At 68.9% G+C, this 115,048-nt stretch carries 100 protein-coding genes, 5 tRNA genes, 1 other RNA gene and 2 pseudogenes (2 of these 108 only partly in view); 63 read left to right on the plus strand and 45 right to left on the minus strand.

The annotated features are described in order from the left end of the window. Positions 1-345, minus strand: partial view of an NAD(P)H-quinone oxidoreductase gene (locus EBN03_RS07510; RefSeq protein ID WP_122187173.1) — the start only. Its footprint begins 645 nt before the window's first position; only the first 345 of its 990 coding nucleotides appear in the window; its start codon is at positions 343-345; the stop codon falls past the left edge of the window. Between the two features lie 195 nt (positions 346-540). Between EBN03_RS07510 and EBN03_RS07515 the strand changes: the two genes are divergently transcribed. Beyond that, a complete protein-coding gene (locus EBN03_RS07515; RefSeq protein ID WP_122187373.1) occupies positions 541-942 on the plus strand; it encodes a MarR family winged helix-turn-helix transcriptional regulator in 402 nt (133 codons plus the stop codon). Here EBN03_RS07515 and EBN03_RS07520 read toward each other — a convergent pair. Beyond that, the gene (locus EBN03_RS07520; protein ID WP_147471485.1) at positions 939-2,444 is read right to left on the minus strand and encodes an FAD-binding oxidoreductase; all 1,506 of its coding nucleotides are present in this window, start codon (positions 2,442-2,444) and stop codon (positions 939-941) included. The genes EBN03_RS07515 and EBN03_RS07520 overlap by 4 nt on opposite strands. Before the next feature lie 537 nt (positions 2,445-2,981). On the opposite strand from EBN03_RS07520, the gene EBN03_RS07525 reads away from it, so the two are divergent. From EBN03_RS07525 to EBN03_RS07535, 3 genes are all read left to right on the plus strand, one after another. Further along, a complete protein-coding gene (locus EBN03_RS07525; protein ID WP_158675556.1) occupies positions 2,982-5,249 on the plus strand; it encodes a glycoside hydrolase family 65 protein in 2,268 nt (755 codons plus the stop codon). 328 nt (positions 5,250-5,577) lie between these two features. Then, positions 5,578-7,935, plus strand: a complete 2,358-nt coding sequence (locus tag EBN03_RS07530) for an ATP-binding protein (protein WP_122187176.1) — start codon at positions 5,578-5,580, stop codon at positions 7,933-7,935. Positions 7,936-8,015: 80 nt separating this feature from the next. After that, positions 8,016-8,321, plus strand: coding sequence for a hypothetical protein (locus EBN03_RS07535; protein WP_122187177.1), 306 nt, complete (start codon positions 8,016-8,018; stop codon positions 8,319-8,321). 46 nt (positions 8,322-8,367) lie between these two features. On the opposite strand, the gene EBN03_RS07540 is transcribed toward EBN03_RS07535, so the two are convergent. Next, positions 8,368-9,039 carry an MBL fold metallo-hydrolase gene (locus EBN03_RS07540; protein ID WP_233608225.1) on the minus strand — a complete coding sequence of 224 codons (672 nt, stop codon included), beginning with the start codon at positions 9,037-9,039 and terminating at the stop codon, positions 8,368-8,370. A gap of 260 nt (positions 9,040-9,299) precedes the next feature. Here EBN03_RS07540 and EBN03_RS07545 point away from each other — a divergent pair, with 260 nt between their 5' ends. Next, a complete protein-coding gene (locus EBN03_RS07545) occupies positions 9,300-9,899 on the plus strand; it encodes a helix-turn-helix domain-containing protein (protein ID WP_122187178.1) in 600 nt (199 codons plus the stop codon). Positions 9,900-9,925: 26 nt separating this feature from the next. Beyond that, a pseudogene (locus tag EBN03_RS35780) lies at positions 9,926-10,044 on the plus strand (site-specific integrase); the annotation flags it as partial. A gap of 31 nt (positions 10,045-10,075) precedes the next feature. Here the strand turns inward: EBN03_RS35780 and EBN03_RS07550 are convergent. From EBN03_RS07550 to hisC, 3 genes are all read right to left on the minus strand, one after another. Next, positions 10,076-10,160 (minus strand) — tRNA-Ser (locus EBN03_RS07550). Between the two features lie 410 nt (positions 10,161-10,570). Continuing rightward, positions 10,571-10,774: a hypothetical protein gene (locus tag EBN03_RS33625; protein WP_147471486.1), complete on the minus strand. Its 204-nt coding sequence runs from the start codon at positions 10,772-10,774 to the stop codon at positions 10,571-10,573. Between the two features lie 480 nt (positions 10,775-11,254). Next, positions 11,255-12,328: a histidinol-phosphate transaminase gene (gene hisC / locus EBN03_RS07565; protein ID WP_122187375.1), complete on the minus strand. Its 1,074-nt coding sequence runs from the start codon at positions 12,326-12,328 to the stop codon at positions 11,255-11,257. A gap of 124 nt (positions 12,329-12,452) precedes the next feature. Between hisC and EBN03_RS07570 the strand changes: the two genes are divergently transcribed. The 5 genes from EBN03_RS07570 (at position 12,453) to EBN03_RS07590 (ending at position 15,404) form a co-directional block, all read left to right on the plus strand. After that, complete coding sequence (locus EBN03_RS07570) at positions 12,453-13,172, plus strand: dienelactone hydrolase family protein (protein WP_122187181.1); 720 nt, start codon at positions 12,453-12,455, stop codon at positions 13,170-13,172. A gap of 99 nt (positions 13,173-13,271) precedes the next feature. Continuing rightward, positions 13,272-13,361 (plus strand) — tRNA-Ser (locus tag EBN03_RS07575). Between the two features lie 35 nt (positions 13,362-13,396). Then, positions 13,397-13,469, plus strand: a tRNA-Arg gene (locus EBN03_RS07580). A gap of 465 nt (positions 13,470-13,934) precedes the next feature. Beyond that, positions 13,935-14,420, plus strand: coding sequence for a hypothetical protein (locus EBN03_RS07585; RefSeq protein WP_147471487.1), 486 nt, complete (start codon positions 13,935-13,937; stop codon positions 14,418-14,420). A 291-nt stretch (positions 14,421-14,711) separates the two neighbouring features. After that, on the plus strand, positions 14,712-15,404 hold the full coding sequence (locus EBN03_RS07590) for a glycosyltransferase family protein (protein ID WP_199742655.1): 693 nt from the start codon (positions 14,712-14,714) through the stop codon (positions 15,402-15,404). An 81-nt stretch (positions 15,405-15,485) separates the two neighbouring features. Here EBN03_RS07590 and EBN03_RS07595 read toward each other — a convergent pair whose 3' ends face one another. Next, the gene (locus EBN03_RS07595; RefSeq protein WP_122187184.1) at positions 15,486-16,277 is read right to left on the minus strand and encodes an SDR family oxidoreductase; all 792 of its coding nucleotides are present in this window, start codon (positions 16,275-16,277) and stop codon (positions 15,486-15,488) included. Positions 16,278-16,657: 380 nt separating this feature from the next. Between EBN03_RS07595 and EBN03_RS07600 the strand changes: the two are divergent. The 10 genes and pseudogenes from EBN03_RS07600 to EBN03_RS07650 form a co-directional block, all read left to right on the plus strand. After that, positions 16,658-17,407, plus strand: a pseudogene (locus tag EBN03_RS07600) (acyl-CoA dehydrogenase family protein); the annotation flags it as partial. A 109-nt stretch (positions 17,408-17,516) separates the two neighbouring features. Continuing rightward, positions 17,517-18,635: an acyl-CoA dehydrogenase family protein gene (locus EBN03_RS07605; protein WP_233608226.1), complete on the plus strand. Its 1,119-nt coding sequence runs from the start codon at positions 17,517-17,519 to the stop codon at positions 18,633-18,635. Between the two features lie 276 nt (positions 18,636-18,911). Then, positions 18,912-20,159, plus strand: coding sequence for a sensor domain-containing diguanylate cyclase (locus tag EBN03_RS07610; RefSeq protein ID WP_122187186.1), 1,248 nt, complete (start codon positions 18,912-18,914; stop codon positions 20,157-20,159). 88 nt (positions 20,160-20,247) lie between these two features. Beyond that, positions 20,248-21,546 carry a DNA cytosine methyltransferase gene (locus EBN03_RS34925; RefSeq protein ID WP_233608251.1) on the plus strand — a complete coding sequence of 433 codons (1,299 nt, stop codon included), beginning with the start codon at positions 20,248-20,250 and terminating at the stop codon, positions 21,544-21,546. 170 nt (positions 21,547-21,716) lie between these two features. Then, complete coding sequence (locus tag EBN03_RS07625) at positions 21,717-22,088, plus strand: very short patch repair endonuclease (RefSeq protein WP_233608252.1); 372 nt, start codon at positions 21,717-21,719, stop codon at positions 22,086-22,088. A 343-nt stretch (positions 22,089-22,431) separates the two neighbouring features. After that, on the plus strand, positions 22,432-23,094 hold the full coding sequence (locus EBN03_RS07630; RefSeq protein ID WP_233608227.1) for a DUF998 domain-containing protein: 663 nt from the start codon (positions 22,432-22,434) through the stop codon (positions 23,092-23,094). Further along, positions 23,091-23,864: a maleylpyruvate isomerase family mycothiol-dependent enzyme gene (locus EBN03_RS07635; RefSeq protein WP_233608228.1), complete on the plus strand. Its 774-nt coding sequence runs from the start codon at positions 23,091-23,093 to the stop codon at positions 23,862-23,864. The genes EBN03_RS07630 and EBN03_RS07635 overlap by 4 nt, the downstream gene beginning before the upstream one ends. A 174-nt stretch (positions 23,865-24,038) precedes the next feature. Then, positions 24,039-25,886, plus strand: a complete 1,848-nt coding sequence (locus EBN03_RS07640; protein ID WP_233608229.1) for an ABC transporter ATP-binding protein — start codon at positions 24,039-24,041, stop codon at positions 25,884-25,886. Between the two features lie 142 nt (positions 25,887-26,028). Next, a complete protein-coding gene (locus EBN03_RS07645) occupies positions 26,029-27,963 on the plus strand; it encodes an ABC transporter ATP-binding protein (RefSeq protein WP_122187190.1) in 1,935 nt (644 codons plus the stop codon). A gap of 35 nt (positions 27,964-27,998) precedes the next feature. Further along, the gene (locus EBN03_RS07650; RefSeq protein ID WP_267899261.1) at positions 27,999-28,622 is read left to right on the plus strand and encodes a putative glycolipid-binding domain-containing protein; all 624 of its coding nucleotides are present in this window, start codon (positions 27,999-28,001) and stop codon (positions 28,620-28,622) included. 34 nt (positions 28,623-28,656) lie between these two features. Here the strand turns inward: EBN03_RS07650 and EBN03_RS07655 are convergent, their stop codons facing one another. Both EBN03_RS07655 and EBN03_RS07660 read right to left on the minus strand, forming a co-directional pair. Next, positions 28,657-29,052: a VOC family protein gene (locus tag EBN03_RS07655; protein WP_122187192.1), complete on the minus strand. Its 396-nt coding sequence runs from the start codon at positions 29,050-29,052 to the stop codon at positions 28,657-28,659. A 24-nt stretch (positions 29,053-29,076) separates the two neighbouring features. Further along, entirely contained in the window at positions 29,077-30,027 is a 951-nt protein-coding gene (locus EBN03_RS07660; protein WP_122187193.1) for a prephenate dehydrogenase, read from the minus strand. Positions 30,028-30,085: 58 nt separating this feature from the next. Here EBN03_RS07660 and EBN03_RS07665 point away from each other — a divergent pair, with 58 nt between their 5' ends. The 5 genes from EBN03_RS07665 to EBN03_RS07685 all read left to right on the plus strand — a co-directional run bounded on the left by EBN03_RS07665 (position 30,086) and on the right by EBN03_RS07685 (position 32,904). After that, positions 30,086-30,619: a tRNA adenosine deaminase-associated protein gene (locus tag EBN03_RS07665; RefSeq protein WP_122187194.1), complete on the plus strand. Its 534-nt coding sequence runs from the start codon at positions 30,086-30,088 to the stop codon at positions 30,617-30,619. 170 nt (positions 30,620-30,789) lie between these two features. Then, positions 30,790-31,230, plus strand: coding sequence for a nucleoside deaminase (locus EBN03_RS07670; RefSeq protein ID WP_122187377.1), 441 nt, complete (start codon positions 30,790-30,792; stop codon positions 31,228-31,230). A gap of 55 nt (positions 31,231-31,285) precedes the next feature. Next, positions 31,286-31,376: transfer RNA gene (locus EBN03_RS07675), tRNA-Ser, on the plus strand. Between the two features lie 369 nt (positions 31,377-31,745). After that, positions 31,746-32,288 (plus strand): TetR/AcrR family transcriptional regulator, encoded by a 543-nt coding sequence (locus tag EBN03_RS07680; RefSeq protein ID WP_199742656.1) that lies wholly within the window; start codon positions 31,746-31,748, stop codon positions 32,286-32,288. A 55-nt stretch (positions 32,289-32,343) separates the two neighbouring features. Next, positions 32,344-32,904 (plus strand): PadR family transcriptional regulator, encoded by a 561-nt coding sequence (locus EBN03_RS07685; protein ID WP_122187196.1) that lies wholly within the window; start codon positions 32,344-32,346, stop codon positions 32,902-32,904. 22 nt (positions 32,905-32,926) lie between these two features. Here EBN03_RS07685 and EBN03_RS07690 read toward each other — a convergent pair whose 3' ends face one another. Both EBN03_RS07690 and EBN03_RS07695 read right to left on the minus strand, forming a co-directional pair. Continuing rightward, positions 32,927-34,456 (minus strand): hypothetical protein, encoded by a 1,530-nt coding sequence (locus EBN03_RS07690; RefSeq protein WP_122187197.1) that lies wholly within the window; start codon positions 34,454-34,456, stop codon positions 32,927-32,929. A 10-nt stretch (positions 34,457-34,466) separates the two neighbouring features. Further along, complete coding sequence (locus EBN03_RS07695; protein ID WP_158675557.1) at positions 34,467-35,267, minus strand: alpha/beta fold hydrolase; 801 nt, start codon at positions 35,265-35,267, stop codon at positions 34,467-34,469. A 305-nt stretch (positions 35,268-35,572) separates the two neighbouring features. On the opposite strand from EBN03_RS07695, the gene EBN03_RS07700 reads away from it, so the two are divergent. The 3 genes from EBN03_RS07700 to EBN03_RS07710 all read left to right on the plus strand — a co-directional run bounded on the left by EBN03_RS07700 (position 35,573) and on the right by EBN03_RS07710 (position 38,732). After that, positions 35,573-36,424 carry a 3-hydroxyacyl-CoA dehydrogenase gene (locus EBN03_RS07700; RefSeq protein WP_122187199.1) on the plus strand — a complete coding sequence of 284 codons (852 nt, stop codon included), beginning with the start codon at positions 35,573-35,575 and terminating at the stop codon, positions 36,422-36,424. 97 nt (positions 36,425-36,521) lie between these two features. Further along, positions 36,522-38,033 carry a glycosyltransferase family 39 protein gene (locus tag EBN03_RS07705; RefSeq protein ID WP_233608230.1) on the plus strand — a complete coding sequence of 504 codons (1,512 nt, stop codon included), beginning with the start codon at positions 36,522-36,524 and terminating at the stop codon, positions 38,031-38,033. Positions 38,034-38,207: 174 nt separating this feature from the next. Beyond that, a complete protein-coding gene (locus EBN03_RS07710; RefSeq protein WP_122187200.1) occupies positions 38,208-38,732 on the plus strand; it encodes a hypothetical protein in 525 nt (174 codons plus the stop codon). A 66-nt stretch (positions 38,733-38,798) separates the two neighbouring features. On the opposite strand, the gene EBN03_RS07715 is transcribed toward EBN03_RS07710, so the two are convergent. Then, positions 38,799-41,114 carry an MMPL family transporter gene (locus EBN03_RS07715; RefSeq protein WP_122187201.1) on the minus strand — a complete coding sequence of 772 codons (2,316 nt, stop codon included), beginning with the start codon at positions 41,112-41,114 and terminating at the stop codon, positions 38,799-38,801. 201 nt (positions 41,115-41,315) lie between these two features. Further along, positions 41,316-43,646 carry an MMPL family transporter gene (locus EBN03_RS07720; protein WP_122187202.1) on the minus strand — a complete coding sequence of 777 codons (2,331 nt, stop codon included), beginning with the start codon at positions 43,644-43,646 and terminating at the stop codon, positions 41,316-41,318. Between the two features lie 200 nt (positions 43,647-43,846). Between EBN03_RS07720 and EBN03_RS07725 the strand changes: the two genes are divergently transcribed. From EBN03_RS07725 to EBN03_RS07745, 5 genes are all read left to right on the plus strand, one after another. Further along, a complete protein-coding gene (locus EBN03_RS07725; protein ID WP_122187203.1) occupies positions 43,847-44,434 on the plus strand; it encodes a TetR/AcrR family transcriptional regulator in 588 nt (195 codons plus the stop codon). Continuing rightward, on the plus strand, positions 44,431-44,949 hold the full coding sequence (locus tag EBN03_RS07730; RefSeq protein ID WP_122187204.1) for an RrF2 family transcriptional regulator: 519 nt from the start codon (positions 44,431-44,433) through the stop codon (positions 44,947-44,949). The genes EBN03_RS07725 and EBN03_RS07730 overlap by 4 nt, the downstream gene beginning before the upstream one ends. A 12-nt stretch (positions 44,950-44,961) precedes the next feature. Continuing rightward, on the plus strand, positions 44,962-46,695 hold the full coding sequence (locus EBN03_RS07735; protein ID WP_122187205.1) for an ABC transporter ATP-binding protein: 1,734 nt from the start codon (positions 44,962-44,964) through the stop codon (positions 46,693-46,695). Next, positions 46,695-48,602 carry an ABC transporter ATP-binding protein gene (locus EBN03_RS07740; RefSeq protein WP_122187206.1) on the plus strand — a complete coding sequence of 636 codons (1,908 nt, stop codon included), beginning with the start codon at positions 46,695-46,697 and terminating at the stop codon, positions 48,600-48,602. The genes EBN03_RS07735 and EBN03_RS07740 overlap by 1 nt, the downstream gene beginning before the upstream one ends. Positions 48,603-48,693: 91 nt before the next feature. Beyond that, positions 48,694-49,269 carry a DUF4190 domain-containing protein gene (locus EBN03_RS07745; RefSeq protein WP_122187207.1) on the plus strand — a complete coding sequence of 192 codons (576 nt, stop codon included), beginning with the start codon at positions 48,694-48,696 and terminating at the stop codon, positions 49,267-49,269. 92 nt (positions 49,270-49,361) lie between these two features. Here the strand turns inward: EBN03_RS07745 and EBN03_RS07750 are convergent, their stop codons facing one another. After that, entirely contained in the window at positions 49,362-50,180 is an 819-nt protein-coding gene (locus EBN03_RS07750) for an RDD family protein (RefSeq protein WP_122187208.1), read from the minus strand. Between the two features lie 262 nt (positions 50,181-50,442). Further along, positions 50,443-50,913, minus strand: coding sequence for a DUF309 domain-containing protein (locus tag EBN03_RS07755; RefSeq protein WP_122187379.1), 471 nt, complete (start codon positions 50,911-50,913; stop codon positions 50,443-50,445). A gap of 319 nt (positions 50,914-51,232) precedes the next feature. On the opposite strand from EBN03_RS07755, the gene EBN03_RS07760 reads away from it, so the two are divergent. Beyond that, a complete protein-coding gene (locus EBN03_RS07760; RefSeq protein ID WP_122187209.1) occupies positions 51,233-51,439 on the plus strand; it encodes a DUF397 domain-containing protein in 207 nt (68 codons plus the stop codon). 57 nt (positions 51,440-51,496) lie between these two features. On the opposite strand, the gene qcrB is transcribed toward EBN03_RS07760, so the two are convergent. Next, a complete protein-coding gene (gene qcrB / locus EBN03_RS07765; protein WP_122187210.1) occupies positions 51,497-53,119 on the minus strand; it encodes a cytochrome bc1 complex cytochrome b subunit in 1,623 nt (540 codons plus the stop codon). A gap of 107 nt (positions 53,120-53,226) precedes the next feature. On the opposite strand from qcrB, the gene EBN03_RS07770 reads away from it, so the two are divergent. Next, positions 53,227-54,708 carry a WS/DGAT domain-containing protein gene (locus EBN03_RS07770; protein ID WP_122187211.1) on the plus strand — a complete coding sequence of 494 codons (1,482 nt, stop codon included), beginning with the start codon at positions 53,227-53,229 and terminating at the stop codon, positions 54,706-54,708. A 44-nt stretch (positions 54,709-54,752) separates the two neighbouring features. On the opposite strand, the gene EBN03_RS07775 is transcribed toward EBN03_RS07770, so the two are convergent. Together EBN03_RS07775 and EBN03_RS07780 are read right to left on the minus strand one after the other, a co-directional pair. Then, complete coding sequence (locus EBN03_RS07775) at positions 54,753-55,625, minus strand: RNA polymerase sigma-70 factor (protein ID WP_122187212.1); 873 nt, start codon at positions 55,623-55,625, stop codon at positions 54,753-54,755. After that, on the minus strand, positions 55,622-56,698 hold the full coding sequence (locus EBN03_RS07780) for an NAD(P)/FAD-dependent oxidoreductase (RefSeq protein WP_122187213.1): 1,077 nt from the start codon (positions 56,696-56,698) through the stop codon (positions 55,622-55,624). The genes EBN03_RS07775 and EBN03_RS07780 overlap by 4 nt, the downstream gene beginning before the upstream one ends. A 209-nt stretch (positions 56,699-56,907) precedes the next feature. On the opposite strand from EBN03_RS07780, the gene EBN03_RS07785 reads away from it, so the two are divergent. After that, complete coding sequence (locus tag EBN03_RS07785; RefSeq protein WP_122187214.1) at positions 56,908-57,396, plus strand: hypothetical protein; 489 nt, start codon at positions 56,908-56,910, stop codon at positions 57,394-57,396. Positions 57,397-57,532: 136 nt separating this feature from the next. Here the strand turns inward: EBN03_RS07785 and EBN03_RS07790 are convergent. After that, positions 57,533-57,620, minus strand: a tRNA-Ser gene (locus tag EBN03_RS07790). Positions 57,621-57,672: 52 nt separating this feature from the next. Beyond that, entirely contained in the window at positions 57,673-58,671 is a 999-nt protein-coding gene (locus tag EBN03_RS34490; protein ID WP_199742657.1) for a hypothetical protein, read from the minus strand. Positions 58,672-58,857: 186 nt separating this feature from the next. Between EBN03_RS34490 and ffs the strand changes: the two genes are divergently transcribed. Together ffs and EBN03_RS07805 are read left to right on the plus strand one after the other, a co-directional pair. Continuing rightward, positions 58,858-58,952: signal recognition particle sRNA small type (ffs, locus tag EBN03_RS07800), an RNA gene on the plus strand. Positions 58,953-59,105: 153 nt separating this feature from the next. Further along, entirely contained in the window at positions 59,106-60,392 is a 1,287-nt protein-coding gene (locus tag EBN03_RS07805; protein WP_122187215.1) for an aminotransferase class I/II-fold pyridoxal phosphate-dependent enzyme, read from the plus strand. Positions 60,393-60,440: 48 nt separating this feature from the next. On the opposite strand, the gene EBN03_RS07810 is transcribed toward EBN03_RS07805, so the two are convergent. After that, complete coding sequence (locus tag EBN03_RS07810) at positions 60,441-61,265, minus strand: methyltransferase domain-containing protein (protein WP_122187216.1); 825 nt, start codon at positions 61,263-61,265, stop codon at positions 60,441-60,443. Positions 61,266-61,455: 190 nt separating this feature from the next. Here EBN03_RS07810 and EBN03_RS07815 point away from each other — a divergent pair, with 190 nt between their 5' ends. Continuing rightward, positions 61,456-62,034 carry an HhH-GPD-type base excision DNA repair protein gene (locus EBN03_RS07815; protein ID WP_122187217.1) on the plus strand — a complete coding sequence of 193 codons (579 nt, stop codon included), beginning with the start codon at positions 61,456-61,458 and terminating at the stop codon, positions 62,032-62,034. A 96-nt stretch (positions 62,035-62,130) separates the two neighbouring features. On the opposite strand, the gene EBN03_RS07820 is transcribed toward EBN03_RS07815, so the two are convergent. The 5 genes from EBN03_RS07820 to EBN03_RS07840 all read right to left on the minus strand — a co-directional run bounded on the left by EBN03_RS07820 (position 62,131) and on the right by EBN03_RS07840 (position 66,165). Beyond that, on the minus strand, positions 62,131-62,313 hold the full coding sequence (locus EBN03_RS07820; protein ID WP_122187218.1) for a DUF6374 family protein: 183 nt from the start codon (positions 62,311-62,313) through the stop codon (positions 62,131-62,133). 171 nt (positions 62,314-62,484) lie between these two features. Continuing rightward, positions 62,485-63,639 (minus strand): LLM class flavin-dependent oxidoreductase, encoded by a 1,155-nt coding sequence (locus tag EBN03_RS07825; RefSeq protein ID WP_122187219.1) that lies wholly within the window; start codon positions 63,637-63,639, stop codon positions 62,485-62,487. A gap of 14 nt (positions 63,640-63,653) precedes the next feature. Then, positions 63,654-64,652, minus strand: coding sequence for an ABC transporter substrate-binding protein (locus tag EBN03_RS07830; RefSeq protein ID WP_122187220.1), 999 nt, complete (start codon positions 64,650-64,652; stop codon positions 63,654-63,656). Continuing rightward, a complete protein-coding gene (locus EBN03_RS07835) occupies positions 64,649-65,425 on the minus strand; it encodes an ABC transporter ATP-binding protein (RefSeq protein WP_122187221.1) in 777 nt (258 codons plus the stop codon). The genes EBN03_RS07830 and EBN03_RS07835 overlap by 4 nt, the downstream gene beginning before the upstream one ends. After that, positions 65,398-66,165 (minus strand): ABC transporter permease, encoded by a 768-nt coding sequence (locus EBN03_RS07840; protein ID WP_456093809.1) that lies wholly within the window; start codon positions 66,163-66,165, stop codon positions 65,398-65,400. Before EBN03_RS07840 ends, EBN03_RS07835 begins: the two co-directional genes overlap by 28 nt. 311 nt (positions 66,166-66,476) lie before the next feature. On the opposite strand from EBN03_RS07840, the gene EBN03_RS07845 reads away from it, so the two are divergent. Further along, complete coding sequence (locus EBN03_RS07845) at positions 66,477-67,007, plus strand: flavin reductase family protein (RefSeq protein WP_122187222.1); 531 nt, start codon at positions 66,477-66,479, stop codon at positions 67,005-67,007. 19 nt (positions 67,008-67,026) lie between these two features. Here the strand turns inward: EBN03_RS07845 and EBN03_RS07850 are convergent, their stop codons facing one another. Continuing rightward, the gene (locus EBN03_RS07850) at positions 67,027-67,896 is read right to left on the minus strand and encodes an SDR family oxidoreductase (RefSeq protein ID WP_122187223.1); all 870 of its coding nucleotides are present in this window, start codon (positions 67,894-67,896) and stop codon (positions 67,027-67,029) included. Positions 67,897-68,201: 305 nt separating this feature from the next. Between EBN03_RS07850 and EBN03_RS07855 the strand changes: the two genes are divergently transcribed. Further along, positions 68,202-68,630, plus strand: coding sequence for a hypothetical protein (locus tag EBN03_RS07855; RefSeq protein ID WP_233608232.1), 429 nt, complete (start codon positions 68,202-68,204; stop codon positions 68,628-68,630). A 124-nt stretch (positions 68,631-68,754) separates the two neighbouring features. Then, positions 68,755-70,593 carry an ArnT family glycosyltransferase gene (locus EBN03_RS07860; RefSeq protein ID WP_122187224.1) on the plus strand — a complete coding sequence of 613 codons (1,839 nt, stop codon included), beginning with the start codon at positions 68,755-68,757 and terminating at the stop codon, positions 70,591-70,593. A gap of 5 nt (positions 70,594-70,598) precedes the next feature. On the opposite strand, the gene EBN03_RS07865 is transcribed toward EBN03_RS07860, so the two are convergent. From EBN03_RS07865 to EBN03_RS07895, 6 genes are all read right to left on the minus strand, one after another. Continuing rightward, positions 70,599-73,283 carry a fumarate reductase/succinate dehydrogenase flavoprotein subunit gene (locus EBN03_RS07865; protein ID WP_122187382.1) on the minus strand — a complete coding sequence of 895 codons (2,685 nt, stop codon included), beginning with the start codon at positions 73,281-73,283 and terminating at the stop codon, positions 70,599-70,601. Between the two features lie 76 nt (positions 73,284-73,359). Continuing rightward, entirely contained in the window at positions 73,360-74,118 is a 759-nt protein-coding gene (locus EBN03_RS07870; RefSeq protein WP_122187225.1) for an ABC transporter ATP-binding protein, read from the minus strand. Beyond that, the gene (locus tag EBN03_RS07875; RefSeq protein WP_233608254.1) at positions 74,115-74,939 is read right to left on the minus strand and encodes an ABC transporter permease; all 825 of its coding nucleotides are present in this window, start codon (positions 74,937-74,939) and stop codon (positions 74,115-74,117) included. Before EBN03_RS07875 ends, EBN03_RS07870 begins: the two co-directional genes overlap by 4 nt. Positions 74,940-75,252: 313 nt before the next feature. Beyond that, positions 75,253-76,677, minus strand: coding sequence for an ABC transporter substrate-binding protein (locus tag EBN03_RS07885; protein WP_122187227.1), 1,425 nt, complete (start codon positions 76,675-76,677; stop codon positions 75,253-75,255). A gap of 30 nt (positions 76,678-76,707) precedes the next feature. Next, complete coding sequence (locus EBN03_RS07890) at positions 76,708-76,935, minus strand: 4Fe-4S dicluster domain-containing protein (protein WP_122187228.1); 228 nt, start codon at positions 76,933-76,935, stop codon at positions 76,708-76,710. Then, positions 76,936-77,688: a GntR family transcriptional regulator gene (locus tag EBN03_RS07895; protein WP_122187229.1), complete on the minus strand. Its 753-nt coding sequence runs from the start codon at positions 77,686-77,688 to the stop codon at positions 76,936-76,938. A gap of 471 nt (positions 77,689-78,159) precedes the next feature. Between EBN03_RS07895 and EBN03_RS07900 the strand changes: the two genes are divergently transcribed. Further along, positions 78,160-79,422: an ROK family protein gene (locus EBN03_RS07900; RefSeq protein WP_122187230.1), complete on the plus strand. Its 1,263-nt coding sequence runs from the start codon at positions 78,160-78,162 to the stop codon at positions 79,420-79,422. An 82-nt stretch (positions 79,423-79,504) separates the two neighbouring features. On the opposite strand, the gene EBN03_RS07905 is transcribed toward EBN03_RS07900, so the two are convergent. Beyond that, a complete protein-coding gene (locus EBN03_RS07905; RefSeq protein ID WP_122187231.1) occupies positions 79,505-81,121 on the minus strand; it encodes a DUF2207 family protein in 1,617 nt (538 codons plus the stop codon). Between the two features lie 139 nt (positions 81,122-81,260). Here EBN03_RS07905 and EBN03_RS07910 point away from each other — a divergent pair, with 139 nt between their 5' ends. Continuing rightward, positions 81,261-82,373, plus strand: a complete 1,113-nt coding sequence (locus tag EBN03_RS07910) for a neutral zinc metallopeptidase (RefSeq protein ID WP_233608233.1) — start codon at positions 81,261-81,263, stop codon at positions 82,371-82,373. Between the two features lie 69 nt (positions 82,374-82,442). Here the strand turns inward: EBN03_RS07910 and EBN03_RS07915 are convergent, their stop codons facing one another. Together EBN03_RS07915 and EBN03_RS07920 are read right to left on the minus strand one after the other, a co-directional pair. Next, positions 82,443-83,708 (minus strand): ammonium transporter, encoded by a 1,266-nt coding sequence (locus tag EBN03_RS07915; protein ID WP_122187385.1) that lies wholly within the window; start codon positions 83,706-83,708, stop codon positions 82,443-82,445. A gap of 51 nt (positions 83,709-83,759) precedes the next feature. After that, entirely contained in the window at positions 83,760-84,638 is an 879-nt protein-coding gene (locus EBN03_RS07920; protein WP_122187232.1) for a hypothetical protein, read from the minus strand. Between the two features lie 439 nt (positions 84,639-85,077). Between EBN03_RS07920 and EBN03_RS07925 the strand changes: the two genes are divergently transcribed. From EBN03_RS07925 to EBN03_RS07945, 5 genes are all read left to right on the plus strand, one after another. Then, positions 85,078-87,858 (plus strand): DNA polymerase III subunit gamma and tau, encoded by a 2,781-nt coding sequence (locus EBN03_RS07925; protein ID WP_233608234.1) that lies wholly within the window; start codon positions 85,078-85,080, stop codon positions 87,856-87,858. Between the two features lie 231 nt (positions 87,859-88,089). Beyond that, positions 88,090-89,304: an acetyl-CoA C-acetyltransferase gene (locus EBN03_RS07930; RefSeq protein ID WP_122187233.1), complete on the plus strand. Its 1,215-nt coding sequence runs from the start codon at positions 88,090-88,092 to the stop codon at positions 89,302-89,304. A gap of 45 nt (positions 89,305-89,349) precedes the next feature. After that, positions 89,350-91,503 (plus strand): 3-hydroxyacyl-CoA dehydrogenase NAD-binding domain-containing protein, encoded by a 2,154-nt coding sequence (locus tag EBN03_RS07935; RefSeq protein ID WP_122187234.1) that lies wholly within the window; start codon positions 89,350-89,352, stop codon positions 91,501-91,503. A gap of 151 nt (positions 91,504-91,654) precedes the next feature. Further along, positions 91,655-92,806, plus strand: coding sequence for an epoxide hydrolase family protein (locus EBN03_RS07940; protein WP_122187235.1), 1,152 nt, complete (start codon positions 91,655-91,657; stop codon positions 92,804-92,806). 221 nt (positions 92,807-93,027) lie between these two features. Then, positions 93,028-96,675, plus strand: coding sequence for a serine/threonine-protein kinase (locus EBN03_RS07945; RefSeq protein ID WP_122187236.1), 3,648 nt, complete (start codon positions 93,028-93,030; stop codon positions 96,673-96,675). Positions 96,676-96,806: 131 nt separating this feature from the next. Here the strand turns inward: EBN03_RS07945 and EBN03_RS07950 are convergent, their stop codons facing one another. Together EBN03_RS07950 and EBN03_RS07955 are read right to left on the minus strand one after the other, a co-directional pair. Continuing rightward, on the minus strand, positions 96,807-98,123 hold the full coding sequence (locus EBN03_RS07950; RefSeq protein ID WP_122187237.1) for a class I SAM-dependent methyltransferase: 1,317 nt from the start codon (positions 98,121-98,123) through the stop codon (positions 96,807-96,809). After that, complete coding sequence (locus EBN03_RS07955; protein ID WP_122187238.1) at positions 98,120-99,547, minus strand: FAD-binding oxidoreductase; 1,428 nt, start codon at positions 99,545-99,547, stop codon at positions 98,120-98,122. Before EBN03_RS07955 ends, EBN03_RS07950 begins: the two co-directional genes overlap by 4 nt. Before the next feature lie 280 nt (positions 99,548-99,827). On the opposite strand from EBN03_RS07955, the gene EBN03_RS07960 reads away from it, so the two are divergent. The 3 genes from EBN03_RS07960 to recR all read left to right on the plus strand — a co-directional run bounded on the left by EBN03_RS07960 (position 99,828) and on the right by recR (position 101,282). Further along, positions 99,828-100,262, plus strand: a complete 435-nt coding sequence (locus tag EBN03_RS07960; protein ID WP_122187239.1) for an SRPBCC family protein — start codon at positions 99,828-99,830, stop codon at positions 100,260-100,262. Positions 100,263-100,336: 74 nt separating this feature from the next. Then, complete coding sequence (locus tag EBN03_RS07965; protein WP_122187240.1) at positions 100,337-100,666, plus strand: YbaB/EbfC family nucleoid-associated protein; 330 nt, start codon at positions 100,337-100,339, stop codon at positions 100,664-100,666. Positions 100,667-100,673: 7 nt separating this feature from the next. Further along, on the plus strand, positions 100,674-101,282 hold the full coding sequence (gene recR, locus EBN03_RS07970) for a recombination mediator RecR (protein ID WP_122187241.1): 609 nt from the start codon (positions 100,674-100,676) through the stop codon (positions 101,280-101,282). 3 nt (positions 101,283-101,285) lie between these two features. Here recR and EBN03_RS07975 read toward each other — a convergent pair whose 3' ends face one another. The 3 genes from EBN03_RS07975 to EBN03_RS07985 all read right to left on the minus strand — a co-directional run bounded on the left by EBN03_RS07975 (position 101,286) and on the right by EBN03_RS07985 (position 102,866). After that, complete coding sequence (locus tag EBN03_RS07975; RefSeq protein WP_122187242.1) at positions 101,286-101,666, minus strand: nuclear transport factor 2 family protein; 381 nt, start codon at positions 101,664-101,666, stop codon at positions 101,286-101,288. Continuing rightward, on the minus strand, positions 101,653-102,216 hold the full coding sequence (locus tag EBN03_RS07980) for a MarR family winged helix-turn-helix transcriptional regulator (RefSeq protein WP_122187243.1): 564 nt from the start codon (positions 102,214-102,216) through the stop codon (positions 101,653-101,655). The genes EBN03_RS07975 and EBN03_RS07980 overlap by 14 nt, the downstream gene beginning before the upstream one ends. Positions 102,217-102,281: 65 nt before the next feature. Further along, complete coding sequence (locus EBN03_RS07985; protein WP_122187244.1) at positions 102,282-102,866, minus strand: TetR/AcrR family transcriptional regulator; 585 nt, start codon at positions 102,864-102,866, stop codon at positions 102,282-102,284. A gap of 128 nt (positions 102,867-102,994) precedes the next feature. Here EBN03_RS07985 and EBN03_RS07990 point away from each other — a divergent pair, with 128 nt between their 5' ends. Then, on the plus strand, positions 102,995-104,215 hold the full coding sequence (locus EBN03_RS07990) for an FAD-dependent monooxygenase (RefSeq protein WP_122187245.1): 1,221 nt from the start codon (positions 102,995-102,997) through the stop codon (positions 104,213-104,215). 77 nt (positions 104,216-104,292) lie between these two features. Here the strand turns inward: EBN03_RS07990 and EBN03_RS07995 are convergent, their stop codons facing one another. Then, on the minus strand, positions 104,293-105,018 hold the full coding sequence (locus EBN03_RS07995; RefSeq protein WP_233608235.1) for a TetR/AcrR family transcriptional regulator: 726 nt from the start codon (positions 105,016-105,018) through the stop codon (positions 104,293-104,295). Between the two features lie 101 nt (positions 105,019-105,119). Here EBN03_RS07995 and EBN03_RS08000 point away from each other — a divergent pair, with 101 nt between their 5' ends. After that, a complete protein-coding gene (locus EBN03_RS08000) occupies positions 105,120-106,073 on the plus strand; it encodes an ABC transporter ATP-binding protein (RefSeq protein ID WP_407671100.1) in 954 nt (317 codons plus the stop codon). Continuing rightward, entirely contained in the window at positions 106,070-106,831 is a 762-nt protein-coding gene (locus EBN03_RS08005; RefSeq protein WP_122187247.1) for an ABC transporter permease, read from the plus strand. Before EBN03_RS08000 ends, EBN03_RS08005 begins: the two co-directional genes overlap by 4 nt. 552 nt (positions 106,832-107,383) lie before the next feature. Here the strand turns inward: EBN03_RS08005 and EBN03_RS08015 are convergent. After that, positions 107,384-107,860 carry a DUF6247 family protein gene (locus tag EBN03_RS08015; protein WP_122187387.1) on the minus strand — a complete coding sequence of 159 codons (477 nt, stop codon included), beginning with the start codon at positions 107,858-107,860 and terminating at the stop codon, positions 107,384-107,386. A gap of 88 nt (positions 107,861-107,948) precedes the next feature. Next, positions 107,949-108,653: a thiamine phosphate synthase gene (gene thiE / locus EBN03_RS08020; RefSeq protein ID WP_122187248.1), complete on the minus strand. Its 705-nt coding sequence runs from the start codon at positions 108,651-108,653 to the stop codon at positions 107,949-107,951. 199 nt (positions 108,654-108,852) lie between these two features. Between thiE and thiO the strand changes: the two genes are divergently transcribed. The 6 genes from thiO (at position 108,853) to EBN03_RS08050 (ending at position 114,017) form a co-directional block, all read left to right on the plus strand. Further along, positions 108,853-109,998, plus strand: a complete 1,146-nt coding sequence (gene thiO, locus EBN03_RS08025; protein ID WP_147471489.1) for a glycine oxidase ThiO — start codon at positions 108,853-108,855, stop codon at positions 109,996-109,998. Further along, a complete protein-coding gene (thiS, locus tag EBN03_RS08030) occupies positions 109,998-110,207 on the plus strand; it encodes a sulfur carrier protein ThiS (RefSeq protein ID WP_122187249.1) in 210 nt (69 codons plus the stop codon). Before thiO ends, thiS begins: the two co-directional genes overlap by 1 nt. Beyond that, positions 110,200-110,970 (plus strand): thiazole synthase, encoded by a 771-nt coding sequence (gene thiG, locus EBN03_RS08035; RefSeq protein ID WP_122187250.1) that lies wholly within the window; start codon positions 110,200-110,202, stop codon positions 110,968-110,970. Before thiS ends, thiG begins: the two co-directional genes overlap by 8 nt. Positions 110,971-111,092: 122 nt before the next feature. Then, complete coding sequence (locus tag EBN03_RS08040) at positions 111,093-112,034, plus strand: ABC transporter ATP-binding protein (protein ID WP_122187251.1); 942 nt, start codon at positions 111,093-111,095, stop codon at positions 112,032-112,034. Continuing rightward, the gene (locus EBN03_RS08045) at positions 112,034-112,816 is read left to right on the plus strand and encodes an ABC transporter permease (protein ID WP_122187252.1); all 783 of its coding nucleotides are present in this window, start codon (positions 112,034-112,036) and stop codon (positions 112,814-112,816) included. The genes EBN03_RS08040 and EBN03_RS08045 overlap by 1 nt, the downstream gene beginning before the upstream one ends. A gap of 313 nt (positions 112,817-113,129) precedes the next feature. After that, positions 113,130-114,017: an adenylate/guanylate cyclase domain-containing protein gene (locus EBN03_RS08050; RefSeq protein ID WP_407671096.1), complete on the plus strand. Its 888-nt coding sequence runs from the start codon at positions 113,130-113,132 to the stop codon at positions 114,015-114,017. Position 114,018: 1 nt separating this feature from the next. On the opposite strand, the gene EBN03_RS34495 is transcribed toward EBN03_RS08050, so the two are convergent. Then, positions 114,019-114,174, minus strand: a complete 156-nt coding sequence (locus tag EBN03_RS34495) for a hypothetical protein (RefSeq protein WP_199742659.1) — start codon at positions 114,172-114,174, stop codon at positions 114,019-114,021. A 149-nt stretch (positions 114,175-114,323) separates the two neighbouring features. Between EBN03_RS34495 and EBN03_RS08055 the strand changes: the two genes are divergently transcribed. Next, positions 114,324-115,048: the start of an acyclic terpene utilization AtuA family protein gene (locus EBN03_RS08055; protein ID WP_122187253.1), read on the plus strand. Its footprint extends 991 nt past the window's final position; only the first 725 of its 1,716 coding nucleotides appear in the window; it begins with the start codon at positions 114,324-114,326; the stop codon falls past the right edge of the window.

The raw sequence follows: 115,048 nt of genomic DNA on the forward strand, positions 1-115,048 counted from the left end.
CAGATCCACGTTCTCGGGTACCGGCAGCACCTGCCCGGCCGGGACCAGTACCCGCTGCGCGTACCCGCCGCCGGACAGCAGCGCGCACACCCGATCGCCGGGCGACCACTCGCGCACACCAGCGCCGACCTCGGCGATCACCCCGGAGCATTCGAGGCCGAGGATCTCGCTGGCACCCGGTGGCGGCGGATAGAAACCTTGGCGCTGCAACAAATCCGCGCGATTCACCCCTGCGGCCGCTACTTCGATCAGCACCTCGCCCGGACCGGGAGCGCCCGGATCGGGCACCTTGCTCCAGCGCATGACCTCGGGTCCGCCGAATCCGTCCAGCGTGATTGCGTCCATGCCGCCGATTGTCACATCCCGGACGGTGGGTTGGCGCGGTTGTGCCCCGCCGGAGGCTGACGTTGTAGCTGGTCGCGACGATAGAATGTCGGTGTGGCCTACGAACCGAGTGGTCGTACGGCGCCGGTACCGCAGTGGCTCGACCCCAGTGAGCAGCAAGCCTGGCGCTCGTATCTCGACGGCCACCAGCGGCTGATGGCGGAGCTGAACCGCCAGCTTCAGCACGACAGCGCACTTACGCTCACCGAGTACCGCATCCTGGTTCTGCTGTCCGAGGCGCCGGGGGTGGCGTTGCGGATGAGCGACCTGGCCGCGGCCCTGGTCTGCTCCCGCAGCCGCCTCACCCACCAGATCCGCCGCATGGAGCAGTCCCGCCTGGTGCGCCGTACCGCCTGTGAGGACGACGGGCGCGGCGTCATCGCCCACCTGACCCAGGACGGCCTGCGCCGGCTGCGCGCGGCGGCCCCGGGCCACGTGGCCGCGGTCCGCCGCACCTTCCTGGACCTGCTGTCCACGGGCCAATTGGAAACTGTCGGAACGGTTTTCGATCGGGTGTCGACGGAGCTCAACCGCCACAGCGAACTCGAGACGAATTAACCGTCCAGCACGCTGAAGATCCGGTTGCCCGGGTCGACGCAGCGGCGGATCTCGGTGAGCCGGTCGTAGTTGTCGCCGTAGTAGCGGGCCAATGCGTCGCCCGGTTCGAGGTAGTTGGCGTACGCGCCGGCCGACACCGATTCGAAGAGTTCGTGCGACGAGGTCACCCAGGCCTGCGCGACCTCGGGTGGAATCGGCTGGTACGCACCCCATTCCACGAGTGCGGCGTGGTTGCGCCACGGAAATGCGGTGTCCTCGGCCGCGGTATCGCGGATCGCGCCGTCGAGGGTGTTGATCTGGACCCAGCCCGTACCACCGCCTTCGGAGAATGTGGTGAGCGACTGGATGATTCGGCCGATGGCGTCCGGGGTCAGCTCCTCGACCACGTCGGAGCCGTTGGTGAAGCTCGCGCGCGGCTGGGTCGAGCAGCCGCCGGCCAGGTACCGGACGGCGTCGATGTGGCCGAGGGTATCGATCTCGACCGACAGCGGCACCATCCCGATCGCGCTCGCCAGCGCCGCCGCGGCCGGGCCGCCGGTCAGCGCCGGGCACACCAGTTGCATCCAGCAGTCCAGGGCACCGTTGCCGTCGGCGTCGATGCTGATGTCGGCCCATTGGGCGCGGTCGGCGGTCTGCAGCCATTGCGTCCAGCCGGCGATCACTTCGCCGGCGCGGTCGCCGGGAAAGGTCAACCGCACCAGGTCTTTCGGCGTGGCCGGGATCGTGTCGAAGGTGAACGAGGTGACGATGCCGAACAGCGGGCCGCCGCCACGGATCGCCCAGAACAGGTCGGGCCGCGAGGTGGCCGACACGTCGGTGACGGTGCCGTCGGGCAGCACCATGGTGGCCGCCGTCAGCCGGTCACAGGTGACGCCGTAGCGGCGGGATTCGAAGCCGAGGCCGCCGCCGAGGGTGAGTCCCGCGATGCCGACGTCGGGGCACATGCCGGTGGGGATGGACTGCCCGTACCGGTCGAGCTCCTGGTACACCTCGTAGAGGGTGTGTCCCGGCGCCACGACCGCCTGCCCGCCGCCGTAGCTCACGCCGCGCAGCCCGCGCACGTCGATGATCATCACGTCGTCCGCCGACGAGACCCCCGCGTAGGAATGGCCGCCGGAACGGGCCGCCACCACGATGCCGTGCTGCGCGGCGAAACATATTGCGGTGCGGACATCTTCGACGGTTGCGACCTGGACCACCGCGAGCGGCGTCCGGTCGTCGAACCGAGTGTTGAAGATCTGCTTGGCGGCCGGGAAACCGGGATCGCCGCCGAGCAGGACGCGACCGGCGATCCGGCTCCGCAGGTCGTTCCAATCGGTTTTGATGCTCGTGGATCCGGGTAGTCCCGACATCGATTGGGCTTGGGCCACTGCGGGTTCGCCGGAACGGGACAATGCGGCGAATCCGGCACCGGCGACGGTGGCTCCGATCAGGCTGCGCAGGAACGTGCCCCGCGAGAATTCGTTTCCGGCGCGCGCCGGTCCTTCCTTTCCCCCCTTCATCTCGGCCGCCTGGACATGATTGCGCACAGTACGAGCACGAGCCCTCCAGATTATGGATCCGATCAGCAGCACCGGGAAAAGAGACCGCGAGTGCTGAAGGTCTTCGTCGAGCCGGATACCTCAATGCATTCAGCTCGAGTATACGGGGGATATTCCGGTCCGATCCGGGGCGGTAAGGAAAGTCCCAGGTAGCTCTGAGGTCAGCGTAATCGATTGTCGAGCAATAGATTAGGGCGCCGGTACGCCCGGCATCCGGGCCGGGAAAGGGCAGTCGGAATTATTCCGGAGTCGGTGATCGAAAGGATCAACATGGCAATCCGGGCGGAAATCGCCGTCGGCGATTTCCGGCATTTCTCTCCGGCGCTTCCGATGCCGGATTCGCGCGCCAGCTGACATGATCGGGACTTGCGCTCGACCGATCCGTCACCCGCGACCCGGAGATCCGTTATGCACGAGAACTTCCCCCGCGCCGATGCCCGGACGTCCCGCCGGGAACCCCCGGTTCGAGTCGGTGCACACCGCGCAGATCCAAAGGTCTTGCAGGGTGCCGGTTTCCGTCGGTTCCTGATCGCGGTGATCCTGATCGTGGCGTCCGCGCCCGGCGCGTTCGTGCCGGGGATCGCCGCCGCCGAGCCGGACGCCGGATGGTCGGCTGTGTCGGACAGCTTCGCGCCGGACGATTTCCGTGCCGCACCATATCTCGGGAATGGGCGGATCGGGACGATGCTCCCGCCCAGCGGCGGCGGGTATCACGATTACGGCGACGCGGTGCGAACCGCGTTCCCGCTGGAGCAATCCCGCTACACGGGTACCTATCTGGCGGGCTTCTACGCGCAGGCCGCCCCCTCACCGGCCTATACGCAGGTGATCGCGGCGTTGCCCGGCTGGTCCGGGTTCGACATCGGCGTCGGAGCCGATCGGTACACCCCGGAGGTGGATCCGGCGACGATCGGTGACTACCGGCAGACGCTGGACTACCGGACGGCGGCGGTGACCACACGTGCTACCTGGGCGCCGGAACCCGGTGTGGCAGTGCGACTGTGCTTCGAGACGTTCGTCTCCCGCGCAACGCCCGATCTCGCGGTGCAGCGCTTGACCGTCACCCCGAGCTACTCCGGGGATCTGGTCGTCACGGACCGGCTGGATGCCGCGGCCGAGCGGCGAGTCACTCCGGTAACCACCTTCGCCGACCCGGTGAACCACCGTGTCGTGGCCGGGGTGCGGGCGGACGGTACCGCGGACACCGCATTCGTGGTCTCGACTATCGATGCGCCCCAGCGGAGTACGCCGCAGGCCTGGCCGGACGGCAGCGGAATCGATTACCGCACAACGGTTACCGCCGACCGTAGCTACACCTTCACCAAGTACGTGGGGATCTCGTCCACCGACTACGCCGCCGACCCGCTCGCCGCGGCGACGTCGGCCGCCGAGTCCGGTCGCGCAGCGGGTTTCGACGCGGATCGCAGTCGGCATATCGCTGAGTGGAACACGCTGTGGCAGAAGGGAATCGACGTTCCCGGCCGCGACGACTACAACCGATGGATCCGGGCCGCACTGTATTCGGTGCTGGCGAGCGTACGCGCCGGTGAACACTGGTCGGTGCAGCCGACGGGACTGTCGTCCGACGACTACGCCGGAATGACGTTCTGGGACGCCGACACATGGATCTTCCCGACCCTGCTGGCGCTGTACCCCGAGCTGGCGCGCACCATCGTCGACTTCCGCGGCGCCGCACTGCCGACCGCGCGGGCCAATGCCCGCGGGTACGGCCTGCCGGGCGCCTTGTATCCGTGGGACGACGGCCCCGCGCAGCGGTGCGCCTCGCCGGCGGGCTGCGGGCTCATGGAGGAACATCTGCACAACGAGATCGCGCTGGCCCAGTGGCAGTACTACGTCGCGACCGGCGATCGGGAATGGCTCCGGACCAGCGGCGCCCCGGTGATCACCGCGATCGCCGACTACCTCACCGCCCGGGTCGGCCCGAAAATGCCCGACGGCAAATACCATTACCTGCCCTCGGCCGGCGCCGACGAATACGTGCCGTTCTCGATCGACAACGCCCTGACCAACGGCGGCGTGGTGAACACCATGCGGATCGCCGCCGCGGCCGCCCAACTGACCGGGCTGCCCGTCGATCCGCGCTGGGCCGATATCGGCGCGAACATGGCGATGCCGCCCGATATCGCTCCCGGTGTGCCGGCCGAGTACCTCGGCTACTCGGGCGCCCCGATCAAGCAGGCGGACACCGCCCTGCTGAGCTACCCCTTCGCCTATTCCGGGCCGGGCTATTCGCCGTCCGCGACCCTGCACTACTACTTCGACCGCACCGATCCCGACGGCCCGAATATGAGCAATGCCGTCGGCGCGATCCTGTCGGCCGCATACGACCCGTGCCGTACCCAGGACTACCTCGACCGTTCCGTGCAGCCCTATGTCCGGCCGCCTTTCGACTTCCAGTCCGAGGCCCGCGGCGATCGCTCCGGCGCCAATGCCCTCGGCCAGTCGGCCTGGATCTTCGTCACCGGGGCGGCCGGCTTCCTGCAGGGCCTGCTCTACGCCCCTACCGGCCTGCGCTGGACCGACCCGATTCCACGCCTGGATCCGATGCTGCCCAACGGTTTTCCGGACGGTCTCACAATCCGCGGCCTGTCCGTCGGCACCGCCACGCTGACCGTCGACATCGAGCCGGCGGAAACGACGCTGACGCTGACCTCCGGCGAACCGGTCACGGTCGACACGCCGGCCGGGGTGCAGACGGTCACCTCGGGAGCGCCGGTATCGCTGCCGACGCGACGGGCGTGCTGAACATGACCTGGACGGCCTATCGGATCGGTACCTCGGTGGCGCGTGGGAGATCCGTCAGGCGGCGACAGGGGGTGGTACGAGTAGGCGAGCCGGGCTGCCTACCTCCCCACAGCGGGGCCCCATGGCATGAAGTCGATGCGGTCCCACCCCCTCGGTCGCGTACGCCTCGGCAGTCTGTCCGACCGGAACGGACATTACCCGGATTCGCGGTGGTAGCTGACCGGTCGTGCCGCACGGGCTGCGGCATCATCGACGCCGAGGGCTGCGCAACCGGCCGGGTCGGCGCGAAGATCTGGCCGGCCGGGCCGATGTGGTGGACCATCGATGTGTGGATGCTCGGGCGGAAGCCCCGTGGCTCGACACCTCGATCGCGGCCGCCGGCCCCGACCGTCCGCTCCCGGCCGGCCTCCCGCAACCCGTCACCACCTGCATCGGCCGTGAACCCGACCTCGCGGAATTGCGCGCCACCCTGCGAACGCACCGGATCGTCACCCTGACCGGCGCGGGCGGTGCGGGCAAGAGCCGTCTCGGGCTGGAGTTGGCCCGCGAATGCGGTGCGGAATTCGCGGGCGCGTGCTGGCTCGTCGAACTGGCCGCGGTGACCGATCCGGATCTGATCCCGCGGGCGATCGCGGCGGCCGTCGGGGTGCCCGAGCACTTCGAACGGCCCGCCGCCGACGGCCTCGCCGCCCGCCTGGGTCCGGCGAATGCCCTTGTCCTGCTGGATAATTGCGAGCATCTGATCGCCGCGACGGCGGCGGTGACGGCCGAGCTGCTGGCCCGGTGTGGCGGGCTGCGGATCGTCGCCACCAGCCGGGAACGCCTCGGAATCACCGGCGAGGCCGTGCACCACGTGCGCGGGCTGAGCGTGCCCGATTCCGACGATCCCGCCGTCGTCGCGCGTGCGGACAGCGCACGCTTGTTCCTCGCGCGGGCGAGCGCGCTGCAACCCCGGTTGCGGCTGACGGCGGCCAACGCGCGCAGTATCGGGCAGATCTGCCGGCGCCTCGACGGGCTGCCGCTCGCGATCGAGCTGGCGGCCGCGCGGGCCGGTTCGCTCGGTGTCGAGCAGGTCGCGGCGCGTCTGGACGACCAGTTCGCGCTGCTCACGCAGGGCAGCCGCGTCGGTTTGCCGCATCATCGGACCCTCGCCGCCGCGGTCGACTGGAGCTACCACCTGCTGACTCCCGCCGAACGCGAGTTGTTCGAGAACCTGGCGGTGTTCGCGGGCAGTTTCGCGATCGACGACATTCGCGCGGTGTGCGCGGGCGAAACCGATGATCTGCTGGCGGGTTTGATCGACAAGTCGCTGGTCGTCTTCGATCCGGACAACCCGCCGAACTGCTACCGGCTGCTGGAGACCCTGCGCGGTTACGGGCAGGCGCGGCTGCGCGAGCGCCCGGACGGCGACCGGATCTCGGCTGCCCACGCCGCGCATTTTCGCCGGGTGGCCGAGTCCGCGCGCGCGGCGTTCCACGGTCCGGCCGAACTCGTGTGGCTGACCCGGCTGGAAGCGACGCATCCGAATATTCGTGCCGCGCTGACCTGGTCGGTCGAACACGGTGATGTGGTCACCGCGACCGCGATCGCCGGTGCGATTCCGCATTTCTGGGGTACGCACGGGCACTATCGCGAGGGACGGCAGTGGCTGGCCAGGGTGGCGGCCATGCCCGGTACGGCCGGCCCGTTCCTGACCGCGCGGGCCCTGCTCGCCACCGGGATTCTCGCGATCATCCAAACCGATGTGCCACCCGCGCGGGACGCGCTCGACCGGGCGGCCGCCATGTTCGGCGAACTGTCGGATCACCCGCTGCGGGCGCACGCCCTGCGGTACCGCGGCTTGACCGCGATGATGGCCGGTGACCTCACCGGCGCCGCGGACCACATCCGGGAATCGCTGCACTGTGCCCGGGCGGCCATCGCCGCCGGGCAGCCCGGCGGACGGCTCGCCGAGGGCTGGGCGTACCTGCTGCAGGTGGTGGCGGCGCTCGGCCGCCAGGACTTCCCGGCCGCGCGCGCCGCCGCCGAGGCCGCCGAACCGGTCCTGCTGGAATGCGGGGACCGGGAGGGAATCGGCTGGGTCTCGCTCGGTCTGGCCGTGACGGCGTGGCACGGCGACCGGCTCGCCGAAGGCGCGGCGCACGCGCGCACCTGTCTGGAGGTGTTCGCGGATCTACACGGCATGGCCGGGCTGGCCAACGGCCTGGCGGTCGCCGCCTACCTGGCGCTGAGCGGCTCGCGGGCACCCCGGTCCGCCGAACTGCTCGGTGCGTCCGAGGCGGTTCGCGAGGACACCGGGATCTCGCTGCTCCCGTTCGGCGCGTGGTGGGCGCTGGAACCGCGCGCCAAGGCCGCCACCGTGCTCGGTGCGGGCGCCTTCGACGCCCACCGGCGGACCGGCGCCGACGCGGCCCGGACGGACCTGCGCGGATTCGTCGGGAAGGCCATCGGCGAGCTGGCCGGAGAGACCGCCGAATCCACACCGGAGCAGACCCTGACTCCGCGCGAGAACCAGGTCGCGGAACTGGTCGCGCTCGGCCGCACCAATCGCCAGATCGCCCGTGCACTCGGCATTTCCGAGAAGACCGCCGAGGTCCACGTCCGCCACATCATGGGCAAACTCGATGCGCGCGCCCGCGCCGAGGTCGCGGCCTGGTACGCGGCCGCGTCCACCCGGAGTAAGTGATTTCCCCAATTACGCGCACACCCCTACGGGCCCGATTCTGGCTGGTGAAGGCCGGACATCGAACCTGAGAGGTGAGCGCAATGAGCTGGGCGACAACACACGAATGGTGGCAGACGGTCCGCGACGTGGAAGCCGAGATCGAACGCCGCCGAGACGGCATCCTGCCCTGGCAGCCGCGCTACGCCGAGATCTTCGGCAGCCGCGCCGGCCTCCTGACCGCACTCCGCTACCGCTGGGACCTCACCATGCAAGCCCAAGCCGACCTGGACTACGCCGAATCCACCGACCTACGCGAACTCCGGGCCCGCAACACCGGCCTGCTCCGTGTACTCACGAACACGGTATCCCCCGCGGTGGGTGTGGGAGTCGAACCCACGGTGGCGTGAACCACGAGGGTGGTATCACGTGGCGCGTACGTGCCGACAGGTTCGATCAGCCGATCGGCGGTGCGAGGTATTCCAGCGCATAACCGGCGCCCGAGGGGGCGACGCGTGCGATGCCGGGTGAGTCGAGGTGGGCGCCGGCCACGAAATGACTTGGCCGAGTGAGTCGTTCGAGGAGGGCCGCCCGGGCAGCGCGGGCCTGGGACTGGTTGCCGTCGAACTCCCAGGACACCTCCGGCTGATCGAATTGGAGCGTGGGAACGTGAACGGTGTCGCCCCAGACAAGAAGGTGGCCGGTGCTGCTTTCGATGTCGTAGACGGTGTGGCCGGGGGTGTGGCCCGGTGTCGGGATCGCGATCGTCCAGTCGTTGACGGCGATCTTCTCCGCCACGGGGACGACTCGATCGCGGACCGGCTCGAGCCGCCCGGTGAACACCGAGGTGTCGCCCGCGCCGATCCACACGCGCTCGAGTTTCGGGAACGCCTCCGAGCCGTCCGGCGCGATCAGGCCGCTCACATGGTCTTCATGGTTGTGGGTGATGGCCACATCGGTGATGCGCGCACGGTCGATGCCTGCTTCGTCGAGCGCGTCGTAGATCAATCCCATGGTGGGGTCGTGCCAGTTGTCGGATGCGCCGGTGTCGATGAGAAGCGATCGCGTGCCGTCGGTGACGAAGAAGGCGTTGACTGCCAGCCGCAAGTTGCCGCCGATCAGCGGCACGGTGGCGGGCAGCTCCTCGATCGAACATCCGTCCTCGTCGCGGAGCCGTGTCGGCGGCATGTCGATGTACCCGTCTCGCAACGAAATCACCTGCAGATCGCCGAATTCGAACGTCGCATGGTACCGGCTACTCGAGATCAAACGCATGGAAACCTCCATCAGGTCGAGCGTCTACACAGCTGTCTTCGATAGAAGATTACATCTTCTTTAGGAGAAAGCTAGACTGTGCGCGGTGAGATCTCCATCGATCGAGGAGCGCGGTGGTCGAGCAAGACGCAAACGAACCACACCACGGTGACGACCCGGCCGGCGCGTTCGGCGCTAACGTGCGGCGACGCCGTGAGGAAGCGAAACTGACGCTCGAGCAGCTGTCCATCCAGTCGTCGGTCAGCCGGGCCATGCTGTCCAAGGTCGAACGCGGCGAGAAGAGCCCGACGATCGGAGTCGCATCCAAGATCGCCCACGCGCTCGACGTCTCGCTCTCGGACCTGATCGGCGGGCCGACCGCCGCGTCCGGGGCGGCCGTGGTCATGCGCAAAAACGAGCGCCCGATCTTCCGCGATCCGGAAACCGGTTTCGAACGGCACATGGTGTCGGCTGCGCCGGGCGCGGGAACCGGCGAGCTAGTCGTTCACTATCTGCCCGCCCAAGTCTCCATCGGACTGCTGCCCGCATATCCGCCGGGTACGGAGAAACAACTTGTGGTACTCGAAGGCACCCTCACGGTCTTGCTCGGCGGGATCACCCAGACCCTGGACACCGGTGACTCGGTGTTCTTCCAGGCCGACATCGACCACGGCTTCGCCAACCGGACCGACAACCCCTGCGAATACATCATGGTCATCTCACGCCGAACCTGAACGGCCGCAGCATCGCCCGTGCGAACGTGCCGCGCAGCCTCCGGCACACAGCCGCCGCGCCGGCGATCAGCGCCGGCGCGAACATCAAGGTGTTTCAGCGGAGCTCGGGCACAAGACGGCCATGCTCACGCTCGATCTACACGGCATCTGTTCTCAGCGAATGGCCGCCTGACCTGCGGTGGGTGTGGGATTTGAACCCACGGTGGCGTGAACCACGACGGTTTTCAAGACCGTTCCCTTAGGCCGCTCGGGCAACCCACCTCGCCTCGTCGAGGCGCTACCAGCGTAGCGGTGTGGCGGGGTGGGGGTGAAACCGGATGGCCGATGTGGGCAGGCCCGCGGGGGTCGCGGGCCTGCCGACGCATCTCAGATGCAGAAGACGACACTGCCCAGCGGGAAGCATATGGCGACTGATCCGAACGATCCGCCGCCGCCGATGTCTGTCGCAGACGGGGTCGGGGAGCTGATCGGGTCAGCCGAGGCAGTGGGCGCTAGAAGTGCGCCTACAGAGAGTGCCATCACGCTTGCCGCAACAGTTTTCGCAACTTTGGTAGCCATTTTCCATCCTTCGATCGATAGATCCAGCAGGGGACATCCGCCACCACCGATGGGGTGGGGTGGGGTAACACCGGATGGCGTTCAGGGCAGACCTACGGGCCTGCCGTCCTGGCTCAGATGCACCAGACGACGCTGCCCAGCGGGAAGCACCAGGTGGCTGAGCCGAACGAGCCGTCCACGTTCGCGGCGGTGGACGTCGTGCTCGGGGACACCGATGCGGGGACGGCCGGGTCGGCGGCGGCGATCGGGGCCACGAGGGCGCTCAGGGACAGTGTCATTACGCTCGCCGCAACGGTTTTCGCAATCTTGGAAGACATGTTGAATCCTTCGGTCGATCTCGATCCAGCTGTGGGCATCCGCTAACGCCGACCCGACAGGCTGGCCAGGGCGAATTTCTGCGACGCACCGGAAAATACGCAGTAGCCGTCACACTCGGCTGCTTGATTCGAGATCGGGAGAACTGTGCCGTGCCGGCGTTCGTGAGCCGAACGGCATTGCCCGATGGGTTGTTTCACGCCATACGTGACCGTGTCGGTCTTCGTCCTCGAATCGCGATTCACTGTTGCGCCGCCGCCGCTGCAGCCACGGCTTCACGTGAGCCGGAGAACCGGTCGGGGTGCGATCGGCTCAACCCGGAACTATCAGTCGTTTCGTACTGCCACGAGGTGGTCGGGTGCTGCCGCGTTGCAGGCGCTGACCCACCTGGGTGACCGGAAAAGCGTGCCCAAAATTATAGCGCCGGGATCAAACCATCGACAATGAAACGGACATTCGGCCCATGAGGTGACCTCGGCTGCTCAGCTCAGGAAGGTGGCGACGGTCTCGGGCGCGCTGGCGAAGGCCAGGAACAGGTCGTTCTCGGCCGCCGTACCCGCGGTGACGCGCACCCCGTCGGTGCCGTAGGGCCGTACCAGGACGCCGGCCGCCGCACTGGCTTCGCCGAAGGCGGCGCTCGCCGCGCCCAGCGGCAGCCAGACGAAGTTGGCTTCGCTGGCGGACACCTCGTAGCCGGCCGCGCGCAGCGCCGCCGCCATCCGGTCGCGTTCGGCCACAACGTGATCGGTGCGCTCCAGCAGTTCGCTCTCGACTTCCAGGGAGGCGACGGCGGCGGCCTGCGCGAGCCGGTTCACGCTGAACGGCACGTGCACCTTCAACAGCGCGGTGATGATCTCCGGCTCGCCGACCGCGTAGCCGACCCGCAGCCCGGCCAGGCCGTACGCCTTCGAGAATGTGCGCAGCACAACCACATTCGGCCGTCCACGGCCCAATTCGACACCGTTGGTGCGGTCCTCGCGCCGGACATACTCGAAGTAGGCCTCGTCCAACACGATCAGGATGTGTTCGGGCACGGCGTCGAGGAACGCGGTCAGCTCCGCCTCGCCGACCAGCGTGCCGGTCGGGTTGTTCGGGTTGCAGACGAAAATCAGTTTCGTGTGCTCGGTGATCGCGGCGGCCATGGCCGTCAGGTCGTGGGTGTGGTCGGCCGTCAAGGGGACCTGAACCGCGGTGGCGTTACCGACCCGGGTGACGATCGGATACGCCTCGAACGAGCGCCAGGCGAACACCACCTCGTCGGCCGGGTTGTCGCAGGTGATCAGCACCAGCTCCTGGCACAGTGCCACGCTGCCGCAGCCGACGGCGACCCGGTCGGGGGTCACGCCGACGTAGGCGGCGATCGCGGCGCGCAGTTCGGTGTTGGCGTTGTCGGGATAGCGGTTGATCAGCTCGGTCTGTTCGGCGATGGCCTTGACGACGCTGGGCAGCGGCCCGAAGGTCGTCTCGTTGCTGGCGAGCTTGACCAGGTCCGGCTGGCTGCGGCCGGCGACGTAGGCGGGGATCGCGGAGAGGTCCGGACGGATACGAGCTGTCACCACACCACCATATGTGTTCGTGCGGCGCCCGCCCGAAGCGGAGGTGACGCCGTAAAAAGTCCACTACATCTCGTTCTGAAAACGAATTCCTTCACCCGTTCGGGGGTCGCACTACCATTACTCCATGTCGGGCAGCTATCGAGCCGCAGCTTTGCTGCGCACTGGAACGCCGGGGGATGTGGACGCTCCGCCAGGGACAGAGCAAGTACCGATCACCGTGATCGAACCCAGCCGCACCGCGCGCGGCGGCATCATCGTCCTGCACGAGTCCCGGGACTTCACCGACGTGCTCACCGAATTCATGAACAGCCTCGCGGCGGAGGGCTGGATCGTGGTCGCGCCCGACCTGTTCTACCGCTCCCGAGGCACGGGACCGGTTTTCGGCGCCGAACTGTTCGCCGACGTCGCCGGCTGCTTCGACTGGCTGCGCGGCCGCGGCGTATTCGGTGACTGCATCGGCCTACTCGGCTTCGACACCGCCGGCACCGCCGCCGTCCTCGCCGCCACCGACAGCCCGATCGGCGCCGTGGTGAGCGTCGCCCCGCGCGGCATCGCCACCCCGGTCGCCCCCGACGCCGAGGCGCTCGCCGCGGTCGCCCCCCGCCTGCGCGCCCCCTGGCTCGCCCTCTTCGGCGCCGACGACCCCGACACCCCCGCCGCCGAAGTCGAGGAACTGCGCGAGGCCGCCGCCCACGCCTCGGTCGCCACCCTCCTGGTCACCTACCCCGGCCTGCACCACCGCCCCGACCGACCCGCCTTCGACATCCTCGGCCCCGACGACGATGTCACCGCCGTAGACGCCCAGACCCGAATCTTCGAATGGTTCGACAGCCACCTCCGCTGATCCGCCCGTTGACCAGCCGTTTTGCGTCTTTGCCGGACTCTTGTGTACTGTGATGTCCCGGCGGTTCGAAAGGACCGGGCCCTCGTTGAGAAGGCTCCAGGAGGCGTGCCAGAGCGGCCGAATGGGACTCACTGCTAATGAGTTGTCCCCTCACAGGGACCGGAGGTTCAAATCCTCTCGCCTCCGCCATGCCCAGGTAACTGGGTACACAAATGAATAGCCATGCGCCCGTAGCTCAACGGATAGAGCATCTGACTACGGATCAGAAGGTTAGGGGTTCGAATCCCTTCGGGCGCACAGTGGAAGGCCCCCTGAACTGGAATTTTCCAGCAGGGGGTCTTCTCGTTGTCCGGCCTCACTGGGTCTGACTGTTATGAGTTGTCGCAACTGCTCCCACGGGAGGCGTACCCGCCTTCCTCTCTCACCACTTGCCTATCGGATTCCGCCGATCTCGTTCGTGGGGCCTGGCCGTGGTCCGGTCCCGATCGAGCGACATGGGCTGGACCGGACGAGGCTCTGCCGCTCGCCATCGAGAGGGGCTCGAGGTAGTCACGGCAGAACATCAAACTACTTTGCTGGACTCGCCTCTGGGGCTTGCCGACAACGGACCAGTCAGGGCGCACAGGGGCGCGATCCGCACGGTGACCGTACTCACATCTCGAGATCAACCGATCGACCGGTGAGCGATCATCGGGTCAGTAATCTGAGCGGTCGGCGCCAAACCTCAACGGCGCCAATGAGATCGAACAGGGGAACAACTCAATGAAGAACACTCGAATCCGTCGGGCGGGTATGGGGATAACCGGATTCGGAGCCGCCGCGGCCGCCGCTGTGCTCGTAGCACCGAGTGCGGGCGCGGATGTCGCTTATGACGGCGTGACGCTGGCCGGCGACAGTCACTACGTGAACACGGCCTACACGCTCACCGTCAATACAGCGGGAGTGTCCAACGTTCTCAACGTATGGATCTACGACAACAACGTGGGTTACATCCCCCCGAATAACGGCAACGCTCCCGGCATCGTGCCGGTCAACAATGTCGCCACCTTCCAATGGATTCCGACAACGACCGGTGCTCACCACATCACTGCGACTGTGATGCAAATCGGCGGCCCGAATGCCATCCTGGGCCCGATCGACGTTACAGTCACAACTGCACCGACCGGCGGTACCGGAAGCGCGAACTCGGTCCCGGTTATCGGGCAGTTGCTGAGTAGCATCAGCGCCCAACTCCCCGCCCCTCTGTAGGACTAAGCAGTGGCCGGTCCACCAAACATACGGCCGGCCACTGCCCTCGGTCACATCGGCACACATAGATTTACGGCCGTCGACCTTACTGGCTCTGACCGCACATCGAACTACGACGCTCGACGCATTGGGTGACGCCAGGGGTAGCCCATCTTCCTCATAGCCGAGTCGTCTCGGGTGCTGGACGGGACTTTGGCTCGCCGATTCTGTTGTGGCTCTGGAACAGTGGGTGGGGTGACGCACCTTGTATCCGTTGTCACGCCGGTCTATCGGGGTGTTCCGGAATATCTTGTGGCTGCTTACGAGTCGATCGCGGCGCAGGAGTTGCCCGCGGGGTGGGGATGGGAGTGGGTCGTGCAGGGGGACGGGCTCGATCAGGCGGGGATCGGGGCGGTGTTGCCGGGGGATGAGCGGGTGCGGTTCGGGGTGGGGCGGCACGGTGGGGCGGGGGTGGCGCGGACTTCGGCGTTGGGGCGGGTGTCGGGGGAGCTGGTGAAGGTGCTCGACAGTGACGATCGGCTGGCCGCGGGGGTGTTGGCACGCGATATCGCGGTGTTGGCGGACAACGACATCGGGTGGACCACTTCGCGGGCGCTGGATGTGCTGCCGGACGGGTCGACGCGGGGGTTCGACCACGATCCGCCGGAAGGCGTGCTGGCGCGGGGTGCGGTGCTCGCGCACTGGCGGGCGCACGGGCGGGCGCCGGTGCATCCCGCGACGCTCTGTATCCGGACGGATCTCCTTCTGGCGCTGGGCGGTTGGATGGGTCTGCCCGCCTCCGAGGACACCGGGCTGCTGCTGGCGGCGGATGCGGTGGCCGACGGGTACTTCTCCGCCGAGATCGGGCTGTTCTACCGCAAATGGCCGGGGCAGGTCACCGGGCAGGCGGCGCACGTCGATCGCGGCGATGTCGCCGCCCGGCACGCGGTGATCGGCCGGCGGGCGGAAGTGCTGGCGCGGTCCTTCCCGCACTGGCGCGGGTAGCCGAAAAGAAACCGCCCCCAACCGTTTCCGGTGGGGGCGGCTCCGTTCGGACCTATCGGGGCGGCAACCTGTACTTTGCCGTCACAGGTCCGGGATCGGGAGGTCGAGGTTCGGGATGATCAGGCCGCCGTCGGGCTCGATCACCTTGCCGGTGAGGTACTTTCCGGCGGGGGACACCAGATACAGTGCGGCGGCGGCGATGTCCTCGGGCTCGCCGATCCGGTGCAGCGGGGTCTTGGTCTCGATCTCGGTGCGGATGGCCTCGTTGCCGGCCACGATCTGCAGCGCAGAGGTGAGCATCGAGCCGGGGGCGATGGCGTTCACCCGGATCTTCGGGTTCAGGTCCACCGCGGCGAGTTTCGTGTAGTGGGCCAGCGCGGCCTTGGCGGTGCCGTAGGCGGCGAAGGCGCGGCCGGGGAGCCGGCCCATCGCGGAGGTGATGTTCACGATCGACCCGCCGCCGGCGGTGTCGAGCATGCGAGGTACCGCGGCCCGGGTGAGGGCATGGGCGGTACCGACGTTGAAGCTGAACGCCTCGATCAGGGCCTCGGGGGTGGTGTCCAGCAGCGGGCACGGCATCGCGCCGCCGACATTGTTGACCACGATGTCGAGCCGGCCGAACTGTTCGACGGCGGTTGCCGCCAGGGCGGCGGTGGCGTCGAGATCGCTGAGATCCGCGGCCACCACGTGCGCTTTGCGTCCGGCGGCCACGATCTGCTCGGCCACGGACTCGAGCTGGCTCTCGGTGCGGGCCGCGATGACGACGTCCGCTCCGGCTTGCGCGAAGGCGACCGCGGTGGCCGCTCCCAGGCCACGGCCGGCGCCGGTGACGATCGCGACTTGCCCATCGATCCGGAACCGATCGAGAATCATGCGCACTCCGCTCGCATCGTGTCGATTATTCGACAGTTTCTACATCAATATTCGTCATTCTAGGCGGGATCGGCCGGGTATGACCCGGTATTGGACGCTCGACTACCTCTCGATCGGTGTCGAGTATTCGAATGAATTGTGTACTGTACGGTAGTATTCTCTCGCTCGGGGGTCGGAAGCTATGGCACCCCTGGCCGGAATCGAGGTCGTGTCGCTCGCGGTGAACCTGCCCGGGCCGCTCGTCGGCCCTGGCCCGGCTCGGACTGGCCGCGCCGCACGAGCGCTTCCCGCGTCTGTCCCTGATCGAGATCGTCGGCAACGCCGACGAACCCGACCTGCCCGGGCACGACCTGAACTATCAAGCCGTGCACGGGACACACACCGGATCGGATCTGCAGGCGGTCAAGACCACCGCGCTCCGCGACGGCGACCACTACGTGATCAACGGGTCGAAGACGTTCATCTCCAACGGATCCCACTGCGACCTGGTGGTCGTGGTGGCCAAGACCGACCCGAGCCAGGGCGCGGCCGGCGTCTCGCTGATCGTCGTCGAGACCGGCACTCCGGGTTTCGAACGCGGGCGGGTGCTGGAGAAGGTCGGCCAACACGGCCAGGACACGCGTGAGCTGTTCTTCGCCGACGTGCGCGTGCCGGTGACCAATCTGCTCGGTGCCCAGGAGGGCCTCGGCTTCTACCAGTTGATGGAGCAGCTGGCTCGCGAGCGGCTGGCGATCGCCTCGGTGTGCGCCGGCATGGCCGAGGCCGCCGTGCTGGAGGCGGTGAAGTACGTCAAGCAGCGGCAGGCCTTCGGCCGGGAACTGTGGAAGTACCAGCACACCCGCTTCGAACTGGCCGAGCTCAAGGCCGAGGTGCTCTCGATCAAGACCACCGTCGATCACGCGGTGCAGGCCTACATCGACGGGAACAACAGCCCCGATATCGCCTCGATGGCCAAGCTGGTCGCCGCCGACAAGGGGGTGGCCGTCGTCGACAAGTGCGTCCAGTTCTTCGGTGGCTACGGCTACATGATGGAGTACCCGATCGCCCGGGCCTACGCGGCGGCCCGGGTGAACAAGATCTACGGCGGCACGTCGGAGATCATGAAGGAGATCATCTCGCGCGCAATGTGATCGGATCCGGCCTGGGCGCGCGCGGTGAAACTCCGGCCGGATTCACCGCCCGCTTCGTATCCTGGTGAGGTCCAGCGAAATGCCGGATCATTACCGTGTGGAGGCTTGCGTGACCAATGCCCACTTCTGTTTCCCCGTTCCGGAATCCGAGCAGATTCTGCTCGATACCGTGCGAAAGCTGGCGGGTGAGTTCGCCGCTGTCGCCGCCGAGTACGACGAACGGGCCGAAATCGCGGTGGGACATCTGGATTCGCTACACCACGCCGGTGTGAACCGTGCCGTACTACCGGCCGCGGTCGGTGGCGGCGGCCTGAGCTATCTCGGGTTCGGGCAGCTGGTGCGGATCCTGGCCGCGGCCGATCCGTCCACGGCGACCATCTGGACCATGCACACCGGCGCGGGAGTAGCGCTGGCGGAGTTGACCTTTCAGACACGTGGCGCGTTTTTCGCCGAGGAGTTCCTGGCGGGCAAGCGATTCGCGAACGCGCTGTCGGAACCGGCCAGCGGGAACCGGTTCCTGGCACCGCAGCAGGACGCGGTGGCGCGCGGTTCCGACTGGACGCTGTCGGGGGCGAAGCGGTTCGTCTCGGGTGCGGAGATCGCCGACTATCTGCTGGTGAACGCCCGGGTGGACGGTGTACCGACTTTCTTCGGTGTGGTGCCGGACGAGACGGTCACGGTGATCCCGATCTGGGACACCCTGGGCCTGCGTGCGACCCGCAGTCAGTTGCTGGAATTCCACGACACGGTGCTGCCCGCCGAATTCCGGGGCCGGGCACCGGGCCCCGGTGACTTCGCGGTCATTCCCGCTGGGCTGCCGGGCATTTCGCTCGGCATCGCCGATGCGGCGTTGGCGGCCTTGATCGCGCATGCGCAGTCGCGGATCATTCTGGACCGCCCGCTCTCGCATCAGCAGTGGGTGCAACACGAGGTCGCCGATGTGCAGGCCAAACTCGCTGCGGCACATGCTCTCTACGAGCAGGCGCTGTGGCAGGCCGACCACGGCATCCCGCTGTTCTTCCCGACCCTCGATCGCGCCAAGTACCTGGCGAACAAGGTCGCCGTCGAGGTGGCGCAGCTCGGTGTCCGGATCGGTGGTGCCTCCGGGTATCTCAAGCGATCGCCGATTCAACGGCATCTGCGTGATGCGGAAGCCGGGCAGCTGATGGCGTACTCGACCGAGGTGCTGGCGAGCAGTATGGGGGCCGAGGTGCTCGGCGTCGAGTAGCGGTCGAGCCGGGCCGGGCATCGGATCGGTCAGCGTCAGGACCGTCCGGGGGACCGGTTCGGCCTCGCCGGGGGCCGCCGCGCACGACGGCCTCCGCCACCACCACGGACCGGCGTCCGGCGGGTGCGGTTCCGGCCGTCCCGAGGATGGCGATCACGGTGCGTACGTCGGCCTGACCGGCGGCTACCCGGGAGCACCTCCGGGCGGACCGAGCGTCGTAGCCGACGTCAATTACTCTGGATCACGTCGGGTGAGCCCGGAGGGAGGTACCGCGACATGCCGGCGAGCATCGCTGCGGTCTGGCTCGAGCGTCTCTCGCAATGCCCCCTGCCGCGCGTGCGGCCCGGCACGCTCCCCGACACGGTGAACGCGGCCGTACAGCAGTTGACCACCGCGCTCGACGGCGACCATCCCGACACCGCGGCCGTCCGGCAGGTCGCGGTCGAGCTGGTGGAATCCGGTGCCGACGATCCGGCCGTGCTGGCACGATCGCTGCCGATCCTGCGCGCCCTCGCCGAAGCGGCCGGGCACGGCGCGGCCGACCGGGTGGACGCGATCACCGGTGCGTTCGGGGAAGGGTTCTGCGCGGCGGTGGTCGAAGCCGCGGAAGAACGGTCCGAGGGCCTGGAAGCGGCATTCCGGACCGCCTCCCTGGCCATCGCGATCGGCGACCCCGATGGCCGGATCCACGAGGTCAATCCCGCTTTCGAGCGGCTGACCGGCTACCGCGCCGCGGACCTGCGCGGCACCCTCGGCCACCTCCTGGTCCCGGCGGAGGAGCAGGAAGAGGTCCAGCAGCAGATCCGCGCGGCCCATCAGACCGGGCTCTACACCTCGGTCGGGCCGATGCCCCAGGCCGACGGGACCGTGATCTGGTCGGCCTGGACCGCCGTTCCGACGGTGTCCAAGTCGGGCAAGCATCACTACATGATCGGTTTCGGCGAAGACATCACCGAACGGCACAACGCCACCGAGGCGCTGAAATGGCAAGCGCTGCACGACCCGCTCACGTCCCTGGCCAACCGCCGGCACCTGCTCGAACACCTGGAGGAGACGGCCGCCGCGGCCGGTTCCTTGGACCCGGCCGCCGTGTGCGCGGTGGATCTGGACGGCTTCAAACCGGTGAACGACTCACACGGTCATCTGATCGGTGACCAATTGCTGATCCGGGTCGCGCAGCGGATGCAGGAGGCCGTGGCGGACACCGGCTGTTTCCTCGCCCGCGTGGGTGGCGACGAGTTCGTCGCCGTGGTGTCACCGCCGACCGGCGTCGCCCGCGTGCAGCACATCCTGTCCGGATTACAGGCCGCGCTGGGGGAGCCGTTCCGGATCGCCGACCTGGTCATCGATATCACCGCGAGCGTCGGCGCGGTCCTGGGCCCGCTGCGCGGCCGGGACCCCACCGCGCTGCTCGATGCCGCCGATCAGGCGCTCTACGAAGCCAAGACACACGGGACGAATCAGCTGGTGCTGCGCCGGTTCACCGCCGACGGCGATCTGTCCACCGGGCCGTGGCTGCGATGATCGGCCGTGATCGCCGTTGCGGCCGTCGGGTACCGTGCCTGCCATGACGACCCATCCGGCGCGATCAGGCCAGGCCACCGCAGGTCGGATGGCCGGGTTGTTCGCCGGAATCGGCGGCCTCGAACTCGGATTGGGCGCGCACGGCTGGGACGGCGAGCTGCTCTGCGAGATCGACGCCGGTGCGCGGGGCGTGCTGGCCGCGGGGTTCCCGGACGCGGAACTGCACCCGGACGTGAAGCGATTACGGTCGCTGCCCGCCGGAATCGATGTGGTGGCAGCGGGATTCCCGTGCCAGGACCTGTCGCAGGCCGGTCGCACCGCCGGAATCACCGGGGATCGTTCGGGTTTGGTGGACGAGGTGTTCCGGTTGGTCCGCCGCCGCAAGGGCCCGCGCTGGCTGCTGATGGAGAACGTGCCGTTCATGCTGCAGCTCGCGCAGGGCCACGCCATGCGCCACATCACCACGGCCCTGGAGGAATTGGGTTACGCCTGGGCCTATCGGGTGGTGGATGCCCGCGCGTTCGGCCTGCCGCAGCGGCGCGAACGCGTGCTGATGCTGGCCTCGCGGACCGAGGATCCGCGCCCGGTGTTGTTCGGCACCGACGCCGGACCCCGGCATCCCGGTGACGCGGCGGACCATCCGTGTGGCTTCTACTGGACCGAGGGGGTGCGCGGACTCGGCTGGGCGGTGAACGCGGTCCCGACCCTCAAGGGCGGGTCGGGACTCGGGATCGCCAGCCCGCCCGCGGTGCGGCTGCCGTCGGGGGAGATCGTCACCCCCGGCATCACCGACGCCGAACGGCTACAGGGTTTCGACCCCGACTGGACGCTGGCCGCCGTCGACGTGCCCGGAGTGCGTGCCGGGCACCGATGGAAACTGGTGGGCAACGCGGTCAGCGTCCGGATGGCCGAGTGGATCGGATCCCGGCTCGCCGCAGCGGATTCCGGGCGGCTGACCGTAAGTCGTTCGACCGGAACAGCTTTGGGGCATCCGGCCGGCACCGCGCTCGGCTATCACGCTGCGGCGCTGCGGCATCCGGCCGCCGCAGCGCTCGGCCGGGCCATCGATCCGGCGTACGGACCGCACATCGAGGTGGATCCGGCGCTGTGGCTGACCGGCGAACCGATGCCCGGCACGAAATGGCCGTCGGCGGCGTGGGGGCGCGCCGGAACCGTCCGGCAGGTGCCGGTGTCGAGCTGGCCCGTGCACGCGCCGTACGAGGATCTGCGCTGGTTCCTCGACGACGCCCGGCTGCTGTCCGCTCGCGCGACCGCCGGATTCCTGCGCCGCGCCGCACGCGGCGCCCTGCGTTTCCCGCCCGGCTTCCTCGCCGATGTGGAGAATCACCTGCACCGGATGGGCGGGCATCCACAGGAGGCCGCCTGAACGCGACACGCGCCCCGCACTTCACCAGCACCCCATAAGGTGCGATTCATGCTGTCCAGATGGGAACAACGGCGTTTGCGGGGGCGCTGCAGTGTAGGTGGCGGTCTCCTCGGATTTCCGGGCCGGGAGCAGTGAAGACACCGCCCACCGACTCGGTCACCAGTGCGCGCATGTCCCGGCAGCGTCGGGTCCACACCGCGCCCGAGATCGCCCTGCGCCGCGAACTGCACCGCCGCGGCGCCCGCTACTTCGTCGACCGCGCCCCGCTGCCCGGCCTGCGCCGCCGCGCCGACCTGGTCTTTCCCCGCCTGCGGGTGGCCGTCTACGTCGACGGCTGCTTCTGGCACAGCTGCCCCGAACACGCGACCTTCCCCAAGCGGAACGCCGAGTGGTGGGCGGCGAAACTGGCCGGCAACGTGGCCCGCGACCGCGATACCGACGCCCGCCTGACCACCGCCGGCTGGCTGGTGGTGCGGGTGTGGGAACACGAATCAGCAGCCCTTGCAGCAGATCGGGTACAGGCCGCGCTGGCACGACGGTGAACCGGCGACCCCCGTGCTGACCTTGGACGGAGCGAACTCCGGCCGCGGTACGCCGCGGTCCGCGCCGGGACCGACCTCGGACGCCGAACCATCCCGCTCGGGATCGAGCGGCGGTGCGCCCGGCGAATCCGGGGCGTCGGTCGGCGGTACCAGCCGGAGCCGGGACGCGGAAACCGAGGCCGCCGCGACGGATCCGGCGATCGCGGGCTCGGGATCCGACGTCGCCGGGCCGAGGCGGGACCGTACGGGCTCGGGGACCGAAGCCGGTGGGATAGGACAACCGGTGTGCGCGGCGACGGGAGCCGCGCGGGGTCGGCGGTCGGGGTGGCGGTGGGTGGTCGGTGTGCTGACGGGTACGGCCGGGGTTACGTACTCGTCGTGGGTGCTCGAATTCTTCTTGCCCGGTGGGCCGAATCCGGTGACCTCGTTCCTCAGTGAGCTGGCTGAACCGGATCGGCAGTTCGCCTGGGTGTATTCGGTCGGCGACACGGTCACCGGAGTGCTGGCGGTGGTGGCCGGAATTGTTGGGCTGCTGGTGTTTCGGCGGCGGCGGCTGACCGTGGTCGGCTGGGGTGGGCTGGTGGCGTTCGGCGCGGCCACCATGGCGGACGCGCGGCTGCCGCTGCATCGCTGCCGTCCCGATCCGTGCCCGCACGTGGACTACGGACTGTTCCCGCAGCTGCATCAGATCCACGCGCTCACCAGCACCCTCGCGGTGATCTCGATCTTCCTCGTCATGATCGTGGGCACCGCGGCGGGCATTCGCTACGGCCGGCGGGAACCGCGCCGCGACGCCGGGCTCTGGATCCTCGTCCTCGCCTCGGTCGTGACCGTGTGGATGCTCGTCGCGGACAACCTGCCGGGCGATTACGTGCTCGGTGTGGCGCAGCGGATCCAGGTCGCCGGAATGAGCGTATGGCTGGTGCTCGCCGGGGTGCGGATATGCCGCGCCGAACGTCTTGTCGCCGGGGCGAAAACGGGTACAACGGGTATGGTCGGGACGTGATCAGCGACACGCCGGACCTCGCCGCACACCCGGCGATTCTCGACTCCGTCGATGCCTCGACACGCCGTCTCCTGGACGCGGTGGCGACGCTGTCCGATGCCGACGTTCCCCAGCCGTCGCTCCTGCCGGGGTGGACCCGCGGGCATGTACTCGCGCACCTGTCCCGCAATGCCGACGGCCTGGTCAACCTGATGCTGTGGGCGCGCACCGGCATCGAGACCCCGCAGTACGCGAGCCCGGCCCTGCGCGAGGCCGATATCGAGGCCGGCGCGCCACGCCCACTCACCGAACAGCTGATCGACCTGCGTGCCGCCGCCGACCGCTGGCTGGCGCTGGCCCGCAGCATGCCGGAATCCGGCTGGCACGCGACAGTCCGCTCCCGCACGGGCAAGGAGTTCCCGGCCGAGCTGGTGCCGTGGCTGCGCTTGCGCGAGACCGAGATCCACCACGTCGACCTGAACATCGGTTACCTGCCCGTCGACTGGCCCGTCGACTTCGTGGCCCGCATGCTCGCCGAGGTCGTCGCCGGCCTGCACGCCGAAGTGCCGCATCGCCCGGCCGGCGCCAAACCCATGACCTCGGATCCCGAACATCCGGCGCCCCCGAGCTTCACCATCCGCGCCACCGACACCGGCTACACCGCCACCGTGGGCTACGACCCGACTACCACGGTCAGCGGCCCGGCGGCCCTACTGCTGGCCTGGCTGATCGGCCGCCACGACGGCAGCGGACTGACCGGCGATCTGCCGCGGCTGCCTGCCTGGTTGTGATCACCGGCCCTCGAGGTCCCTGAGCAGGATCGATACCGACCGGCCGGGTGGTCGTGCGCCGGAAAATCGGTTGGCGCGGGCGGGCAAGCCTGGGATTCTGGACTGATCCCGTTGTCCTCGAGCCCCCACCGTCGTGGGGGTCGATCCGTGCTGTGACCGATGAAGGGGAGAACCTTGTCCGTCGCTCTGGCCGTCGACCCGGTCACCGCCGAAACCGAATTCGTCGAAACCGTCCCGGTCCCGGGTGCGCTGCGCCGCATGGGGCCGCTGGTCCGGCCGTATCGCCACATCTTCCTGGGCGCGCTGCTGCTCTCGGGGGTCGGCATGGTGTGCGACATCCTCACTCCGGTGCTCACCGCCGCGATCGTCGACGGGCCCATCGCCCACCGTGACGCCGGCGCGCTGGCGCTGCCGGTGTCCGGTGTGGCGGTCCTCGCCGGCTGTAGTGCCGTCAGCTCGTGGTGGCGGCGGCGGATCATCGCGGCTCCGGCCGCCGAACTCGAAGTCGGCTTGCGTGCCAAGCTCTTTCGGCGGCTGCAGGTGCTGTCGGTGGGTGCGCACGACGGGCTCGAGTCGGGGCAGCTGACGTCGCGCGCGGTCACCGACCTGTCCATGCTGCGCCGGTTCTTCGCGTTCGGTGCGCCGACGCTGCTGGCACTCGGCGCCACGGTGATCCTGGGTGTGCTGGTGTTGTTCCTGTTCAGCTGGCAGATCGGCGTGGTGGAGTCGCTGGTCGCGGTGCCGCTCGTGGCGCTGGCGACGCGGTTCGAGAAGTCCTACGGTCGGGCCGCGCGCCGGGCGCAGGACAAGTCCGGTGACCTGGCGACCATCGTGGAGGAGTCGGCGCAGGGCATCCGGGTGCTCAAGGCGTTCGGTCGCGGCCCGTGGTTCGGGCGGCGGTTCGAGCGGGAAGCCGAGGCGCTGCGCGGTCTGCAACTGGAGATCACCGGGCTGGCCGCTCGGTTGTGGACGGCTTTGAATCTGTTGTCGGCCTTGGGGATCGCGGCTGCGCTCGCGGTCGGCGGCTACCTGGAGACCCGGCACCAGATGACGATCGGAACCCTGGTCGCCGGCATCACGCTGGCCACCTTCCTGCAGTGGCCGATCATGGGTTTCGGTTTCCTGCTCGCCGAGATGAACCAGGCCCGCGCCGCCGCCGAACGGTATTGGGAGATCATCGACACCCCCTTGGACATCGAGGATCCCGAGCGCCCGGTGCCGCCGCCGGCGCCGTTGCGTGGTGAATTGCGTTTCGAGAACGTCTCTTTCTGCTTTCCGGACGCCGATTACGAACTGCTGAAAGATGTCTCGCTGGCCCTGCGGCCCGGTGAGATCGTCGCGGTGGTGGGCGCGACCGGGAGCGGCAAGTCGGCGCTGCTGGCCCTGGTGCCGCGGCTGTACGACGTGACCGGGGGTGCGGTGACGGTGGCCGGGGTCGACGTGCGGTCCCTGCGCACGGCCGAACTGCGTGGTCTGGTCTCGGTGGCTTTCGAAGAGCCCGTGCTGTTCTCGGCCAGCGTGCGGGAGAACATCACGCTCGGCTTTCCCGACGCCGATGCCGATCGGGTGCGCACGGCCCTCGAAGTCGCGCAGGCCGCGGACTTCGTCGCCGACCTGCCGTGGGGCCTGAACACCCGCATCGGTGAACAGGGTTTGAGCCTGTCCGGCGGGCAGAGGCAGCGCCTGGCACTGGCCCGGGCGGTCCTGGACCGGTCGAAGCACACCGACGGGCACATCGTGGTGCTCGACGATCCACTCTCGGCCTTGGACGTCACCACCGAGGAACAGGTGCAGAGACGCCTGCGCACCGCGCTCGACGGTGCCACGGTGCTGCTGGTCGCTCATCGCCCGTCCACGGCGGCCTGGGCGGACCGGGTGGCGGTGCTGGACGAGGGCCGGATCATCGCCGACGGTCCGCACGAGCAGCTGCTGCAGACCTGCCCGCGGTACCGGGAACTGATGGGCGGGACCGACGAGGACAGCGCCGCAACCGCATTGACCGAAGTAGTGAGCCGCACGTGAATCCCTTGGCGGCGACGCAGTTCCGGTCCCGCGGAAGAAGCGATGCGCTCGACGAGACCTTGCGGGCGATCCCGAATCGACCGAAGCGGCACGGGTATGTACCTGTGTCGCGCACACGAATTCCGATGGGAGGTGCGACAGAATGACCGAATCGATTGAGACTGAACGGATATCGCTCGACGATCGGATCCGCGAATCGGATGCCGGCCGGTCGGGCACGGCCGCGGCAACCGCGACCGAACCCGACCCCGCGCTGTCCTGGCGCGGTGTCGCCGCCGAGGAAACCGACAGTGTCGTAGCGAATCTCGCGCTCGCCGCGCGGTCGCGGCGGTTGCTGTGGTCACTGGTCCGGCCGTACCGCTGGTGGGCGCTGGCCGCGCTGGCGCTGGTGGCGGTCGACAACGCGGTGCTGGTCGGGGCACCGCTGCTGGTGGCCTTCGGGATCGACACCGGGGTGCCGCGGGCGACGGCGGGGGACGCATCCGCGCTGATCCTGGCGGTGGCGGGACTGACCGGGGCCGCGATCGTCGGTGCCGCAACGACTTACGCGTTCGTGCAGGTGTCGGGACGGCTGAGCCAGAACGTGCTGTTCGATCTGCGGATGCGGGTGTTCACCCACGTGCAGCGGCTGAGCCTGCAATTCCACGAGTCCTACACCTCGGGCAAGATCGTCGCCCGGCTCACCAGCGACCTGGAGTCGCTGGAGGATCTGCTGGAACGCGCGCTCAACGATGCGCTGAGCGCGGTGCTGTCGGTGGCCACGATCGCGGTGATCCTGGTGTGGCTCGATATTCCGCTGGCCCTGGTGGTTCTGGCCGGCTTCGTGCCGCTGGTCTACGTCACCCGCTGGGCGCAGCGTCGTCAGCGCGCCGGATACCGGCGGACCCGGACCGCGATCGCCAAGGTGGTGGTGCATTTCGTCGAGACCATGGGCGGAATCCGTGCGGTGCAGGCGTTTCGGCGCGAGCACCGCAATCAGGACATCCTCGCGGGCGAGGACACCGAGTACGGAGACGCCAATGCCGCCGCGATGCGCGGTATGGCCGCCTATATCGGCCTGATCCGGGCGATCAGCGGTGCCACCACGGTGGTGATCCTGCTGTTCGGTGGCTGGCGGGCCATCCACGGCGACACCGCGATCGGTGTGCTGGCCGCGTTCCTGCTCTATCTGCGCCAGTTCTACGGCCCGATGGACGAATTGGCGCAGGTGTTCAACTCGTACCAGTCGGCCGCGGCCGCGCTGGAACGGATCTCCGGCGTACTCGAAGAACAGCCGAGCGTGCCGGAACCGGTGCGGGCCGTCGACATCGGTCGCGCCGCCGGCGAAATCCGGTTCGAGCAGGTGATATTCGCCTACCCGAGCCGGTCTTCGAGCGCGGACGCGCACACCCCGCAGGTACTGCCCGAGTTCACTCTGACCGTCCCGGCCGGGCAGACCGTCGCACTGGTCGGGGCGACCGGGGCCGGGAAGTCCACGCTGGCCAAGCTGGCCGCCCGGTTCTACGACCCGGTCGCCGGGTCGGTCCGGCTGGACGGCGTCGATCTGCGGGACCTGACCGACGCGCAGCTGCGCGCCGATGTGGCGATGGTGACCCAGGAGTCGTACCTGTTCTCCGGTTCGGTGGCCGACAACATCCGGCTCGGCAAGCCGGACGCCACCGACGAGGAGGTGCACGCGGCGGCCCGCGCGGTCGGGTTGTACGACTTCGCCGCGGCGCTCCCGGAGGGTTTCGACACCGACGTGCGTAAACGTGGCGGCCGGCTGTCGGCCGGGCAGCGGCAGCTGGTGGCGTTCGCCCGGGTCTTCCTCGCGGATCCGGCGGTGATCGTGCTCGACGAGGCCACCTCGAGCCTCGACATTCCCGGCGAGCGGCAGGTGCAGCGCGCACTGGAGACGGTGCTGCGCGACCGCACCGCGGTGATCATCGCGCATCGGCTGTCCACCGTCGCGATCGCCGACCGGGTGCTGGTGCTCGAGGGCGGCCGCGTCGTGGAGGACGGCGATCCGCGGGACCTGATCACCGGTGGCGGCCGGTACGCGACCCTGCACGCCGCATGGTTGGACTCGCTGGTGTGACCGGCGCCGAGCCCGGATCCGGCTACCGTAGTGGGGTGAGCAATCCAGCCCAGGGCGAGTCGGCCGGCGAGGGCGGCCAGCGCGGTGTGTCGACGCCGCGCTGGCCGGCCATCCTCACCTGGCGGTCGCACGACGCCACCCGGATGGAGTCGGTGCGAGTCATCGTCACCGGCAACCGGATCCGCGCCTCGGGCCGGATCATCGCCGGCGCGAGCGCGGAACACCCCGCGTTCAGCGCCTCCTACGATCTGGTCACCGACGAGAGCGGCCTGACCCGGCGGCTGTCGCTGCGCAGCACCCTGGCCGGCGGCGAACGGCACGCCTCGCTGTCGCGCGACGAGGAGAACTACTGGCTGGTGGACGCCGCCGGCAGTCACGTCCGCGCGACCTTCGGCGGCGCGGTCGACGCCGACGTGGTGCTGAGTCCGCTGTTCAACACGCTCCCCATCCGCCGTTACGGTATGGCCCACGCCACTGAGGACGTGACCGTCCCGGTGGTCTACGTGAGCCTGCCGGAACTACAGGTCCAGGAGGCGCACGTCACCTATTCGAGCGGTCCCGACGGCATCCATGTGCTGTCGCCGGTGTCGAGTGCGACCGTTACGGTCGACGACAACGGATTCGTGCTGGACTACCCGGGTCTCGCCGAGCGGATCTAGTCGAGCCGGCCCGACTTCGCGAGCGCCGGATCGTCTACCAGCTGCAGAACTCGACCACGGTTCCTTCCGGGGCACGCAGGTGCGCGACCCGCGTTCCCCAACCCGGCTGGTCGGCCGGCGTGGTCAGGCTGTCCGCGCCCGCGGCGACCGCCGCAGCGTGCGCGGCATCCACGTCGTCGACCCGGATCACCAGCACCGACCCGAATCCTGCTGTGGCGTAACCATTGTCACCGGCTACCCCCAGTGCGGCGGCCATTGCCCCGCGCTCGAACAGCGCGATATCGGTGCTCCCGTCGCCGAGCTTGAAACACCCGTACGGCCCGGCGGGGTCGTGCCCCTCCTGCGGAGGGAGACCGAGTACGTCACGGTAGAAGCGGAAACTGGCGGGGAAGTCGTCGGTGAGAACGCGCAGCTGGCTGAAATTCGGCACACCGTGAGGCTATGCCCTGCCCAGCTACGGGAGTTTGCGCAGGACCGCGCCGGTCTGGCCGGCCGCGCGCAGGCGTTCCAGCCAGTCCGGATCGCCGGGCACGATGTCGGTGATCTCCGGGCGTTCCAGGGTCTCGTAGCGGTCGCGCATGCGGTGGCCGGTATCGATCAGCGGGCCGAGGGTGCCGTCGGCAGCGAGATGGTCGCGGGCGTCGGCGAGCAGGCGCAGCGTGTCGTCGAGGGCGTCGAGCAGGGCGGCGGCGTTGGGTTCGCAGATCGCGCGGACCAGGTCCGGTGCGGTGGCGGCAACCCGGGTGCCGTCGCGGAACGATCCCGCGGCCAGACCCAGCGCGAGGTCGCCGCCCGCCGCGCCGGCGACGGCCAGCGCCTCGGCCAGCACATGCGGCAGATGCGAGATGCGCGCGACCGCGGCGTCGTGTTCGGCCGCTACGACCGGGGCCAGCACCGATCCGCAGTCCAGGGCGAGTTCGGCCACCCGCGTCCAGGTTTGCGGGCGGGTGCCGGGGTCGACGCCGATCGCCCACACCGCGTGCCGGAACAGATCGCCGGTGGCCGCGGACCAGCCGGATTCGGACGTGCCGGCCATCGGGTGGCCGCCGACGAAGCGGGCGGCGAGCCCGTGGGCCCGGACCGCGTCCAGCACCGGGCCCTTGACACTGATCACGTCGGTGAGGTCGCACTCGGGGGCGTACTTCTGCACGGCAGTCAGGATCGGATGCAGCGCGGGCAGCGGCACCCCGATCACGACCAGGGCGCGGCGGTCGGCGGCGCGGCCGAGGGCCGCCGCGATGTCGTCGGTCACATCGAAACCGTCGGCGCGTGCCGCGTGCGCGCCGGCGGGTGACCGGTTGTAGCCCCACACGTCGTATCCCGCCGAGGTTGCGGCCCGGATCACCGACCCGCCGATCAGGCCGGTACCCAGCACGCAGACACCGTTGCCTCGCTCACCCGTCATCGGACCAGATTCGCATACGACTTCATCAATGGGCGCTCGGCGGACTACCGTTGCGACCATGGCAGCAGAGCGCACGGACGGTGCGGCGTCGCGGGAGTACGAGGACGTCGATGGGTTCGCGGTCGCGGTTGTCCGCGAAGAGAACAAGTGGCGGGTCAGTCCGCTGAGCGCCGCCGCCCTGACCAGCCTTTCTGCCGCCGAGGACGAGCTGCGGGCGCTGCGCAGCACCGGTGCCGCCTTCGGCCTGCTCGACATCGACGACGAATTCTTCATCGTGCTGCGGCCCGGCCCGACCGGTAGCCGGCTGCTGCTGTCGGACGCGACCGCCGCCGTCGTGTACGACATCGCGGCCGACGTTCTCGAGGTGCTGAACATCGAGATCCCCGACATCGACCCGGACGAGCTCGACGACATCGAGCCCTGGGAGGAAGGCGACCTCGGTGTCCTGGCCGACCTCGGGCTGCCCGAGCCGGTGCTCGGTGTCATCGTCGCCGACGCCGACCTGTATCCGGACGAGCAGCTGACCATGATCGCGCAGCGGCTCGGTTTCGCCGACGAACTCTCGGCGGCGCTGGACAAGCTGCCCAAGTGAGCACCGCGCCTGATCCGGAGTTGCCGGGTCGGGACAGCCGCCCGGCCGGGCACGAGCCCGCCGCGTCGCCGAACTCGGCCGCTGTCGCGCGAAGTGCCGACACCGCACCCCCGCCGTCGAGCGGCCGGACCGCGGTTCCGGGCTGGGGCACTGCGCGCGGCGACGAGGAACTGATCCGGGTGGCGCTCGCCGCCGCGGCCGCCGCCGACCCGCGCGACGTGCCGGTCGGCGCCGTCGTCTTCGATTCCAGCGGCCGGGAACTGGCCCGCGCCGCCAACGCCCGTGAGGCGACCGGTGACCCGACCGCCCACGCCGAGGTGCTCGCCCTGCGCGCCGCCGCCCGCGTCCACGGCGACGGCTGGCGGTTGGAAGGCGCGACCCTCGCCGTCACCCTGGAGCCGTGCACGATGTGCGCGGGCGCCGCGGTCCTGGCCCGCGTCGGCCGCGTCGTCTTCGGCGCCTGGGAGCCCAAGACCGGCGCCGTCGGCTCCCTCTGGGACGTGGTTCGCGACCGCCGCCTCAACCACCGCCCCCAGGTCCGCGGCGGCGTCCTGGAATCCGAGTGCGCTGCCGCCCTCGACACCTTCTTCCGCACCCAGCGCCCCTCCTGACCGGCCCGAACAGCCGATTTCGGAATCCGGGCACCGATCCGGTAAAGTCACCTGCGGTGGCGTGTCCGAGCGGCCTAAGGAGCACGCCTCGAAAGCGTGTGTGGGGTATCCCCCCACCGAGGGTTCAAATCCCTCCGCCACCGCCAAGCAAGCCCCGCACCTGTTCCGGCAGGTGCGGGGCTTTGCTTTTCGAGTCCGCACTGTGGCGTACGTTTTCGATCGGTGCGCAGTCGGCGTTCTGTCCGGGAGCCTGGGTGTGGGTTGATTGCCCGGCGCGCTGGGACGTCCGTGCGGGCATAGAATTCAGTGCGTGGTGCAGTGGTGTTCGCGCCGTGTGGTGTGCCTGGTGTCGTGGGCAGTCCGGGGAAGGGGTGCGAGTGGCCAGGATCGCTTCTGCGACAGGTCGTTACGGTGGGCGGAGTGCGTCCGAGCGGCATGCTGAGCGGCGGTCTCGGTTGCGGGAGGCCGGGCTGGATCTGTTCGGGGCCGGGCCCGGGTATCGGAACAGCCGGCTGGTGGATGTGTGCAAGCAGGCGGGACTGTCTACGCGGCAGTTCTACGAGGAGTACGACACACTCGAGGATCTGCTGGCCGATCTGCACCTCTATGTCAACGATCTGGTCGAGCAGCATGTGGTCGAGGTCGTGCCGCAGGTGGACGACCGGCCGCCGCTGGAACGGGCGATGGGACTGTTCCGTACCTATATCGACGCGGTCACCCGGGATCCGCGGCACACCCGGATCAGCTTCGTCGAAATCGTCGGTGTCAGTCCACGATTGGATCAGCAGCGGCTGGAACGCCGGGCGCGGTGGATCACCCTGATCGGGGACCTGTTGGCGGACGGCGCCGCTCGCGGCGACATCGAGCCGCGCGACTTCCGGCTCACCGCCGCGGCGCTCGTGGGGTCGATCAACGGGCTGATGCACGACTGGGCGGTCGGCTGGGTCGACGCCACGATCGACGAGGTCACCGCCGAATTGTTGCGAATGCTGTTGGGCGGCTTGCAGATCAGCCCCGACGACGCGACCTTCGGGCTCGGACCGCAGAGCTCGGCGTAGCTGTCGCCGGCCGGGCGCCGCATAGAATATCTGCGCACGCACATATGCTGGGGGGATGCTCGACACCGTGATCCTCGGCCTGCTGGCGCTGCGCCCACTGTCCGGCTACGACCTGGGCAAGTGGATGGACGGGCCGGGCCGATTCATCGGGTACCGGGTGACCCTGCCGCAGGTGTACCGGACGCTGGCGAAACTCTGCGAGCGGGAACTGGTCGAATTCCAAGTCGATCCCCGCGAGGGCAAGCCCGATGCCAAGGTCTACACCCTCACCGCATCGGGCCGGCGCACGCTGCTGGAGTGGGCGCGCACTCCCTACGAACCCGCGCCCCGCCCGATGGACCCCGATTTCATGGTGCGGTTCCTGTTGGGCGGGATGCTCGGCCGCGATATCGCCATCGAAACCCTGCGGATCGAGCTCGACTATCGCCGCAACCAGGTACGCACGCCGACCAGGATCGGTGAGCTGGTCGACGCGCTCGCGCCCGTCGACGAGATCGATCCACGGTGGGCCGCACGGGTATTGCAGGCCGGGCACGAGCAGGGCCGGGCCTCGACGGCCGCCTATATCGGCTGGCTCGAAGTCACGCTCGCGGACTTCGAGAACCAGGCCGACTGAACGAGCGGTGCGCCGCGGCCGGTCAGGGCGTTCCCAGCACCGTCTCCGAATACGGCGGTAGGTCGATGGTGCCGGAAACTGTTGTCCGCGTTTCGGTTACCGTGTCGCCTACCACGAAGGCGGGCGTAACGGTGGGTGCCGCGGTGTAGACGGTGGCCGAGCCGGCCAGATGCGATGGCAGGTCGACGCGCAGCGAGCGATCCGAGGTGTTGACCAGGATTGCGCCGGTGCCGTCCGCGGTAGACAGCTCGACGCCCGTGAAGGCGTCGACGAGACCGGCTTCGGCGGGGACGATCAGCGCCGCGGGGATACGCGGAGCGGGATCCAGCCGCAGCGGGCGGACGCGGCAGCCGTCGGAGACGGCATGGTAGACAGGGGTCAGCGCCCAGTTCAGTGCGGTGCGCCCGAAGAGTTCCGAGCCGCCGGAGCCGTCCGAGATCAGCGCGTGCAGAGCCTGATTGGTGGTTCCGCCACCGCCGGTGTCGTCGGCGGGCACGCCGTTGAGCGCGCAGTGCAGCACCGCCAGGCGCAGCCGAGGTTCGGCCAGCGCGCGCAGGGTGAACGCCGCGACGCTCAGGCCGACAGCCCAGGTCTGCGGCGGCGCGGGCAGGCGGTCCAGCGGAGCGGTCGCCTCCTTGCCCATCTGGTTGTATTCGGTGATCCAGACATCCAGTTCCGCAGGCACATCCGCGATCGAGTGTTGTGCCAGGTCGTTCCAGGCGGCAACGCCGCCGGCGGCGGTCGAGGACAGGTCGGCGGCGATCGGGTCGACTATCCAATAGGGGTGGAAGACAACGGCATCGGCGTCGCGCACGGTCGCGTACAGTCCCGCGTTCCAGTCGGCGTAGCGCGGGCCGAGCAGCGACATCGACGGCCCCGCGACGGCCGCCGCGACCGCGATGCGCGCCTGGGGAAACTCCTGCCGGATTGCCGCGATCCAGTCGTTCACGGCCCGGCCGTAGTCCGCGCCGGTCGGGAAGGCGGAGCTATAGGGCGACATGGGCACCCAGAGTTCGTTGCCCAGCTCCACGTATCGCACCGGCATGCCCAGCCGCTGCGCCGCACGCAGCATATCGAGCTGGTCGTCGACGGTGGAATTCAGCACGTTCAGGTCGAAAATCGGTGTCGCCCCGGTCTTTCGGGCTAGTTCCGCCCAGTCGCCGAGCAGGATCGGCGGCCGGCCGTCGTTGCGGCCCGCGAAGCCGCCACCGTCGCCCTCTGTGAAAAGGCCGGTCCGCCAGTCCAGCCACTGCGAGGTTGTACCGCCCTGGACCCGCAGTAGCCCGGGACCGACGGCGGCGAGGGCATCGGCGAACGCGGGATCGTGCCATTGCCGCGCATTTTCGGCAGAAATGATCCGAGCACCGTTGACGCCGAGACCGTCTCGGTCGACTGGCTTCTCGGGACCTACGGTGGTCAGTCGATGCGTCGTCAGGGGTGTGGCGGACGCGGGCAAAGGGCGGGAGCCGGCGAACAGGGCCGCACCGCCCAGCGCACCGAGCCCGAAAGCGCGGCGGGACAGTGACGGGACGTCGAAGATGTTGTCGGTCATGGTCTCCGGGCTATCTCTGGTCGTCGTTCGCGACACAGCGGACGGTGTGGTGCCGGACGGGGTCCAGGGCATTCAGGGTCAGATCGATGGTGCGGGGGTCGGCGGATTCGGCGAGATGGCCGGCGAGATCCTCCGGGCAGCCGTCCTGGATCAGGATGTCGGTGGTGTTCGGGGCGTCGATGAAGGAACTGGTGTACGGGGTCACGATCCGGTCCGTGCGCGTACCGATCAGCGTGTACCGCACGCCCGGTGCGGTCATGCCATCGGCGTCGAGTTCGGTGAGGAACTCCGAGCCGGCGAGCATGTCGTGGGCGGCGGCAGGCAGGCCGGGCACCAGTAGTGCGACCGGGTTCAGGTTCGTGCTGCCGGCGAATTCGGTTACGCCCTGGTGCGGACCGCTGACAGTGACCAGATTGCGGATCGGATTCGATTGCTGCCCGGCGAATTTCAGGCTGACCGCCCGGGCGATCAGTCCGCCCTGTGACTTCCCGACCACATCGATGACATCCACGCCGTTCACCGCGCGGATGTGTTCGACCACCGCCGCGAAGTAGTCCACCGATTCCGACAGCGGGCGGGTCGAATCGAAGTCCGGGCCGTACACGCACCGCCCGTCGTCGGCCAGTGCCTGCCGGGTGGGTCCCAGACTCCGCTCGACGTCGGCATTGGTGCCGTGGATCAGCAGCACCGGCACCCCGACGGTGCCGGCCGGGCATGCGGCGAGCGTGTCGGGCGGCGTCGCATCGTCGGGGGTCGCCGCGGCGAGCGCCGGGGACGATGCCGCCGCGACGACGACCAGGGTGGCGCTCATGCGCTGCCACGCTCGCATATGACCTCCGGATATATGTGATATCAGCCATGCATCTCGGCATGTGCTCCGCGAATCCAGGTGGATCCGGCCTTTCAATATGTGCAAATGCATGTATAGCAGTGTCGGGCGGCCGGTGCCACCCACCTACCTGTCGACATCACGCTCGGGGACATCAGGGGGCTCGAAGTCGACACTCGGCGCGCGGCCGAAGCCGCCTCCGGCCATGACTTGCGGATGCGGGGAGACCGGATCGCCGTCCATACTGGGGACTCGAATCGCTGACCCGGCCGACACCGAGGAGACGAGTGACCATCCAGAAGGTAACGGTGCTCGGCACCGGAGTACTCGGATCGCAGATCGCGTTCCACACCGCGTTCAGCGGATTCGATGTCACCGCTTACGATCTCGACGAGGACGCGCTGAAGGCCGCGGCGGATCGGTTCGCGGGTCTCACGAAGGCCTACTGCGCCGAGGTGCCCGAGGCCGCGGATGGGAAGGCCGAAAAGGCCGCTGCCGCAATCGCACTCAGCTGTGATCTGGAAGAGGCGGTTCGTGCGGCCGATCTGGTGATCGAGGCGGTGCCGGAGGTGCTGGCCGTCAAGCAGGACGTGTATCGGCGGATCGGCGAATTCGCGCCCGCTCACACGATTTTCGCCACCAACTCCTCGACCCTGCTGCCGAGCGCGATCGCCGACTCCACCGGCCGCCCGGACCGGTTCCTGGCGCTGCATTTCGCGAACCGGATCTGGCGGCACAACATTCTGGAGGTCATGGGTACACCCGCGACCGATCCGCAGGTGTATCGCACCGCGGTCGAGTTCGCGGTCCGGATCGGGATGGTGCCGATCGAGCTGCACAAGGAGAAGTCCGGGTATGTGTTGAACTCGCTGCTGGTGCCGCTGCTCAATGCCGCGATGGTGCTGGCGGAGGGTGGCTTCGCCGACCCGGAGACCGTGGACAACACGTGGCGGATCGGCACCGGGGCACCGGTGGGCCCGTTCCAGATCCTCGACACGATCGGCTTGGCCACGCCGTACAACATCCTCAGCCACGGTGGTCCGGCGGAGCAGCGGCTCGCGGCCTGGATCAAGGAGAACTACCTCGACCAGGGCAAACTCGGGCTCGCCAGCGGTGAGGGCTTCTACCGGTACACGTAGCCGCGTCCCGCTCGCCGCGCGACGTACCCGAAGCCTGTGCAGCTGTAACTGGTTGCGGCATGCTGGATCTCGTTCCGATGTCGTGTCGAGGAGCTGGGTGAGCGTGGTGGAGAGCAGCGAGCCGGACACCGCGGACCGAGTCCCGGCGGCAGCGTCGATCCGCACACCGGTCGCCTGGTGGCCGGTGCTCACGGTCGCGGCGGTCGCCGCCGGGATCCACCTGGCGGTGGCGACCCGATACGGGTGGCATCGCGACGAGTTCTACTACGTGATCTGCGGCCGGCATCCCGACTGGGGTTATGTCGATCAGCCGCCGCTGGCGCCGCTGCTCGCCCGGCTGCTTGCGGCCATGCCCGGCGGGCTGTTTCCGCTGCGCGCGGCGGCCGTCGCGGCCCAGCTCGGTTGTGTACTGCTGACCGCGGCACTGGCCGCGGAGTTCGGGGGCCGGCGGCGGGCGCAGCTGATCGCGGCCGGATCTGTCGCGGCCGCACCGGGTTTCGTCGCCTCGTCGCTGCTGTTCGGTACCACGGTGCTGGACCAGCTGGTGTGGGCGGTGGTGCTGGTGCTGGTCGTGCGGGCACTGCGGCTGGGTACGGTCCGGGCGTGGTTGCCGGCCGGGGTGGCCGCCGGGATCGGTCTGGAGATCAAGGACACCGTCGCGGTCCTGATCCTGGGCATCGCGGTCGGGCTGATGCTGTTCCGGCGCAGCGCCTTACGCACACCCGGACCGTGGCTCGCCGCCGGTGTCACCGTGCTGTTCGCGGTCCCGAACCTGGTGTGGGACGCCCGCCACCAGTGGGCGAATCTGCGTATGGCCGAAACTCTTTCCCGCAATCAGGGCGGATTCCTCGGCGCCGCAGCACACCTGCCGATCCTGCTGTTCCTGCTGGCCGGACCGCCCTTGGTGGCGTTGTGGATCGCGGGCGTGCGGCGCCTGGGCGCGACGACCGGACACCGCTGGGTACTCGCGACGGTCGTCACCGCTGTCGCCCTGTGCACCGCCGGGGGTGGCAAGTCCTACTACGCGCTGCCGGTGTTGTTCGCCCTGTTCGCATCCGGTGCGGTGGCGGTCGAACAGGCGGCGACCGCACGCGGCCGCGTCGGCTGGCCGCTGGCCGTCGGCCTATCCGGGCTGGTCGCCGTCCTGATCGGCCTGCCTGTGTTGCCGCCGCACACCGCCGCGGCGCTGCGCCCGATCGACCCGCAGGTGGTGGAGACCTACGGCTGGCCGGACTTCGTCGATCAGGTCGCGGCCGCCGCGGCGCCGCTGCCCCCGGACGTCCCGATCTTCACCAGCAACTACGGCGAGGCCGGCGCGCTCACGACCTTCGGCCCGTCCCACGGCCTGCACCGCCCCGTCTACAGTGCGCACAACAACTACCTGCTGTGGGGCCCGCCGCCCGGCACACCCGATACCGTGCTCTGCGTCGGCGAATGGAAACCGCCCCTCCTGCAACGCTTCTGGTCGCAGGTGAGCGAACTCGCCCCGATCACCGCGGGTGACGGCGTGACCGACGAGGAAACCGCCGCCCACGCCGCGATCTATCTGTGCGAACGCCCGCGCGGCACCTGGGCTGAGCTCTGGCCCGGGCTGCGTCACCTCGACTGACCGAGATCCGGCTACGGCGAGTCGAATACGACCGATAAGTCTGTAGTCGGGGAGAATGGATTCCGGTGTGCTCGCACGCCTGCATGGTGTGTTCGCACGCCAGCGACACGACCGCTGTGCCGCCGCGTTTGACCGTGAGTTCGATGAACCACTGACGAACAGGAGCGAGAACAGATGGCGAAGAAGATGGATCTCGATGTCCTCGATATGAGCGCCGACGAGCAGCAGGACATGCGCCGTCGGCTCGAGAACGCCGCGGAACCGATCAGGCTGCGGCTACCACAATTGCGGTCGTGGATCCGGGACGGTTCGAACGAGGCCGTCAACGCGGCGAAGCTCAACGCCGCCACCGGGCGCGGTAAGGAATCGGTAGACATTCTGCTGCAACGGTTCCGGCGGGAATCGGAGAGCATGCTGATGATCGGCAACGGTGGCCGGTCGGCCGCCGGGCAGCGGGCCGCGACTCAGCGCGGCGAGGGCACCGGGCAGCTCTCGCCCGGCACCGGCAAACGCAAATCGAAGAAGGGCATGCTGACCAGCGCCATCCTGGCTTCCGAGCTGCCCATCGCGATAGACAAGGCCACCCCCGGCGGCCGGGTACCCGAGGGCATCTTCACCGTCGAGCTGGTGAGCACCGGCCCGCTACGGGTCCGGATCCCCGACGGTGACCAGGAGACGCTCGAGATCATCCTCGCCTGACCCGAACGAAACGATCCGGCCCCCTGCACCGGCAGGGGGCCGGATCGTTCTGTGGTGCAATCTGTTTCAGCCCACGGGCTGGGCGTGCCGCCCCGGCTGCTGGAGCTCGCGCAACCGCGCCCCCTCCACGTCGATGTCGGGAACGATGCGGCTCAACCACTTCGGTATCCACCACGCCGCCCGGCCCATCAGCGCCAGCAGCGAGGGGACGACCACCATCCGGACCAGGAAGGCGTCGAAGAACACACCCGCCGCCAGCGCGAAACCCATCGACTTCGAGGTCACGTCGGGGCTGAGCATGAAGCCGCCGAACACCGAGATCATGATGATCGCCGCCGCCGTCACGACGCGGGCGCCGTGGTGGTAGCCGCGTTCCATGGCCGGGATCGGCTCCTGCCCGTGCACGTACTCCTCGCGCATCCGGGTCACCAGGAACACCTGGTAGTCCATGGCGAGCCCGAACACCAAGCCGATCAACATGATCGGCAGGAAGCTGATGATCGGGTGCCCGCCGTCGGCGATCCCGAGCTTGTCCTGCTGGAACACCGCCACGGTGGCGCCGAAGGTGGCCGCCATCGACAGCAGGAAGCCGAGCGCGCCGGTGAGCGGCACCAGGATCGACCGGAACACCGCGATCAACAGCAGGAACGCGGCACCCGCCACGATCGCCAGATACGGCGCGATCTTGCTCAGCAGCAGCTGATCGAAGTCGACCGAGATGGCGGTCTGACCCGTGATCCCGTATTCCATACCGTATTTCGCGCGCAGGTCGTTCTCCTCGGCGCGGCCGTTACGCACCAGGTCGGTGGTCTCCTGGTTGTTCGGCCCCGACTTCGGCACGCCGGTGAACATGGCCGCCTGCCCGTCCGGGCTGGGGACGGCCGCGGTGAGATAGTCCATCCCGCTGTAGCCGGCCAGCTTCGTGCGCAATTCGTCGAGCGCTTGCGCGCGCTGGTTCTGCGGCACCTTCGACAGGTCGACCGCCACCAGCAGGGTGCCGTTGGCGCCCTCCCCGAAACCCTTGGTCTGCAGGTCGTAGGCCTTGCGCACCGAAGTGCCGGGCTGGGCGCTGTCGCCGCCGGGCACACCCAGCTGCATCTGGGTGGCCGGTAGCGCCAGCAGGGCCAGAATCACGACCGACAGGCCGAGGGTGAGCCACGGCCACTTGCCGATCACGCGCGCGATCCGCATGCCGAGCGTCACCGAATTGTCGTCCTCCGGATCGTATTTCGCGATCCCGGGCAGCTTCGGCCGGAACAGGAAGCGGCCGAACGCGCCCATCAGCGCCGGCAGCAGCCCGATCGCCACCAGCACCGCGAACAGGGCCGCGATCGCACCGCCGACACCCATGTAGGTCAGGAAGCTGACCCCGACGATGCTCAGCCCGGCCAGGGCGATGATGACGGTCAACCCGGCGAACACCACCGCCGAACCGGCGGTTCCGGTCGCGATCCCCGCCGCCTCTTCCGGCGAATCTTGAACTGTCAGTTCGTGTTTGTAACGGGACACCACGAACAGCGCGTAGTCGATGGACAGCGCCAAGCCGATCATCGAACCCAGCACCGGGGTGAAGGTCGGCATCGTGAAATGCGAGGTGCCGATCAGCACGACCGAGGCCGCCGCACCCACACCGACGATCGCGGTGAGGATCGGCACGAACGCCGCCACGATCGCCCCGAACGCGATGGCCATCACCACCAGCGCGACCGCCACACCTACGATCTCCGCGGAATTGCTGTTCTGCGCCTGCTGGGCGATCATGCCGGTCAGATCGACCTCGAGCCCGGCCGCGCGGGCCGGCTCGGCCGCGTCGTCGGCGGCCTTGCGGTCGTCGGCGGTGATGTCGGAGAACGCTTTGATCGCGAAGATCGCGTCCAGCTTGGCCACCGACTTCGGATCGTCCTTGCTCAGCACGTTCAGCGGTGCCGCGCTGCACACCGCCGCGAACTGCGGGTTGCTCGCCGGATTGCCGTTCAGGCAATCGATTCCGGCCGGCGCCCCGACCTGCTTGGTCTGCTGGATCGGGTCGATCACCGGGTGGTTCTTGTCGATGATCGGCAGCGCGCCCAGCCGCTGCACGAGCCCTTCCAGCGCGGCGGCGTTCGCCGGGTCGGTCAGCTTCTGGCCGGCCGGTGCCCCGATCACGTAGGTGCCGGTGATGGCCGCGCCGTTGAAGGCGGCCGACATGCCCGGGAAATGCCGATCCAGAATCTCGGTGGCCCGCTGCGACGGCAGGTCCGGGGCGGTGAACTTGTCCTGGAACGGCTTCGAGACGGCGGCGCCGACACCGGCGAGGACCACGAGCAGCACGATCCACGCGGGGATGACGAACCATTTGCGGCGGAACGCGAACTTCCCCCACAGGTACAGAAAGACGGACACGGAACTCTCCTCGCGGTAGCGGATTCGAGCAGCGGGCCGAGCAGGATACGGAAGATCGGTGCGAAAGCGAAAAATGCGCACCTGCGAGTCTGGTGGCTGAGCCTGTCGAGTTCAAGCACCACTGCCTGCGAGAACGCCGGAAACGACACCGCCCCCGCATCCGGAATTCGGATGCGGGGGCGGCGTTCGAGCCTCGACGGATCAGACCGTGACCGGCTGCTTCACCGTGTCGGAGTCCGGGTCGTCCTGCGGCCGCAGCGCCGTGAGCTTGGCGCCCTCGACGTCGATGTTCGGCAGGATCCGGTCCAGCCACGCCGGCAGCCACCACGCCCACTTGCCCATCAGGGCCAGCAGCGACGGGATGACGATCATGCGGACGATGAACGCGTCGAAGAACACACCGGCGGTCAACGCGAAGCCCATGGACTTCGAGGTGACGTCGGGGCTCAGGATGAAGCTGGCGAACACCGCCATCATGATGATCGCCGCCGAGGTGACGACGCGGGCACCGTGCTGGTAACCGGTGATCATCGCCTCCTTCGGCGACTTGCCGTGCACGTACTCCTCACGCATGCGGGTGACCAGGAAGACCTGGTAGTCCATGGCGAGCCCGAACACCAAGCCGATCAACATGATCGGCAGGAAGCTGATGATCGGGTGCGCCGAACCGATCAGGCCCAGCTTGTCCTGCTGGAAGATCAGCACGGTCGCGCCGAAGGTCGCGGCCATCGACAACAGGAAGCCCAGGGCCGCGGTCAGCGGCACCAGGATCGACCGGAACACCAGCATCAGCAGCACGAACGCGGCACCCGCCACGATCGCCAGGTAGGGCGCGACCTTGCTGAGCAGCAGCTCGTTGAAGTCGGCCTGCATGGCGGTCGAGCCGGTGATGCCGTACTCCATGCCGTACTTGGCCTTGAAGTCCGCTTCGGCGGCGCGGCCGTTGATCACCAGGTCGGTGGTCGCCTGGTTGTTCGGGCCCGACTTCGGGACGCCGGAGAACATCGCGCCCTCGCCGTCCTTGCTCTTGCCGGTGTTGGTCAGGTACGCCATGCCCGGGTAGCCGGCGAGCTTGTCGCGCAGCTCGTTCACGGCCTGGTCCCGCTGCTCGGGAGCCACGTTCGCCAGGTCGACCGCGACCAGCAGCTTGCCGTTGGAACCCTCGCCGAAGCCCTTCGTCTGCAGGTCGTAGGCCTTGCGTGCCGAACTTCCGGCCGGCGAGCTGTCACCGCCGGGCAGACCCAGCTGCATCCCGGTCGCGGGCAGGGCCAGCAGACCGAGGATCACCACGGCCAGGGCCAGCGTGACCGCCGGCGCCTTGGCGATACCCCGCGCGATCCGCAGACCGACGGTCTTGGAGTTCGGGTCCTCCGGGTCGTGCTTGGCCACCAGCGGCAGCTTCGGCTTGAACAGGAAGCGGCCGAAGGCGCCCATGAACGCCGGCAGCAGCGTGACCGCGACGCTGACCGCGAAGAACGCGGCGAGCGCGCCACCGATGCCCATGAAGGTGAGGAAGCTGACGCCGACGGTGCTCAGCCCGGCCAGCGCGATGATGACCGTCAGACCGGCGAACACCACCGCGGAACCGGCGGTACCGATGGCGACACCGGCCGCCTCCTCCGGCGAATCCTGCACCGTCAGTTCGTGCTTGTAGCGGGACACGATGAACAGGGCGTAGTCGATGGACAGCGCGAGGCCGATCATCGTGGCCAGCACCGGGGTGAAGGTGGGGACCGAGGTCACCGAGGTGAGTCCGGAGATCACCGCGGTCGCCGAGCCGAGCCCGAAGATGGCGGTCAGGATCGGAGTGAACGCCGCGATCAGCGCGCCGAACGCGATGGCCATGACGATCAGCGCGATCACGATGCCGATCATGGTCGAGTTGTCCTGCGGCTGGTTCTGCGCGATCACGCCGGTCAGCTCGACGTCGAGGCCGGCCTTGCGGGCGTCGTCGGCCACGGCGTTCGCGGCCTTGCGGTCGGCGTCGGTGATGTCGGAGAACTTCTCGATGTTGAACTGCGCGTTCACCACCGCGACGGTCTTGGCGTTGTCACCGCCCATCACGTTGACCGGCGCACCACTGCAGAGGCCGGCGAAGCCGGGGGTGCTGGGGTCGTTGTCGAGGCAGTCGATCGGCGGGTTCTGCTTCGAGCCGATGTCGCGAGTGGCCGCGAGCGGATCCTGCACGGACGACGGCTTGACGATGTTCAGCGCCGACAGGGTGTGCACGAATTCGGTGAGCGCGTCGGCGTTCTTGGGGTCGGTGAGCTTCTGCCCGTCCGGTGCCGCGATCACGTAGGTGCCGGTGATGGCGTCCTGGCTGAACCCGGCCGACATGCCCGGAAAGTGCTTGTCGAGAATGTCGGTGGCCTGCTGGGACGGTAGGTTCGGTGCGCTGAACTTGTCCTGGAACGGCTTGTGTACGCCGAATCCGATGCCGGCGAGCATGATGAGGATGGCGATCCAAGCCGGCAAGACGAGCCATTTTCGGCGGAAGGCGAACTTGCCCCACCGGTAGAGGTAGACGGACATGAGGAGTTGCTCCTGCGGTTAGCTGTGCGGAGGTACCGGAGTGCGGCAGCGGGACGCTCCTGCGGCCACTTTCCCGTGTGCCGCCTCCATGTCCGTCCCGCCTACCGTGCGGTAGGTAGACTACCGACGCGAAAGTGGAGGTACAACCTCGCCTTTCGGTCGCCCGGAACGCCCGATATGGCAGTGAGGAGGATCGGCGAATGAGCGCCCGCGCGTCGAGCGAACCTGTTTCCGCAGGTAGAGGGACCAAGGATGCGATTCGGGACGAAGCCATCCGGCTGTTCGCCGAAAAAGGATTCGAGCAGACGAGCCTGCGCGAGGTCGCGGATGCGGTGGGAATCACAAAAGCGTCGCTCTACTACCACTACGCCTCGAAGCTCGATCTGCTGCTGGCGGTGGTGGAGCCGATGTTCGACGATCTGGCCGCCGTGGTCGCCGAAGCTGAACGGTTGCCGTGGACCCCGGAGTCCATCCGGCGGGTCCTGGGCCACCAGCTCGCCGCCCTCATGCGTCACCGGCGCACCGGTGAACTTCTGGTCCGCGACACCGTCGCCATCGTCAACGCCGTCGGCGACCGCTACCCCGGCAAGATGGAATTCCACCGGCGGATGTGCGGCTGGCTCGCCGGGCCGGACCCCACAGACGTCCGCATCCTGCGCGCGACCGCCGCCGTCGAGGTCATCGGCACCGTCCTGTGGACCCGGCCGCTGCTGCCGGCCGCGGACGACGGGATGATCGAGACCGTCCTGCTCCAGTCCGCGCTCGGCGTCCTCGAAGGAAACTCGTGAACATCACTCCCAAGGGCGACTACGCGGTCCGCGTCCTGCTGGAGATCGCGACCGCGCAACTCGCACCGGGCCGCACCGACATCGCGGTGAAGGCCGAGGCCATCTCCGCCGCCCAGGACATTCCCGCGAAGGTGCTCGAGACCGTCGCCGCCGAACTGCGCCGCGCCGGACTCGTAGTCAGCCGCCGCGGCCCCGACGGCGGCTACCGGCTCAGCCGGCCCGCCACCGAGATCAGCGTCGCCGATGTCATCCGAGCCGTCGAGGGGCCGCTGGCCTCGGTGCGCGGACAGCGCCCCGAGGACGTCGTCTATACCGGCTCGGCGGTGGCCCTGCGCGAGGTGTGGATCGCGCTGCGGGTGAACTTGCGCGCGGTCCTGGAACAGGTTTCGATCGCACAGGTCGCGGCCGGTGACCTGCCCGCCTTCGTGGCCGACCTGACCAGCGATCCCGGCGCGTGGACCCGGCGTCCGGTACCGATCGGTAACGCTCCTGCGACGGGTGCGGGCAGCCTGTAGTCTGCGAAAACCATGTTGATCAGACTGCTCCGCATTTATCTCGCGCCCTACCGCCCGCAGTTGGTCGGCGTAGTTGTGCTTCAGCTGATGTCGGTCACCGCCAACCTGTATCTCCCCAGCCTCAACGCCCAGATCATCGACAACGGCGTCAGCGTCGGCGACATCAGCTACATCTGGGGCATGGGCCTCGGCATGGCGCTCATCTCCGCGGTGCAGATCCTCATGTCGGTCTACTCGGTGTACCTGGGTTCACAGGCCGCGATGGGCGCGGGCCGCGATATGCGTTCCGCGCTGATCCACCGCATCGGTACCTTCTCCGCGCGCGAGGTCGGCGTCTTCGGCGCCCCCTCGCTGATCACCCGCACCACCAACGACGTGCAGCAGATTCAGATGCTGGTCGTGATGAGCGTATCGATGCTGGTCATGGCGCCGGTCATGTGTATCGGCGGCATCGTGATGGCCATGCGGGAGGCGCTCGGGCTGTCCTGGCTGCTGCTGATCGCGGTCCCGGCCCTGGCGCTGACCATGGGGATCATCATCTCCCGCATGCTGCCCACCTTCCGGGTGATGCAGACGCGGATCGACGCGGTCAACCGGGTGCTGCGCGAGCAGATCACCGGTATCCGGGTCGTGCGGGCGTTCGTGCGGGAGCGGCACGAGGTCCGGCGGTTCGGGATCGCCAACGAGCAGCTGGTCGAGACGGCACTGAAGGTCGGCCGTCTGATGGCGCTCATGCTGCCGACGATCATGCTGATCGCGAACATGACCGCCACCGCGGTGCTGTGGGTCGGCGGTCACCAGATCAACGACGGCCACATGAAGATCGGTGCCCTCGGCGCCATGATGGCCTACATCATGCAGATCCTGATGGCGGTCATGATGGCCTCCTTCCTGGCGATCCTGGCGCCGCGCGCGTCGGTGTCCGCCGACCGGATCGGTGCCGTGCTGGAGACCGAGTCCTCGGTGCGGGCACCCGACCAGCCGCGGCCGTTCGCCGGCGACCCCGGGGTGGTCGACGTGGTCGGCGCCGAATTCCGCTATCCGGGCGCGGAACAGGCTGTGCTGCAAGGCATCCGGTTCCGGGCCGAACCGGGCCGCACCACGGCGATCGTGGGGTCCACCGGTGCCGGCAAGACGACCCTGATCAACCTGATCCCCCGGCTCATCGACGTCACCGACGGCGCGATCTACCTCGGAGGCCGCGACGCCCGCGAGGTGGACCTCGACCTGCTGCGCAACCAGGTCGGCCTGGTGCCGCAGAAGGCCTACCTCTTCTCCGGCACCATCGCCACCAACCTGCGCTACGGCAACCCGGACGCCACCGACGAGCAACTGTGGGAGGCACTCGAACTCGCGGAGGCCGCCGACTTCGTCCGGCAGATGCCCGCCGGGCTCGACACCCCGGTCGCGCAGGGTGGCACCACCGTCTCCGGCGGTCAGCGGCAGCGGTTGTCGATCGCGCGCGTGCTGGTGAAGCGCCCGCGCGTCTACCTGTTCGACGACTGTTTCTCCGCGCTCGACGTGGCCACCGACGCCCGGGTCCGGGAAAACCTGCGCGCGATCACCACCGACGCCACCGTCGTCACCGTGGCCCAGCGGATCTCGACGGTCCGCGACGCCGACCAGATCGTGGTGCTCGACGACGGCCGCATGGTCGGCCTGGGCACCCACGACGAACTGCTCCGCGACAGTCGCGAATACCGCGAGATCGTGGAGTCGCAATTCTCTGAGCAGGAGGCCCGGTAATGGCCGAGAACGCCGTGCCGGCCGGTCCGCCCGCACAGAAACCCGAAGACTTCAAGTCCTCGCTGCGCCGCCTGGTCGGCCGGCTCGGACCCGAGCGCTACCTGCTCATGGTCGTGCTGTTCCTGGCCGCCGGATCCGTGGTGCTCAACGTGCTGGGCCCGATCATCATGGGCCACGCCACGAACCACATCTTCGAGGGTGTGCTGGGCATGCAGTTTACGCCCGGACAGACCAAGCAGGAGGTCGTCGACAAGCTGCGCGCCGGGGGCAACAACACACTCGCCGACATGCTGTCGGCCATGGACATGGTGCCCGGCAAGGGAATCGACTTCGGCGTGGTCGGGCGGATCCTGCTGCTGGTGATGGCGCTGTATCTCACCGCGGCGTTCTTCGCGTGGGCGCAGTCTTGGCTGCTCAACATCGCGCTCAACCGTGCCGTCAAGCGGATGCGGGCCGAGCTGGAGGAGAAGCTGCACCGGCTGCCGCTGAGCTACTTCGACTCCACCCCGCGCGGTGACCTGCTCTCCCGCGTGACCAACGACGTCGACAACGTCGCGCAGAGCATGAACCAGACCATCAGCCAGCTGCTCACCTCGGTGCTGACCGTGGTCGGCATCCTGGGCATGATGTTCTACATTTCGTGGATGCTGGCGCTGATCGCGCTGGTCAGCGTGCCCGCGGTGATCGTGGTGACGTCGCAGATCGCGAAGCGGTCCAAGCCGTACTTCCTGGAGCAGTGGACCTCCACCGGTCTGGTGAACGCGCAGGTCGAGGAGGCGATCACCGGTCACGAGGTGGTGACCGCGTTCGGCCGGGTCACCGAGGTCGGCCGCGAATTCGACCGGCGCAACAACGGTCTCTACAACGCGGGCTTCAAGGCCTCGTTCATCTCCGGCCTGATCCAGCCCGCGGTGATGTTCATCGGGAACATCAACTACGTGATCGTCGCGGTGATCGGTGGCCTGCGGGTCGCGTCCGGTCAGATCTCGCTCGGTGAGGTGCAGGCGTTCACGCAGTACTCGCGGCAGTTCAGCCAGCCGATCACCCAGATCGCCACCATGATCAACCTGTTGCAGTCCGGTCTGGCGTCCTCGGAACGGATCAACCAGGTGCTCGACGCTCCCGAGCAAGTGCCGGATCCCGCTGTGCCGGACGCGAATCCGCTGCAGGGTGGCCGGGTCGTGTTCGACCGGGTGCGGTTCGGCTACGACCCGGAGATCCCGATCATCGACAATCTGTCGCTGGTCGCGCAGCCCGGCCATGTGGTCGCCATCGTCGGCCCGACCGGCGCCGGCAAGACGACTCTGGTCAATCTGCTGATGCGGTTCTACGAGGTCGATTCCGGTGCGATCACCGTCGACGGGGTGGACATCACCACGGTGCCGCGCGACCGGCTGCGCAGCCGGATGGGCATGGTGCTGCAGGACACCTGGCTGTTCGGCGGCACGATCCGCGAGAACATCGCCTACGGTGACCTGACCGCCACCGAGGACGAGATCATCGCGGCGGCCAAGGCCGCGTACGTGGACCGGTTCGTGCACGCGCTGCCCAACGGCTACGACACCGTCCTCGACGAGGAGGGTTCGGGCGTCAGCGCGGGGGAGAAGCAGCTGGTCACGATCGCGCGCGCGTTCCTGGCCAAGCCGTCGATCCTGATCCTGGACGAGGCGACCAGTTCGGTCGACACCCGGACCGAACTGCTGGTGCAGCAGGCCATGGCCGAATTGCGCCGGGACCGGACCAGTTTCGTGATCGCGCACCGGCTCTCGACGATTCGCGACGCCGACCTGATCGTGGTCATGGAGGCCGGCCGGATCGTGGAGCAGGGGACACACGAGTCGCTGCTGGCGGCCCGTGGCGCGTACCACAACCTGTACAGCGTGCAGTTCGCGGCGGCGCTCGACTGACCCGCGCCCGGCCCGGTTCGCTTGGGCCGGGCCGGGTTCCGGCGGGTTATACGGGATGCCCGGGCGGGTCACCGTGGAATAGGCTGGGGCCATGACGAATCCCGGCGCTTCCGACGAGTGGTGGAAGCAGTACGGCAGCGACGGTACGCCCAACGATGCCCCCGCCGAGCCGACGCAGTACAGTTCGGCGCCGCAGTTCCAGGCGCAGCCCGCGCCGCCGCCGTCGGTGCCGGTGACCCCACCGCCGCAACCGCTTCCGCCGCAGTCGCCGTACGGGTCGACGCCGCAGTACCCGGTGCAGGACATGACGCCGCCCCCGCAGCCTGTGGCACCGGCCCAGCCGGCCTATCCGCAGCAGGCGTACCCGCAACCGGGGTACGCTTATCCGAATCCCGCTGCGTACCAGCCCTATGGCTATGCGGGCCAGCAGCCGAAGACCAACGGCCTCGCGATCGCCGCGCTGATCTTGTCGCTGGCCTGCTGTCCGCCGCTGGGCATCATTCTCGGGCTGGTCGCGCTGAGCCAGATCAAGGATCGGGGTGACAACGGCCGCGGTCTCGCCCTGGCGGCCGTATGGGTGGGTATCGCCTGGTCGGTGGTCATGGTGCTGTGGTTCGGGATCAACATCTTGGTGATCTCCAACGACACGAGTTCCAACGGTTACTGATCCCGGACGACGAAGGGACGCGCCCGGATTCCGGACGCGTCCCTTCGCGTATGCGGGCTCGGCCCGCGACAGCTGTTGTCCGTTCGGACGATTCAGCCCTTGAGGACCTGGGTCCCGCCGGCGAACTTGTCGTGCCAGCCCTGCTTGTTCGGGTCCTGCTCGATGGTGACGGCGATGTAGATCATCAGGCCGACGGCCACGAGGCTACCGAGGCAGTAGATGGCCTGCGCCGCGATGAACAGGTTGCGCTTGAGCGACTGCTCGGGGGTGAGCGCCGCGCCGCCGGGGCCGATGACCCGCATGCCGAGCCACTTCTTGCCGAAGGTGCCACCCTGCGAGGTCTCCATGTAGACGAAGTATCCGAGCATGGCGGCGGCGGAGACGAAGCCACCGACGATGCCGCCGACGAATCCGCCGCCGAGCACCGTGGAGATGACGAAGGACACGATGCCGAACAGGACGCCGTCGATGAGGCGCGCCAGGAACCGCATGCCCAGATCACCCGGAACGGATCCGGCGGGAACGTTCTGGCCGGGGAAGGCCGGGTAGCCCTGCCCCTGGTCGTAGCCGGGCTGCTGGCCGTATCCCGGCTGCTGGCCGTAACCACCCTGCTGCTGGCCGTAGCCACCCTGCTGGCCGTACTGGTCCTGCGGGGCGCCGTAGCCGCCCTGCTGGCCGTACCCGGGCTGCTGGCCGTAGCCGCCGCCCTGCTGCTGGCCGAAGTTCGGGTCCTGGCCGTAGCTGCCCTGCTGGCCGTAGCCGCCTTGCTGCTGGCCGTAGCCCGGCTGCTGCTGTCCGTAGCCGCCTTGCTGGCCGTAGCCGGGCTGCTGCTGTCCGCCTTGGGGGTACGGCTGCCCGTACGGCTGCCCGCCCTGCGGATACTGGTTGGGGTCGTACCCACCGCTGGTCATGTAATCGTCCTTTAATGGTTGTGATTTCGGACCTTCGGTTACGTTACGGATTTCCACAGGATTGCACCACCGCGCCATCGCCCTTCCCGGGGTGATATGTGGTCCGCGCATCGCCGCCACACGTCCGAATCGTCCGATTCTCGCTGGTAGAGATGTTGTGGTGCAAAGATTCCGGTGTTCGTGGCCACTGTGGGAACCGAAGGTCACGAATGCAGTACGGCACCGCGTCGTCGATGTTGGGCGCGTCCTGCGGTGGGTCGGATCAGGCGCGCAACCGGATCCGCAGCCGGTCCGCCGAAATCTGCTGTCCGGCTGCCAGCTCGGCTGATAGCGCTTCGGCATGTTCGGTCAAACCGGCCGTATCGACCGAGTGCAGTTCGGGTCCGGCCGCATTCAGCCGCTCGGCGGCCCGCCGCAGGAGGGTGCGCGCGCCTTTCGGGTTACCGCGCTGAATGTGGGTCAGTCCGACCGCCAGCTGGGCCAGGCCCTGCCACAGGTTGCGTTCCTCGAACGGCCCGTTCTTCCAGGCGGCTTCGAGTACCTCGTGGGCGTAGAAGGGCAGGCCGTCGTCCAGCAGCCGTTGCGCGAAATCCAATGTCTCCGTTGGTGTCAGGTCCAGATCGTCCGGAATGCGCGTAACTCCCGGGCTGCCCGGGGGCAGCGGCCGCCCGAAACGGTCACGGGGCCGGGCATTTCGGGCGCGACCGGTCTCGTCGCGGTCTCGGTCGGTCATGGTTCCATTCTCGCATCGCATTCCAGGCTACGGTTTGGCAACTTGTTCGGTACGACACGCGCGCGAGTGCAGGTAATTGAAATCGAAAACACGATGCCGTGTGGTAGCGGGAGCTGCTAGTCTCCTGGACCGGGGGCAAGCCCCTCGAGGGTGCACCGATGCGGTGTGCGCGGTCGAAACAGCCGATGCGGCTGGCACTTCGGCTGCCGCATCGCCGGGATCCTTGCTCGGTCCGGATCCCCGGTGCTCAGTTCCAATGATGTCGGATCCGAAATCATACCAGGAGTCTAGTTCTCGACGCTGAAAAGGAGCTCGTGCCGTGAAGGTGGAATTGACCGGTGCCGTATGGCGCAAGAGCACTCACAGCGGTCCCGACGGAAACTGTGTGGAAGTCGCATTTCTGGGTGACGGGAATGTCGCGGTCCGGGACACCAAGGACCATGGGCGCGGTCCGGTGTTGGCATTCGCTCCGGGCGAATGGGACGCCTTTGTGACCGGTGTTGTGCGGGAAGACTTCCGGGCCTGACCGCTGCCGAACGGAAAACAGGGCCCCGGGTCGCGCAGACTCGGGGCCTTTGCCGTGTCATCGGGATGCCTCCTCCTGATGCCGGCGCAGCGCGGTCAGCTGCCGCTGTTCGGCCGCGTGCGCGGTGGTGCGCGCCAGCTCGATCTCCGCGGGCGGATCGGCGAAGAAGAAGCTGCCCGACGCGGCCCGGCCCGCCAGCCCGATCCGGTTGCCGCGCTTGGGGACCGGAGCACCCTGATACTTCAGCGGGATCGGGTGACCGTGCGCGTCGACCCCACCCAGCGGCTGGTGCAGCTCGATGTACTCGCCGTGCGGCAGCCGCCGGATGACGCCGGTCTCGATCCCGTGCTCGAGCACCGCTCGGTCGCTTCGCTGCAGGCCCAGGCACATTCGGTAGGCCGCGAAATAGGCCAGCGGTGGCACGATCAGCAGCGCGATCCGGAAGATCCAGGTGGTGGCGTTCAGTGAGATGTCGAAGGTGAGCGCGAGGATGTCGTTGACGCAGGCCAGGGTCAGCACCGTGTAGAAGGAGAGCGACATCGCGCCGATCGCGGTGCGCACCGGGACGTCTCGCGGCCGCTGCAACAGATTGTGCTGGGCCCGGTCGCCGGTCAGCCGCTTCTCGATCCACGGATATCCGAGCAGCAGCGTGAAGATCAGCGGCATCATGATCGCCACCGCGAAGGCGCCCGGCACGGTATGCCCGAACGGATAGATCTCCCATGCCGGGAACAGGCGCAGGAACCCGTCCGTCCACATCAGATAGAAGTCCGGCTGCGTACCCGCCGACACCTGAGACGGGTTGTAGGGACCCAGATTCCAGATCGGATTGATCTGCAACACCCCGCCCATCAGGGCGAGTACGGCGAGCGTGATCATGAAGAACGCGCCCTGGTCGAGTGCGAACACCGGAACGATGCGTGCGCCCAGCACATTTCGTTCCGTGCGTGCCGGTCCGGGGAACTGGGTGTGCTTCTGATACCAGACCAGTGCGACGTGTGCGGCGATCAAGGCCAGCATGATTCCGGGAAACAGCAACACGTGAGCGATGTACAGCCGGGGAATGATGATCGTCCCCGGGAAGTCGCCCCCGAAGATCAGCCAATGCAGCCAGCTTCCGATCACCGGCGTGCCCAACATGATTCCGGAGAAGGCGGCACGTAATCCGGTGCCGGACAACAGATCATCGGGAAGCGAATAGCCGAAGAACCCTTCGAACATGGAAATTATCAGCAGGATCGCACCGATGACCCAGTTGGCTTCGCGTGGCCGCCGGAACGCGCCGGTGAAGAACACGCGGCACAGGTGCAGGATCATCGAAGCGGTGAAAAGTAATGCGGCCCAATGATGTACCTGCCGGATGAAGAGACCGCCCCGCACGTCGAAGGAGATGTCGAGCGCCGATTCGTAGGCGCGGGACATGGTCACGCCGCGCAGCGGTTGATAGGTGCCCTGATAAACGACTTCGGTCATCGACGGATCGAAGAACAGCGTCAGATACACACCCGACAGCAGCAGGACAATGAAGCTGTAGAGCGCGATCTCCCCGAGCAGGAACGACCAGTGGGTCGGAAAGACCTTGTTGATCGAGCGTTTCAGGAACGGTGCCGCGCGATATCGTGCATCCGCTCCGTCCGCCTGTGCGGCCAGGATTCGTCCGACGCTGCCCTGAACTGCCATGGCAGTCACCCCTGTAGGGAAGAACCGATGAACTTCTACTACAGACGGTAGCACTATAGCCGTCGGCAATCGAGGGGTTCGCGGCCCGCGACCGTTATCGTCGACGCGTGAGTTCCCTGGCGCCGCAGGATGCCACCCGCTACTGGCTCGGCCGGCGCGGGTGCACCGACCTGTTCCTGCTCTACTGCTTCGACGACACCGGGGCGGACGATGCCGCGGTCCGGGCAGAACTGATCGACCGGGCACAGCGAATTCCGGATCTGTGCCTGCGAATTCAGCCACGGCGGATCGCGTACCCGGGGCTGGTCGCGCGGATAGTGGACGGGTCGGAGGTGGCGGAGGTGCCGCTCGCGGAGCCGACTTGGGCGAATGTGGTTGCGGCCATGGGTGAACTGCTGGGGACGGCGGTCGACCCCGAGGTGGATCCGTGGCGGCTGCACCTGTTCCGCGGGATTGCGGGCGCGCCCGGTGGTATGAGCGCGGCTCTCGTTGCAGTACTGCAGATTTCGCACGCGTTGGTAGATGGGCGGCGGGCTGCCGGAGTGGCGCGGGCACTGTTCGGCCGCGAAGCACCGGTGACAGGGCCGATTCCGGTGGGCGACCTCCCGTCGGCTCGTGGGCGTCGGTCGGCTGCGGCGCGCGGGTCCGGGAGCGCCGTGCGTGATGATGCCCGGTCCGGGCGCGAGGCTGATGTGGGTGGTCGCGCGGGATCCGGGTGGGCGGTTCGCTCCTCGGCTCTGGAACGATTGCGAGTAGTCTGCAGCGGTCGACGGACTGCGGAAGTTCTTGCAGCAGCGAGTTTCCCGGTGCAGCTGCTCCGCACGGTGCGCCGGGGCCTCGGTGCCGAGCGGGCGCGGCGGGCCCTGCTGGCGTTGACCGCCGCGGGCGAGCTGCCACCGCCGCCTCCCGGTGTGCCTGCGACCGTGCTCAACCGGCCGCCGGTACCGGTCCGGCACGCGGTACAGCTGACCGTGCGCCGCGATCTGCGGATACCGGGCCACACGGTGACGGTGGTCGTGCTGACGGCCATCTCGGTGGCGCTGACCGACCTTCTCGGCGCACCCGCCGAAGTCCTTGCCGCCCAGGTCTCGATGGCAGTGCCACCAGGAAACAGCCACGTCCGCAACAACTATCGTGACCTCAGCGTCGAATTACACACTGCCGAATCGGATCTGCGGCGCCGGGCCGCGCTCATCGCCACCACCCTGGCCGATCGGCGGCGGCGCGCCACCCACCTGCTTCAGGACGCGCAGGGCCGCGTGACCGCCGTGCTGCCCGCGCCGATCCTGCGCCGGGACGTCGCGGCGCAGCCGCTGGACCGGGTGCCGGAGTTGCTGGCGGGTAACACCGTTGTCTCCAGCGTGCAGCGCGGCCCGGCGGACCTGACCTGCGCCGGCGGCCGGGTCCGGTTCACCGGCGGGTTCCCGGCCGTCGGCGCGGTCATGCACCTCACGCACGGGATCCACGGCCTCGGAGACACGGTGACCGTGTCCGTGCACGCCGATCCGGACGTGGTCCCCGATATCGACGGATACGTTCGCCGCATCGACTCGGCGCTCGACGAGGTGCTGCTGGCGCTCGGTCCGTAGCGCGCCCTCGATGGCCGCGCTGCGGGACGAGCGGCAGCCCGGACCTACGGCTTGATCGTGGTCAGCTTCGCCGGGTTGCGGACTGTGTACACGGCGGTGACCAGTCCGTCGCGGACCTCGATGGACGTGACCTGATCCAGCTTGCCGGCGACCACCGCGACCGTCGCCGGCATGCCGTTGTAGACGCCGACCCGGCCGTCGAGGCCGCCCAGCGCCACGGCCTTGCGAATCAGGCCGATCACCGTGCGCGCCACCTTGTCCGGGCCGTGCACCGGACGCATCGTCGCGGTGACGAAGCCGCCGCCATCGCCGATGAACACCACGTCCGGGGCCAGGACGTCCATCAGGGACTGCACGTCGCCGGTCGCCGCCGCCATCATGAACCGGGTCGCGACCTCCTGGGCCTGTTCGGGCGTGGCGATCGCGGTGTGCCGTTGGGCGTGAACCTGGGTCCGGGCGCGCTGATTCAGTTGCCGCACAGCCGCTTCGGTCTTACCCACCGCTGCCGCGATCTCGTCGTAGCCGAAGTCGAAGACCTCGCGCAGCACGAAGACCGCGCGCTGCGCCGGAGTGAGGGTCTCCAGCACCAGCAGCATCGCGGTGGTGACGGCCTCCCCGGTGAGGACGTGATCGATTCCGTCCGGCCCGGCGTCGGTGGCCAGCGGCTCGGGCAGCCACGGGCCCACGTACTCCTCGCGGCGGCGGGTGGCCGAGCGCAGCAACTGCAGCGCCTGCCGGGTGACGATTCGCGCCAGGTAGGCCCGCGGATTGTCCACCGTGTCGAGATCGACTGTGCGCCAGCGCAGGTAGCTGTCGCTCAGCACGTCCTCCGCATCGGTCACCGACCCGAGGATCTCGTAGGCGATCGAGAACAGCAGGGGCCGGTGACCGGTGAAGAGGTCTTCGCGATCGGTCACTTCTTACCGGGCATCCAGGCGTAGATACCGGTCCGGGGCGCGGCTTTGGCGCCGCGCACGATCGCCTCCTTGAGTGCCGCGCCGGTCCGGCCCGACAGGTAGGCGCGCCGCGGGGAGTCGTCGCGGCGGGTCACCTGGATCACCGAGTCGCGACGGCCGAGGCTGACCGCCTGCCCGACATAACCCATGGAATACGGTGCGGGCTTGCGGTTCCGGCTGATTCGGGCCAGCGTGTTCGCGGCGTGCGTGCCCTGCGGCACCGCGGTGGCACACGCGGCCCGCGCGCCGGGAACGGCGGCACAGTCGCCCACCACGAAGATCCGTTCGTCGTTCACACTGCGCAGATATTCGTCGACCAGGGCGCGGCCTGCGTCGTCGACCGGAAGACCGCTGCGGGCAACCAGATCCGGGATCGTGCCCATGACCGCCCACAGGGTGAGGTCCGACGGGAGCCGGGTTCCCGACCGCAGGATCACCTCGCCGTCCGCCGCGGCGGTGACCGTATCGCTCACGATCTCGACACCGAGCCGCGCCAGTCCGCTGCGCGCCCGCTGCCGCCCGCCCTCGGAAAGGCTCTCCCCGACTGTAGAACTCACCAGCCGGATCGTGAGATCGGTTCGGGCCTCGGCGATCTCGGCCGCGGTCTCCAAGCCGGTCAGCCCGCCGCCGACCACCGTGACGACCGCACCGGCCGCCAGTCGCTCGAGCTGCTCGCGTGCGTCCTGCGCGCCCTCCCAGGTGCCGACGGCGACGGTGCCGGGCAGCGGGTCGACGGTGCTGCCGACCGCGACGAACAGGTAATCGAATTCCAGCCCGGTACCGTCGGACATGGTGACCGTGCCGTCACCGATCTCGTCCACACTGCCGACCAGCGTCGTGACCCGGTCGCCGACCATCTCCGCCAGCGGCGTGGCCGCGTGGCAGGTACCGGCGACCTGCTGGTGCAGCCGCACCCGCTCGACGAATTCGGCTCGTGGATTGACCATCGTGACCTGCGCCCCCCGCACCTTCGCGGCGACCTTGTTCGCCGCCATCGTCCCAGCGTAGCCCGCACCCACCACAACGACCTTCATGACTGCCTCCCTGCACTGTCCGGATCGGTACACCCATGGGATGCGGCAGGCGCGGATCCTGTGACGGGCAGTCGATGTGACGTGCGGCACGCGGATCGGCCGCGCCGCGCCGGGCGCCGGAACCGTTTGCCGACGGTGTTCCCGAACCGGTTGCCGGGCAAGATTTTCGGGACACGAACGGTGTTCGTCACATGTGGCACCATCGAGACATGTTCACGGTCCGGGTGTTGCTGGCGGCCGCGGTTCTCGCGGTGCTGTGCTCGGCCTGCTCGGTCGACTCGAAGACCTTCGACGACCAGATCTGGTTGCACGGCGACCCCGACCCGGGCGGCAAACTGACCGCAGTGGTGTCGGCGGTGTTCTACGCCTACCCGGCCGAGGCCACGGTCACGCTGCGCACCACCGACCGGCTGGAATGGGATTTCTGCCCGAACCGCCCGGGCCACAACGGCTGGCAGCCGATCCGGGCGCAGGTCGAATTCGCCGTGGTCGGCAGCACGGACCGGATCGTCGGCTCGGTCGGTTCGTCACTGCAGCAAGCAGGCTGGTCGGTCGACTACGGCTCGGACGGACCCGCCTGGATCCGTCCGGCTGCCACCGGCGTCGCCCACGCGCGGCTGCGTGCCGATCAGGCGTGGACCGGTGGATTGATCGCCTGGAACCTGACCGCCGAAGTGCCGGCGGTCAAGGGTTGCTGAGCGGTACTACGGTTCGATCCCGAGCCCGGCCGCCGGCTGCGGCCACGACGCGGCATCGCGGAGCACCGCACCGGCGCGCGCCACGAACAGATACGGCCTGGTCGGAGACGGAGACCGTCCCGGACCAGGCCGTATATGGCGGAGGATAGGGGATTTGAACCCCTGAGGGCGTTAACCCAACCCGCGTTCCAGGCGAGCGCCATAGGCCACTAGGCGAATCCTCCGCTCAGGAATATACCGGGTGACCCCCCGGTAAGACCAAACCGGGGCGTGAGCTCACTTCTTGATGCTGGTCAGGACGTGGGTGAGCTCGGATTTGCACACGTTCTGGGTGTCGTCACGGGAGTAGCCCTTGGACAGGTCCAGGTTGAGGTGGATCTGCACCGAGACGTTGCTGTCCTTGGTCGCGCAGGTGTAGTCGACGTAGGAGGAGTCCGAGGAGGTGTCCTCCCGGACCTGCCAGTACCCTTCCGAGCCGACCCCGGACAGGTCGCCCGAGCTGTAGCCCGAACCGGTCATGCCCAGGTCGACCTTCTTCCAGATGTCGTAGGACGCCGTGCCGATGGTGTCGAAGTTGAGCTCCATGTTCAGCGAGGCGGAGTCGGTCTGGTACTTGCCCGCCGGCTTGGTGAAGCGCATCTCGCAGGTGGCCGAGCCGCCGATGTAGTCGCCGGGCTTCTGCTCGGTGTGCGTGGGGGAACCGTCCGGGGTGGAGGCCCACTTCTGCAGTGCCGACGGGTCGACGACCGCACACCCGTCGGTGACCTTCGACATCGTGTACTTGCCGTCCAGCTTGGCGGTGACGGCGTGCTTGGTCTTCAACACCAGGGTCGCCACGCCGCCGACGACGGCCACCACCACGATCACGGCGACGATGCCGATGATCCAGCCCTTCGAACTCTTCTTCTGCGGCGGGTAGGCCGGATACCCGGCCTGCTGCGGGTAGCCCGGCTGCTGCGGCGGATAGGCCGGCGGCTGCTGCGGGTAACCGGGCTGCTGCGGGTAGCCGCCCTGCGGGGTGTAGCCGGCCGGCTGCGACTGCACCGGGTAGGCGGGCTGGCTGGGCTGTACCGGATACGCGGGCTGGCTGGGCTGCTGCGGGTAGGCGGGCGGCGCCGGCGGCGGCGCCTGTTGGAAGCCGGGGGTGCCGGCGCCCGCGATCATGGTCGGATCGACACCGGTCAGCGGTGCGCCGTCCGGTTGCGCGGCGGGTGTGGCCCACCACTGCACGGTCTCGTTCGGGTTGCCGTCCTGCGGCGGGTTGTTGCCAGTCACTGTCAGTTCCTTCGGTATGCGCTGTCCGGCACTCGGAATGCGCGGTGGCGCGGAATCCCCCTCGAAAGGTTTCGCGCTGCGATGGTATCGACTTCGGCACCGCCCGTCCCACCTGTTATGGGGAGCGCCGCGCCGCTGGTCGGGACACTGGTTGTGAGGACCGGCCCGATACCGGCTACACTGGCCGACGGATCCCGCGCGGCGCGTATCCTGTGAACTCCCCCAGGGCCGGAAGGCAGCAAGGGTCAACGGGCTCTGCCGGGTGCGCGGGGTCCCCTTTCATTTCCGGGGGCTCGCCGCGGCGGATGCCGTCCCGGTCGCCGGTCCGAATACGGGAAACTCCCTGACAGCGCGTGGTCCGCGCCGAGTACGCTGATCGGCTGGACACCACACTTGTCCATCCTGAGACATCGCTGCTTGGAAAGGCGCAAAGAATGCCCCGGCAAACGCAGATCGGTTTGATGAGCCACGCGGAACTCGTGTCGGAATACGAGACACAGAAGGCCGACTACGCCAAGCTCAAGACCGAGAAGCTGACGCTGGATCTGACCCGCGGTAAACCTTCGCCCGAACAACTCGATCTGTCCGCGGACCTACTGGTGCTGCCGGGTGAGGGCGACTATCGCGACGCGTCCGGCACCGACTGCCGCAACTACGGTGGCCTGCAAGGTCTTCCGGAGCTGCGCGCGATCTTCGGTGAGCTGCTGGGCATTCCGGTGGAGAACCTGTTCGCGGGCAACAACTCCAGCCTGGAGATGATGCACGACATGCTGGTGTTCGCGATGCTGTACGGCACCGCGGACTCCGCCGCCCCCTGGGCCGGTCAGCAGGTCAAGTTCCTGTGCCCGGTGCCGGGTTACGACCGGCACTTCGCGATCACCGAGGCGCTGGGCGTCGAGATGATCCCGGTGCCGATGGAGCACGACGGCCCGGATGCGCACGCGATCGCGGCGCTGGTGGCGGCCGACCCGGCGATCAAGGGCCTGTGGGCGGTGCCGAACTACTCCAACCCCACCGGGGTGGTCTTCTCCGAAGAGGTTGTGCGCGAACTGGTTTCGATGCCCACTGCGGCGCCGGACTTCCGGCTGTTCTGGGACAACGCGTACGCGGTGCACCCGCTCACCGATCTGGCGGCACCGATCGTCGACGTGCTCGGCCTGGCGGCCGCGGCCGGAAACCCCAACCGCCCCTTCGTCTTCGCCTCCACCTCGAAGATCACCTACGCCGGTGCGGGGGTCGCGTTCTTCGGTGCCTCGACCGCGAACCTGCAGTGGTACACCCGGCACGTCTCGAAGAAGAGCATCGGCCCGGACAAGATCAACCAGCTGCGGCACGTCCGCTTCTTCAAGGACGCCGCCGGTGTGCGCGCCCACATGCAGCGCCACCGCGCCATCCTGGAGCCGAAATTCGCTCTGGTGCTGCGGATCCTGGAGGAGCGGCTCGGACCGTCGAAGGTCGCGTCCTGGACCGAGCCCAAGGGCGGCTACTTCATCAGCCTGGACGTGCCCGAGGGGACGGCCAAGCGCGTGATCGCCCTCGCCAAGGACGCGGGCATCGCCCTCACCCCGGCCGGCTCCACCTTCCCGTACGGGAAGGACGTGGAGGACAAGAACATTCGCATCGCGCCGAGCTTCCCGCCGCTGTCCGAGCTGGAAGTGGCCATGAACGGCCTCGCCACCTGCGTGCTGCTGGCGGCCAGCGAACACCTGCTCGACAAGTAGGCCGAACCGCCGGGCACGCCGTCCGTGGCGTGCCCGGCGGTCGCACCGCTACCGGGCCGGTTTGTGCGCGTACACGGCGAACATGGTGACCGAGATGTGGACGTCGCCGGTGCGCGCGGCGGCCTCCAGATCGGCCAGCAGTTCCACCCGCTGCGCGTCGCTGATCGAACCGCGGGCCACCGCCATGTCGGCGACCCGGCCGACCAGCGCACCCGGGCCGACGCTGCGGCTCTGCACCAGCGCGTGCGAGCCCACCTCGTCGATCTCCAGGCCCGCCCGGGTCAGCAGGCCGGGCAGTCGCCGCCCGGAATACGGGTCGGTGGTGGTGGAGATCAGCGTGTCGATGACCTTGCGGGTCACGTCGCGGTCGCCGGGGTGCACGATCGCGGTACCCCAGTCGGCGTCCATCACCACGGTGCGGCCACCCGGCTTGAGCACCCGCTCGATCTCGGCGGCCGCGCGCGCCGGCATGGTGAGGTGCTGGAACACCCGCTCGCACAGGGCGACGTCGAAGGTTTCCGCGCCGAAGGGCACGTTGTAGGCGTCGCCGCCGACGAACCGAGCCGGAATCCCGAGCTGGGTCGCGCGGCGTTCGGCGACGGCCAGCAGTTCCGGGTCGGGTTCGACACCGGCGGCGGTGCCGGTGGGGCCGACCGCGTTGGCGAAGGTGATCACTTCCGAGCCGGTGCCGCAGCCGATGTCGACCGCGCTCTCGCCGGGCAGGGCGGCCAGGACCTCGTGGGCCCAGTGCCGCAGCCGGCGGATGCCGGGTAACGCGGCCTGCAGGTCCGCGACGTCGATGAGTTGGTCGTGGCCCTCGCTGTCGAAGCGGGAGGGGCGAAGGCCGTGGGTGGTGTCGAGGATGCGCTCCATGCGATCTGCCGTTCTGTCCGGATTGCCTGGTGCTGCTGCCGGCGGCGCAGGTCGTGCGCGGTGCCGGTGGCACGGGCTCACCCTACGCGTAAGGGTTGCCTACCCGCGCGTTAGGGTGTGATCTGCGTCACTCGAGTACGGCGAGCCTGGGTGAGGTGATCACCGGCGGGCCGGGTGGGATGATCGAGGCATGGTCGCACCCACGCTGTGCCTGGCGCAGGAACCGCAGGCTGACGAACTGCTGTCCAAGGACCCGTTCGCCCTGCTGGTGGGCATGATGCTCGACCAGCAGTTTCCGCTCGAGCACGCCTTCCGGGGCCCGCAGAAGCTCGCCGACCGGATGGACGGGTTCGATATCCACAAGATCGCCGACGCCGACCCGGCCGAGTTCGAGGAACTCGCGGCGACCCCGCCCGCCATCCACCGCTACGGCCGCTCCATGGCCCGCCGCGCCCAGGAGCTCGCCCACTACGTGATCGAGCACTACGACGGCAAGACCGAGAACATCTGGATCCAGGGCGACCCGGACGGCAAGGAAGTCCTGAAGCGCCTCAAGGCCCTCCCGGGCTACGGCGACCAGAAGGCCCGGATCTTCTTGGCGCTGTTGGGGAAACAGCTCGGCGTCCGACCGGCGGGCTGGGAGCAGGCGGCCGGCGCGTACGCCGAGAAGGACTCCCGCCGCTCGGCCGCCGACATCGTCGACGGTGAAACCCTGCTCGAGGTCCGCGCGTTCAAGAAGCAGATGAAGGCCGCGGCAAAAGCCAAGTAGGGCCAGCTGATTCAGCTCGCTGCTCGGCCGCTGCCGGGTCTCGGGTGCCTCTTGCCCTACGTGATATCGGGGAGGAGGCGGTACGGCTGCGGCGGGTCAGTGGCTGACGGCCCGGGTTTCGGCGACGAAGATCTCCAGGCCGCCGGCGACCTTGCCGGACAGGATGTTCAGCTGCTCAGGGGACAGCGGCGAGCCCTGGGCGCCGGCATCGGCGAGATGATCGCGGACCTGCTCGAGCCACTGCTGTGCGAAACGGATACGTCGTTCGGCGGGTGACATGACGTCACCCTACCTCGAGTCGAACATACTTTCGATAACATTTCGACTCGGCGACATGAGCTGCGGAAACCCGATCTCGGCGCGGTCGAACGAGATCGGCTGCCGCCCCCGGAGGTCGGGGCGACAGCCGATGTCGTGTGGTCCCGGCCGGTTGAGGCGGCCGGGCCGGATTCAGCTGGAGGCGGCGGCCCGCAGCGGGGTCGTGAACGGCGTGCTCGCGGAGACGGTCCGCTCCGCGGCCGGCTGCCACAGTCCCCGGCGCCGCAGGATCGGCAGCACACCCTCGCCGAACCAATACGCCTCTTCCACATGGGGATAGCCGGACAGGATGAACTGGCTGATCCCCAGTCGCGCGTATTCGGCGATCCGGTCGGCGACCTCCGCGTGCGAACCGACCAGCGCGGTCCCGGCGCCGCCGCGGACCAGGCCCACGCCGGCCCACAGGTTGGGCGCGATCTCGAGCCGGTCGGTGTTGCCGCCGTGCAGCTCCAGCATGCGGCGCTGGCCCTCGGATTCGCTGCGGCGCAGGCTTTCCTGGACACGCTCCACGTCGGCCGGGTCGACGGCGGACAGCAGCCGGTCGGCCTCGGCCCACGCCTGCTCCGCCGTGTCGCGGCTGATGACGTGAATCCGCAAGCCGTAGTTGAGGATCCGGCCCCGGTCCACCGCGAGCCGGCGGATCCAGTCCAGCTTCTCGCTCACCCGCGCCTGCGGTTCACCCCAGGTCAGGTAGGTGTCGGCGTACTCGGCGGCCACCGGGCCCGCCGCCGCGGACGAACCGCCGAAGAACACCGGCGGGACCGGATCGGGCCGGTTGGTGAGGACCGCGTTCTCGACCCGCAGATGTTCACCGGCGAAATCGAAGGGCTCGTAGGTGTTCCACAGCTTCCGCACGATGTGCAGGAACTCGCCGGTGCGCTGGTAGCGCTCGTCCTTGGTCAGGAAGTCACCGTAGGCGCGCTGCTCCTGCGGCTCACCGCCGGTGACCACGTTGAGCAGCAACCGGCCGCGGGAGTGCCGCTGGAAGGTGCTCGCCATCTGCGCGGCCAGATACGGGCTGACCAGGCCGGGACGCAGCGCCACCAGGAACTTCAGCTTCTCGGTGGTCTCCACCAGCATGGCGGTGGTCAGCCACGCGTCCTCGCACCACGCGCCGGTCGGGGTGAGCACACCCTCGAAGCCGTTCTCCTCCGCGGCACCGGCGATCTGGTTGAGGTAGCGCAGTGAGGCCGGGCGATCGCCGGACATGTTCGTCCCGTGGCCACCCGCCACCAGATTGCGCGAGTCGCCGTAGGTGGGCAGGAACCAATGGAAATTCAGACTCATAGCGATGCGAATCCTCAGGACGCGGGGAACAGGTCGTTGAAGCGGGTGTCGATGAAGTCGGTCATCGTGACCTTGCCGGGAATCAGATTGGCTCCGGCGAAGGCGTCGGCCACGTTCTGCTCGCCCGCGATGGTGGCGGCGTCGAGCGGGTGGTCGGTGGTGTTCTGCCGGTTCGACATCTTCTGCGCGACGTCCAGTGGCAGGCCGGTGAGCTGGTTGATCACCTTCCCCCAGTCGTCCGGGTGCGCGTTGGCCCAGGTGTGCGCACGCAGCACCCGCTGCAGCAGATCCCGGATCGCGGCGGTTTTCCCCTTGTTCTGCAGCGACTTCGAGCCGGCGACGAAGAAGCCGTCGTTGGGCCCGTAACCGTTGCCGTCGGCCACCACACGGGCATTGAGCTGCAACTGGGCCTGAGCCACATAGGGATCCCAGACCGCCCAGGCATCGACCTTGCCGCCGCTGAAGGCCGCCAGCGCGTCGGCCGGCTGCAGATACTGCGCCTGAATGTCGTTGAACGACAACCCGTTGTGCTGGAGCACGTTGAGCAAGTGGTAGTTCGAGGAGCTGCCCTTGGCGACCGCGATCTTCTTACCGCGCAGGTCCGCGGGCGCCTTGATCGGCGAATCCGGCGGCACCAGGATCGCGATGCCCTCGAGCTTGGCCGCGCTCGACTCCACGATCTTGATCTGCGACTTGGCCGCCGCCGCGAACACCGGCGGCGCGTTACCGACCTGACCCAGGTCCACCGCGCCGGAGTTGATGCCCTCGAGCATCGGCGGGCCGGAGGTGAACTGGGCCCAGCTGATCTTGTACGGAACGGTCTTCAACTCGCCGGCCGCGTCCAGCAGCGCCTGCAGGCCACTGCCCTTCTGGTCGCCCACGTTCAGCGTGACCTGCGACAGATCCACCGAACCGTCGGCCTGCACCGACTTGTCGCTGTTCGACGAGGTACCGCAGGCGGCCGTGGTCACGGCGGCGGTGAGGAGAAGGGCTGCCAAGAGCCGGCGTTTCATGCGGTTACTCCGAGTTCGGTCAGAAGGGTGGCGCGCAGCGCCGCGAAATCCGGGTGGTCGCGGCGCCGGGGCCGCGGAATGTCGATGCGCACCTGCCGCACGACCCGTCCGTGGTCGAGGACCAGCGCGCGATCGGCCAGCAGCAGCGCCTCGTCCACGTCGTGGGTCACCAGCAGCACGCCGGGCCGGTACTTGGCCCACAGTTCGAGGACCAGGTGGTGAACGGTGATGCGGGTCAGGGCGTCCAGTGCGCTGAACGGCTCGTCGAGCAGCAGGAGGTCGGGCTGCCGTACCAGCGCCCGCGCCAGCGACGCCCGCTGCGCCTCGCCACCGGACAGCGTGAGCGGCCAGGCGTCCGCGCGGGGCGCGAGCCCGACCTCGGCCAGGGCGGCGGCCGCCCGCTGCCGGGCGTCCTTGCCGCGCAGGCCCAGTGCGACATTGCCCGCGACCCGCTTCCACGGCACCAATCGCGGTTCCTGGAAAGCCACTGCGGCGGAACCGGATACGGTCAGCTCGCCACCGTGATCGTCGTCCAGTCCGGCCAGCACGCGCAGCAGGGTGGATTTACCGGTGCCGCTGCGTCCGAGCAGTGCGACGAATTCGCCACGCGCGATATCGAAGTCGATCCGGTCCAGCACCCGACGGTCACCGAACTGCTTGCTCAGACCGCGAATTCGCACCACCTTGCCTTCGGTGGTGGCGGATTCTTCGACGCTCGAGCGGGATTCGGTGCAGGCCGGAGCGCTCAGTTCCCCAAGTAGTTGCGTCGCCATACCAGCGCCCGCCTTTCCACGATCCGGACGGCCGCATCGGTCACCAGGCCCAGGGCGCTGTACACCAGCAGGCCGACGACCACGATGTCGGTGCGCAGGAACTCCCGCGCGTTGTTGATCAGATAGCCCAGTCCCGCATCGGCATTCACCTGCTCGGCGACGATCAGCGCCAGCACCGCGATGCCCAGCGACTGACGCAACCCGACCAGGGCCTGCGGCAGCGCGCCCGGCAGCACGATGTGCGCGATCGTGCCCAGCCGCGACAGCTGCTGCACCCGGGCCACCTCCGCCAGCTTGACGTCCACCCCGCGGATCCCCGCGAAGGTATTGAGGTACAGCGGAATCGCGGCGCCGAACGAGATCAGCACGATCTTGGGCAGCTCACCGATGCCGAACCACAGGATCAGCAACGGGATCAGGCCGTAGAACGGCAGCGTGCGCAGCATCTGCAACGGCGGGTCGACCAGGAACTCGCCGACCCGGCTCAGCCCGGCGACCAGGGCCAGGCCGATACCCAGCGCCCCGCCGACGGCGAACCCGATCGCCGCCCGCTGCAACGACACCTCGAGCGCGCTCTGCAACGTGCCGTCCCGCAGCAGGTCGCCCGCCGTACTCACCACGGTGGACGGTGACGGCAACAGCCGCTCCGGCAGCACTCCGGTCACCGAACACAGCTGCCAGGCAACGAGAATCAGAACCGGGCTGACCAGCCGGGCCCAGGGGGCGCGCGGCAGGCGCAGCCCGAGTCGTAGTCGGAGCGGTGGCGAGACGGTAGCCGACCGCAGGGCGAGTGCAGACAATGCGATCACCTTGTAATGCAGGAGGGTGCGACTCGAGCGGACGCCGAGCCGCTCTCACATTCGCCGTTGCCGTCCCGCAAGACACGGGTTGAAATCGGCGTGGTTGTAAACCCGTCGGTACCGCCGCCGTTGCGATCGGGCCGAGCACAACCGTCGCGCCCGGGCGCCACCGGTGCTGTAGTGGAAGAGCGCCGGGTGCAACGGTTGCCGCGCCCGGCGTCCAAACTTGCGGCGCGGGAAGAGGTTGTGTGATGACTGTGTCCGCCACCGTGGAGATCGAGCTGGCCGGGATCCCGGCCGACGGCGCCGGACTACGCCGCGTCTTCGCCGGCTTCCCCAGCGGCGTGGTCGCCGTGTGCGCCGAAATCGACGGTGTGCCGGTGGGATTGGCGGTAGCGACCTTCGTGCCGGTTTCGCTGGACCCGCCGCTGGTGTCGATCTGCGTGCAGAACTCGTCGACCACCTGGCCGCGGCTGGCGGCGGCCGAGCGCGTGGGACTCAGTCTGCTCGGCACCGGGCAGCAGACCGCCGCGCAGGCGCTGGGCGCCCGCACCGGCGATCGATTCGCCGGGCTGGACCTGCATCGGGCCGGGCCGGCGGTGTTCGTGGCGGGCGCGGCGGCGTGGATCGAGGCGACGATCGAGACCGAGGTGCCGGCCGGTGACCACGCGGTGGTGATCCTGCGCGTGCAGCGGGTGGGTACCGGTGCGGATGTCGAGCCGCTGGTCTTTCACGGCAGCCGGTTTCGCTCGTTGCGGGCGACGAGTCCTACCGACAGCTGAGCTGTGGGCACGCGGCCTTTCAGGCCGCGAGGCTCGCGGACTTCGCCTGCTGGCGCTCCAGCAGGCGGGAGAACAGGTTGTTCGCCTGGCGCATGGTGAACTCGTACGGCCAGGGGAAGACCCGGGCGAAGAAGTAGCCCACGCGGATGTCCGGCGAGGTGTACACCACGAAGCGGTTGTGCCGGATGCCGGCGAGGATGCACTTGGCGACGTGTTCGGGGCTGACCGCGTGCCGGCCGAAGCGGTCGGTCAGCTTCTGTACGGCCGGGTCCTCGCGGTCGAGGCCGACGATCTCCACGGTGTTCATCAGCGGGGTGCGGACCGCGCCGGGCACGACCAGGCTGACCCCGATCTTGTGCCGGGCCAGGTCGAACCGCAGCACCTCCGACAGTCCGCGCAGGCCGAACTTGCTGGCGCTGTACGCGGCGTGCCAGGGCAGGGCCAGCAGGCCGGCGGCGGAGGAGACGTTGACCAGCTGGCCGCCGCGGCCGGCTCGGACCATCTCCGGCAGGAAGTTCTCGATGACGTTGATCGGGCCCATCAGGTTGACGTCGATCATGGCTTTCCAGTGCCGGTGCTGCAGGTTCTCCACCGTGCCCCAGGCCGAGATGCCGGCGATGTTCATGACCACGTCCACCGAGCCGTGCTCGGCGTGGACGGCGTCGGCCCAGGTGGAGACGGCCGCGTGGTCGGACAGGTCCATCGGGCGGGCGTCGAGTACCTCGGAGCCCTGCTCGGTGGCCAGCGCGACGGTTTCCGCCAGGCCGTCGGCGTTGATGTCGGTGAGCAACAGCCTGGCACCGCTGCGGCCCGCGGCGAGTGCGGTCGCCCGGCCGATGCCGCTCGCGGCGCCGGTGATCACGCATTTCCGGCCGGTCAGGCTCTTCATCGGAGATTCTCCTGGTATCGACATTGTTGGGAACACTGATGTTCACAGTATGGCATCGCGGCCCGAAAAGCTCGCTACCTGCCAAATATGTCTCGGCGCAGAGTGATTCGGGTCGGTATCGGCGAGCCCGGGAGTCGGCTGCGTCCGCTACCCGCTCGCGGGGTGGGCTCGGTGGCTCGCGGGCGCCGGGTCCCCGGCGGTGAGGTGCGGAATCACCGAACCTGGTCGGTGTGCGAAACCCCTGTCGGGTCCGGGCGCGACCTACTATCCTCTGTAGTAGAGAGTGGGCGCCACGAGGAGGACTCATGATCGACTCGACCGACCGGCGGCTGTCAATGGCCCCCGACACCGCACTGCGCTGGACCACCGTCGTCTTCACCGTCGCACTCGTCGTGCACGGCGCCGACCACCTCCGGCGCGGCATGAGCACCCTCTCGATGCTCGTCATGGCGCTCGGCACGATCCAACAGCTCCTGGCCCTCGTGACCATCGGGCTCGTGTTCACCCACCACCGCCGCGCGCCGCTCGCCGCCATGGTGGTCGGCTTCGCGAGCGCCGTCGGATTCACCGTCGTCCACCTGCTGCCGAGCTGGTTCGGGCCGCTCAGCGACAGCTTCATCGCGGCGCCGCCGTCGGCGCACGTGAACGGATTCTCTTGGTTCGCGGCGATATTCGAGATCCTCGCCGACGTGGGCATCGGCATCGCGGGTATGCGCGCTCGCACGAGTTGGTGACCGGCGGGAAGCGGAATCGGATTGCTGCCCAACCGAATTACCTTGACCGGCGCGGCCGGGGTTCGGATATTGGTGGGTGGTCACCGTAAGCGACGGATCGCCCACAGGAACGGATCGCAGGCCGATGACAGAGCGCACGCTCGCCGTATCTTCCGACGAGTCTCCCCGCCGAGGACGGCGCGCCGCACTGCGCGCACCCGAGGGCCAGCCGGTGTGGGTGCTTCCCGCCCTGATCGCGGTGGCCGCCCTTGCGGCCGTGTCCTATTCGTGGGGCATCGCGCACCGCAGTCCGCACCTGTTCTATGCCGCGGCCGCGCGGTCGATGGCGCTGAACTGGCACAACTTCTGCTACGCCGCGTTCGATCCGGCGGGCACGGTCAGCATCGACAAGCTGCCCGGGGCGGTCTGGATCCAAGCCCTGTCGGTGAAGATGTTCGGACCGCACCTCTGGGCGCTCATGCTGCCGCAGGTCGTGGAGGGCGTAGCGACGGTCTTCCTGCTGTTCGCCGCCGTGCGCCGGATCGCCGGACCGGTCGCCGGGCTCATCGCCGCCGTGGTGCTGGCCTGCACGCCCGCGGTCACCGCCCTCGACCGGGGAAACCTGCCGGACACCCTGATGATCCTGCTGCTGGTCGCGGCGGCCGACCGGGTGCTGGTCGCCGTCGCCGAGTCGCGGCCGCGGCAATTGTGGTGGGCGGGACTGCTGTTGGGGCTGGCCTTCCAGGCCAAAATGATCCAGGCATGGGTGGTGGTGCCGGCGTTCGCGCTGGCGTGTCTCGTCGCCGGGACGGTGCCGTGGTGGCGCCGGGTGCGGGATCTGGCGATCTTCGCAGCGATCGCGCTGGTGGTCGGTCTCGCCTGGATGAGCGTGGTCAGCCTGATCGGCCGCGCGCACCGGCCCTACGTCGACGGCAGCCCCGACGACTCGCTGTTCCATCAGGTGTTCGTCTACAACGCCGCCGACCGCACCGACTCCGGCTTCAGCGTGGGCGCCGCGAACCTGGCGACCGGGCCCGACGGCCGGAATCTGCGCAGCGCCATGGTGTTCGGGCCCGGCGATCACTGGGCGCACGTCTTCACCGGAGCCGCCGGCCGCTCGATCGGGGTGCTGGTGCCGTTGGCGCTGGTCGCCCTGGCCGGGCTGGTGTGGACCCACCGTGGTCGGCGCACGCCGAAAATTACTGCCGCGCTGATCATCTGGGGCGGCTGGCTGCTGACCTACCTGGTGGTGTTCCTCGCGGTGGGTACGGTGAATCCGTACTACCTGGCGACCCTGGCTGTGCCCGTCGCGGTACTCCTGGGCTGGGCGGGAACGGAATACGTTGCGGCACAGTCGAACAGTGTGCGCCGAATCCTCCCGCTCGTGGTGGCGGCCACCGGCCTCTACGGGTGGTGGGTGCTCGCGCCCGCCACGCACGACGTGCGCTGGATCGTGCTGGCCCTCGTCCTAGCGCTCTCCGCCGCGGCCCTGCTGTGGCGCGCCGCCGGAGCTGCCGTCCTGCTCCTGGTGGCGGTTCTCGCCGCACCGGCCGTCGCCTCGGCAGAGGTGGTACACGCGGGCTACGGTGCCCTCGATACCCCGTACGAGTCCACCGCGGTCAGCGATGTGACGCAACGGATCACCATGAACGCCATCGCGGGCGCGCCGAGATTGATCGGCTCCGCGCAGCGGGCGTACCCGACGGCCCGCTATCCCGCGGTCACCTACACCTCCATCATCGGCGCACCGTTCATCTACGTGACCGGCGCCGAGATCGCCACCATCGGTGGATTCACCGGCACTGCACCGGTATTGACCATCGCGGACATCGAAACCCTGGTCTCGCAACATCAGATCGGCTTCGCCCTGCTCAACCCCTCCGACGACGCACGCGTCCGCTGGATCGAACAGCACTGCAAACAGCTACCGAGCCAGCCGGGCGACATCATCGAGATCTATGCCTGCGCGCCCATGGCCCATTGACCGTGCTACACCAGGGCCTTTCGCGCATATGCGCGGACGTCCGCGTCGGAATCGTCCAGCGCGCTGCGCAATGCGTCTTGAGCGTCGAGGTCGCCCGGCCAGGCGCCGAGGGTGAGTACCGCCGCCTTGCGGACGTCGGGGTGGGGGTCACCGAGCGCTTCCCGCAGCGGCCGGGTGGCGGTGCCGGGGCCGGGTCCGGCCCAGCCCTGGACGGCGCCGACGCGGACCTGCCAGGCCGAATCCCGCAGTGCCGTGGTGAGGGCGGCGGCATCGTCCGGGTCACCGAGGCGGCCCAGAGCCGCGAAAGCGGCTGCGCGGACCAGGGGATCGCGGTCGGCGGTGAGGGCGCGGACCGTGTCGACACCGCCCCGGCCGACCGTGGCCAGGCCCTTCGCGGCCGCGATCCGGACCTCCCGGCTGGGGTCGGCCGCCGCGGTGGTGATCGCGGCCCAGTCGTCGACCGAGACCAGGGCGCGCACGCCCTCGATCCGCACCCGGTGATCGGGATCGGCCGCGGCAGCGGTGTAGAGCGTGGGCGACCCGGCGCGCAGCGCACGCAGCAGGTCGATCACCGCGGCGCGTACGACCGGATCGGGCGAGTCGGCATGCGCGGCGAGACCTGCTGCGGCAGGCAGGATTTCGACGAGCTCACGTAGCCCGGCGACGGCGCCCGCCCGTACCGTGGTGTCGGGATCACCCAGCGCGTGGATCAACGCGGCGGCGAACCCGTCGGGGGTGTGCTCGGTGAGCGTCGCCAGCGCGGTGGCGCGGACGCGGGGATCCGGATCGGCCAGATACGGTGCCAGATCGGCGATCTCGGGTGCGTCCAGGGCCAGCAGCGCGGACAACTGCGGCACCGCGGCCTCGTCCACGCTGACGGTGGCCGTGACCCGCGCGATCGGGGTGCCCGAGGCGTGTCCGCCGTGCGGTCCGGTGACCGGTTCCGGCTGGCTCACCGGCTCCGGCGCACCGGACGACGGGATCGACTCGAACTCGGGGACCGGCACGAAATACGGTGCGACGGGCCGCTTCAGGAACTCCATCGAACCGTCGTCCGCCTTGCGCAGATTCAGGTGGTAGCGCCAGCCGGTGTCGTCGCGTTCGGGCAGGTCGGCGCGCTCGTGATAAAGTCCCCACCGGGATTCGGTGCGGGTCAGCGAGGAACGGGCCGCCATCTCCGCGCAGTCCCGGATGAAACTCACCTCGGCGCAACGCATCAGCTCGTGCGGTGTCGTGGCACCCATGCCGTCGATCTCGGTACGCATCCGGTCGAAGGTCTCGACCGCCAGCGACAGCTTGGTGGCCGTCTTCGGCGGCGCCACATAGTCGTTGACGAAGCGACGCAGTTTGTATTCGACCTGCGGCTGCGGCGGGCCGTCGGGCTGCCGGGCCGGGCGGTAGATCAACTCGTGCGCCGCCGCGAGCTGGTCGACCGGAAGTTCCTGCGGTGCGGCCACATCGGCGACGGTGCCGGCGGCGTGCGCGCCGGCCAGATCCCCGTAGACGAAGGCGCCGATCATGTAGTTGTGCGGCACGCAGGCCAGATCACCGGCGGCGTACAGGCCGGGCACCGTGGTGCGCGCGTTCTCGTCGACCCAGACACCGGAGGCGGAATGACCGCTGCACAAGCCGATTTCGGAGATGTGCATCTCGATGTCGTGGGTGCGGTAGTCGTGGCCGCGATTGGCGTGGAAGGTACCGCGGGTCGGCCGCTCGGTGGTGTGCAGGATGCCCTCGAGCTCGTCGAGCGTCTCGTTCGGCAGGTGCGAGACCTTGAGATAGATCGGGCCCCGCGCGGATTCGATCTCCCGCTTCACCTCCGACATCATCTGACCGGACCAGTAGTCGGAGTCGACGAACCGCTCACCGGCCGCGTTCACCTGATAGCCGCCGAACGGATTGGCCACGTAGGCGCAGGCCGGGCCGTTGTAGTCCTTGATCAGCGGATTGATCTGGAAGCATTCGATCCCCGACAGTTCCGCACCCGCGTGATACGCCATCGCGTAGCCGTCGCCGGCGTTCGTCGGGTTCTCGTAGGTGCCGTAGAGATACCCGGACGCGGGCAGCCCGAGCCGACCGCACGGACCCGTGGCCAAGATGACCGCCTTGGCACCCACGGCCACGAATTCACCGGTGCGCGTGTGCAATGCGGCCGCGCCCACGGCCCGCCCGTCCGCGGTCAGCACCCGCACCGGCATCAGCCGGTTCTCGATCCGGATCCGCTCCCGCATCGACCGCTGCCGCAGCACCCGGTAGAGCGCCTTCTTGACGTCCTTACCCTCCGGCATCGGCAGCACGTAGGAACCGGACCGGTGCACCCGCCGGACCGCATACTCGCCGTAGGCGTCCTTCTCGAACTTCACGCCGTAGCGCTCCAGGCGCTGCACCATCGCGAAACCGCGTGTCGCCGTTTGATACACGGTGCGCTGGTCGACGATGCCGTCGTTGGCGCGGGTGATCTCGGCGACGTAGTCCTCGGGTTCGGCCTTGCCGGGGATCACGGCATTGTTGACACCGTCCATACCCATGGCCAGGGCACCGGAGTGCCGCACGTGGGCCTTCTCCAGCAGCAGCACGTTCGCGCCCTGTTCGGCGGCGGTGAGCGCGGCCATGGTGCCGGCCGTGCCGCCGCCGATGACCAGCACATCGCAGTCGAGGCGCACGGCCTCGGACAGGTCGGGAATGTTCATGAGGTTGCGTACCTTCCGGTGCACTCGGACGGTGTTCCGCGGAACACCCGTCAGCACAGGTGATTTCGTTGCAGCGCTAGCTGTTCTGGTGATGGAGCGCGGCGAGGAGCTCCGCCCGCAGGGCCGACCGGTCGACCGTTCCGTCGCGCGGGTCCGGGACCGTCAGCAGGGCACGCAGCCCGGAACCGTTGCGGCCCAGAACCGCGACTCGGTCGCCGAGCGTCAGCGCCTCGTCCACGTCGTGGGTGACGAAGACGACGGTGGCCGGGTGCGCCTGCCAGGTGTCGACGAGCAGCCGCTGCATGGTGGCCCGGGTCTGGGTGTCCAGGGCGCCGAAGGGTTCGTCCATCAGCACCGCCCGGGGCGCGCCGGCCAGGCCGCGGGCCAGCTGCACCCGCTGGCGCATACCGCCCGAGAGGCTCTTGGGCAGATAGTCGCCGAAGCCGGTGAGCCCGACCTCCGCGATCCAGCGGTCGGCTCGCTCGCGCCGGCCTGCCCGAGGCTCGCCGCGAAGCTTCAGGGCCAGTTCGATATTGGACCGGACATCGCGCCACGGCAGCAGCGCGTTGTCCTGGAAGACCATGGCCCGGTCCCGGGACGGCCCGGTCACCGTGGTGTCGTCGGCCAGGACGCGGCCCGCCACCGGCGCCAGCAGCCCGGCGAGCGCCCGCAGCACCGTCGACTTGCCGCAGCCGGAAGGCCCGGCCAGCACGAGGATCTCGCCCGGATCGATGGTCAGCGACAGGTTCCGCACCACGGGCCGGCCCGCGTAGGCCAGCTCGACCCGGTCCAGCCGCAGGCTCAGGGCGGTCGAAGTCGTTTCGGCAGTGGTCATTTCGGTGCCTCCTGGGCCCGGGGCAGCCAGCGGGTGACCCGCCGTCCCACGAATTCGACCGCGGCCGAAGTGCCGTAGCCCAGCAGGCCGATGGTGATGATGCCGACGAAGACGTCGGGGTAGTCGACGATCGTGTACGCCTGCCAGGTCCGGTAACCGACACCGAGCCGGCCGGAGATCATCTCGGCGGATACCACGCAGATCCAGGCCACGCCGATTCCGACCGACAGGCCACCGAATACGCCGGGCAGGCTGCCGGGCAACACCACTCGCACCAGCACGTCCCAGCGGTTGCCGCCGAGCGTGCGCACCGAGTCCTCCCACAGCGTGGGCAGCGCCCGCACCGCGTGCCGGGTGCTGACCATGATCGGGAAGTAGGCCGCGAGGAACGTGATGAACACGATCCCGGACTCGTCGGAGGGGAACAGCAGGATCGCCACCGGCACGATCGCGATCGCCGGAATCGGCCGCGCCAATTCGGTGATCGGGCCGAGGATGTCGGCGGCCCAGCGCGAACGTCCCAGCGCCACACCACTTGCCACACCGAGCACGGCGGCCAGCGCGAAGCCGGTGAGAATCCGCACCAGCGACTGACCCAGATCCAGCCAGTAGGTGTCGGTTCCGAGCTGATGCCGGAACGCGGCCGCGATCTGGGTGATCGTCGGCAGCATGTCGAACCGCACCCACATCCGAATGTGCCCGGCGGTCAAGAACTGCCAGGTACCGATCGCCACCAGCACCGACAGCACCCGAATCGCCCGCGAGCGCCACTCGGCGGCGCCGGCGACCGGAACCCGCTCCGCGACCGCTTCGTCGGTCACCTGACCGAGGTCGTTCAGGAGGACGGCCGGGGCGCTCACGGGGTGCGCTCCGCATCGGGTGTCCGGTCGTGGACCACCGGTGCCGCGAACCGGTTCGTGCCGGCGGGCAACGGGGATCCGAATGCGGGATCAGGCCCGTCAGCGGACTCCGGGGACAGTGCGGCGGCCGTGGGAGCCGATTCGGCGGTCGGTGCGACGGCACGGTCGAGCGCGGCGCCGTCGATTCGGCCGGCGGCGCAGCCGGGTGTGCGACGCGATCCGGTCCGCCGGCCCGCCTGTGGACAGGTGTGCAGAAATCGGAACCCGGTAGTTCTCACGCCCGCACCTCGGTGACGGCCTGGTCGTAGGACACCGCCACGGCGCCCGGGTGCTGTGCGGTGTAGCGCTGGGCACCGGCCGGGGTGGTGAACGGCAGGTACGTGGCACCGTCGCGCAGCCAGATCGCCTTGTCGGCGAACCAGCGGGTACCGAGTTCGGCGTCGGGAACGTAGGCGGCCCGCACCTTCTTGCCCTGGGCCCGGGCCTGCTGCACCGCGCGCAGCAGACTGGTCGGGTCGGCGGCGGGCTGGGTCGTATTCTGCCCGTCCAGCCAGAGCTCGCTCGCGTGGGCCGGGTCGGTGACGGGGGCGCCGGTCACGGGGTCGGTGCCGGTGATCGGCGCCGGGTTGGCGAAGTTCGCTACGGCCGCATCGTAATTCAGCGACCGCTCGTTGTAGACCTTGCGCAGCGGGCCGTCGTCGACGAACTTGTCGATGTCGAGGTCGGCGAAGTCGCCGATCGACTTCAGGTACGGCACATCGCCTTTGAAGGCCTGGATCAGCTGCGGCTTGAGCGGGGTGTCGAAGCTGGTGCCGCCGGGACCGTTGTAGAGGTAGACCACCTCGGGTGCCAGCCCGGCACTGTCGGCGACGGTCTGCGCGGCCGCCAGCGGCTGCTGGTGCAGGAAGTCGGTGGCGTCCAGCTGGGCCTGCAGGAAGGCGTCGAGCACCTCCGGGTGCTGCCGGGTGTAGTCGCGCCGCGCCACCACGCCGTGGAAGGTGGGCACGTTCAGCTCGCCGCCGTCGAACAGTGCTTTCGCCCGGTTCTGGAAGACCAGCAGCCCCGGCCAGGCGACGAACTGCGAGAGTGCCTGCACCTGACCGGATTCCAATGCGGTAGCGCCGATCTGCGGCTGCTGGTTCAGTACCTCGGCACCGGACTTCGGGTCGATGTTGTTGCGGCTCAATGCCTGCCGCAGCAGCCCGTCGCTGGCCGACCCGACGCTGGAAGACAGCTTCTTCCCGGCGAGCTCGGCGACCGACTGCACCGTCGAGTCGGGCTTGACCACGATCATGTTCAGCGATCCACGCGGCTGATAGCCGGTGACCGAGACGAACTCGGTCTTCGCGCGCTCGTTGGCCTGGGTACGGGATCCGTTGATCAGCAACGGGTAGTCGCCCATCGAGCCGATGTCGATCTTCTCCGCCACCATCTGCGCGGTGATCGGCGCGCCGGTGTCGTAGTCCTGCCAGGTGACGTGGTACTTCGGCCCGCCGTCCTTGGTGAGTTGCGAAAGTCTCTGTTCCAGATAACCTTTCGCCTTCAGTAGGGTGCCGGCCGTGACGGTGTTGATGGTCTTGGACTGGTAGCCGACGACCACCTCGACGGTGTTGCCGGAATCCTGCTGCAGGGCGCAGCCGGTGGCCGAGAGTGCGACGGCAGCGGCGATCGCCACCAGCCGCGCGGGCAGGTGCTTCATGGTGTCCTCGAAAAGTGCAGGGGTGCTGGATCAGCGCAGCAGGAAGGGCATGTTGACGGTGACGGCGCCGGTGGGGCAGCGGGCCGCGCACGGGCCGCAGTACCAGCACTCGTCGACGTGCATGTAGGCCTTACCGTTGTCCGGATTTATGGCCAGCGAGTCGAGCGGGCAGATCTCCACGCACAGGGTGCAGCCCTGGATGCAGAGGGATTCGTCGATGGTGACGGGAACGTCGGTGCGCTGGGTGACCAGTGCCATTCAGATCAGCCTCCGGCCGGTATCGGTGGGTCGAACGAGGTTGCCGCGCATGGTGAGCCGGTCACCGCGCAGCCGGATGTACTCGAGGTCGACGGGACGTCCGTCCTCGAGCCGGGTGAGGCGTTCCAGCAGCAGGATCGCGCCGCCCTCGGGCAGTTGCAGGGTGGCCGCGGAATGCGCGTCCGCGGTCACGGCCTCGAGCGCTATGTCGGCGGAACCCAGTGGGCCGCCGCTGATCTCCTCGATCAGAGCAAAGACGTCGTTGCCGGCCAGGTCGCGGTCCAGGATCTCCGCGCCGATATCGGGAACCAGGTAGGTGAGGTCGAGGCTGAGCGGCAGATCGCCCAGGAACCGGAGTCGCTCGAGATACACCACGGATTCGCCGGGCGATAGCCGCAGGCGTCGGGCGACCGCCGGCGGCGGCCGCAACCGGGTCGCCGCGCGCACCTCGTTGCGGACCTCACCCTGGCCGCGCAGCGTCTCCTTGAGGCCGCGCAGCGCGTCGAGTCCGTGGTCGAACTTGCGTTGGGTGACGTGTGTTCCGACGCGGGGTGCCCGGTCGATGAGGCCCTCGTCGCGGAGCAGTCCGAGGGCCTCGCGCACGGTGTTGCGGGAGACCGCGTAGTCGGCGGCGAGTTCGGCCTCGCTGGGCAGGGCGTCGGTGACGGTGCCGGCGTGGATCTGCTGGCGCAGCACATCGGCGACCTGCCGGGCGCGATCCGCGCGCCGCAGCGGCGTCGGTGATGCTGTCATAGCCTGCTCCTCTCCTGTTCGTGACCTGCGAAAACTGTAAAGTCGCGCCGGGTGGGGACGGCCGGGTCGCGGTGGCCGGCCCGAGCGTGGGCCGAGGATTGCGCCGGGCCCGGCGCCGGTGCCGCCTGGCGAAATGCGGCCCGAAACGGCCTATTGCGCCACCTGTTGTGGCGTGCGAATTCTTGGAATCAGAGTGATCGCAATGCATGCAAACCGCCCGGTCTGGCGTCCATCGGGCTCGAGGTGCTAACTTTCTCGGTATGTCCTCCAGCCGTTCGAACGCCACGCGGGTCACCTACATGACCATCGCGTTGGGTGTGCGGCTGCCGCGGCAGCGGGAACTCTGTTGTTCCCTGCCGCGCAGCTGAGACCGTCCTCCCGTCGCCGTCCGGCGATCCTCGGGCCCTGCTCGCTGCCTTGTTGCTGATCATTTTCGCGCCCTGATCGGGCGTCAACAAGGATTGACATATCATGACGAGCCCACTGCTCGAGCGATCGGCCGCACGATCGCTCCCCGCCCGTCCCGCCACGATCCGCCCGGCCGTACCGCCGGAACTGCGGGTCTCCGACAACCCGGCCGGCGCCGTACTGCGCGCCGCCACCCGCGGGCCGATCTTCCGCGACAATGCTTCGCAGGCAACTGGTTTGAGCATTGCCACGGTGAATCGCCAAGTGTCGGCATTGATTTCAGCTGGCTTGCTCCGGGAACGCGCTGACCTCACCGCATCCGGCGCCGTCGGCCGCCCCCGCGTCCCGTTCGAGGTGGACACCGACAGCTACGCCACCCTCGGTGTGCACATCGGGGCCAACGTCACCCGGATCATCGCCGCCGACCTGGCCGGCCGCATCCTCGGCGGCCTGGAGATCGCCACGCCGCAGGCGGGTCAGGACGCGGCCCTGACGATCATCGCGCGCAGCGCGAAGGCCTTCCTCGACCGGATGCCGCGCCGCCGTCCGCTGTGGGTGGGCGTGGCGCTGGCGGGCCGTGTCGACCCGGTGGCGGGCGTCGTCGAACATCCCCGCTTGGACTGGCGGTCCGCCCCGGTCAACGCCGTGTTCGGCGCGGTACTCGACCTGCCGGTCTCGGTCTCTACGCACGTGGAGGCGATGGCGGCGGCCGAGCTGCTGCTCGGGGCGCCGGAGGCCGCGCGCCCCGGATCCAGCCTCTACATCTACGCTCGCGAAACCGCCGGCATCGCGGTTACCGTCCACGACCGGGTGCACACGCCCGCCAACGGCCCGGGATCGATCGCGCACCTACCGACCGGTTCGTCGATCGAGTGCTCGTGCGGCCGGCGCGGCTGCTTCGAAGCCACCGTGGGAGAGTCGGCGGTGTTGGCCCGGGCCGTCACGGCCGGCATCGTGCCGCGCCGGGAAGCACCCCGGCGGCCGGTGATCGCCGACCTGTATCGGGCCGCCGAGTCCGGTTCGGAACGGGCGCGTGAGATGCTGCACGAGCGGGCCGAGATCCTCGGGCGCACTGCGGCGCTCGTGCGTGACATGTTCAATCCGGACCGAGTGGTGCTGGGCGGGCAGGCCTTCACCGGATACCGGCCCGGCATCGACACGGTCGCAAAGGCTTTCGCGCAGTACACCTCGTTGGCCCCGGCCGATCTGCGGATCAGCCGGTTCGGCCCGCGGGTGCAGGAGCACGCGGCGGCGGTGACCGCGCTCAGCGTGTTCTACGCCGATCCGCTCTCCGCGATCCGCCGGAGTGTGCGCCCGGCACCCTGAGCGCGGTGAACGGTGCTGTGCGGCACCGGCTCTCGAATACGACGACGGCCCGGCTCGCTGCCGGGCCGTCGTCGTAGCGGGATCAGTCCTTGCCGAAGACGCCCTGCAGCGCGGTGATGAAATACGGGAAATGACCGGCGAACCGGTGCAGGTTGCGCTCCCGCTCGAATCCGCCGAACCAGTACAGCCCCGGGTCGCCGTCGCCGAGCAGATCGGTGTCGCGGAACACCCGGATCCAGTTGTCGGCCCGGCCGTTGATGATGGTGAACGGCAGCGCGCGGGAAAAGAACACCTCGCGATCGGCGACCGGAATCCGGTCGGGCGCCAGGCTTTCCAGGCCCTGCTGCAGCGACAGGATCTTACCGGCGAGCTCGCTGCCCGCCGGGGTGCGCGGCGGCAGCCAGCGTGGCACCAGCAGTGCCGCGGCACCGCCGGCCGCCAAGGCCACGCCGACCAGCGCGTGCCGGCCCGCGATCGCCAGCGCCACGGTCGCGACGACACCCACGACCAGCAGCGCGGCCCCCACCCAGAAGGTCAGATCGCGGCGGCCGCGCGGGGACAGCAGACCGCTCGCGGCGGTCTCCGCCTGCAGTGCGCGCCGAATCTCCGCGGCCGGAGCCGACTTTCGGAGTTCGGAGACCTGGACGGTGTCCGAGCCGGCGGGCAGCAGCGCGTCGTAGGTGGCCCGCTCGTAGGCGCGCAGCTGGTCGTCGGCGGCGTTGAGTCGCGTGATCCGCCAATCGGTATCGGAGATCGCGGTGAATCGCAGGTAGCGCCGGGCCGCCAGATCGACCGCCGTGGCGGCCAGCGCGGCCGCCGAGACGGTGCCGTCCAGCAGCGCGCCGGCCTCGCCCGGCAGCACGCCGTCGGGCGAAACGAACTGTGCCGTGCCGCCGTCGCGCCGGATCGGATCGGCGGGAGCGGACGCACCGCTCGTGTTCAGCGCCGCCGCATCACGATTGCGCGCCCACAGCACGTACCCCGCACCGCCGGCCAGGGCCAGCAGCAGGGCCGCGAGCGCGATCCAGACCGGCGTGGTCGGCGCGAACGGACCCGAATCGTTGCCGCTGATATCGGCATTCGCGGGCACGGTGCCCGGCGGTAGCTGCATGGTGATGTCGAGGACGTCACCGCGCTGCAGATTCTCCTGATCCAGGTGCAGGGTGCCGTCGGGTTCGACGCGCACGTCCGAGCACGGCACCGCCTTGCCGATCGGGCCGATCGTGCAGCTCTCGATGCCCAGCTGGTACGAGGGCGCGATCACAGTGACGGCGATCGACGACACGTCCGCGTCGAGTGTGCCGGTCCAGTGAAAGATCTGGCTGCCGGGCAGGTCGCTGACCGTCCCGTGCACGGTGTATTTGAAGGTGGACTCACCGGGCTTGGCGTCGATGGTGAAGGTGTCGCCGGCGACCTGCGCGGTACCCGGTCCGGTGGCGGAGATGTCGGTCACGTCGAAGCGCCGTTCCCCGCTGTCCGGCAAGGCGATTCGCAGCGGCAGCACCTGGTGGTAACTGCCGCTCTCGGGCACGGTCACCGTCTCGGTGACCTGCTCGAGCCCCTTCTCGTCGAGCACGATGTCGGCCCGCAGGGTCACGCCTGGCGCCGGATCCTGAGCCTGAGCTGCCGGCGTCGACACTGCCAGTCCGACAGCAACCAGCAGCAGAGCGCCCAGGGCGCCCCCCCGATTCATCCGCATGGGCCACAGCTTAAGGGTTCTCGTCGTCGGCGGCTGGAGCGGAGCGGGCCGCTCGCGCGGGGAAGCCAAGGTCGTGACGGCCTTGCTATCCTTCGTCAGCGCCTGTCGAGTCGAATAAGGAACGAGGGGGTTCGGGGGAGTGACCCAACCACCGTACGGTTACGGGCCGAACCCGGGAGCGGGGCAGCCCTACGGGACCCCTCCCGGCTACCGGCCACCGTATCCGCCGCAGCAGCCTTACCAGCAGCCGTATCGGCAGCAGTATCCGCCGCAGAATCCCTACCCGCAGCAGTCCCCGTATCCGCCGGGATACGCTGGGGCGCAGGGCTATCGGGCGCCGACGCCCTACGGGCCGCCCCCGGGCCGCCCGCCGCAGCGCCGCAAGGGCGGCGCCGGACGCTTCTTCGCGTTCCTCGTCACTGTGATCGTGCTGGTGCTGGTCCGCGGCGTGATGATCGCCGGCTGGCACGACAGCCACCACTCGAACGATTCGTCGAACTTCAGTTATTCGCCGACCACCGGTGCGCCGGCGCCGCCGGGCAGCACCGGCGACAATCCGCTGCTCGCGGCACCGGGAGCCCCACTGGCCGCGGCCAAATGCGCCTACACGCCGTGGAGTTCCACCGACGTGACGGTGGCCCGCACGTTCTTCGAGACCGCCGCCACCTGCCTGCAGAACGAGTGGCAGCCGGTGCTCTCCGCCGCCCACATCCCGTTCACCGCACCGAAATTGAACGTGAGCGCGTCGACGGCCGGCATCACCACCAAGTGCACCGGCAGCAGCAACAACTTCGCGGCCTTCTACTGCGGTGCCGACCAGACCATCTACATGCCGCTCAGCCAGCTGCAGACCGACATGTTCGGAAACCACTGGGAGATCTACCTTTCGGTGTTCGCCCACGAGTACGGTCATCACGTGCAGGCGCTGGCGGGCATCCTGTCCTCTGCCAACAAGCAGCGCCGCGACGCCGGGGCCACCTCCCCCGCCGGGCTGGAGCTGTCCCGGCGGATCGAGTTGCAGGCCAACTGTTTCGACGGCATGTACCTGGCCTCGTCGACCAGCGGCGGCGGGCTGAACCAGACCCAGGCACGCAACGCCAAGCAGGACGCCTACGGCCGCGGTGACGCTCCCGGCGACATGCGCGACCACGGCACCTCGCAGCACATGGGCGACTGGTGGACCACGGGATTCGACAAGAACAAGACGGCACAGTGCAATACGTTCACCGCCAGCGACGGTGACGTGAGCTGACCCGGAAACGACCGAAGGTCACCACCGTCGCGAGGCGACCGTGGTGACCTTCGTTCGTTGCGGCGAGTGTCAGTGGTGACCGAGCGTGCCACGCGGCGCGTGGCCGTGCACCCCCTCGGGATACGCGGTCTCGGCGTGCAGGGCGAAGTCGACACCGGCGACCTCGTCCTCCTTGCTGACCCGGAAGCCGAGAATCCGGTCGATCACCTTGCCCAGGACGAACGACATCGTGAACGCGTACGCCGCCACAGTCAGCACCCCGACCAGCTGGTAGCCCTCCTGCGTGAGGCCGCCACCGTAGAACAGGCCGCGCGGACCACCAGTCATCACCTTGCTCGCGAGCAGCCCGATCAGCAGCGTGCCGACCACACCGCCCACGAAGTGCACGCCCACGACGTCGAGCGAATCGTCATAGCCGGCCTTGAACTTCCAGCCCACCGCGAACGAACAGAACACGCCCGCAGCCAGACCCACGACCATCGCGCCCAGCGTGTTCACCTCGCCGCAGGACGGGGTGATGGCGACCAGACCGGCCACCGCACCCGACGCCGCACCGAAGGTGGTCGGCTTGCCGTCGCGAATCTGCTCGACCACCAGCCAGCCCAGCATGCCCAGACAGCCGGCCACGAGGGTGTTGAGGAAGACCGCGGCGGCCTTGCCGTCGGCGGTGATCGCCGAACCGGCGTTGAACCCGAACCAGCCGAACCACAGCAGGCCCGCGCCGAGCAGGACGAACGGCAGGTTGTGCGGCCGCATCGCGTCGACCTTGAACCCGATGCGCGGCCCGAGGACCAGCGCCATCGCCAGCGCGGAGGCGCCGGACGCGATCTCGACGACCAGACCGCCGGCGAAGTCGAGCGTGCCCAGCTTCTGCAGCCAGCCCGACGGACCCCACACCCAGTGCGCGATCGGCGCGTAGACCGCGATCGTCCACACCGGCACGAAGATCATCCAGGCCGAGAACTTGGCCCGGTCGGCGATCGCGCCACTGATCAGGGCGGCGGTCAGGATGGCGAAGGTCAGCTGGAAGGTGACGAAGAGCAGTTCGGGGACGCCGCCGCGGACCGTGCTCGGGTCGATCCCGGAGAGCCCGGCGTGGCTGAGCTTGCCGATGATCCCGCCGCCCGCGTCGTTGCCGAAGGCCAGCGGATACCCCACCAGCAGCCAGGCCACGGTGACCAGCGGGATGCAGATGAAGTTCATCATCAGCATGTTGAGGACACCGGACGAGCGGACCATGCCGCCGTAGAACAGGGCCAGTGCGGGCGTCATGAGCAGCACCAGGGCGGTGCTGACGAGCAGCCAGGTAGTGGCGGCAGGGTCGAGTGTGGACAGCAAGGGCACTCCTTTCACGCGAAGTCGCGTTGCAAGGAAGTTACCGAAGCATCACCTTGTGATCGGCGTTACAGCCAGGTCTTTCGGTCCGCGCGCGGTCGGCCGGCGCCTCGCGCCCTGCCGTGCGAGGGCCCGCAGACCGCGCTGACCGGCCACCGGCAGTCCGTCGCGCAGATCCATCCACTGCGCGGTCCGCAGCCACTGCTGTTGGGCGCGGGCGTCGGCGGTGTCGTTGAACACGCGGCGGCCGCGATCGTCGCGCAGATCGTGGGCCAGTGCGGACCAGCGGGCCGGACGTCCGTGGGTGGTCTCGTGATCGCGCAGGAAGCCGGCGACCAGGGTGCCGATGACGCTGACCGGGCGCAGCGAGACCCGGTTGCCGTAGCGGGACGAGTGGAACCGCCGGCCGGCGCACAGCGATCGCGGGCCCGCGTCGTAGGCGATCCAGCCGGCGCGCTGGGCGCGTTCGATCAGCCAGAGATGTTTGACCGCAGCCGGTTCGATATCGCCGATGCGTTCGCGAACGAGCGAAAGTAAAGGCTCGGACCGGAGAACAATGCGCCGAGTGGGCCCCTCGCCGTGGGTGTCCCAATATTCGGCAGTGAGATTTGCCAGTATCCGGCCGAATTCATCGATACTGCGCTGTGCGACTCGGCCCAATCGTTCGATTCGTTCGACCTCGGCGCGAACCGCGTTCTGCGTCAGCTGGGTTCGCACGGCCGCCATGGTCGGTACCTGACCGTGTTCGATGAGTTCCAGAATGGCGGCGGCGGTCTGTGGATCGGTGGTCGCGGTGACCGGCAGCGAATCGCGGTGCAGGTCGTGCCCGGCCGGGTCGATGGCCCGGCTCAGCAGCTGGGCGGCATCCTCGTCACCGGCGAATTCGGTGCTCGCGAGCAGGACTGCGGCGATGTCGTCGCTGGGCGGCACGGGCGGCGGTCCTCCGGTACTGGCAGTGGGTGATGGCCGCATCCGGGGCGGTAACCGGCGAGTGGGCCGGAGCTGCCGGGCGGGGAGTTACCAGGTTGCGCCCCGGCCGGGATGAGGGACCGGCCGGAGCCACCAACCTGATGAAGGTTTGGCTACCGAAGTTGCCGAGTACAGGGTAGCCAGTCAATTGCCTTCACCAGTGAATTGGTGACTTGATCGTTATATGGGCGCGTCGTGGAGCAAACAATCCGGAAGTTCGAAAATAACCCGATAATTCTTGCGAAAAGGGTTCGGCAGACAGTTCGGCAGGCGCGGTGAGGGTTCCGGCGCCGTGAGACTCGCGGGTGCGACCTGTGAGGTGCATCACATCGAATGAGTGCCGGTGCGCAAGAACAGCCGCGACCTCTCGGTTGTCGGACTACCCCGATACTCTTGCCGCGTGGCTCTGTACCGAAAGTACCGACCGGCAACATTCGCCGAAGTGGTGGGCCAGGAGCACGTCACCGACCCGCTGAGTACCGCACTGGATACCGGCCGGATCAGCCATGCCTACCTGTTCTCCGGGCCGCGCGGCTGTGGCAAGACCTCCTCCGCGCGCATCCTCGCCCGGTCGCTCAACTGCGTCGAAGGGCCGACGTCGCGTCCCTGCGGGGTCTGCCCGTCCTGCATCGCCCTCGCGCCCGGCGGCCCCGGCAACCTCGACGTCATCGAACTCGACGCGGCCAGTCACGGTGGCGTCGACGACACCCGGGAACTACGCGACCGCGCGTTCTACGCGCCTGCCGAGTCGCGGTACCGGGTGTTCATCGTCGACGAGGCGCACATGGTCACCACCGCGGGCTTCAACGCGCTGCTGAAGATCGTCGAGGAGCCGCCGGCCCACCTGATCTTCATCTTCGCCACCACCGAGCCGGACAAGGTGCTCGCCACCATTCGGTCGCGCACCCACCACTATCCGTTCCGGCTGCTGCCGCCGGCCACCATGCGCGGCCTGCTCGGCCGCATCTGCGACCAGGAGGGCGTGCGGGTCGAGGAGGCGGTCTATCCGCTGGTCATCCGCGCCGGTGGCGGTTCGCCGCGCGACAGCCTCAGCGTCCTCGACCAGCTGCTCGCCGGTGCCGGCGCCGACGGCGTCACCTACAGCCGCGCGGTGACCCTGCTCGGCGTCACCGACATCGCCCTCATCGACGAGGCCGTCGAAGCGCTCGCCGCCGCCGACGGCGCGGCCCTGTTCGGCGCGATCGACCGGGTCGTCGAGGCCGGGCACGACCCGCGCCGCTTCGCCACCGACCTGCTGGAACGCCTGCGCGACCTGATCCTGTTGCGCGCGGTTCCCGATGCCGCTGAACGCAATCTGGTCACCGGCCCCGGCGACGTCCTCGATCGCATGCGTGACCAGGCGACCCGGATCGGTCCGGCCACCCTCACCCGCTGCGCCGAACTGCTGCACGAGGGCCTCGGCGAGATGCGCGGCGCCACCGCGCCCCGCCTGCTGCTCGAAGTGATCTGCGCCCGCATGCTGCTGCCCTCGGCCTCCGATGCCGAAGCCGCGACCCTGCAGCGCCTGGAACGGCTGGAACAGGGCCTGGCCTCCGGTGTCGCGCCCGCGCCGCCATCGCGACCGCAACCCCGCTCGGAAGCGCCGTCGTCCGCCGCGCCCGCGCCGGCCGGTGGTGAACCCCGCCACCGCGGGGCGGAAGCGCTTGCCGCACTCCGGGAGCAGCGATCCGGTGGCGCGGCCGCGGCCCAGCAGCCCGCCCCGGCTGCCGGGCACACCGCCGCTCGGTCCGACGCATCCGCTCCGGCCCCCGCGGCGAACGCCGAAGTCCCGCAGGCCGGTCCGGATGCCGACGCCACGCAGGCCGATGTCTCCGGTGCCGCAGGTGCTTCTTCGGTGCAGAGCGGGTCCGCGAATACGGTTGCGCCACAGGTCGCCGCGAGCGCCGGTGCACCACAGGACCGGCCCGCGTCTACCGATGCGGCGCGGGATGGCGTCGCGAGCTCCGGTGCCCCGCAGTCCGCCGGCGAGTCCACGGCGCGCGAGCCGCAGCCGAGCACTCCCGCATCGAATGTCGGTGCGCCGGTGTCGCCTTCGACCGCGCCCGGGCCGTGGGAGCGGGGTACCGCACGCGGTGACGCCGCCGGGCCGGATAACGTCACCGCTGGTAGCCCGGCGGGCGGAGCTGCAGGCGCTGCTGCTTCCGGTCCGGTCGGCGCTGTGCCGCAGTCCGATTCGAGCCCGACCGCCGCACCCGCGGCGGCGTCCCGTTCGGCCGGGCCGGAAGTGTCCGGCGCGGTCGATGATTCGGCGGTATCCAGTGAGCGCGCCGCCGTCGCGGAGTCCGAGGCGGCGGAAACCGGCCGTCCACCCGCAGGCACCGATCCGAGCCCGGGCAATCCGCCGGATGCGGGTTCGGGCGCTGCCGCCGAGGTTCCGAGCGAAGCCGCGGCCTCCGGTGCCGGGGGAGCGGCGGCAGGTGTCGGGGCCGCCGATGTCGAGGCCCGCTGGGCCGATATCCGCGCCGAGGTCCGCAAGTACGGTGCCGCGGTGCAGGCGTTGCTGTCGGGGGCGGCGGTCCTGCGCGTCGACAGCGGCACGGTCGTGTTCGCACATCCGCACGCCGCGCTGGCTCAGCGCTTGTCCACTCCGCAATACGTCGAGGCGCTGCGGTCGGCGATCCGCGATGTGCTCGGGGCCGAGCTCGAGGTGCGGTGGGAGGTCGGCACCGGCAACCCGCCCGGCGGGGCCGGTGGTGCGGGCGGTGCCGCCGCGCGGTCGGGCCGGGCGCCGGCGCGGCCGGGATCGTCGGATACCGCCGCGCCGGGTCCGCAGGGTGGTCAGCCGAGTTCGGGCTGGGGAGCCGCCGACGGTGCCGTGCGGGCCGACTCGGGTGCCGAGCCGGGCCGGGGTCCGGCCGGTCAAGCCCCCAGGCGCGCGGAACCGCCGCGTTTCACCCGGCCGAGTCAGTCCCGTGGGTCCGCGGCTCCTGATGACGATATTCCGCCACCGGACTATCCGGACCAGCCCGACGATCCGGGGCCGTCCGACTACTCGCCGGTAGGTTATGACCGGCTTCCACCTGCGCCGACGCCGGAGGAGGAGCGGGAGATGATGGCCGACGCCGCGACCCCGGCACCCTCCAACGGTCGCCTCGACCCTGATGAGGTGGCGTTGGAGCTGTTGCGTAGCGAGTTGGGCGCCACCTCACTGGAGGGTTGACAGTGCCCCGTGCGGGGACGTTAAGTTAACGGCAGTTCGCATTCGGCGGTATTATCATCGGGTGCCGACAGCATTGATGTCGCGAGTCGCCAGGCGCGCACGGTCCACCGTGCCGCCGCAGGGACCCGCGCGCCGATGTGTTCCAGTGTTTTTACAGCGTATGCAGGTAGCACGCCGGCGGCCGCACCGCACAGTCGCGGTGTCGGCGCACCCAACGGAAGGAAACTCGACATGACCAACGAGGCCTACATTTACGAGGCCATCCGCACCCCGCGCGGCCGCGGCAAGAAGAACGGCTCGCTGCACTCGGTCAAGCCGATCGACCTGACTGTCGGTCTGGTCCAGGAGCTGCGGAACCGCTTCCCGAACCTCGACGAGGACCGGATCTCGGACCTGATCCTGGGTGTCGTGACTCCCGTCGGCGACCAGGGCATGGACATCGCCCGCGTCACCGTCACCATCGCCGGCCTGCCCGACACCGTCGGTGGTTTCCAGCTCAACCGCTTCTGCGCCTCCGGCCTCGAGGCCGTCAACCTGGCCGCCCAGAAGGTGCGCTCCGGCTTCGACGAGCTGGTCCTCGCCGGTGGTGTCGAGTCAATGTCCCGCGTGCCGATGGGCTCCGACGGCGGCGCCTGGGCGCTCGACCCGGCCACCAACTACAACGGCTACTTCGTGCCGCAGGGTGTGTCCGCCGACCTCATCGCCACCATCGAGGGCTTCACCCGCGACGACGTCGACGCCTACGCCGTGCGTTCGCAGGACCTCGCCGCCAAGGCCACCGCCGGCGGCTACTTCGCCAAGTCGATCGTCCCGGTCAAGGACATCAACGGCCTGACCGTGCTCGACAACGACGAGCACATGCGCCCCGGCACCACCGCCGCCGACCTGGCCAAGCTGAACCCGTCCTTCGCCGGCATCGGCGAGATGGGTGGCTTCGACGCCGTCGCGCTGCAGAAGTACACCTACGTCGAGAAGATCAACCACGTGCACCACGGTGGTAACTCCTCGGGCATCGTCGACGGCGCCGCGCTGCTGCTGATCGGTAACGAGGACGCCGGTAAGGCCTCCGGCCTGACCCCGCGGGCGCGCGTCGTCGCCACCGCCACCTCCGGCGCCGACTCGACCATCATGCTCACCGGCCCGACCCCGGCCGCGAAGAAGGCCCTGGCGCACGCCGGCCTGACCATCGAGGACATGGACCTGGTCGAGATCAACGAGGCCTTCGCCTCGGTGGTGCTGAAGTTCCAGAAGGACCTGAACGTCCCGGACGAGAAGCTGAACGTCAACGGTGGCGCGATCGCGATGGGCCACCCGCTCGGCGCCACCGGCGCCATGATCACCGGCACCATGGTCGACGAGCTGGAGCGCCGCAACGGCCGCTACGCGCTGATCACCCTGTGCATCGGTGGCGGCATGGGTGTGGCCACCATCATCGAGCGCGTCTGATCTTCCCCGACCGACTGACTTTTCTCACAGGAGAGACGAAAACCAATGACTGACAACATCATCGGCTGGGAGAAGGATGCCGACGGCATCGTCGTGCTGACCGTCGACGACCCCAACCAGGGCGCCAACACGATGAACGACGCCTACAAGCAGTCCATGGCCGCGACCGTGGACCGCCTGTACGCGGAGAAGGACGACATCACCGGTGTCGTGCTGACCTCCGGCAAGAAGACCTTCTTCGCCGGCGGCGACCTGAAGAACATGATGCAGGTCACCCCGGACGACGCCCAGCAGATCTTCGACATGGTACGCGAGATCAAGGACCCGCTGCGCAAGCTCGAGCAGCTGGGCAAGCCGGTCGTCGCCGCCATCAACGGCGCCGCGCTCGGCGGTGGCCTGGAGATCGCGCTGGCCTGTCACTACCGGATCGCCGCGGACGTCAAGGGCATGCAGATCGGTCTGCCCGAGGCCAGCCTGGGCCTGCTGCCCGGTGGTGGCGGTGTCACCCGTACCGTGCGCATGCTCGGTCTGCAGACCGCCCTGATGCAGGTGCTGCTGCAGGGCCAGCGCCACAAGGTCGGCAAGGCCAAGGAGCTGGGCCTGATCAACGAGATCGTCGGTTCCGTCGAGGAGCTGGTGCCCGCCGCCAAGGCGTGGATCAAGGCCAACCCCGAGGGTGGCGTGCAGCCCTGGGACAAGAAGGGCTTCAAGATCCCCGGCGGCACCCCCGCCGTCCCCGCGTTCGCCGCGAACCTGCCGGCCTTCCCGGCCAACCTGCGCAAGCAGATCAAGGGCCAGAACATGCCGGCCCCGCTGGCCATCATGTCCGCCGCGGTCGAGGGCTCGCAGGTCGACTTCGACAACGCGTCGCTGATCGAGGCGCGCTACTTCACCAGCCTGCTGTGCGGCCCGGTCGCGAAGAACATGATCCAGGCGTTCTTCTTCGACCTGCAGCACATCAACAACGGTGGTAGCCGTCCCAAGGACGTGCCGAAGCGCGAGATCAAGAAGGTCGGTGTCATCGGCGCCGGCATGATGGGCGCGGGTATCGCGTACGTCTCCGCCAAGGCCGGCTTCGACGTCGTCCTGAAGGACGTCACCATCGAGGCCGCCGAGAAGGGCAAGGACTACTCGGTCAAGCTGGAGCAGAAGGCCCTCTCGCGTGGCAAGACCACCCAGGAGAAGTCGGACGCGCTGCTGGCCAAGATCACCCCGACCGCCGACGCGGCCGACTTCGCCGGTGTCGACTTCGTCATCGAGGCCGTCTTCGAGAACCCCGAGCTCAAGGGCAAGGTGTTCGCGGAGATCCAGGACATCGTGGACGCCGACGCGCTGCTCGGTTCCAACACCTCGACCCTGCCGATCACCGCGCTCGCGGAGAACGTGAAGCGGCCCGCCGACTTCATCGGCATCCACTTCTTCTCCCCGGTCGACAAGATGCCGCTGGTCGAGATCATCCGTGGTGAGCAGACCTCGGACGAGGCGCTGGCCCGGGTGTACGACTACACCCTGGCGATCCGCAAGACCCCGATCGTGGTCAACGACTCGCGTGGCTTCTTCACCTCGCGCGTCATCGGTACCTTCATCAACGAGGCCATCGCGATGGTCGCCGAGGGCATCGACCCGCAGACCGTCGAGCAGGCCGGTCTGCAGGCGGGCTACCCGGCCGCGCCGCTGAAGCTGAGCGACGAGCTCAACTTCAACACCATGCTGAAGATCCGTAAGGAGACCGAGGAGGCCCTGCAGGCCGCCGGCCGCGCCTCCGACCCGGTCGTCGTCGCGTCGGGCAAGGTGCTCGACACCCTGGTGGACGGCCACGGCCGTACCGGTCGCCTCGGTGGCGGCGGCTTCTACGACTACGTCGACGGCAAGGCCGTCGGTCTGTGGAGCGAGCTGCGCTCGACCTTCAACTCCTCCCGCGAACTCCCCGAGGGTGTCACCTTCGAGGACCTCAAGGACCGGATGATGTTCGCCGAGGCCATCGAGACCCAGAAGTGCTTCGACGAGGGCGTGCTCACCTCCACCGCCGACGCCAACATCGGTTCGATCATGGGCATCGGTTTCCCGGCCTGGACCGGTGGTGTGCACCAGTTCGTGGTCGGTTACCCGGGTGGCCAGGAGGCCTTCGTGGCTCGCGCCGACGAGCTGGCCGCGAAGTTCGGCTCCCGCTTCGAGGTTCCGGCCTCGCTGCGTAAGTAGTTCGCTGGGCGTGCGCGCCCGCTGAGCTCGAAAGCCCGGTTCCCGCAAGGGAACCGGGCTTTCGCCGTGATGGCGGTAGTCGGCCGTCCGGACCGGAGGATAACGAGTTCTCGTGATTCGCGGGCCCCCTCGTTACGCCGAGAGTAAAGGCATGACGAACAACACCACCGCCACCGAGATCCGCCCCTTCCGGATCGAGTTCGACGACAGTGCCCTGGACGACCTGCGGGCCCGGTTGCGCGGCACCCGATTCCCCGCCGACATGGCCGGCGCGGACGGCTGGGAGCGCGGGGTCCCGACCGCCTACCTGCGCGACCTGACCACCTATTGGGCGGAGAAATTCGACTGGGCCGCGATCGAAGCCGACCTCAATCGCCTGCCGCAGTTCACCACCACCGTCGACGGCCAGAACCTCCACTTCCTGCACGTCCGTTCCACCCGGGCGAACGCCACCCCGCTGCTGTTGCTGCACGGCTGGCCGGGCACGGTCCTGGACTTCCGTGCCATGCTCGCGCCACTGACCGAGCCGCAGGACCCGGACGCGCCCGCGTTCGACCTGGTGATCCCGTCCCTGCCCGGGCACGGGTTCTCCGGCCCGTTGACCGAGACCGGCTGGACCGACGGCCGCGTGGCCGCCGCCCTGGCCGAGCTGATGGCCCGCCTGGGTTACGACAGCTACGGTGTCCACGGCGGTGACCACGGTGCCTTCCTGGCGCCCCGGCTGGGCCGCGACGACACCGAACACGTGCTCGGTGTGCACGTGAACGCCCTGGTCACCTTCCCGACCGGCGACCCGGCCGCGCTCTCCGACACCGACCGGCAGCGCCTGGCGGCCATGAAGGACTTCCAGGACAACGGTTCGGCCTACATGCAGCTGGCGGGTTCGCGCCCGAACACGCTGGCTCAGCTGCTGTCCGATTCTCCGGCCGCGCAGCTGGCCTGGATCGTGGAGAAGTATCACGAGTGGACCGATGCCGGCCGCACGCTGGAGGAGTCGCTGGACCGCGACACCATCCTGGCCACGGCGACCGTCTACTGGCTCACCGATACCGCCCGCAGTGTGGCCAACTACTACTACGAGCGGTTCCACGACCCGCTGATGTTCGCTCCGAAGCCGCAGGGCACCACGCCCACCGGTGTGGCGGTGTTCCCGACCGCCGACTTCGCGATCCGGCGCTTCGCCGAGCGGGCGCACACCGTGACGCACTGGTCGGAGTTCTACGCCGGCGGTCATTTCCCCGCGCTGGAGACCCCGGACCTGCTGACCGGCGACATCCAGGAGTTCTTCCGCACCCTGCGGTGAGGTGGGCAACCGTAGGGTGACCTGTGTCACTCCCGGTGCGGTGACACGCCGTCCAACTCCCCGGCACGGCCCGGACCACGACATATCGTGGTCTGGGCCGTCCTGCGCAGGAACGTGTTTCGGCCCGGCAACCAGTGGGTGTCACGACCGGGAATTCGCAGACGCGCCGGCGTCGGCCGCGCTACGTTGGAGGGAGCGCGGAACGGGTTCGAGGTGGTCCGATGGATGCACACGCGGGCGAGAACCGCAGCAACGCTCTACCCGCAGAATCGAATACGCAACCGTCCGAGCCGGCCGATATGGCCTCCGAGCTCGCGGCGGTGGGGTTGTTCGACGCGCAGGAGATCGGTCGCGGCGGGTTCGGCGTCGTCTATCGCTGCGCGCAGCGCGCCCTGGACCGGATCGTCGCGGTCAAGGTCCTCACCTCCGCGATCGACGAGGAGAATCGCGGCCGCTTCCTGCGTGAGGAGCAGGCCATGGGCCGGTTGTCCGGTCACCCGAACATCGTGGACGTCCTGCAGGTCGACGTCACCAAGGCGGGTCAGCCCTACATCGTGATGCCGTACGCCGTGCACGGTTCGCTGGAGCGGCTGGTCGCCGAGCACGGGCCGCTGAGCTGGCAGAACGCGGTCCGGGTCGGGGTCAAGATGGCGGGTGCGATCGAGAGCGCCCACCGGGTGCACGTGCTGCACCGGGACGTGAAACCGGCCAACGTGCTGCTCACCCGCTACGGCGAGCCGCAGCTCACCGACTTCGGTATCGCCCGGATCCCGGGTGGTTTCCGCACCTCCGCGAATCTGATCACCGGTTCACCGGCCTTCACCGCTCCCGAAGTGCTCAGCGGTTCGGCGCCGACCGTGCAGTCCGATATATACAGCCTGGGTTCCACGCTGTTCGCGCTGATCACCGGCCACGCGGCCTATGAGCGGCGGGCGGGGGAGAGGGTGGTCGCGCAGTTCCTGCGGATGACCACGCAACCGATTCCGGACCTGCGGGAGCAGCACATTCCGCCGGATCTGGCGGCGATCATCGAGCGGGCGATGTCGACCGAGCCCGAGCAACGCCCGGCGTCCGCGCTGGAGATGGGCGAGCTGCTGCGCGGCGTGCAGATCGCGCACGATCTGGTGCCCGACGAGATGGCGCTGCTGGACGCCGACGAGGACGAGGCGGGACCGATCCCGGCCGGGTTCGAGGCGCAACACACCGGCGCGACCCCGTCTTCGGGTGCCCGCCGCGCCGGGCCGCTGTTGCCGCCGGAGTCCGAGCCGACGACCGCCCGGCCCTCGTCCCGCGATGACACCGCGATCTGGACGGGCGGCCCGGCCGGGGTGCTGCCCCCGACTTCGCTGACCAAGTTCGCGCCGAAGACCCCGACTCGGGAGCCGGTCCGGCGGCCGCGGCTGCTGGACATCCTGCGGGCCGGCGGTGATCGGCGGCTCGCGGTGATCCACGGTCCGGCCGGCTACGGCAAGAGCACGCTGGCCGCGCAGTGGCGCGCCGAGCTGACCGATGCCGGGGTCGCGGTGCCGTGGATCGGGATCGACCGCGGCGACAACAACGAGGTGTGGTTCCTTGCGCATCTGGTGCAGGCGATCCAGCGGGTGCGGCCCGAAATCGGTGTGGGACTGGAACAAGCGCTGGAGGAGCGATCGGACGAGGCCGTGCCGTACGCGATCGCGACCCTGATCGACGACATCCACACGGCCGGTAAGCCGTTGGTGGTGGTGATCGACGATTGGGACCGGGTGACCGACGCCGGCGCGCACCGGGTGCTGGATTCGTTGCTGGACAACGGCGGTCACTTCCTGCGCTTCGTGGTGACCACCCAGGCGCAGGGCGGGCTGCCGTTGAACCGGCTGCGGGTGCGCGACGAACTGGTCGAGGTGAACGCGGCCGATCTGCCGTTGACCACGGCCGAGACCGGCCAGATCCTGGTGGAGCGCAACCATTTTCCGCTCACCGAGCCGCAGGTGGCGCAGATCCGGCAGGCCACCGACGGCTGGCCGGCCGCGGTGCAGCTGGTCAGCCTGTCGCTGCAGCCCAGCGGCGACACGGGCGCGGACGCGGACGAGACGGCGGCGGCACCGGCGGTGGAGACGCTGCTGGCCCACCTGACCGCGGGCGACAACGAGGCGATCCGGGAGTACCTGGCCGAGAACGTGCTCGACGCGATGGAACCGCGCATGCTGGAGTTCCTCATGGCGATCGCGGTGCCGGAGAAGGTGAGTGCTTCGCTGGCCGCCGCCGTCAGCGGCGACCCGGACGCCGGGGAACTGCTCGAGCGCGCGCAGCAGCGGGAACTGTTCGTGCGCCGCCTCGATCACGATCCGGGCTGGTTCCGGATGCAGCCGCTGTTCGCCGAGTATCTGCGCGGCCGGCTGGAACGTATGCATCCCGGGCGCACGAAGGCGCTGCACCGCAAGGCTTCTCGCTGGTATGCCGAACATCAGCTGTTCCGTAAGGCGGTCGATCACGCGCTGGCGGCCACGGACCTGAAGCTGGCCGCGGACCTGCTCGAGAGCGGCGGCATGGACCTGCTCGATGCCTCCCGGGTGGCGACGCTGCTCGGTTCGGTCTCGAAACTGCCGGTGCAGCAGGTGGCTTCGCGTACGAAGCTGCTGATGGCGCTGGCGCGCGCCAATATCAGCCTGCAGCAGTCGGGTGCGGCGCGCGGCACGCTGGGCCGGTTGTCCAGCTTGTTGGCGCGCAGCACCAACGGCGCGGAGACCGAGAGCGACCGGTGTCAGGCGGCGGTGCTGGCCGCGGTAGATCAGGTCTCGCGTGACCACACCGAGGGCGTGGTGGACCGGCTCTCGCCGTGTCTGTCCCCGGCCGAGAAGCTACCGGCGTGGACGGTGTCGACGGCGGCCAATCTGCTTGCCTTCGTGCGCTTGTGCGAATTCGACTACGACGGGGTCCGGGAGATCGAGGACTGGGCGGAGCCGTATCACGCGCGGGCCTCCGATCCGCAGGGCCGGGTCTACGGATTGCTGGCCCGCGGCACCGCCGCCTACGAGCAGCTCGATATCGCCTCCGCTACAGCGTATTACCGGAAGGCCTACGACATCGCCCGCAGCGAGGCGGGCGCGCGATCGCAGGCGGTGCGGGTGGCGGCCGCCCAGCTCGGTGATGTCGCTTATCGCCGTGGCGATCTGGCCGCCGCTGGGGCGCTGCTGGACGAGAGCCACCAGCTGGTGGCGCGGGTGGGCCCGGTCGACTTCCTGATCACGGTGTTCGTGGTCGGTGCCCGGGTGCAGATGGCTCGGGGTGATACCGAGGGTGCACAGGCCCGGCTGGCCGAGGGGGCGCGGCTGGCCGCCGATCATCGGCTGCTGCGCCTGGACGCCACCATCCGGGCCGAGCAGCTGCGGCTGGGTTTCCCGGTCTCCGAACGGGTTCCGGCGCCGATCGATTCGCCCGGTGGGTCGGCTCGGCACGTCGGCACCGCGATGCTGATCGCCGAGGCGGAGGAGATCGCCGCCATCCGCGCCCTTATGGCCGGCCGGCCCGTCGCGGGCGGCATCACCGCGGGGGAGAATCCGGCACCACTGGGCACCGACGATACGGTGGTGAAGCGGGCCCGCGCCCTGTACGGGCGGATCGCCGAACATCACCGCCCCCGTGCGGAATTGGATGCCGCATTGTTGCTGACCGAATGTCTGGCCACCGCGGGCTGGGCGGGGGAGGCTCTGGCGACCCTGATTCCGGTGGTTGCGCGCTGCGCCGAATTGGGTTGGACCCGACCGCTATTGGACGCCGGACCAGGGGTTATCGGTCTACTGCGCACTTTACGGGACGACATGGCGCTAGGTGGCGGCTACGCCGAGCAAGCCGAAATCCCGCGCCAGTTCCTGGATTTGCTGATCTAGCGAAAGTCAGGAGGAAGCCCCGGTTGATCGGGTTGCAGAAGCGATGTACTTGGGAGTGCTCGCTACCGGCATGACCGCGATCGTCCGGGGCTTGTTCCACCTGGTCCGCCGGTCGGCAGCTAGGGAGCCTATCAGGCCTTCCACCAGGGCCGCAGCGGAACCTCCCACTGCTGATCGGCCGCCAGCTTCACACCCAGCACGTGGTGCAGCTGCACGTCGTTGCGCTGGAAGCCCAGCTCGGATCCGGCCATGTAGAGACCCCAGACCTTCGCCGTGGCCTCGCCGGCCTCCGCCACACACTCGTCCCAGTGCGTCTCCAGGTTCTTGCACCATTCGGCGAGGGTGAGCGCGTAGTGCGGGCGCAGGTTCTCCGCGTGCAGCACCTCGAGGCCCACGTTCTGGATCTCGGAGACGATCCGGCCGGAGCCGATCAGCTCACCGTCGGGGAACACGTAGCGGTCGATGAAATCGCCTGCGCGCGTGGTGCGCAGGTTGTCGGCGCGGGTGATGCAGTGGTTCAGGAACAGGCCGCCGTCGCGCAGCTTGCTCTGGATGAACCGGAAGTAGGCCGGGTAGTTCGCGACCCCGATGTGCTCGGTGAGGCCGATGGAAGACACTGCGTCGAAACCGGATTCGACGACATCGCGATAGTCGGAGTGCCGCACCTCGGCCAGGTCGGCCAGGCCCTGCTCGGCGATCTTGGCCTGCGCCCACTCGGCCTGTTCCTTGGACAGCGTGGCGCCGATGACCTTCACGCCGCGCGCGGCGGCGTACCGCACCATTCCGCCCCAGCCGCAACCGATGTCGAGCAGGCGGTCGCCCGCCTTCAGGTTCAGCTTGTCGAAGATCAGTCGGTACTTGTTCTCCTGGGCCTGCTCGAGGGTCCAGTTCTCGTCCTCGTACACCGCGCAGGTGTAGGTCATCGACGGGCCGAGCACGTACTCGTAGAAGGTGTTGGAGACGTCGTAGTGGTGGTGGATGGCTTCGGCGTCGCGAGTCTTGGAGTGCAGCAAGCCTTCCAGCGCGATGCGGCGCCAGCGCGGCAGTGTCTCCTGCGGCGGCGGGGCCACCGGCTTGAGCGCCTCCCAGCCGAGCGAGCGGGCGATGGTGACCAGCATCAGTGCCGACGGGCGCCGGAACTTCAGGCCCTTCATCACCTTCAGGATCGGATACGGGTTGGCGGGATGCACGCCGATGACCGACATGTCACCGGCGATATAGGCCCGCGCCATGCCCAGATCGCCTGGAGCAGTGGCGATGTAGTTGATGCCGCGCGGGTTGGTGATCTCCAGTGCGAATTCCGAGTCGGCGGGCCCGCAGCTGCTGCCGTCGTAGGCACTGATCCGGATCGGCACCGGACCGTCGATCAGGCTCTCGATGATCTCAGCGATGCTGAGCTTCGTCCCGAGCTCCGCGAATACGTCCGAGCGATCCTTGAACGTGGTCATTTACGTTGCACCGCCTTCGAATACAGGTCCAGCAATCGATGATCGGGGTCATAGGTGTGCTTCAGGCCGGGATAGACATCACCGCCGTAGAGGCGGTCGAATTCGGCCCGATCGTAGAAGGCGTCGGAGTAGAGCGACTTGTGGCCGTCCAGCCGGGTGACCGCCGCCTCGATGGCGCGGTTCGCGGCGCCTTCGGGTTGCCCGGGTACGGTCGGTACCGCGGACCAGAAGCCGATGTTGACATAGGTGCGGCCGGGTTCCAGGGGGTAGAGCCGCCACGGCCGGCCGTCGGTGGTGGAGCCGTCGTCGGTCAACCGCAAGGGGCACAACCACAATGGCTCGATCGGGATCTCGGCCAGGAACCATTCGACGAAGTCGGCGGTGCGCTCGATCGGCACCTCGATGTCCTGGACGACCCGCTCCTGTGGCGGCTCGCCCCGGCGGGCACCGAGTTTGTCGGCGATGCCGTACTTGCGGTCCAGGGCGACGAGTTTCCAGTAGAAGCTGGATCGCCGGTACCGGGCCGGCCACCAGCGCCGGATCGCCGGGTTCTGGGCGCCGAAAGCCCGTGAGCACCAGAACCAGTCGGTGTCCCAGCGCCACAGGTAGTCGTGGATCGTCAGGCGGTCGCGTGCGGGCGCGGGGCCGTCGTGCCGGATCGACTGGTAGTAGATCCGCATGCCGGTGTAGTCGCTGACCGGACCCGGCTCGGCGGTCTGCCGGCCCAGGGTGAGATAGCTTTCGTCCGCGCTGAATACGACGCCGTCCAGATAGTCGACGGACTCGCCGTCCCAGGCGCGGTCGGTGATTATCCGGTCCATCGCCGTCTGCAGCTCGCGTAGATCGTGGAAACGCACGTGGCGCAGTGCCACGAACGGTTCGACGGGTTCGAGGGCGATCTTCAGCCGGGTCGAATAGCCCAGGGTGCCGTAGGAATTCGGGAACCCGCGGAACAGGTCGCGGTGTTCGCCCTCGGCGGTCGCGGTGACGACTTCGCCGGCGCCGGTGAGTACGTCGAGTTCCAGTACCGATTCGTGGGGCAGGCCGTTGCGGAACGATGTCGACTCGATGCCCAGCCCGGTCACCGCGCCGCCGAGGGTGATGGTCTTGAGCTGCGGCACCACCAGCGGCGCGAGTCCGTGGGGCAGGGTGGCCGCGACCAGGTCCTCGTAGGTGGTCATGCCGGCCACGTCGGCGGTGCGGGCGGCGGGATCCACCGCGATCACCGCGGTCAGGCCACTGACGTCCAGGCCCGGCGCGGTGTTCTTCGCGCGGGCCCGGAACAGGTTGGACGTCTTCTTGGCGAGCCGGACCGTGGCATCGCGCGGAATGGCGCGATAGCTCGCGAGCAGGCGTTCTACGCCTGCTCGGTGCGCGGCGAAACCCGACTCGTATGCGACCGGTGCGCGTCCGGTCCTCCCCATCAGACTGACTGCCACCACACGACGCTATATCGCGGCGCTCACCGCGGCTACCGCGACCTTGGTGCCAGGCCGGAAAGTTCATCCACCTGTTGCAGGGCATTGGTTCACATCGCGGGAAATGGTCAACCGCCCGGATCGGTCGGCGCGAAACCCGGTCCCGGCCGGGGCGGACGCGCGTGACGCCGGTCATGTGCGCAGCCGTTGTGTCGTTCCCGCGGCGTAACATGACGCGGCGGCAATCTTGATCGTGTAAGCCGCCTATCCGATCCAAGGAGTCATAGTGGGACAGGTCAGTGCCTCCACCTCGATCGTCGTCGACGCCGACCCGCAGCGCGCGCTGACGGCAATCGCGGACTACGAGACGGTGCGCCCGCGCATCCTCACCGAGCACTACCGCGACTACAAGGTGATCGAGGGCGGCCAGGGCGCCGGCACCGTCGCCGAGTGGACGCTGCAGGCGACCCAGAAACGCTCGCGCAACATCCACGCCGTGGTGTCGGTGTCGGATTCCATGGTGACCGAACGGGATTCGAACTCGACGCTGGTGACCACCTGGACCGTGACCCCGTCGGGCACCGGCTCGCTGGTCACCGTTCGCACCAGCTGGAAGGGCGCCGGCGGGGTGCCGGGCTTCTTCGAGGGCATCTTCGCGCCGCTGGGCCTGAAGAAGATCCAGGCCGAGGTGCTGGCGAAGCTGAAGACCGAACTGTCCTGACCGGCGACCCGCCACCCAACCTGGCGATGCTTGTATCGCTAGGCTGAGTCATATACCCCGAGAGAGGACATCCAGTGCAGCCCGGTGGACAGCCGTTCGACATGCAGGCCCTGCTCGAGCAGGCGCAGCAGATGCAGCAGGCCGTGATGGAAGCCCAGGCCGAGATCGCCAACGCGGTCGTCTCCAGCGAGGCCGGGGGTGGTCTGGTGCAGCTCACCATCAAGGCGACCGGCGAGGTGCAGAGCCTGGTGATCGACCCGAAGGTGGTCGACCCCGAGGATGTCGAGACCCTGCAGGACCTGATCACCGGCGCCTTCAACAGCGCCATGCTGAAGGCCCAGGAGCTGGCGCAGGAGAAGTTCGGTCCGTTCGCGGGCGGCCAGATGCCCGGTCTGTCGGGCTGAGGTCACGTTGTACGAGGGTCCGGTCCAGGATCTGATCGACGAACTGGGCAAACTGCCCGGCGTCGGCCCCAAGAGCGCCCAGCGCATCGCCTTCCACCTGCTGTCGGTCGAACCACCCGAGATCGACCGGCTGCAGGCGGCGTTGCAGAAGGTGCGCGACGGGGTCCGGTTCTGCGCGGTGTGCGGCACGGTCTCCGACGGGGACCTGTGCCGCATCTGCGCCGACCCGCGCCGCGACCGCACGATGATCTGTGTGGTCGAGGAACCCAAGGATGTGCAGGCGATCGAGCGCACCCGCGAGTTCCGCGGCCGCTATCACGTGCTCGGTGGCGCGCTCGATCCGCTATCGGGCGTCGGGCCCGATCAGCTGCGTATCCGTGAGTTGTTGACCCGCATCGGTAATCAGGACGACGGGGTCGACGTCGCCGAGGTGATCATCGCGACCGACCCGAACACCGAGGGTGAGGCGACCGCGACCTATCTGGTGCGCATGCTCCGGGATTTCCCGGGGCTCACCGTGACTCGGCTCGCGTCGGGGTTGCCGATGGGTGGCGATCTGGAGTTCGCCGACGAATTGACCTTGGGCCGAGCGCTTTCCGGCCGCCGAGCGCTGTAGCTTTCAGCTGAGAACGCCTGCGCTGCGCATGATCTCGTGCCATCCGGTGGCGTCGAAGATCAGCGCGATCTCGGTGATCCGGCCGTCGCGCAGCCGAAAATGTTTTGCGGTGCGCTGGATTCCGACCGGCGTCGCGGTGTGCAGGTCGTAGATCAGGACGGCGCTGTCACCGGCGAAGAATTCCTCGAGCAGCTCGACGTGTCGGGTGATCGCGACCAGCTGCTCGATGCCCGCGAGATGTCCGGTGCGGTCGGTGGATTCGATCAGCGGGCTGCGGAAACTGAAGTCCTCGGCCAATTGTGCTGCGGCGGTGGCGATATCGGCGCGGCAGCGGGCCTCGTGGTAGGCGCGGACGGTGTCGGCGGTGGTCTCAGGGCTGGTCACGGTCGTTCTCCGGGGTCGAGTTCAGGTAGTGCTCGAGGTGGCGCTGGTTGTCGACGACCCGTAGGCACAGGTCGCGGAGCTGGGCGAGTTCGTCGGGGGTGAAGCCCCGGAAGACGGCGGCCATGGCGCGCTGGGTGGGTGCGCGGAACGATTCCAGCCAGTCCCGGCCGGCGGCGGTGGCGCGCACGCGCACCGACCGGCGGTCGTGCGGGTCGGTGGTGCGGTCGGCCAGGCCGTCGCGTTCGAGGGTGTCGACGAGGCCGGTGACATTGCGGGAGGTGACGCCGCAGGCGCGGGCGAGGTCGCCGATGGACAGGCCGTCCGGGGCGGTGCCCAGCCGGGTGAGCACGTCGAGCGCCGCGGTGCTCAGCCCGCGCCCGCCGCTGCCGCGGCTGCGCAGCCGGTCGACGGCCTGCCAGGCCGAGCGCAGCGCGGCGGCGGTTTCCAGGGGAGCGATATCGCCGTCGGCGGTGAAGGCGGCGAGCGAGGCGCGGGCGCCGGGGTCGTAGCGCAGGCCCGATTCGTCGACGAATTTATGTACGTCATTCATTATGAATGGATACTGTATTTCGTGGGCGACGAGACCGCAAGGGCGGCAACCTGATTCGAAGCGGCCTACCGGCTCGCATCCCCGCCGGTCAGCGCGGCCAGGACGCGCTGGATCTCCGCGCCGTCGGGGAACTCGGTGTCCGGTGCCAGCAGGATCTGCATCGCGACGCCCTGGAACAGCAGGAAGTAGAACTTCGCGATCGACAGCGCCAGGTCGTCCGGTAGCTCCGGGTGGGCGCGCTGGACGGATCCGGCCAGATCGGCGAAGGCGGTCGCGGTGGCGCCGCTCATGAACTCCTGCGCCTCGGGGTTGTGTGCGATCTGCACCCCGTTCTCCAGGCTGAGCAGGAGCTCCTCGTGGGCGTCGACGGCGATGTCGAGCATGCCCTGCCAGGTTCCGGCCAGTGATTCGGCGAGGGTGTGGTCCTGCCCGGATTCGATGATGGCGGCCTCGAGGCCGTCGCCGATGCGCGAGCCGGTCGCCTCCATGATGGCCTGGTTGACCAGCTTGTCCTTGGAGCCGAAGTGGTAGCCGATGGCGGCCAGGCTGACGCCGGCCTGTGCGGCGATGTCGCGGGCGGTGACCTTGGCGATGCCGCGTTCCAGGATCGCCTTGCGCGCGCCCTCGAGGAGGTCTTCTCGATTTCCCATGCCCCCAGCCTAGCAGCGTCTTAGACATCTGTTCCAGACGAATGTGCGAAAAGTGTTGACAGCTTGCTCATGTGTCTTATACAAATGTCTCAGACGAACGAACAACCCACCGAGGGAAGCGAAACATCATGAGCGCCAACACCACTGCCAGCAGCCTCCACGTCCTCGTCGCCGGCGGCGGCATCGCCGGAAACGCCGTCGCCCTGCAGCTGCTGCGGGCCGGTGCCCGGGTCACCGTCGTCGAACGGGCCGCCGAACCCCGCCCCGGCGGCCAGGCCGTCGACCTCCGCTCGGCCAGCAAGGTGGTCGCGGAGCGGATGGGCCTGCTGCCCGCCATCGCGAAGGTCCAGCTGGACGAGAAGGGGATGTGCTGGGTCGACCGGGACGGCCGCGTCTTCGCCGGTGCCTCGATGGAGGACATGGACGGCAAGGGCATCGTCGCCGACATCGAGATCACCCGTGGCGACCTGAACCGGGTTCTGCTCGACGCGGTCGCCGAGGCCGGCGGCGCGCTCGACTACCGCTACAGCGACTGGGTGCAGACCCTGGAGCAGGACGACAGCGGTGTCGACGTCGGATTCGCCTCCGGCCGCACCGGCCGCTACGACCTGGTCGTGGCCGCCGACGGCGTGCACTCCGCCACCCGCAACCTCGCGTACGGTCCCGGCGCCGAAACCTTCCTCGGCGGCTACATGGCCTTTTTCACGATGCCCAGCCCGGTGGGCTCGGACATCCGGCCCGGCTGGTTCGCCATGCACACGATTCCGAGCGCTTCCTTCGCCATCCGCCCCGACCACGACCCGGCCACCTCGAAGGCGATCATCACCATGCGCACCGATCAGCGTCCGGAGCTGCGCCGCGACGTCGAGGCGCAGAAGGAACTCATCCGCGGCGCGCTCACCGGCGCCGGCTGGCGGGCCGCCGAAGTGCTGGCGGCCATGGACAGCACCCCGGACTTCTACTTCGACGAGCTGGACCGCATCGACGTGGACTCGCTGTCGCGCGGCCGGGTCGTGCTGGTCGGTGACTCCGGGTACTGCGGCTCGCCGCTCACCGGGATGGGTACCGCCATGGCCTTCGTCGGGGCCTACATCCTGGCCGGTGAAATCGCCTCCACCCCTGATGATCTCGCCGGCGCCCTGACTCGCTACGAGGAGAAGGTCACGCCCTTCCTGGCCAAGGCCAAGGAGCTGCCCGGCGGTGGCCTGAAGATCATGCTGCCCAAGTCCAAGGCACTCGTCGCCATGGCGCGCTGGAACCTGAAGCTGATGTTCTCCCGCCTCATGCGGCCGGTGGCCGTGAAGATGTTCTTCTCCGCCACCGACGATTTCGAGTTGCCCAACTACTGACGAACCGATCCTGATCGATCGGTCATGTGCCACAACAGAATCGACGGCCGGTGCGGACTCCGCACCGGCCGCTGCCGTTACGGCGTGTTCGACAGCGCGGCGTAGCCGTCCAGCAGGCGGCCCAGGCCGAATTCGAAAAGACCCTCCGCCCAGCCCGATTCGGTGCCGCCGGGTGGGTTGTCGTCGTCCAGCGAGCCTTCCGCCAGGACTGCGGAGAGGGCCGGGAACTGCGCGGGGTCCAGTACCCGGCGCAGTACCGGAGCGAAATCGTCACTGTCGGTGGCGTCACGGGCGAAGCGGGCCTGGCTGATCACGAACAGCGAGAGATTCAGCAGCAGTAGCAGTTTCATCTGGGGCGGGAACGGGCTGTCGTCCAGCGCGGCCAGGCCGGTCTCCAGCCAGGCCATATTGTTCGGGCCGCGTGGCGGCCCCGAGATCGGGATGTCCAGCCAGAACGGGTGCCGCTGGATCGTGCGGTATTCGGCGCGGGCCCAGATCTCCAGGGCGGTGCGCCAATTCGCGTCGGCGGGCAGTTCCGGCGGCAGGCCGATGACCCGGTCCTGCATGAGTTCGATGAGCGTGTCCTTGCTGTCCACGTAGCGGTACAGCGACATGGTGGTGAAGCCCAGCTCCTGTGCGACCCGGGCCATCGACACGGCGACCAGACCGCCCTGTTCGGCGACGGTGACCGCGGCGTCGACGATCTGCTCGGTGCTCAGCGCGCGGCGGGGGCCGCGGCTGCCGCCCGAGCCCAGGCCCCACAGCAACTCGACCGCCCGCGGCAGTGGTTCCGATGGTGTCACCCGGCCTCCGTTCTCTCGTCTCGGATGTCATCTTGCCCCTTCCCAAAACTGTGTATGGCATACATACTATCTACGACATACACAGTTATGGAGGGATGTCGATGGAACCAGCCACCGCACCCGCGATCTCGGTTCGCGGGCTCACCAAATCCTTCGCCGGTACGACGGTGCTCGACGGCATCGACCTGGAGGTCCCCGCCGGAACCGTCTTCGGCCTGCTCGGGCCCAACGGGGCCGGCAAGACCACCACCGTGCGGATCCTCGCCACCCTGGCCCACGCCGAGGCGGGCACGGTCCGCGTCTGCGGCCACGACCCGGCCACCGCACCCGCGGCCGTGCGACAGTGCATCGGCGTCACCGGACAGTTCGCCGCGGTGGACGAAATGCTCACCGGCGCGGAGAATCTCCGCCTCGTCGGGCGGCTCCAGCACCTCGGGCGGCGCGAGACCGCCCGGCGCACAGCGGATCTGCTCGACCGCTTCGGGCTCGGCGAGGCCGCGAGCCGACGGGCCGGGACCTACTCCGGCGGGATGCGCCGCCGGCTCGACCTGGCCATGAGCCTGATGGGCGACCCGGCCGTCGTCTTCCTCGACGAACCGACCACCGGCCTCGACCCGCGCAGCCGCCGCGAATTGTGGGTCACCGTACGCGAACTCGTCGCCACCGGCGTCACCGTCTTCCTCACCACCCAGTACCTGGAGGAGGCCGACCAGCTCGCCGACCGGATCGCGGTGCTGAACGACGGCCGCATCGTCGCCGAGGGCACCCCGGCGCAGCTCAAACGCCTCGTACCGGGCGGCCACGTTCGCGTGGAGTTCGCCGATCTCGCCGCGCTCCGGCACGCGGCCACCGTCGTGCCGTCCGCCGAGGTCGACACCGACGACCTGGCGCTGCGGATCTCCGGGTGCGGCACCGCCACCGACCTGCACGACCTGCTCGGGCGTTTCGTCGATCACGGTGTGGCCGTGGGCGATCTGAGCATCCACACCCCCGACCTCGACGACGTGTTCTTCGCCCTCACCGCCCCCGCCGACCGAAAGGTATCCCTGTCGTGACCACGCACATCGCCGCCGATTCGTGCACCATGCTCGGCCGGAACATCCGCCACTCCCTGCGCAGCCCCGACTCGATGGTCATGACGATCGCCCTGCCGATCACCATCCTGCTGCTGTTCGTCTACGTCTTCGGCGGCGCGCTGCGCGGCGACGGCCACTACCTCGAGTACGTGGTTCCCGGAATCCTCTTGCTCACTTCGGGTTTCGGTGCGGCCACCACAGCCATCACGGTGTCGACGGATCTGCACAACGGCATCGTCGACCGGTTCCGCACCCTCGCCATCGCCCGATCCGCCTGGCTCACCGGGCATGTCGCCGCCAGCCTGCTGCGCAACCTGCTCTCCACCGCCGTCGTCGTCGGCGTGGCACTCGCCATCGGCTTCCGCCCCACCGCCGACCCGCTGCGCTGGCTGGCCGTCGTCGCCCTGCTTTCGCTGTTCATCACCGCCCTGTCCTGGACGGCCGCCACCCTGGGCCTGCTGGCCCCGAATCCCGAAGCCGCCCAGGGCTTCACGTTCAGCTTCATGTTCCTGCCGTACGTGAGCAGCGCCTTCGTCCCGCCGGACACCATGCCCACCTGGCTCCGCGGCTTCGCCCGCCACCAGCCGGTGACCCCGATGATCGAAACCATGCGCGCCCTACTGACCGGCGGCCCGATCGCCGACCACGCCTGGACGGCACTCGCCTGGTGGGTGCCGATCACCGTGGTCGGCGCCACCGCAGCCCTGCTGATGTTCGCCCGGCGCATCCGCGAATGAACCGAACGGCCGGAGTTTTCTCCGCTACTGTGCTCGCCATGGACGAATGCGAGCCGGTTCCGGGCACGCCGGACGTCCGAAAGTGCCCACGCCACTACCGGTTTCGACAGCGGCCGGTCTCTCACGCCCGAAGAAATGCACGAGATGATCGTCGAACAGATCCGGCTGCGAGTCGATCGGCGCTGACGAACCGGCGGGGGCCTTCGATTACTCGGTTTGCTTCGGGTGTCCTGGCCCGGCATGGACGACCCAGGCGGTGCGATTCGTGTCGTCGACGAGGTACCACATTCTGCCACCCGCGGTAACTTCGTACTGCCACCGCTCGAGCTCTGATCCCTTCCAATTCCCCTTTCCGAGGGCACCTTTCAGGCGGTGTTGCCGGTCGGGGTGGGAGGCGTCCCGAGGATCGGATCGCGTCGAAGGCGCGACGGAGATTTGCCGGAGCTCGCCGTCCCAGTTGCTCCCAGCCGTTGGCGGCATCGCTGTTGGCGAATCGCAGGTCGAATTCGGTGCCGACGGCGGGCGGTGCTGCGCGTTCCCCGCGCTTCGGGCTCATTCGGTGTCCCGATTGTCGCCCGGAGGCACGGCGGGACCCAGGTCGCCCTCGGCGGCGCGTGTGAGCTGGGCGTGCAGAACCGGGTCGGCATAGATCTCGGCCGAATGCCGCCACTGTGTCAGCAGTGTCGCGAGCGGTGTCAGATTCCCCAGAGCGGTCGCCCCGCGCGCCACGTCTACCAACTCTCGGACGAATAGATCGACATCGGCGTCGGGCAGAAAGGTCACCCACGGTACTGCGTCCGGCAGAACCTCACGAACCGCTCCTGTGCCGAGACGGCTCACCACGCTAGCCAGCAACCGTGCGGTGAAATCGACAACAACGCCCTCCGATTCCAGCTGCTCGACCCGCATCAGTGCGAGATCGCCGGCATCACGACGTCGTAGGCGTAACGCGCGCACGCTGTCGAGCAGGCGGGTGGTCACCGCCGGCCGGTGTAGCAGTTCGCTGAACGGGACGATGTCATACGCCATGACATCCACACTACCTTGGATGTCTGAAAATGGACCCTGGTGGACGAGGTCGGAAGGGCGAGCAGTGCTGGTGCGCTGGTAGTGGTCCTCAGTTGTCCGAGATGTTCTCGATCAGGCGGTCCTTGAGCGCGCGCGCTGCCGCTTCCGGGTCGGCGGCGGCCGTGATCGCGCGGACCACCACGATGCGGGTGGCGCCCGCTACCAGAACCTCGTCCAGGCGCTGGGCGTCGATGCCGCCGATGGCGAACCAGGGGCGGTCCGGTGCGGCGGCGGCGGTCTCCCGGACCAGATCCAGGCCGGCGGCCGGGCGGCCGGGCTTGGTGGGGGTGGTCCAGATCGGGCCGGTGCAGAAGTAGTCGATGTGTTCGTCGGTGGCGGCGCGGTGGGCCTGGGCCGGGTCGTGGGTGGAACGGCCGATCACGACCTCGGGACCGACGATGCGGCGGGCGGCGGCGGGCGGGAGGTCGTCCTGGCCCAGATGCAGGACGTCGGCGCCCGCGGCCGCGGCGATATCGGCGCGGTCGTTCACGGCGACCAGGGCGCCGTAGCGGGCCGCGATGGCTCGCAGCTCGGTCAGCAGATCCAGTTCGGCTGCGGCCTCCAGAGGGCCGAACTGCTGCTCACCGCGCGAACCCTTGTCGCGCAGTTGGATGATGTCGACGCCGCCGGCCAGCGCGGACTCGGCGAAATCGGCCAGGTCACCGGTGTCACGGCGGGCGTCGGTGCACAGGTAGAGCCGGGCCGAGGCCAGGCGTTCGCGCGGGGAACGGCGGGAGGATCGGGACGGCTGCACCCCCTCGACGGTAGTCGCGCTACCGTTGGGGACGGAAACAGCCGGGCTGTTCCCCGTGTCGCGTGGGTTGGCCACAAGACCCGCTCCGCGGACGGAGCCGGCCGGACCGGGGGCCCAGGCGGGTGGCGACGCGAATCCGGTGTGCGTGCGCCCCGGCCCGGTGGCGAACGGGGTTCCCGGGAACCCAGCGAGGTGGAAGATGCGAACCCTGGCCGTCGTGGGCGGAGGTGTGATCGGCCTGGCGGTGGCCTGGCGAGCCGCGGCGCAGGGCTGGACGGTCACCCTGCACGACCCGGCCGTCGCATCGGGGGCGTCCTGGGTGGCGGGCGGCATGCTGGCCCCGCTGTCGGAGGGCTGGCCGGGGGAGGAAGCCGTCTTCGACTTCGGCGCCGCGTCCCTGGCCCGCTGGCCCGGCTTCGCCGCCGACCTGCGCACGGCTACGGGCGTGGACGTCTTCACCGCCGACGCGACCCTCACCGTCGCGCTGGATGCCGCCGACGCCGCCGACCTGCGCACGGTCGCCGATTTCGCCGCCACCGCTTCCACCCTGTGGACAGCTGGGGACAACTTCACCGAGCCCGAATCCATGCGGCTGCTGAACCGCGCCGAAGTCCGTGCGGCGGAACCGGGTCTGGCCCGCACGATTCGTGCCGGGCTGCTGTCGCCGCGGGAACCGGCCGTGGACAACCGGCTGCTGGTCGGCGCGCTGCGGCAGGCCGCCGAACAGGCCGGGGTGCGATTCGTCGCCGCGGCCGTGGACGACCTCGCGAGCCTCGAATCCGACCGGATCGTGCTGGCCGCCGGTGCGGCGTCGGCCCGACTGTGGCCGGGCCTGCCGGTGCGGCCGGTCAAGGGCGAGATCCTGCGGCTGCGACAGCGGCCGGGCGCGCTGCCGCCGCCGCGGCACGTGGTGCGGGCGCGGGTGCACGGGCGGTCGGTGTATCTGGTGCCACGCGCGGACGGAATGGTCGTCGGCGCAACCCAATACGAGGCCGGCTTCGATACCGAGGTGACCGTCGCTGGGGTCCGGGACCTGATCGCCGACGCCGAGGCCGTCTTCCCCGCGCTCGGTGAGTACGAATTCGCCGAGGTGAGTGCGGCCGGACGGCCCGTCACGCCCGACAACCTGCCGCTGCTGGGCCCGCTGGACGACCGGGTGCTCGCGGCGACCGGCAACGGCCGCAACGGAATTCTGGGTGTGCCGCTGTCCGTCGACGCCGTGCTGTCCGCGCTGGCGGGCAGCACGCTCGACGACGCGAAAGCGGCCGACCCGCACCGCTTCCCGGGTGTCGCCGCGGCACTGCCCGGCGAAACCTTCACTCCCGCAGCACCAGGAGGTCAGTAATGCCGATTCCTATCGGTGTCACCGTCAACGGTGAGGATCACGAGTTCGCCGAGGAGCTCAGCGTGCGCGAGCTGCTGACCCGGCTCGGACTGCCGTGCAAGGGCATCGCGGTCGCCGTCGACGGCACGGTGTTCCCGAAGTCGCGCTGGGACGAACCGGTCGGGCGCGGCTGGGAGATCGAGGTGCTGACGGCGGTGCAGGGTGGCTAGCGGGACCGGTCTCGAACCGCTGCGAATCGCCGACCGCACCTTCGGTTCCCGGCTGATCATGGGCACCGGCGGCGCCGACAACCTCGCGGTCCTGGAGGAGGCGCTGGTCGCCTCCGGCACCGAGCTGACCACCGTCGCCATGCGCCGTGTCGACGCCGCGGGCGGTACCGGCGTGCTGGACCTGCTGAAACGCCTGGACATTGCGCCGCTGCCCAATACCGCCGGCTGCCGCACCGCCGCCGAAGCCGTGCTCACCGCCCAGCTCGGCCGCGAGGCCCTCGAAACCGACTGGGTGAAACTGGAAGTCATCGCCGACGAACGCACGCTGCTGCCGGACGCCATCGAATTGGTCGACGCCGCAGAACAATTGGTCGACGACGGCTTCACAGTACTGCCCTACACCACCGACGATCCGGTGCTCGCGAAACGCCTGGAGGACGCCGGCTGCGCCGCGGTGATGCCCCTGGGTGCTCCGATCGGCACCGGCCTCGGCATCGGCAACCCGCACAACATCGAGATGATCGTGGCCGCCGCCGGTGTCCCCGTGATCCTCGACGCCGGTATCGGCACCGCCAGCGACGCCGCGCTCGCGATGGAACTGGGCTGCTCCGCAGTACTTTTGGCGACCGCGGTCACCCGCGCCCAGCACCCTGCCCTGATGGCGGAGGCCATGGCCGCCGCAGTCCGGGCCGGTCACGCCGCCCGCCACGCCGGCCGGATCCCGAAACGGTTCTGGGCCCAAGCCAGTTCGCCCGCCCGCTGAATCCGCCCACACCCTGATCCCCGGATCGGGACCGCTTCTCAGGGTTGCGTCATCCTCGAGGATGACCCGGCCGCGACCTGCGGCCGACGCGGGGTGAGTCCGGTGGCCGGGATACTGGGCCCATGATCGAAGTGAGAGGACTCACCAAGCGGTACGGGGACACCCTCGCGGTCGACAACCTGTCCTTTACGGTCCGGCCCGGTCAGGTGACCGGGTTCCTGGGCCCGAACGGCGCGGGTAAGTCGACCACGATGCGGATGATCCTCGGCCTCGACAAGCCGACATCCGGGGTCGCCCTGATCAACGGCAAGCCCTATGCCGAGCTCGACCACCCGCTGCGACACGTCGGTGCGCTGCTGGACGCGAAATGGGTGCACCCCAACCGTTCCGCCCGCTCCCACCTGCGCTGGATGGCCGCGTCCAACAGCATCCCGCAGTCCCGCGTGGACGAGGTGCTGCGTCTGGTCGGCCTCACCGAGGTGGCCGGCAAGCGGGCGGGCAGCTTCTCCCTGGGTATGTCGCAGCGGCTCGGCCTCGCCGGCGCGCTGCTCGGCGACCCGAAGATCCTGCTGTTCGACGAGCCGGTCAACGGCCTCGACCCGGAGGGCATCCACTGGATCCGCCGGTTCATGCAGACCCTCGCCGCCGAGGGCCGGACCGTGCTGGTCTCGAGCCACCTGCTCTCCGAGATGGAGCAGACCGCGGAACACCTGGTCGTCATCGGGCAGGGAAAGCTGTTGCAGGACACCAGCACTCGTGACTTCATCGAGCGCTCCTCGGAGGCCACGGTCCGGGTCCGCAGCCCGCAGCTGGCCGAGCTGCGCAGCCTGCTCACCTCCAAGGGCATGACCGTGCGCGAGGACGGCGCCCGGGACGGTGTTCCCGGCGGCCCCGCCCTGCTGGTCGTCGGCAGTCCCAGCGACGAGATCGGCCTGCTGGCCGGCGCGAACGGCATCACCCTGCTCGAACTGGCCCCGCAGCGGGCCTCGCTCGAGGAGTCCTTTATGCAGATGACCGGTGGTTCCGTCCAGTACCACGGCGAGGTTATGGGAGGTGCGCTCTGATGGGCGTCATCGCAGCGGAACGCATCAAACTCACCTCGACCCGCTCCCCCTGGTGGTGCTCGGCCATCGTGGCGGCGCTCGGTCTCGGCTTCGCGGCACTGTTCGCCTACCTGGCGAACAACCAGCTGCACCACCCCCCGAAGGGGAACGAGCAGCCGCTGCTGCTCACGCCGGATATCGCGGCCAGCGGTGTCGAGGGCTTCGGCGTCATGGTCCTGATGATCATGGCGGCCCTGATGGTGACCAGCGAGTACCGCTTCGGCATCATCCGGACCACGTTCCAGGCCACTCCGAACCGGGTCTTGGTCATCCTCACCAAGGCCGGCCTGGCCGGCTTGCTGAGCGCGGTCCTCACGGGCGTGCTGGCGGCGCTGTCCTTCGGGATCGCGAAGGCAATGGGTGGCGACGCCGCCACGCTGTCGCTACACCTCGACACCGCCGGGCAGTGGCGGTCGATGTACGGCATCCCGATCTACGCCTTCCTGGCCTCGGTGCTGGCGGTGGCCGTCGGTGTGCTGGTGCGCCAGTCGGCCGCGGCGATCTCGATCGTGGTGTTGTGGCCCTTGCTGATCGAGGGTCTGCTGGGCAATATCGGCAGCTTCGGTGACACGGTGAAGCCGTTCCTGCCGTTCGCCAATGCCGCCCGCTTCCTGGCCGCAGACAACGCCAGGACCAGCGCGCACTGGCACTGGGGTGCGTGGGGTGGGCTGGCCTACTTCACGTTCGTCGTCGCTGTGGTCCTCGCGGCGGCGCTCTACAGCGTGCGCGAACGCGACGCATAGAACCACGTGGCCGCGGATCGCACGAGCGTTCCGCGGCCACGGCGCCGCCGGCTTCGCGCCGGTGGCCGATGTCGGCCCGGTGTGCGGACCCCTACCCCGCGCGCCGGGCCGATATCGTCGGAGTGACGGGCCCCACACTCCGAGGCCGTGATCGAGAAGATCCTGGTCGGTAGGCTTTCTGCAGGGCCCCACGTCGGCGCCCTTCGCGGACCCATCGAAGCGCCCGTCCACCCTTGGCAGCTCAGAGAAGGGTGTCTTCATGTCCATGCTCGGACCAGTGCCCGGTGGCGACAGCCTGGGCTACCCTCGTTTCGTGAGCGAGACACCTACCGGTGGTGACGACGGCACCGATGAGGTGGTCATCCCCCTGAGCCCGGTCACCGACCGAGCTCGCCGGTCCGGCCCGCGCCGCCGCGGGCAGCAGTCGGCCCTGGAGAACGCCGACAGCCGCAAGGATCTGGTCGCGGCCATTCGCAAGGCCCGCGAGGTGCTGCCCGGCGATCCCGCGTTCGGTGATCCGCTCTCCGTGTCGGGTCCCGGCGCGCCCGAGGCGGTCGCGCGCGCGGCCAGCCAGTTCGTCGGTGACACACCCAGCGCGGCGAAGGAGATCGGGCTCGGCGCCCTGCAGGTGTGGCAGGCGATGCTGGAACGGGTCGGCCGTGGGCGCGGCACCCAGGAGATGACGATCCTGTTCACCGATCTCGTGGCCTTCTCGACCTGGTCGCTGGCTTCCGGCGACGAGAAGACGTTGAACCTGTTGCGCAAGGTGGCCAAGGCGATCGAGCCGCCGGTGTCCGAGAACGGTGGCCGGGTGGTCAAGCGTATGGGCGACGGGATGATGGCGGTGTTCCCGTCCGCCGACGGCGCGGTGCGGGCGGCGCTGGCCGGTCGCACGGCCCTGCGCGAGATCGATATCGACGGCTACAAGCCGCAGATGCGGATGGGCCTGCACACCGGGACGCCGCGCGAGATCGGCGGCGACTGGCTGGGTGTGGATGTCAACATCGCGGCCCGCATGATGGAGGCCGGTGGCAACGGCAACACCATGCTCTCGCAGGCCACGCTGGAGGCCCTGGACTTCGACACCCTCGACAAGCTGGATCTGCGGGTCAAGCCGTACCGCCGGGGCGTGTTCGCGCCGCCGCTCAACGGCGTGCCCGACAACCTGAAGATCTACCGCCTGGAATCGGTCAAGAAGTAGCTCACACGACCCAGGCGAGCGCGGCGACCGCGGACAGCACGCCGCAGACGGCCAGCGCGACCGCGAGCCAGCGGACGGTCTTCCAGGTGCTGTAGGCGCCGCCGAACAGAAAACCGGCCAGGGCCAGGCCGAATACCACGATCACGGGATGGGACATGGGTCCATCCTGCCGTACCCGATTCCGGGCCGAAGACAAGCACGGGCAATTAACAATCACGCAGGCTTGATTTTTTCTGGACCCGATGTGACCCTGGAACCGATACGGCGCCGACGGCGTCCGTGGCGACGGCTACACAGGAGGCATGGATGGCCGCACTCGGCGACGATCCGGAACTCGTCCGGATCGGAAACTGCTCCGGGTTCTACGGCGACCGGCTCAGCGCGATGCGCGAAATGCTCGAGGGCGGGCAGCTCGACGTGCTCACCGGCGACTATCTCGCCGAACTCACCATGCTGATCCTCGGCCGCGACCGGCTCAAGGACCCGAACCTCGGCTACGCGAAGACCTTCGTGCGCCAGCTCGAGGACTGTATGGGGCTCGCGCTCGACCAGGGCGTGCGGATCGTCACCAACGCCGGCGGGCTCAACCCGGCGGGCCTGGCCGACAAGCTGCGCGAGGTCGCCGGCAAGCTCGGCCTGCACCCGAAGATCGCGCACGTCGAAGGCGACGACATCACCGCGCGCGCAGGCGAATTGGGTCTCGGCAACACCCTCACCGCCAACGCCTACCTGGGCGCCTGGGGCATCGTGGAATGCCTGAACGCCGGCGCCGACATCGTGGTCACCGGCCGGGTCACCGACGCCTCGGTGATCGTCGGACCCGCCGCCGCCCACTTCGGCTGGGGCCGAACCGATTACGACGCCCTCGCCGGTGCCGTGGTGGCCGGCCACATCATCGAGTGCGGGCCACAGGCCACCGGCGGCAACTTCGCCTTCTTCACCGAGATCCCCGACCTCACCCGCCCCGGCTTCCCGATCGCCGAGATCCGCCGCGACGGTTCGAGCGTGATCACCAAGCACACCGGAACCGG

It is taken from the genome of Nocardia stercoris (assembly GCF_003696265.1).
In the GTDB taxonomy this organism is placed as follows: Bacteria; Actinomycetota; Actinomycetes; order Mycobacteriales; family Mycobacteriaceae; genus Nocardia; species Nocardia stercoris.

Bases quoted from the DNA above. Each gene is read 5' to 3' on its own strand.
- EBN03_RS07870 (WP_122187225.1), bottom strand. From the start codon at position 74,118: ATGACCACTGCCGAAACGACTTCGACCGCCCTGAGCCTGCGGCTGGAC.
- EBN03_RS34925 (WP_233608251.1), top strand. From the start codon at position 20,248: ATGGCCGGGTTGTTCGCCGGAATCGGCGGCCTCGAACTCGGATTGGGC.
- EBN03_RS07570 (WP_122187181.1), top strand. From the start codon at position 12,453: ATGTCGGGCAGCTATCGAGCCGCAGCTTTGCTGCGCACTGGAACGCCG.
- EBN03_RS08000 (WP_407671100.1), top strand. From the start codon at position 105,120: ATGGAACCAGCCACCGCACCCGCGATCTCGGTTCGCGGGCTCACCAAA.
- EBN03_RS33625 (WP_147471486.1), bottom strand. From the start codon at position 10,774: ATGTCTTCCAAGATTGCGAAAACCGTTGCGGCGAGCGTAATGACACTG.
- EBN03_RS07905 (WP_122187231.1), bottom strand. From the start codon at position 81,121: ATGCGGATGAATCGGGGGGGCGCCCTGGGCGCTCTGCTGCTGGTTGCT.
- EBN03_RS07725 (WP_122187203.1), top strand. From the start codon at position 43,847: ATGAGCGCCCGCGCGTCGAGCGAACCTGTTTCCGCAGGTAGAGGGACC.
- EBN03_RS07830 (WP_122187220.1), bottom strand. From the start codon at position 64,652: ATGAAACGCCGGCTCTTGGCAGCCCTTCTCCTCACCGCCGCCGTGACC.
- EBN03_RS07990 (WP_122187245.1), top strand. From the start codon at position 102,995: ATGAGCGCCAACACCACTGCCAGCAGCCTCCACGTCCTCGTCGCCGGC.
- qcrB (WP_122187210.1), bottom strand. From the start codon at position 53,119: ATGGCAGTTCAGGGCAGCGTCGGACGAATCCTGGCCGCACAGGCGGAC.
- EBN03_RS07890 (WP_122187228.1), bottom strand. From the start codon at position 76,935: ATGGCACTGGTCACCCAGCGCACCGACGTTCCCGTCACCATCGACGAA.
- EBN03_RS34495 (WP_199742659.1), bottom strand. From the start codon at position 114,174: ATGTCCCATCCCGTGATCGTGGTATTCGGCCTGGCCCTGGCCGGTTTT.
- EBN03_RS08040 (WP_122187251.1), top strand. From the start codon at position 111,093: ATGATCGAAGTGAGAGGACTCACCAAGCGGTACGGGGACACCCTCGCG.
- EBN03_RS07740 (WP_122187206.1), top strand. From the start codon at position 46,695: ATGGCCGAGAACGCCGTGCCGGCCGGTCCGCCCGCACAGAAACCCGAA.
- EBN03_RS07515 (WP_122187373.1), top strand. From the start codon at position 541: ATGGCGGAGCTGAACCGCCAGCTTCAGCACGACAGCGCACTTACGCTC.
- EBN03_RS07810 (WP_122187216.1), bottom strand. From the start codon at position 61,265: ATGGAGCGCATCCTCGACACCACCCACGGCCTTCGCCCCTCCCGCTTC.
- EBN03_RS07595 (WP_122187184.1), bottom strand. From the start codon at position 16,277: ATGATTCTCGATCGGTTCCGGATCGATGGGCAAGTCGCGATCGTCACC.
- thiO (WP_147471489.1), top strand. From the start codon at position 108,853: ATGCGAACCCTGGCCGTCGTGGGCGGAGGTGTGATCGGCCTGGCGGTG.
- EBN03_RS08015 (WP_122187387.1), bottom strand. From the start codon at position 107,860: ATGGCGTATGACATCGTCCCGTTCAGCGAACTGCTACACCGGCCGGCG.
- EBN03_RS07625 (WP_233608252.1), top strand. From the start codon at position 21,717: ATGTCCCGGCAGCGTCGGGTCCACACCGCGCCCGAGATCGCCCTGCGC.
- EBN03_RS07940 (WP_122187235.1), top strand. From the start codon at position 91,655: ATGACGAACAACACCACCGCCACCGAGATCCGCCCCTTCCGGATCGAG.
- EBN03_RS07895 (WP_122187229.1), bottom strand. From the start codon at position 77,688: ATGACAGCATCACCGACGCCGCTGCGGCGCGCGGATCGCGCCCGGCAG.
- EBN03_RS07535 (WP_122187177.1), top strand. From the start codon at position 8,016: ATGAGCTGGGCGACAACACACGAATGGTGGCAGACGGTCCGCGACGTG.
- EBN03_RS07520 (WP_147471485.1), bottom strand. From the start codon at position 2,444: ATGAAGGGGGGAAAGGAAGGACCGGCGCGCGCCGGAAACGAATTCTCG.
- EBN03_RS07985 (WP_122187244.1), bottom strand. From the start codon at position 102,866: ATGGGAAATCGAGAAGACCTCCTCGAGGGCGCGCGCAAGGCGATCCTG.
- EBN03_RS07885 (WP_122187227.1), bottom strand. From the start codon at position 76,677: ATGAAGCACCTGCCCGCGCGGCTGGTGGCGATCGCCGCTGCCGTCGCA.
- EBN03_RS07585 (WP_147471487.1), top strand. From the start codon at position 13,935: ATGAAGAACACTCGAATCCGTCGGGCGGGTATGGGGATAACCGGATTC.
- EBN03_RS07825 (WP_122187219.1), bottom strand. From the start codon at position 63,639: ATGAGTCTGAATTTCCATTGGTTCCTGCCCACCTACGGCGACTCGCGC.
- EBN03_RS07735 (WP_122187205.1), top strand. From the start codon at position 44,962: ATGTTGATCAGACTGCTCCGCATTTATCTCGCGCCCTACCGCCCGCAG.
- EBN03_RS07665 (WP_122187194.1), top strand. From the start codon at position 30,086: ATGGCAGCAGAGCGCACGGACGGTGCGGCGTCGCGGGAGTACGAGGAC.
- EBN03_RS07845 (WP_122187222.1), top strand. From the start codon at position 66,477: ATGACTGTGTCCGCCACCGTGGAGATCGAGCTGGCCGGGATCCCGGCC.
- EBN03_RS07695 (WP_158675557.1), bottom strand. From the start codon at position 35,267: ATGAGCGCCACCCTGGTCGTCGTCGCGGCGGCATCGTCCCCGGCGCTC.
- EBN03_RS07865 (WP_122187382.1), bottom strand. From the start codon at position 73,283: ATGAACATTCCCGACCTGTCCGAGGCCGTGCGCCTCGACTGCGATGTG.
- EBN03_RS07980 (WP_122187243.1), bottom strand. From the start codon at position 102,216: ATGAATGACGTACATAAATTCGTCGACGAATCGGGCCTGCGCTACGAC.
- EBN03_RS07805 (WP_122187215.1), top strand. From the start codon at position 59,106: ATGCCCCGGCAAACGCAGATCGGTTTGATGAGCCACGCGGAACTCGTG.
- EBN03_RS08045 (WP_122187252.1), top strand. From the start codon at position 112,034: ATGGGCGTCATCGCAGCGGAACGCATCAAACTCACCTCGACCCGCTCC.
- EBN03_RS07780 (WP_122187213.1), bottom strand. From the start codon at position 56,698: ATGAAGGTCGTTGTGGTGGGTGCGGGCTACGCTGGGACGATGGCGGCG.
- thiS (WP_122187249.1), top strand. From the start codon at position 109,998: ATGCCGATTCCTATCGGTGTCACCGTCAACGGTGAGGATCACGAGTTC.
- EBN03_RS07610 (WP_122187186.1), top strand. From the start codon at position 18,912: ATGCCGGCGAGCATCGCTGCGGTCTGGCTCGAGCGTCTCTCGCAATGC.
- EBN03_RS07900 (WP_122187230.1), top strand. From the start codon at position 78,160: ATGACGAGCCCACTGCTCGAGCGATCGGCCGCACGATCGCTCCCCGCC.
- EBN03_RS07815 (WP_122187217.1), top strand. From the start codon at position 61,456: ATGGTCGCACCCACGCTGTGCCTGGCGCAGGAACCGCAGGCTGACGAA.
- EBN03_RS07785 (WP_122187214.1), top strand. From the start codon at position 56,908: ATGTTCACGGTCCGGGTGTTGCTGGCGGCCGCGGTTCTCGCGGTGCTG.
- EBN03_RS07945 (WP_122187236.1), top strand. From the start codon at position 93,028: ATGGATGCACACGCGGGCGAGAACCGCAGCAACGCTCTACCCGCAGAA.
- EBN03_RS07660 (WP_122187193.1), bottom strand. From the start codon at position 30,027: ATGACGGGTGAGCGAGGCAACGGTGTCTGCGTGCTGGGTACCGGCCTG.
- EBN03_RS07850 (WP_122187223.1), bottom strand. From the start codon at position 67,896: ATGAAGAGCCTGACCGGCCGGAAATGCGTGATCACCGGCGCCGCGAGC.
- EBN03_RS07710 (WP_122187200.1), top strand. From the start codon at position 38,208: ATGGCGAAGAAGATGGATCTCGATGTCCTCGATATGAGCGCCGACGAG.
- EBN03_RS07690 (WP_122187197.1), bottom strand. From the start codon at position 34,456: ATGACCGACAACATCTTCGACGTCCCGTCACTGTCCCGCCGCGCTTTC.
- EBN03_RS07860 (WP_122187224.1), top strand. From the start codon at position 68,755: ATGACAGAGCGCACGCTCGCCGTATCTTCCGACGAGTCTCCCCGCCGA.
- EBN03_RS07720 (WP_122187202.1), bottom strand. From the start codon at position 43,646: ATGTCCGTCTACCTCTACCGGTGGGGCAAGTTCGCCTTCCGCCGAAAA.
- EBN03_RS07935 (WP_122187234.1), top strand. From the start codon at position 89,350: ATGACTGACAACATCATCGGCTGGGAGAAGGATGCCGACGGCATCGTC.
- EBN03_RS07685 (WP_122187196.1), top strand. From the start codon at position 32,344: ATGCTCGACACCGTGATCCTCGGCCTGCTGGCGCTGCGCCCACTGTCC.
- EBN03_RS07930 (WP_122187233.1), top strand. From the start codon at position 88,090: ATGACCAACGAGGCCTACATTTACGAGGCCATCCGCACCCCGCGCGGC.
- EBN03_RS07835 (WP_122187221.1), bottom strand. From the start codon at position 65,425: ATGGCGACGCAACTACTTGGGGAACTGAGCGCTCCGGCCTGCACCGAA.
- EBN03_RS07750 (WP_122187208.1), bottom strand. From the start codon at position 50,180: ATGACCAGCGGTGGGTACGACCCCAACCAGTATCCGCAGGGCGGGCAG.
- EBN03_RS07645 (WP_122187190.1), top strand. From the start codon at position 26,029: ATGACCGAATCGATTGAGACTGAACGGATATCGCTCGACGATCGGATC.
- EBN03_RS07745 (WP_122187207.1), top strand. From the start codon at position 48,694: ATGACGAATCCCGGCGCTTCCGACGAGTGGTGGAAGCAGTACGGCAGC.
- EBN03_RS07820 (WP_122187218.1), bottom strand. From the start codon at position 62,313: ATGTCACCCGCCGAACGACGTATCCGTTTCGCACAGCAGTGGCTCGAG.
- EBN03_RS07855 (WP_233608232.1), top strand. From the start codon at position 68,202: ATGATCGACTCGACCGACCGGCGGCTGTCAATGGCCCCCGACACCGCA.
- EBN03_RS07950 (WP_122187237.1), bottom strand. From the start codon at position 98,123: ATGACCACGTTCAAGGATCGCTCGGACGTATTCGCGGAGCTCGGGACG.
- EBN03_RS07955 (WP_122187238.1), bottom strand. From the start codon at position 99,547: ATGGGGAGGACCGGACGCGCACCGGTCGCATACGAGTCGGGTTTCGCC.
- EBN03_RS07755 (WP_122187379.1), bottom strand. From the start codon at position 50,913: ATGACCGACCGAGACCGCGACGAGACCGGTCGCGCCCGAAATGCCCGG.